This is a genomic window from Pseudidiomarina piscicola (assembly GCF_902806985.1).
GTDB classification, from domain to species: domain Bacteria; phylum Pseudomonadota; class Gammaproteobacteria; order Enterobacterales; family Alteromonadaceae; genus Pseudidiomarina; species Pseudidiomarina piscicola.
In genome coordinates, this window is sequence record NZ_CADCXY010000007.1 from 1 (window position 1) to 96,907 (window position 96,907).

The window sequence follows — 96,907 nt, forward strand, 5'->3', positions numbered from 1 at the left end:
CTTCGTTATACGAAAGAATACTCGCATCCGTAGATGCTTTCTCTGCCTGAATCCGGTAAGTGCCCACACAGTTTGCTTGGCTTGGTATATTGTTAAAGAGCATTCGCTTCTCTTGAAGCGGGAAGCGTATTCTACGCTATCCGGTGCCAGCGTCAAGATCCTTTTCGATCTTTTTTTTGCAAGCGCATCGCGCTGCTGGCTACTGTCGCTGCGGCCTAAGCCTCGGTGACAACGGCGGCGAATTATAAGGATCATGGCCGCCGGTGCAAGATCTTTTTACGAAAAAAGTTCTGACTGCTTAGTTTTTAAACGCTCTTGCTCGAATCATCGTCAGAACGTTTGTTTTCTGTACTCGTTTCTGGCTTTTTAAGCTCTTCGTCGGCTTCACAATCATCGTCGTCGCCAACCACGTGTTTTAGTTTCAACTGTTTCACTGAGCGAATCGTGGTGATAGGTCCAGAAAGTGCATAAAGAAAGAAAATACTAAACAACACCAGTGAAGGCTCAGTTGCTACCACTACAAAAGCGAGTACCACGGCCAAAATCACCACGAACGGTACGCGACCACGCCAATCGACATCTTTAAACGAGTGATAGCGAAAGTTACTTACCATCAATAGACCGGCACAAATGGTGATCACCGCTGCAAGATAGCTTATCGAGTTTGGATCGATCTCGTATTTACTGCCGACCCAAACTAGGCCTGCAACAATTGCAGCTGCACTTGGAATCGCTAAGCCTTGGAAGAAACGAGAATCGCTGGAACCTAGGTTGGTATTGAAACGTGCTAACCGCAACGCACCACCTGCGACAAAGATAAAGGCTGCTAACCAACCAAACTTGCCGAGCTCTGATAAGCCCCAGTTATACATCACCAATGCCGGCGCCATACCAAAGGACACGATGTCAGCCATGCTGTCATACTCAGCGCCAAAGTCGCTTTGCGTATTTGTCATTCTTGCGACGCGGCCATCGAGCCCATCAAAAACCATCGCAATAAAAATGGCGACCGCTGCCGACTCAAACTGATTGTTCATGGATGCCACGATGGCAAAGAACCCCGAAAACAAGCCTGCTGTCGTCAAAAGATTTGGCAACAAAAAGACTCCGCGATTCTTGGTCGGTGAATTGTTTGGCATAGGATTATCCTAGTTACTAGTATCGTATGCTGTGCAGGATAGCACAGCATACGAGTTCCAATAAATAGCGAACGACTATTGCGCGATGGTCAGCTCTTGATTTTGATAATCAACTTTTATCAACTGTCCCGGTATCAATTCACCCGCCAACAGTTGTTGCGCCAACGGATTTTCAAGCTCTTGCTGAATCGCACGCTTGAGTGGACGAGCCCCGAACACTGGGTCAAACCCAGCCGCCGCAAGATGATCTAAAGCAGCATCACTGAGCTCAATCGAATAGTCACGCTCAGCTAAGCGTTGATAAAGCCGTTGCAACTGAATTTCGGCAATTGCGCGAATCTCAGTTTTCGCCAATGGATGAAAGACCACGGTTTCGTCGACTCGGTTTAAGAACTCAGGACGAAAATGATGCTGTAGTATGTCCATAACGCCCGCTTTCATTTCGTCGTAGCTCTGTTCATGCGCTTTTTCTTGAATAATATCGGAGCCGAGGTTCGAGGTCATAATAATCACCGTATTACGAAAATCGACCGTACGCCCCTGACCATCTGTTAACCGACCATCATCAAGCACCTGCAAAAGAATGTTAAATACGTCTGGGTGTGCTTTCTCTACCTCATCTAGTAACACCACAGAATAAGGTCGACGGCGCACAGCTTCAGTTAAGTAACCACCTTCTTCATAGCCTACGTAGCCAGGAGGGGCGCCGACCAAACGGGCAACCGAGTGTTTTTCCATAAACTCAGACATATCAATACGAACCATGGCATCGTCGGTATCAAACAAGAAACTAGCCAACGATTTACATAGCTCGGTTTTACCTACTCCCGTTGGGCCTAAGAACAAGAACGAGCCGATGGGCCGTTGCGGATCTGCAAGACCTGCGCGCGAACGACGTATCGCATTAGCTACCGATGTTACGGCCTCATTTTGTCCCACCACACGTTGATGCAACTGAGATTCCATCTTCAACAATTTATCACGCTCACCTTCAAGCATTTTACTTACTGGAATGCCGGTCCAGCGCGAAAGAACATCTGCAATTTGCTCGTCCGTGACCTTATTCTTCAATAGTGTCATGGTTTGATCTTCGGCTTCAATTGCGGTTTCCAGTTGCCGCTCAAGCTCCGGAATTTTTCCGTACTGTAATTCGGACATGCGATTTAAATCGCTGGCACGACGCGCAATATCAAGATCTGTCTTGGCCTGCTCCAGTTGCGCTTTAATATTTTGCGCACCTTGTACTGCAGTTTTTTCCGACAGCCAGACTTCTTCTAGCTCAGCATATTTACGTTGCTGATCTTCTAACTCCGACTCAAGGCTCGCCAAGCGCTTTCTACTCGCATCGTCGTCTTCTTTTTGCAGCGCTTTTTGTTCCAGTTGCAGCTGAATGATACGACGTTCAAGTCGATCTAAGTCTTCTGGCTTAGAGTCGATTTGTATACGGATGCTCGATGCCGCTTCATCAATAAGGTCAATGGCTTTATCCGGCAGCTGTCGCTCGGTGATGTAACGATGGGACAGCGACGCAGCTGCCACAATCGCAGGGTCAGTAATCTGTACCGAGTGGTGAACTTCATAGCGCTCTTTCAAACCGCGCAAAATAGCGATGGTGTCTTCAACCGACGGTTCTTCGACCAAAACCTTCTGGAATCGGCGCTCTAGAGCAGCGTCTTTTTCAATGTATTGACGATATTCGTCGAGAGTTGTCGCGCCAACACAGTGTAGCTCGCCACGAGCAAGTGCTGGTTTTAGCATATTGCCTGCATCCATAGCGCCATCGGCTTTACCGGCACCGACCATGGTATGCAACTCATCGATAAAGAGAATAATGCGCCCTTCCTCTTTACTTAGCTCATTGAGCACCGCTTTAAGGCGTTCTTCAAATTCTCCGCGATATTTAGCCCCTGCGAGCAGCGCTCCTAGGTCTAATGACAACACTCGCTTGTGCTTGATGCCTTCAGGCACTTCACCGTTGACGATGCGTAATGCTAGCCCCTCAACGATGGCGGTTTTACCCACCCCGGGTTCACCAATAAGTACCGGGTTATTTTTGGTGCGACGTTGGAGAACTTGAATCGTGCGGCGTATTTCATCATCGCGGCCGATGACTGGGTCGAGTTTTCCCTGCTCTGCTCGCTCCGTAAGGTCTATGGTGTATTTATCCAGTGCTTGGCGCTGATCTTCAGCGTTCTGGTCAGCGACACTCTCGCCACCACGCACTTTCTCAATCGCTTGCTCGACTTTGTCACGAGTTACTTTTAAGCGTTTCAAGATCGCACCCAGCTGACCTTTGTCTTCAGTCGCAGCTAACACAAAAAGCTCGGAAGAAATAAACTGGTCGTTGCGCTTTTGTGCGAACTTATCACACAAGTTGAGTAGCGTACCCGTTGCCGCAGAGGCTTGAACATCACCGCCAGTACCTTCCACTTGGGGCAAGTTATCGATGGCCTGACTTAACTCAGCACGCAACTGCGTGGCATCAACCTGAAGATAGGTCAGCAACGGCCTTAGGGTTCCACCGTCTTGGTTAAGTAGCGCCTGCATCACGTGCAAGGGCTCTATGAATTGATGATCGCGACCTAATGCTAATGATTGCGCATCGGCAATAGCTAATTGAAACTTATTCGTTAATTTGTCAAATCGCATGGCAACTGTACCTCATAAACAACGACTATATCCTGATAGTCTATGTGGGTATTTATTGCGCGATTTCAAGGGGCAGGTAAATTAATTTTTCCAAATTAATGAAGCAAAGCGTCCGCACGTTGGATCTTGACGATAAGAGAAGAAACGCTCGTCACTAAAGGTACAAATGGCACTTTGCGTGACATTTTGTATACCCAGCTTTTGCAGAACTCGCTCGGCCAGTAACGGCAAATCAGCGAGCCACTTACCTTTGATATGGGGCTTAAAACTCTGAGAATCAACCACCCCGAGACCCTCGAAGGCGTGATAAACATCGCCACCGACCTCAAAATGTTTAGGCCCAATCGCAGGGCCAATAAAGGCACGGAATTGGTTCGCCGGCAAGGGCAACTGGGTTAAGGTTTCGGCGACAATGCCTTGGGCAAGACCTCGCCATCCAGCATGAATCGCGGCAACCACGTCGCCACAGTCACTACAAAGTAAAATCGGTAAGCAATCGGCAGTAAGCACCGCACAAACCGTTTGTGGTTGTGCACTCCAAATGGCATCGGCGGGCTCATCAAGTTTGGCCTGCTGCGCCTCAATCACTTTGGTACTGTGATACTGAGCAAGCCATTTCGGTGGCTGTGGCAAGGCTAATTCTTGTGCCAGTTGCGTGCGGTTTGACGCAACTAGAATGGGGTTATCATTCACGTGAGTTGCTAGGTTTCCAGGCTCGCTAACTGTTGTTATTCGAGCCTGGACGCCTTGCGGCAGTTGCCATTTGGGGCACCAGCCATAGTCGACCAAATTAATCTTGCTCGTTCGAATGAGCAGCGCGATCAGCTCGCAATAACGCCACCAATTTAACAAAGTCTTTCGGCGTCGGCGCATCCCAGCTCAGCCATTCATCGGTGAGCGGATGGTGCAGCGAAAGTCGTGCTGCATGAAGCGCTTGGCGACGGAACCCTCGCAAATAATCAAGTAATTCTTGACTGGCGTTCTGCGGCGGACGCGGACGCCCACCGTACGTTAAGTCACCAACTAACGGATGGCGAAGATGCGCCATGTGCACACGGATCTGGTGGGTACGCCCAGTTTCAAGACGAAGCCTTAAATGCGTATGATTACGGAAACGTTCAGCAACGCGATAATGGGTTACGGCAGGTTTGCCCATAGCAACCACCGCCATATGCGTACGCTTGGTTGGATGCCGACCGATGGGTTCATCAATGTGCCCCCCCGCGGTCATAGGCCCATTACAGACGGCCTCATACTCGCGAGTAATTTTTCGCTCTTGCATCGCTGCAACTAGATGGGTTTGTGCTGGGATCGTTTTCGCCACCACCATCAAGCCGGTGGTGTCTTTATCGAGCCGGTGAATAATACCCGCGCGAGGCACCTGGTCGATTGCGGGAAAATGGTGAAGCAATGCATTTAGCAAAGTTCCGTCGGGGGTGCCCGCGCCTGGATGAACCACCAGCCCTGCCGGTTTATTGATGACTAAAATATCATCATCTTCGTAAACAACATCAAGCGGCATTGGCTGTGCTTCGAAGCGTTGCTCCTCGGCGATCTCGGCATTGACCTCGACTTCCATGCCAGTTAAAACTTTCTCGCGCGGCTTATCGACTGAGTTACCGTCAATCGATACATACCCTTCGGTTATCCACGTTTTTAATCTTGATCGTGAATAGTCGGGGAACAACTCAGCGAGAGCTTGGTCCAAGCGTTTGCCATTGCAAGAAGCAGGGACCGTTTCAGTTAATTGAATATGTTCACTCATAAAATAAATAATGGACCTGTGAAAGCAGCTTAGCCTGCGATAGAATGCAAGCAACATCGAAGTGGTTAGTGTACCTGTTTGGGACGCTATGCACCAAAAATTAAATTAACAGAGATTAGAACAGCAACTTATGAAACTGCGTATTAGCCTGCTTTTAGCTTTATCCGTCATGCTCGCAGCATGTTCCAGCTCGCCTGACGATGAAGCCATTGACTCGAAAGTTTTAAACAATGCTGATGCCCTGTATCAGCGTGCTCAAACCAATATTGCTGCGGGTAACTTTAATACTGCACAAGAAATTCTGCAGCAACATGCCACACGCTATCCTTTTGGTCCGTACGCACACCAAGTTCAAATGGACAGAATTTATGTCTATTACAAACTCGGTAACATCGATAAAGCGTTAGCTGAAATCGACCGCTTCTTGCAGTTGAATCCAAATCATCCAAATCTTGATTACGTAATGTATATGCGCGGTTTGGTGAACCATCGTGCCGATGCCAATCTCATTCAAGATTTAGTTGGTATTGACCGTTCTGACCGCGACCCAAGTAAAGCTGAAGAAGCCTTTAACGACTTTGCTCGTTTGCTGCAACAGTTTCCTGAGTCTACCTACGCAGCTGATGCGAAACAGCGAATGATTGCAATCAAGAGTCGCTTAGCAAGCTATGAGCTGGCTGTTGCGCGCTATTACTTGAAACGTGAAGCGTGGTTGGCAGCAGCGAACCGCGGCAAGTACGTGTTGGAAAATTATCCAAATGTTGCAGAAACCGAAGCAGCGCTTGCGATAATGATGCAAGCCTATGGCAAACTTGGTTTAGATGAGTTGCGTAACGATGCGCAAGCGACGTTAAAAGCGAACTTTCCAAACAGCGATTACTTGTAAGACGCTGTTAGCAAGACGCCGTATCAAACGGCGTCTTCGTTTTCTTCCCCAGTACGAATGCGTATCACGCGTTCAATGTTAGTCACAAAGATTTTACCATCGCCGATTTTACCAGTTTGCGCGGTCTCCAAAATCGCATCAAGGCAAGCCTCCACCTGATCGTCGGCAACCACAATTTCCAGCTTAACTTTAGGTAAGAAGTCGACCATATATTCCGCTCCGCGATAGAGCTCGGTATGGCCTTTCTGACGACCAAAGCCTTTCACTTCTGAGACCGTCATACCCGCAATACCAACTTCCGATAACGCTTCTCGTACATCATCGAGCTTAAATGGCTTGATAATTGCTTCAATTTTTTTCATGACTTTCCTCTGCCGTTAATTGGCGCTCTAATTCGTACCGATAATGATTGGTGATCGGATAACGACGGTCTTTTGAAAAGTTCCGCGATGTTATTTTGGGTCCGACCGCTCCTTGGCGACGCTTATATTCATTAATATCAATCAAGCGTACCACACGCAACACATCAGCCCGACTAAAGCCTGCATCAACGATTGCCGTCGGATTCCAGTCTTGCTCAACATATAAATGAATGATTTTGTCTAGGGTGTCGTAGTCTGGCAAACTATCTTGGTCTGTTTGATCAGGCGCCAGCTCCGCCGATGGTGGTCGTTCGATCACTCGCGTCGGTATGACTTCAGTACCAGCCGTTGCATTCATATGCCGCGCCAGCGCAAATACCATTGTTTTTGGCACGTCTTTTATGGGTGCAAAGCCACCACACATATCGCCATAAAGAGTACAGTAACCTACCGCGAGTTCGCTCTTATTACCGGTGGTAAGAACTAATGATCCCGTTTTATTGGAAAGTGCCATCAGCAGCACGCCGCGACTGCGTGCTTGTAAGTTTTCTTCGGTAACATCGCGGGAATGCCCATCTAGCTGAGGCGCTAGCTGTTGCATGAAACTTTCATAAATAGGTTCAATAGCGATGACATCATACTTTACGCCAAGTACCTTGGCCTGCTGTTCAGCATCGTCGAGGCTCATTTTTGAGGTGTAGCGAAACGGCATCATTACTGCATGAATTTTGTCAGCGCCTAAAGCTTCAGCAGCCAAAGCAATCGTGAGCCCTGAATCAATACCGCCTGAAAGCCCCAAGGTAACGCCTTTAAAGCCATTTTTACGCACGTAATCGCGAATCGATAAAACCAGCGCTTGTCGCACTTCTTCGAGGCGTTGGAATTCGTATGCATCACTTTGGCGTGGCGCGCTTAACTTTTTATCCGCGGTGATTCCGCTGGCAGAGATCTGCACCTTCTCACAGCAGGGTTGGCAATGAGGAAATTCAGCAACCAATTCACCTGTACTATCCATCACCAACGAGTGGCCATCAAATACCAGTTCGTCTTGGCCACCGCAGTTATTCACATACACAATTGGGCAACCGCTTTCGTGTACCCGCTGTTGTAATACGTGCAGCCGCTGTTGATGTTTATCCACTTCAAACGGCGAAGCGTTGATTGCAATGACCCAGTCTACATCGAGCTGCACTGTGCGCTGCAGCGGTTCAGGGTGCCAGAGGTCTTCACATATCAATAAGCCAATTTGGTGCCCTTGCCAACTAAAAACGCAGGGCTCGTGGCCAGGAATGAAATAGCGCTGTTCGTCAAACACGCCGTACTGAGGTAACCGCTGTTTATGATAGCGCGCTAAGCAGGTGCCACGGTGCAGTACCGAAACACTATTAAATAACTCGTTGCCCACACGCTGTGGGTGCCCAACCACCGCTACTTGCTTCTCTGCCGCATCCGCAATTTGTTGTAGCGCATGCCCGACTTGTTCATCGAAGTCAGCACGAAATAACAGGTCTTCCGGCGGGTAACCGGTAATCGCCAATTCTGGAAAGACAACAATATCTGCATCGCTTTGTTGTGCTAGGCAATCAACAATCGTAGCTGTGTTACTGCGTATCGCTCCAACAGTGAAATCTAATTGAGCAATGGCCACCGAGATCGGTTTCATAGGGCGTCTGTACCTCTGCGCTTTACTGAGCTGCGCATAATATAGCAGCCGCTAGCCCTGAGCAAATTAAGAGCTTAAATCGTACCTAAAATAAATTGGCTGTTGCCACTGTTTAACACGACATCGCCAGCTTCGGTTTCAATGGCTATCTGCTCCACCCATTGGTAGTAAACATTGCGGTGTACTTTGGCACGTAGGCCCTGCTCTAGCTGAACGTAAGGCACGCCATCATTTATTACTAACGGATAGTCATTCGACAGTGGGTATTGATTACCGATATTCGTCGTTACTTGAATCACCGCAGGTTCAACCGTTGTCACCGCCGCCCACTCGGTAATTATAAAAGGCGCATCGGCAACTGATATTTTGACCTTTTCGGCCGGCGTCACTAAAAAGTAATCGTCGTTTTCGACAACCAATACGGAAGAAAAGAGTTTAACCAACTGCTTACGCTTGATGCGCGAATTCTGATAAAACCACTCACCATTGGCATCGATATGAATTGGAATCTCGCCGCAATAGGGAGGGTTCCATTGATCGGTGGGAGCATGGTTGCGCAGTTCTAACGACTTTAGAAGCTGCTGTAATTGCATATCAACTCACTAAACGTTTCTGTCTTAATAAATACCAAAGCGTTGCTTCGGTCCGATTCGATACTTTTATTGCTTTAAAGATAGCAGATAAATGAACTCGGATCGTCCCTTCAGTGATACCTAAGATAGTCGCAATTTCTTTATTCGACAGACCTTGTGCGAGCAGTTGCATTATTTCAAGTTGGCGGGGGGAGAGAAAGCTTTCGGCTTGAGTGTTATGAGGTAGTTCATTCATTTTTGATTCGTCAGGCAAATACCGATCGTTTTCAAGTAATGCGCGTATTGCCATTTTAGCGTCTTCGGCACTGGCGTTTTTCGGTAAGTAGCTGCGAATACCAGATGCAAGTGCTTGGCGAATTTCAGACATTGGCCTCGACCAACAATAAAGAACAATATGTGCGATGGGTGCGTACTTCTTAATTATTGCGAGGGATGGTCGAATTTCTGCGTCTGGCAAGTCCATATCAATAAAAATTAAATTATACTGATCGCTATGTTTCAGATAATCAATTGCCAGCTCAAAGGTTGCAGCCTCGAAGATCGAAACGTCAGTGGTATAACTCGTGCATAGGTGAATGAGCCCCGCGCGAGTGAAAAACTGTGAGTCTATAATAAGGATCTTCATAGCAGCCCTGAGATTAGATCAGTTTCCAACGATTATACTTTCACTACGACAATTGGTTAGGTAGTGTACACACTTGATAAATTCATTAAAGCAAAACTGTTACCTAATTGTAAGTATTATTTCATTAAATATAAACGTTACGTATAGCGTAGCTCAAAAAGTAGAGAGAGCCTCATGCGACTTGTTTCTTCATTGTTACCTTTAGTTTTACTCGTGATTTCGTTTGCTAGCAATGCGCAAACCGTTCTTTACCATAATTTTAGCGGCTATACCCTTACCGGAGAGCCAGGCGAGGAAGCGCTCTTCAAACAGTTTGACGCGATGCTGATTCGTGACGGAAAGGTCGCCGCTGTGGGCAGCCTTGAGACTTTAACGACACAGCTAAACCAAGTCCCCGACCGCAAAATAGATCTAAAAGGCAAAACAGTTTTGCCTGGCATCATAGATGCGCACGGCCACATGCTTGGTTTAGGTGAGAATTTAATGCAAGTCGATTTGCGTACCGCCAGCAGCGAGCAAGATGCCGTCGCACGGGTTGCCGAATTTGCCGCTGAGCATACCGAGCAATGGGTAATTGGTCGCGGTTGGAATCAAGAAAACTGGACCAGCCGTGATTTCCCGTCAGCGCAAAGCCTCGACGAATTTATGGTTGAGCGCCCGGTGTGGCTAACCCGTGTCGACGGTCATGCCGGTTGGGCTAACAGCAAGGCCCTAGAGCTTGCCGGTATCACAGCAGAAACCGTTAGCCCGGAAGGGGGCGAAATTATTCGCGATAGCAGCGGTCAACCGACGGGCGTACTGGTCGATAACGCCATGGCGTTGGTTGAAAGTCAGCTACCGAAGAAAACCGCTGAATACTATCGCAAAGCGCTAACCGCAGCGTTTGACCATCTGGTTTCTGAAGGCATTACTGGCGTACACGATGCAGGTATTAGTGCGACCAACCTCGAGGTTTATCAACAGCTCTCTGCTGAAGGTAAAATGCCTGTGCGGGTTTACGCGATGCTAAGTGCCTCAGAGCCAAAGTTACCTGAACTCTTAGCCGCAGGCCCTATTACGACCGCCGACGATAGCCTCACCGTTCGCAGTGTAAAAATTTATACCGATGGCGCCCTTGGTAGCCGCGGTGCAGCCCTGCTTGAACCCTATAGCGATGCCGCCAACACCCGTGGCTTGCTGGTGACTCAGCCTGATGCAATTGAGGACTTGTTCAATCTGGTGATTCCTTACGGTTTCCAAATCAACATCCATGCCATCGGTGATCGTGCAAATCGTATCGCCTTGAATACATTCGCTGAAGCGTTTGGCACCATTGGTGGACGTAACCTGCGCCACCGCATCGAACACTCTCAAGTTGTTCACCCGAATGATATTCCGCGTTTTAAAGAGCTAGATATCATTGCCTCAATGCAACCAACCCATGCCACTTCAGACAAAAACATGGCTGAAGATCGTCTCGGCAAAGAACGTATGGCCGGCGCCTATGCATGGCAAACTTTCCTCGAGCAAGGCACCATTGTGGCTGCAGGTTCCGACTTCCCCGTTGAGCTTTCAAACCCATTTTTCGGTGTTCACGCAGCTGTGACCCGCCAAGATAGAGCTAATAACCCGCAGGGCGGTTGGTATGCGCATGAGGCCATGACGTTAAAACAAGCATTGCGCGCCTTTACCTTAGATGCTGCCTATGCAGCAGGTCAGGAGCGCGAGTTAGGCAGCTTAGAACCTGGCAAATGGGCCGATTTTATTGTGCTAGATCAAGACCCCTACAAGGTGTCTAACGCTAAACTATGGCAAGCAAATGTACTGGCGACCTACGTTGCCGGTGAAGCCGTATATACTCAGGAGTAGCCATGAAGTTGCAGGATGAACGTCGGGACTATGAGCGCGCGCAACTGCGCCGCTCAACCTTAAAGTCGGACCCTTTTGAACAGTTTGCCAGTTGGTTAAGTGCCGCCAAAGAAGCCGCGGTATTATCAGACTCTACCGCCTTTACGCTGGCAACCGTAGGGCCTTCAGGTCGCCCTCATCAACGCATTGTGTTACTAAAAGATATTGATTCCACAGGCTTTATCTTTTACACCAATTACGACAGCCAAAAGGGCCAAGATATCAGCGCCAATCAACAAGCGTCGATGCACTTTGCCTGGTTGCCGTTAGAACAGCAGATCCGTATTGAAGGGGTGGTGGAAAAAGTAGACCAAGCGACCAGTGAAGCCTACTTTCATAGCCGTCCAAAAAGTAGCCAGTTAGGGGCTTTAGCTTCACAGCAAAGTGCAACCATTGAATCACGTGGTGAACTTGAAGAAGTCTATCATGAGCTCACTGACCGTTATGCCGATCAAGTCGTGCCAATGCCGGAAAATTGGGGTGGTTATCGCGTTAAGCCGGACTACTTTGAATTTTGGCAGGGCGGAAAATTCCGCCTGCACGATCGGTTCTGTTACCGCCAAAGCCAAACCAACGACTGGCTCATAGAGCGCCTGCAACCCTAGGGCAAAGGTTCATCACAAAATTCAGCGCACCACTCAAGCTGGCGCCACGTGGCTGCGCTGTATTCGATTCCTGTTTGCAGTTGCTGCCGACGTTTACTAAGCGCACCTTCACCGGGTAAGCGTATGGGCTGCGCCGGAGTAATGGGGGTCGCCTGACGCACAGCTGCCACCAATTGTTGCGCCTGGCGTTCAAACGCACCTTCTGCCATCAAGGCGCTGGGATCGACCACCTGTAACCACACCGTATTAGCATCACCATCAGCTGCCTGAGCGTCAGCACGGCCATAGTCGCTCAATGCCAAAGTCCAAAATTCGCTGAACAAATTCAAACCGGTGCCTTTGTAACCTAACGCCTCGCCACCTAAACTGGCCAAAACACTGGCTGGTTCAGCGACAAAAGTGTTTGGGTCACAACTGTAATCACCCTCAGCGGTGATCAAAGCCGGGTACGGAAGTTGTTTTCCTTCAGCAATGGCAGTGCGTACCTTGCCCGCAGCCGTCATCGATAGACTCATATCAAGCAATACTGGGTCTGAGGTTGTTGGCACGCCTATCGCGAAAGGATTGGGCGAAAAGCTTGCCGATTTTGCGCCAAAGGGAGCAACAACTTGTTGTGCGGGCGTGCTGCACATCATCTGAATCAACATACCGGCTGCGGTTGCTTGCTCTAAATACACCGCAAGCGCGGCGACATGCTGGGTACGACGCACAATCACGGTACCCGTACCATAATCCCGTGCCATGGCAATGGCCTTTTCAATAGCTTGGGGAAGTACATATAGACCCGATAGCAAGTCAGCATCCCATAACGCAATGGCCGCACGTTCTTGTGCCACACGCGGTTGACCGCTGGCCTTGGTCGCGCCCTTGGCGAGTGCTTGCAAGTTATAACGCAAGCGCAACAGGCCGTGCGTGCGGAAGCCCATTAAATCACCTGCGACAAGATGCTTCGCCATGGCTTGTGCGACACCACATGTCGCGCCTTGACTCTCTAAACAGCGTGTCGCCCAGTCTGTAAGCGCTTCTGCTGAACGTTTTTTTTCGTGACTCATAGGCCCCTTCGCTTGTTATTCGGCTGTAGTTCGATAAGCTTACCAAATACTTAATATGAGGCAATACAGAGGAGTAAGCCGCACGTGTCGGTCAGCAAAAAAATACAACGGATTGCAGTTCTCACCAGTGGCGGTGACGCACCAGGAATGAATGCCGCGTTGCGCGCGGTGGTGCTTGCGGCGGATCATTACAATATCGAAGTTATCGCGTTTCGGCACGGTTACCAAGGGTTACTTGATAATGAACATGTCGTGTTAGAGCCCAAAGACGTTCTGCACGTTTTGCAGTATTCCGGTACCATCATCAAAAGTGCTCGGTGCAAGCTGTTTAAAGAAGACGCCGCGGCCATTACCGCAGCGCAGAACCTTGACGCCTTGAGCATCGATGCGCTCATCGTTATTGGCGGCGATGGCTCATTACGCGGGGCCGACCACCTTGCCAATCACTGGAGTGGTCAGGTCATTGGTATGCCAGGCACTATCGACAACGATTTATATGGTACAGATACCACCATCGGCTACGCCACAGCCGTGAATATCGCCATGGATGCCTTGGATAAAATTCGTGACACCGCAGACGCCATGGACCGAGTGTTCATTGTTGAAGTTATGGGCCGCTACGCCGGCTTTATTGGCTTACGCAGCGCTATGGCAGCAGGTGCCGAGCGAATGATTTTACCGGAGTTGCAAAAAGACAAACCACTTACCGTTAGCGCCTTGGTTAAGCACATTCATCGAGTAAAAGAGATCCGCGGTGAAGGTAGCTACGTGATGGTGCTAAGTGAGCATCAATGGCCGGGCGGAGCCGTCGCCCTCGCCGAACAGCTTGATGCCGAATACGACTTGCCTTGCCGTCCGTGTCTGCTTGGCCACATTCAACGTGGCGGACCTCCCGCTCCAGCCGACCGTATACTTGCCTCAGAACTTGGCGTTCATGCCGTTGAGCTAATCTTACGCGGGGCTCATCGAGTGATGGCCGGCATGCGCGCGAATCAGTGTGTCGAAGTACCACTGAACGAGTCATGGGAAAAGAAAAACCCACTGACCGAAAACCTGCTACGGATTCAGCACGAAATATTTAATCCAGTGAAGAAAAAGCAACGTAATAAGAGCGAGTAAAAATGTAGCTTTTAGGGGCTTTTACGCAGATAATACGCCCCTTTCTTTTCTACCCGTTCTGCGCTGGTGCAACGACGGAGGAGTTTGACCTTGACCCCACAATCAACTGCTGCGGTAACGACCGTAACTATTGACACCTCGACGCCCGTACGCGAATTTTTCGGTGCTCACGTCGATGGTCAGATTCATCGCCAAGCAACCCATATTTTAGGCTTTGGTTTTGATGGTACCGCCTGCTTCCGCAAAGGCACTCGCAATGGTCCTGACGGGCTACGCGCCGTGTCAGAAGACATCGAATCGTATTCACCCTACCTAGATGCGGATTTGTTTGATCATCGCTTTTATGACCTAGGCAATCTATCTCTAGGCAAAAGCGACGACATTGAAGCGCAATGGCACTATGCGACCGACCAGTTTGAAGCGTTGTTTGGTCCATTAGACCTTGCCGAACAAGGTATTCGCGTATTAACCCTAGGGGGTGAGCACTCGATATCTTATGCGCCGATCCGAAAATACCTGGCCCAGTACCCAGATCTGGCTCTATTGCACCTTGATGCGCATGCCGACTTACGTGATGGCTTTCTCGGTTACCACTATTCTCATGCTTCCATTATTCGTCGCTCACTCGACCATTTTGGTCCTGATCATCAGTTGATCCAGTACGGTATTCGTTCAGGCACGCGTGAAGAATACCAATACATGAAAGAGCACAAAACCGTACGTACCTCACGGCAAGACTTTCTAGCAAGTGTCGCGGCCTTACCCGACGACCGGCCGATCTACTTAACCTTAGATCTCGATTATTTTGACCCGTCGTTCTTGCCAGGCACCGGCACCCCCGAACCAGGTGGGGAAGACTTTCATTCCTACGTCAGCTTGATCAAGATACTTCGACAAAAGAACTTGGTCGGTGCCGATGTTGTTGAGCTGTCTCCGGAAATCGATCCGACCGGCAACTCAGATGTCTTTGCAGCAAAAATCGTGCGCGAACTATTGATCATTCTAAACGAAAAAGGAGCTCGCTAATGGCCGATGGCAACTGGAGCATTGAAGACGCTGAAGAGCTTTATGGCGTCCGGCGCTGGGGAGCGGGCTACTTTTCAATTGGGGAAAGCGGCAATATTCGAATTGCGCCAAACCACCGACTTCCCGATGTCACCATCGATATGAAAGACGTCTTGGATGAGATCCGGGCTGAAGGTATTCAACTGCCAGCCGTGATCCGCTTCCACGATATTCTTCGCTCGCAGGTTGAAATACTTAACGAAACCTTTGCTAAAACCATTGCCGATGCCAATTACAACGGCTGCTATAGCGGTGTGTTTCCGATCAAAGTAAACCAAATGCGCGAAGTCGTCGAAGAGATTATCGACGCAGGTGAACCCTATAATTACGGCCTCGAAGCAGGCTCTAAGCCAGAATTGATGGCGGTTCTTGCCTACAACGAAAACCCTGATGCACTTACCGTATTAAATGGTTACAAAGACGAAGACTATTTGACCCTTGCCCTACTTGGCCGCCAGTTACGTCGCAAAATGCTGATCGTCATTGAAAAGTACAGCGAACTAGAAATGCTGATACCGCTGGCCAAGAAACTCGGTGTGCAGCCTTTAATTGGCCTGCGCAGCAAAATGATGGTGCGTAGCGCTGGCAAGTGGGCCGGTTCAAGTGGCGATCGCGCCAAGTTTGGTCTCAGCATCACTGAAATTCTGAATATTATCGAACTGCTGAAAAAAGAAGACATGCTCGAGTGCGCTAAGTTGCTGCATTTCCATATCGGTAGCCAAATGTCAGATATCCGCAAAGTGAAAGAAGCGGTTTCTGAAGGCGCACGGCTGTATGCCAAGCTCATTAAAGAAGGCGTGCCCCTTGAATACTTGGACATTGGCGGCGGCCTTGGCATTGACTACGACGGCACTAGCTCGACCACTGACTCGTCACGTAACTATTCCACCGAGGAATACGTTGCCGATGTGGTTTACGGCGTTAAACAGATTTGTGATTTAGAAGACGTGCCCCACCCTAACTTGGTCAGTGAGAGTGGCCGCGCCATTACTGCACACCATAGTTGTGTGGTGACCAACATCGTTGGCGAAATAAAAAATACCGGTGCACAATTTGATGTGAGTGTGAGTGAAGGTGAGCATATTCTTGTTAGCAACATGCGTGAATTGGTCAACAGCCCAAACATGCACCCGCAAGAACGCTATAACGACGCCGCCTCGTACAAGCAAAGTGCGTACGAAGCGTTTAAGCTTGGTATCTTGTCTCTTAACGAGATGGCTAAGCTCGACACTATGTACTGGCGCATTTTAACTGAGATCCATGGCTCACTTGATCGCGACACCTTCGTATTCCAAGAGCTTGAAGAACTTGAAGATATGCTGGCAAGTCAGTACTTGTGTAATTTTTCTATCTTTCAGTCAGCAGCAGATACATGGGCCATTGGCCAGGTGTTACCCATAGTTCCGGTGAGTCGCCTGAACGAAAAGCCGGAAGTGCGTTGTTCCATCGTCGATATTACCTGCGACAGCGACGGCAAGCTGTCAAAATATATCGAGGGTACCGAGATCAGCGATAACATACCCATGCATAATCTGCGCAAGGGTGAAGACTACTTTGTCGGTATGTTCCTCACAGGCGCGTACCAAGACGTTATGGGTGATATGCACAACCTTTTCGGTCGTCTAACCGAAGTGCACATTTATTGCCACGACGACGAGCCGGGCGACTTTTACATTGAAGAAGTGGTACCAGGAACAGCCGCAGAGAAAGTGCTTGAAACCATGCAATACAATACCGACTTCATGGCGAAAACCGTCAAGAAGAGTATTGACCGCGAGGTGAGAAAAGGCCATATTGCACCTCGTGAAGGGGTTCGCTGGACTGACTACTATGAGAAATGTCTAGCAGGTAGCACCTACCTTAAGACCTAAATTTAACCAAACTGCGTATTTACTGAGCAAACGGTCGAAAAACCCGAAAAAGCGGTTGACTCTGAAGCCAAAAACTCGTTTAATACGCCCCGTTGCCCGGATAGCTCAGTCGGTAGAGCAGAGGATTGAAAATCCTCGTGTCGGTGGTTCGATTCCGCCTCCGGGCACCACTATTTTAAAGGCCTCGCTGGCAACAGCGGGGCTTTTTACTTTCCGCCTTTGTACCAGATTTGTACCAATTGTACCGCCGACGTTGTTTGCCACACGTTTCAGCTGCCCTTTCGCCAAGTGTGCATAGCGCAACACCATCTCAAAAGATGCCCAACCGCCAAGCTCCTGCAATTCTTGTAAGCTTGTACCGTTTTGCACATGCCAGCTTGCCCATGTATGGCGTAAATCGTGCCAACGAAAATTTTCAATACCCGCTCGTTTCAGTGCTGCATGCCATGCTTTGGTAGAGGTACGTTCAACTGGCTTGCCCTGATAGACAAAACAGTAGTCGTTATCCTCGCCCTGCACTTCATGCAAGACTGCCAGCGCATCGTTATTCAGTGGAACATTGATCGCCCGACCTGATTTCGACTCATCGGGATGGATCCATGCGTAACCGCGTTCTAAGTCGACCTGATCCCAACGCAGGTAACTGACATTGGATTGCCGTAAACCTGTCGCCAGTGAAAAGATCGCCATTAACTGCAAATGGCGCGGTAATTCACTTAATAATCGCTGTGCTTCGTCGGGTCGTAACCAACGTATTCGCTTTCTTGGCTCCTTATAGAGCTTGATAGCGGGAATATGGTCGATCCATTCCCATTCGTCGCGTGCTGCCCGTAAAATCGCTCTAATCAATGCTAGGTAACGATTTGCGGTACTGGTTGACGCAATTTCTAAGCGTTTATGCTTAATTGCATCGACTACATCACGATTGACTTCATCAAGGTACAAAGCGCCGAGATAGTTATCGAGCCAACGGAGCTTGCCTAAGTCTTTCTTTGCATCGGCTTTGCTGGCTCGTTCTTGTAACCAGCGCACAACAGCTTCTTTCCATGTGCGACGTGGTTTTTCTCCCAGTTTATACACCCGCCAAGCTTCGCTCTTTAGGTGGTCTTCATACTCTTGTGCCCGCTTCTTTTCTTCGGTGCCAGTAGAGCGCGATACTCTCTCTCCGTTTGGTGCCGTGAAGCGAGTCCACCAGAGGTTCCCACGTTTGTACAATGCCATGATGATTCCTCCTCATCACAACCTTGTTGCGGCGTGTTCACACCAAAAGAATATAAAGCATCCAGGTATTCCACAAGGTCTTTTTCGAGGAACACCCAACGCTTGCCAGGCTTTGCCGCTTTGATACGTCGACTGCGTGCCAATTCGCCCAAGTGGGATTCTGAAATACACAGGTATTTCGCTGCTTGGTGAAGGTCGAAAGTTTTCATGCCTCATTCCTCCGACTCCAGCAGAGTTCCAAGTTTGACGAACTTCACTTGTTTTTCTGCGACCTTTTTCTCGACGTAAGCATCGAATGAAATGTGTTTGTTCTCTGCCGATTTGAAGTAACTTCTGGCGTGTTCAAGATAAACGGCAAGTGCTTCTGCCATTGACTCGATTTCGTACTTAACCATGAAGCTTGTTAAATAGCCTGTGGTTCCGACAAAGATGGATTCATCGCTCGGTATACACTCAAAGTCCAGACGGTGAATATTTTCCACAGGGTGCGGAGTAAACTTTGCCTTTGAGAGTGTTCGCCATTCAGCAGCGAGCGGCCAACGTGAGCGATTACTATCGCTTGGATTAATGTCACAAAGCGACAACCATTGCGTGGTGTAGTAGCGCCACAATGAGTTAAATAGCTCGATGATAAAGTCGGGATCGATCGACTGACAGGTTTTCAACGCTTCGCGGCGTAACTGGAATTCAAGCCGCCAGACAGAGCTTTCACCATCCCAGCCGTTTTGCTGCCACAGCTCTTTGAAGAAGACTTTCTCTGATTTTTCGATCTCTTTGGTTTTGTTATATAAGCGCGCAGAGACCTCGCCAGATTGACCGAAGACATTTCCCAACAGCTGTTCCGATTCTAGATAAAACGAGCGGCGATTCGAGCGACACCGCCAGCGTTTAGCATCGATGGCCTGCCAGTCAATCGTACTGGTAAAATCAACGCATAAATCAATCCGACTTATAGAGCCATTATCCGCGTCCGCTAATAACGAATCAGCTACCTCTCTGGCGGCCTGAAGTGACGACTCATAGCCACAACATGAAAGTAGTTCACTTGATATCTCCACATACAGCGGAGGAACCTTACCTGCATTTTCTCCTGCAACACGGAGACGAAAGTGAGCGTTTGATACGACAAAAGAATGCATGCCCTGACCTTTGGCGTTAACCTTAAAAGGTATGTTAGCGAGGCGCAGCGCGGCAACTGCCTTTCCGCTGCGCCGCCCGCCTTTAGCTATTTCTTTCTTTTCTTGGAGCTGGCTTAGGAGCCCTGAACGCACTTCGCCGCGAAACGACAAATAAAGGCTGTCGATTCCAGATCGGATAATTCGGGTTTGGTGGTATTTTGGGGGTGCTGTGTTACAAAGTGGCGCACCCTGCTCGTCGGCTAGATTGGCATTGACACCGAAATCAGTTTCCTTCTTTGAAGCAAACAGATTATCGCCGTCTGTGTTTTTTTGGACTTGCTCATTTTTTGACATTGTTGAAACCTCAGATTGTGAATGAGGTTTCTTACTTTATGCATCTAAACAGGAATGTTTAGGACGTCGACTACGCATTTGATGTCCTTGCATCTTTTGACCGTCTGTACAGGTGCTTTTGCATGGCGGCACCTATATCTTTACCTTCAGTTATCAATTTCAGCAATTGGTTCATTTCATACACTGACTCAACAGTTACTGTACCGTCGATATCTTCGAGCGCGGCAATCATAAATCGATAATCATCTAACCCAACAGTCCGACTTCCGATCGGATATTTCCCAACGATTGCTTTGGATAGCTTTCCGAGCTTTACGGTATTACGTTCAGAGGTCCAACGTGAGATATATTCCGCAATTTCCGCGTTAGTAATAACCGATGGGTCAATTGAAACTGCCTCAAAAATAATTTCTTCGTACCTTTCAACTCGTGTACGAACCTGTTCAACCATGTCACAAATAGTTCGATTTCGATGCGCTAGAGCTTTAACATTAAAATGCAACGCCATGATGAAACTAGTGAGTGTTTTCCGTGCTTCATCTGTACCCATTTGACTCTCTAACGCGTCAGTCGAGAGCTCGAAATCTTTCATCTGATCAAGAAATGACTCTTTTATATTCAATGGCTCGGAGTGCTTAGCAGCCTTCTCAAGAACTGTATCTATACCAGCCACTGCCGCAAACAATGCTAGGAATTCAATGAAGGAAAGTGAATACAGATCTGACCACTTAGTAACGTATTTTTGAAGCTTTTCTTTCGCTTTTGGATCATTAGCCAGCGATTCGTAAAATTCACGTTCCCCCTCCTTTGAAGATTTCCGTAGCTTATGAACTCCCTTTAATATTTTTTCTTTTTTTGATGTCAAAGTCACATCATCCCTATTTGGTCAGTAAAACAATCTTTTACCAGATGAGTTCGCCTACTACCTAGGATCTCATCACTATACCGCTCTTATTCACACCATTTCGGCCAACGATTGTAGCCAATTTTTGGATTATTAGATTTATGCTTACGAATCATTTCTACCTCTTTCTGAGCCAACTCTGCCTCTGAACAATTTAGAGACTCCCAAAGTATCTGTTTCCTAACAGTATAATCTCGCTTGACTGCTTCAGAGAGGTTTTCAAAATCGCGATTTACCACCGCAATATCTGGACTACCAAAATATCGGTAACTTCCGACGCTATCTTTACCGATGTATATTTTCCCTGTTGGATAAGTCACCATATATACCTGCTTCACTTTCTGACTCCTCGCCGATCCATATATCTTTTCCTCGAACTCGCGCTTGATCGTTAAGTGATAAGAGCTATCATACAAATATGTAACATAAAAGAGAGTTTTTGAACATCTAGCTTTAACCTGATTTTACTTCTCTTTTCTCCAGCGCTAATCCAACTGCGCATTTGATTCGATAGAGGGATGTCGTATGATGAACATAGAAATTTTAAAAGAGTTAATTCAACATGAAAATGAAGTTCTCGAGAGCTACATTAAGGAGTCTGTGTACCATCGAGAAAGTGTATATGGAGTGATAAAAAAGCTAATCGATGAGGGTGGGCAAACCAACAAATTGGTCGGTAAGCAGGTGAAAATTCTAGAACAATGTATTCAACCCGTTTTCAATCATCCGTGCCCTGGACTTTCATTTATGGAGTTCGGCTGTTATGGCGATAACATAGTGGAGCCTTTTGATATTCTACATCCGCATGAGAGCGGAGATTATTTATGTAATGATTGCCAGCACGTTTATAACGAATATGAGCAAAGGTGAGCGCCCTAAACCCATAGTTCGAATAGAGCCTAGGTCAACTAGTGACGATTACTAAGTAGTAATAACTAAAAATACACAGCTTTAATTTGATGCAACATTTAAATTCTAAACGTGGCAGTGTGAAGCCATGAATAAGGCTTACCGCCTTCGCAGTTAATATTATAGTGGGAATATGGTAAGAACTGGCGTGATTCGGCTCTCCTGAGTACATTGCTCATATGCTTGCCTGATTCCTAGCATTATCGAAACCGGAGTAGTATCACTAGCTCTATTTTGTACTATGCGGTCACGGCAGTTTTTATCTAAGCCACTAGACTCAACGCAAAACGCATCAATCTGGTGGACTGAATGATTAACTAAATCTTTATTAATCGCAAAGACAGCTAATTCAACTTTGTTCTGCGATAGCTTGACCAAATGTTCTTTGCATTGGTTTGAGCCCTGTGGATAGAGCCGTGCGGGAAACCCTTGAAGCATAGACTGCAAGTCACTGTTTATCTCTATACTCAACGCACGCCCCCACTTGTCAAATGCTCTAAATTCGATACGTTGGTGAGGTTGTGCGTGGTTTTCCGGCTCTGGGTTTAACTGGGCAAGTACCGTGTAGATTAGGACGCCACCAACCAAAACTACTATAATTTTAAACAAACCACCCCCCCTAAATAATGCATTAGATATAAGTGTCTCCAATTTTAAGCAGCAGTTTGGACTTCCCAGACTTTGCTAGACACTTTTAACAGTTACAATGTAACTCAAACTAGAGGTGTTTATGAGCAAAGGCAAACGGTATACCGAAGAATTTAAAATTGAAGCCGTCAAGCAGGTCACTGAGCGCGGCCATTCTGTTTATGATGTCGCTGATCGTCTGGGCATTTCCGTCAAATCACTTTACGACTGGCGTGCTAAATACGGTCAGGACAATAAAGCCAATAAATCCTCCGATGAACAACTGCGCATAGCAAAGCTTGAAGCTGAGATAAAACGCGTTAAGGAGGAACGGGATATATTAAAAAAGGCCGCAAAGTACTTTGCAGGCGAGTCCGAGTAAAGTACGCCTTTATCCGTGATCATCAAAATCAGTTCTCTGTTTCGGCCATGTGCCGGGTGTTGAAACTGAACCGCAGTGGCTTCTATGCCTGGTTGAAGAAACCTTTGAGCGACCGCGCCATAGAAGACGCACGGCTTTTAAAACGCATTAAAGCGTTCTTCATTGCCAGTGGCGGCACTTACGGCAGCCCCTGGATCCACAAAGACTTACGTGAAGCCGGTGAAAAATGCAGTGTTCATCGTGTTGCTAAGATCATGCGCCTCAATAAGCTCAGAGCTCAAATCGGTTATAAACGTCGGCATATAAAAGGCGGTAAGCCTGGCCGGGTGGCAGACAATGTCTTAGAGCGGCAGTTTAACCCAAAAGCGCCGAATACTTCGTGGGTAAGCGACATTACCTACGTGCGCACCTATGAAGGTTTCCTTTACGTGGCAACGGTTATCGACTTGTTCTCCAGGCGCGTTGTCGGCTGGTCAATGGACAAAAATATGGATAAACACCTGGTTATCAGAGCACTGCTCATGGCGGTTTATCAGCGACGTCCAAAAGAGAAGGTGTTGGTGCATAGCGATCAGGGCAGCCAGTACGGCAGCTCTGATTACCTGGCGTTCATGAAAGAGCACAACCTAATACCGTCGATGAGCCGACGTGGGAACTGCCACGACAACGCTGTTGCTGAAAGCTTCTTTGCCACGTTTAAAAAGCGGGTTATTCGAAAGAAAATATACCCAAACCGAAATGAGGCGAAGACTGAGATATTTAATTTTATCGAGATGTTTTACAATCCGAAAAAGCGTCATTCTCATACAGGCGGCGTATCGCCTGCTAACTTTGAAAAGGCGTACTTTGAGAATTTACAGACTGTCTAGTGAAAGCTGGGAAGTCCAGTTATTCGTAGAACTAATGAGTCACTTTCGGTTATTGCTTTGTTTAAGAAACATTACAAACTAAATTGCTTCTTACTTAATATCGTCCTTGTCTACTTTTAGCACCGCTTGATATGTATCATTCAAGTACGTGCGAAGGCCACTCAATATTTTTCCACTCCAGCCGTCGGAAGTTACATCACCACTAAAACCGATATCTTTTGAGCCCTCGACAAGAACCCTAACTTGGGTATCTTTGCCATTTAGAGACCTAAAATAGACCCCAGCTAAGACATTCCAATCATGTGCTGTCATTCCGTGTTCACCAATGACCACGCCCTTAATCTTATCTACCTTCCGCAATGAAAAACCTGCATTTCCCAAGCCAACCTTAGCGGCCTCATACACTTGTTCCGGACTGTAACCGTAGAAGGTTTCCGCATGCTGGTACTCAGACCAACCGGTTTTCCCCTCCACCGCATCAAAATCGACTTCGGAAGCATCTGTTGGCATCATACCTATCGTCGCACAGCCGTTTAACATAACGAGGCTGATTACTAGCAATAGTGTTTTCATAAAATATCCTTGTAAAACCACTTCAATTTAGAAACGTTTACACCTAGACAACAAAAACACAAAATAACAGATGTACCAAATTTGTACCAGTTCAGATGGAAATGTACCAATTTGACCGTAAATATGAGAAGAACGAAACGCCGCAACTGGTTGTTTTTATTAACTATTGGTGATTACCAACTAATGTCATAACTAATTGAAAATCCTCGTGTCGGTGGTTCGATTCCGCCTCTGGGCACCACCATCCCTTCCAATGCCGTCCATACTTGTACTTTAAGCTTTAATTAATCAAGTACTTGGACGGGGTTGGAGTCTTTTTTAGTCTTTTCTGGTTCAGTAACATCCACACTTTTTAGTACACTGTTTAGTAACACAGAATAAAATGTACTAAAGGCGTGTTACTAAAATGCCCCGTAACACTAAACCATTGAGCGCTCGAGAAGTTAGCGAGGCTAAGCCCAAAGACAAAGAATACAACCTTTCTGATGGTCAAGGACTGCACCTAAGAGTCAAACCATCGGGCAAGAGGGTTTGGATCTTCAATTATTTCGAGCCCTTCACCAAACGCCGCAGAAATTTAACCCTTGGCACCTTCCCCGATTTGTCTTTAGCGTTAGCACGTGAAAAGCGCCAGCAAAATCGGGAGCTACTCGCTCAGGATATTGATCCCATATCTCATCGTGACGAACAGTTTGAAACGAAACGAGCTGCTGCCAATAATACATTCAAAGCAGGGAGGGTATAAAGGGGGAAATCGCCCGTTTTTAGTGGGTTTTCTTGTTCCCATTATTGCATTTTGAGAACTTAGTAGTAATCAAAACAGAAATCTCATTGAAAATATGGTGTTACTTCAGGGGAAAGGTCACAAGCTTTGATTGAGAACGGCTTTTAATTAATGTACAGTAGTGACGTCTTTTTAAAACGTAGGTAATGATGCTTAGACTGGGATTTTTATTACTGGTGCTTGCTGCCGTTCTGACTCAAATCAGTCAGTCGGTTGCTGACGTGCATCAATCTCACCAGTCATCTTCTGAGCAACACCTCAATTTTGAGCATGACGAATCGCACATCGATAAGCGAAACCTCCCTAAAAGTGGCGAAATCAGCTTTGACTGCCATCATTGCTGTCACTGCCATGGTTCATTTCATTTATATGCCATGAAGGCTGAAAAAACTCTCGCTTTACCACGAATGGGCACAATACGTCCTGGGTATACTGAGTTTTACACTAACCCTCTATCATCGCCGCTGTTCCGGCCTCCTATCTCCTCATAACTGCCTAATAAGCTGCTTTAGCAGCGCAAGAAAATCATTATTTTACGCAGTAATATGACTGAGGAGTCTATCTATGGGTCCGTTTTCGACACATAGCAAACGCTTGTTTATTGCCGTTAGTCTGGCAATAAGTTCAAGCTACGCCAATGCACAACAGTTGCCCGATCAATGGCAAAAAACTGTGCAGCAACACCCCAGTGTTGAAGCCGCTCAACAGCAGGCTGAAGCGCTGATCCAACAGGGCAAACAATTAAATCAACCTTTGTACAACCCTAGCTTATCGTCACGCTTAGAGCGCGAGGGTGACATCAATAATTACACTGTTGGCCTAAGCCAAACGCTGGACTGGAGCACTCGCAATGAAGCAAGAGCCAGTCAGAGTGACGCCATGACGGCTATGGCAGTGAGTATTTATCGCCAGTCGGCGACATCGCATGCTAAAACTTTGTTGAATGCCTATGTGCAATGGCTGGATGCAAAACAGCGTTACGCACTGGCCGAGCAACAAGAGAAAATCGTTAAACAGGCGATAAGCCTGGTTGCCGAACGACGTAAAGCCGGTGACTTAGGTGCCGTCGACGAACAACTGACGGTACTCGCACTAAGTCGGCAACTGCAACAAACGGCAGCTGCTTATCAACAACTGCAATCCGCTGAAGCAGAGTTAAACGCTCTGCTAACAACGTCTGATGTCGGTCAACTCTCCATTAATGAGGAGCTATTTAACGTTGAACCTGCGTTAACGACTCGTTGGCAACAACATCCAGCGTTAAAAGCCGCTTACCTGCAATGGCAATTAAAGCGCGCCGATGTCGACTGGAAACGCTCGTTAACCACCGCCAACCCAACCATAGGCGTCGAAGCGGGCGAGAGCGATAACGAAACAGTAGTTGGCTTATCATTCAGCATTCCACTACAGATTCGCAATAACTACAGCGATGCGGTACGCGCAGCCAATAGCGAAGCTGTTGCTGAAGAAAAACGTTTGATTGCACTAAGGCAACAATGGCAAGCAGCACTGAAATCATCTCTTAACAATTATCGTTTTGTGAAAAAACAGTGGCAAAGCTGGCAAAAAGACTTTCAATCTCGGCAGGATGAGTCGATGCAGGTGATTGAACAGTCCTGGCTCGCCGGTGACCTATCCACCACAGACTACCTCACCGCTATGCAACAGCAGCTCGATAGCCAATTTGCAGGGATAGCGCTGCAAACACAATATCGGTTGGCCGCCATTGAATGGTTGTACCGTTCGGGCGAACTCAGTAAAGCACTGACGTTATCGCCGTTAAGCCAGCCAACAAACGCAGAGATTGGAGAGTAAACGATGTCAGTAAAACCTTTATACGCAGCAATAGCACTTGCGCTTAGCTTTTCGGTTATGGCGCAGGATGAACACGGACACGACGAAAAAGAAGATACCCACAAGGAAGAAGGCAAACACGAGCAAGGTGAACATAAGGAAAGCCCAGGCGTGGAGCTATCCAGCAAGCAGCTGTCTATGGCAGATATCACCACGCGAACCTTGCAAACTCAAGTTATTGAATATCCGGTTTATGCCCCGGGCGAGGTGGTTGCTAACGACTTTAATAGCTATATCGTGAGTCCGCGCATCGATTCGACCGTTCTCAAACGTTTTGTCAGTATTGGCGACCACGTCGAAAAAGGTGAACCACTAGCCACCCTCTTCAGCGCCACCATGGCGGAGGCGCAAAGTCAGTATTTGGTCACACTTAACGAATGGCAACGCGTGCAGTCACTCGGTGAGTCAACGGTTGGTGAAAAACGCTTTGTTGAAGCGAAAAACGCCTTTACCTCAGCGCAAGCGCAACTCAAAGCATTTGGTATGTCAGCCAGTGATATTAAGCGTTTAAGTAAAGCTGACTACCCTATCGGCGAATACCAACTGACCTCAGAAATTGGCGGGATTGTGGTTAGCGATAACTTCAAGCAAGGCCAGCAAGTTAATGCCGGAAATCACTTGGTTGAAGTGCTGCAAGAAGAAACCTTGTGGGTTAATGCTCGTCTACCAGGCTCAGCTGACCTTAATGTGCAGTTTGGTGATCCTGTTACAGTGAGTGTCGACAATCAGCGCTTTGCGGCAAAAGTCATTCAGGAAGGCCACACAATAGACCATAAAACCCGCACCCGAACGGTACGACTTGCGGTAAATAACGAAAAGGACCAATTACACCCTGGTTTATTTGCGGATGTTTATTTCTCAGTCAAGTCGGATGGACCGGTGCTTGCAGTTAAGGACTCAGCCTTAATGCGGGCATCTGATGGTGACTGGCAGATATTCATTGAGCACGAACCCGGAAAGTTTGAACCGAAGAAAGTCGAATTGGTTGATGAAAAAGGTCCGTGGAAAGTCATTCGAGGCGTTAAGGAAGGCACAGAGTACGTCGATAACGGCGCGTTTTTCGTTCGCTCACAAATCGCTAAAGGCGGTTTTGACCCACATAACCACTAACAGGAGGTTGTATGTTTCAGCGCATTATTCAGTTTGCTGTCGCCAATCGCCTGTTATTGGTATTGGCTTTATTCAGCATCAGCATTGCGTCATTTTTTATTATTCCCAAACTTAATCTGGATGCCTTCCCCGATGTTACCAACGTTCAGGTAACGGTAAATACGGAAGCACCCGGATTAGCAGCGACCGAAGTCGAGCAGCTTATTACCTATCCGATAGAGTCGGTGATGTATGCCCTGCCCGACGTCAAAGAAGTTCGGTCAATCTCAAAAACAGGTTTATCGGGCATTACCGTGGTATTTGACGAGAGTGTCGATATCTACTTTGCCCGGCAACTGGTATTCGAGCGGCTGCAAGCGGCAAAGGAGTTGATTCCAGAGGGAGTCGGCACGCCCGAAATGGGCCCTAACTCTTCCGGTCTCGGCCAGGTTTATCAGTATCTGCTACTTGCCGAGCCGGGCTCTGGTGTCAGTAGCATGGAGCTACGCAGTCTTAACGACTATGTGGTTAAACTGCTACTGATGCCCGTTGAGGGAATTACCGAAGTCTTGTCCTTTGGCGGTGAAGTTAAGCAATATCAGGTTAACCTCAATCCCGCCAAGCTGCTGTCTTACGACCTTACCCAGCAAGACGTCATGGGCGCGGTCAACAAGAATAACGGTAACGTTGGTGGTTGGTATATGCCCCGCGGTCAGGAGCAGTTGGTTATTCGCGGCACCGGCTGGCTGGAAAGCGGTAAAAAAGGTCTACAGCAGATACAACAAATACCGCTCAAAACCGTTGACGGCGTTTCCGTAACACTGGGCCAGGTTGCCGACGTCGAAATCGGCAGTTAAATTCGCCAGGGAGCGGTCTCAATGTCGCGTAAAGTCGACGGCGAGGTCAACCAGCTGGGCGAAGTGGTGTCGGGTATTGTGCTCAAACGCATGGGCTCGAATACCAAAGCCACCATCGACGGTATTAAAAAGCGCATTCCGCTTATTCAGCAAGCATTACCCGAGGGTGTCACCTTTGAGCCGTATTATGATCAGGCCGATTTAATACAAAAAGCCGTATCTACGGTCGCGTATTCACTGCTCATTGCCTTTGTCTTTATTATCGCAGTATTAGCACTGTTTTTGCTCAACATACGCGCTACTTTTTTAGTGTTACTGTCCATTCCCGTTTCTATCGCCATTGCCCTGATGGTAATGTCCGCGATGGGCATGTCAGCTAACCTGATGTCGCTGGGCGGGATTGCTGTTGCCATTGGTATGCTGGTCGACGGCTCCGTGGTGATGGTTGAAAACATCTTTAAGCACTTAAGTCGTCCGGATAGTGAACACCAAGACGACGCCGAGCAACGCACAGAGCACCGCGACCCAGATCCTCAGGCAGCCAAACTCGATAGCCATGGTATCAAGCTGCGAGTTAAGGAAGCGGCGAACGAAGTGGCACGACCGGTATTCTTTGCCGCCATGATTATCTTGGTGGTCTTTATGCCACTGTTTAGTTTTCAGGGTGTTGAAGCTAAATTATTTGAGCCCATGGCTATCAGTATTATGTTGGCCATTATCTCCGCGGTTTTTGTGGCCATCATGGTTGTACCGGCATTAGCCAGTTACTTTTTCAGTCGGGGTATTAAGCCTCGTGAAAATAAACTGCTTAAACCACTAGATAATGGTTATAAAAGACTATTATCGGTGGCGTTACGCAGTAAAAAGGCTGTTATTACCCTGGCCGGTGTGCTGTTTGTCGGCGCTTTGGTGTTAGTGCCTCGTCTCGGCACAGAATTTGCGCCCGAATTGGAAGAAGGCACGATTAATATTCGCGTGACATTAGCCCCCTCCTCTAACCTTGAAACGGCCTTAGAGGTGGCTCCGAAGCTTGAAAAAATCCTGATGTCGTTCCCGGAAACCACCTACGCACTCAGCCGCATTGGACGAGCTGAAGTGGGCGGTGATCCAGAGCCTATCAGCAACATCGAGATATATGTGGGCCTTAAGCCGCAATCCGAATGGACAACGGCATCCGATCGCTACGCCTTACAAGAAAAAATGGAGGCAAAACTAGATGCTCACCCAGGCTTGTTGTTTAATTTTTCACAACCTATTGCAACACGGGTTGATGAACTGCTCTCAGGTGTAAAATCGCAGCTAGCCATCAAACTATTTGGACCCGAGCTTGACGTGTTGGCCCGTAAAGGCCAGGAAATAGAAGGTGCCGTCAAGCAAGTTGACGGGGCGGTTGCTGTAGCGATGGAGCAAATAAAAGGTGAAGCACAACTCGTGGTTTCGCCGAAACGCCAGCAACTCTCACGCTACGGCTTAAATGTCACCGATGTACTGAGCGTTGTCGACAATGGCTTGGGTGGCGCTTCGGCAGGCCAGATCATTCGCGGTAATGAGCGCTATGATATTTACGTGCGGCTGGCCAAGCAATTCCGCGATACGCCGGAGTCTATTCGTTCGTTACGCCTGTTAACTCCCTCAGGGGCCTGGGTAACCTTAGGCGAAGTCGCCCACGTCGCAATTGAATCAGGACCACCGCAAATCCGTCGTGATGACGTACAGCGTCGCGTTGTGATTCAATCGAACGTTCAGGGTCGTGACATGGGTAGCGTGGTTGCCGATATTAGGAAGGCGATTGACGAGAAGGTGGATTTACCAACCGGTTACTCAGTCGACATTGGTGGCCAGTTCGAAAGTCAACAACGAGCACAGGAGCGCTTGTCCATTGTCGTTCCCATATCGCTGGCACTCATCGCCCTGCTGCTTTATTTTGCTTTCGGCACCATGGGTCAAGCCATGTTGATTTTGGTGAATGTACCATTGGCAGTCATCGGCGGTATTGTGGCACTCTATGTGTCAGGACAGTACTTATCGGTGCCCAGCGCCGTGGGTTTCATCACACTGTTTGGTGTGGCGGTACTAAACGGTGTGGTTCTGGTCGAGAGTATTAACCAGAGAATAACCGATGGGCATGCGGTTAATGATGCCGTGTTTGATGGCGCGTGGTCGCGACTACGCCCGGTATTAATGACAGCAATAACCTCAGCGTTAGGACTCATTCCCATGCTGTTTGCAACCGGTGCAGGGGCTGAAATTCAACGCCCACTGGCTACCGTCATTGTTGGTGGTTTGGTATCAGCTACTCTGCTGACATTGGTTATCTTACCCGTGCTCTATCCTTGGTTTTCGAAACAAAAAATTAAGGATCTGAGCCGTTAGGGTTCAATAGCATTTAAGGGGGCGGTTATTGTCGCCCCCTTTTATTAAAAGAGGAACGTATTATGGGACATCACCATAACCATGATCACTCAAAGGACATGCCGTCCAACCGATTAGGTTGGGCATTCCTGCTTAACTTTGTTTTTACCATTATTGAGTTCATTGGTGGTTTTCTTACCAACAGTACCGCCATTTTAGCTGATGCCGTTCATGATCTTGGCGATAGCCTGTCGTTAGGTCTCGCGTGGATACTAAATAAACTTGGCAAAAAACAGGCTAACCAACACTTTACCTACGGTTATAAAAGACTGAATCTTGCCGGTGCATTTATTAATGCCGTTGTGTTAATCGCAGGCTCTGCCTGGGTACTTGTGGAAGCAATTCCCAGACTCTGGAACCCTCAGATGCCCGTCGCTGATGGCATGATTGCTTTAGCCGTCGTTGGCATTACAGTTAATGGATTTGCTGCTTACAAATTGTCAGAGGGCAAAACGTTAAACGAACGCGTTATTAACTGGCACTTGCTGGAGGATGTTCTCGGCTGGGTCGCTGTACTTATCGTTGGTATTGTTTTGCTGTTTGTGGATTGGCCAATTCTCGATCCGCTACTGTCGATTGGTTTTACTCTATTTATTTTAGTGAATGTGCTGCGCAACCTGTGGGCAACGCTGAAACTCTTCATACAAGCAACTCCGGACAAAGAAACCTACAGACAAGTCGCTGACACTTTGCTGGAGCTACCTCATGTTGCTGACCTACACCATCTGCATTTTTGGTCACTAGATGGCGAGGAGCATGTATTAACCGTTCATTTGGTGTTATCTAAAAACCTTGATATCGAGGCCCGTAGCGATTTAAAACAGCGCATCGATGACGTCCTTGCGCCCTATGCTTTAAGCCATACAACGGTAGAACTAGAAGATCCTGATGAAGCCTGTAGGGACAACTGATAATGAGTGCATTATTTTTAATGAAAACATTGGGCTTATTTATTGCCACCGCAATTGCTGAAATTGTCGGATGCTATTTACCCTACCTATGGCTCAAAGAGGGCCATTCGGTTTGGTTGCTCATTCCGGCGGCAGTGAGCTTAGCCTTATTTGCTTACTTGTTAACACTTCATCCGGCGGAAAGCGGGCGGGTCTACGCAGCTTATGGTGGTATTTACGTGTTAACTGCCATAGTCTGGCTGCGAATTGTCGATAAATCGCCACTATCCAATTTCGACCTGATTGGCACGGCGTTTGTGCTAACCGGTATGGGGATTCTTGTGTATGGCTGGCGTTAGCTATAAAGCAATTCAGTTAAAGAACTCCGCTCAAAAGTTTTACTACACAGACTAACGCACCTTATGTTTGTCCGTGGTAGCGTCCTCAACCCCGTCATTAAGCGAGGCCATCAGTGGACAATAGACATCTCCGTGTCCGGCGCTGCATTTTTGCACCAGCTCATTCAACGCTCGTTCAATTTGCTGTAAGTGCGATATCTTTCGACGAACACTGGTGAGCTTTTGCTCCCCAAGCTCCCGTGCCTCATCGCAATGAGCGCCATCTTGCAGAGTTAATAGCTCACCAATTTCATCCAGACTAAATCCAAGCCATTGAGACGCGCGAATAAAATGAAGCCGAGCAAGCGCTTGTTCGTCGTAATGTCGGATCCCCCCATACGGCTTTTCCGGCTCGCTCATTAGCCCTCGGCGCTGATAATAGCGCACCGTTTCCACGCCCACGCCGGCTGTTTTGGCCAGCGTGCCAATTGTCATTACGTTGCGTTTTTTTAACATAGCTATTGCTTCCGTAGTGAGGTACGGGTTTAAGATTAACACATTAAAGCAAAATGCCCGAAGGAGTTACTCTTATGTCAAATTCAAAATCTGGTCGGGGCTCTCTTCTCGCGGGAGGGATCGCAGCGACTCTGGCATCTGCGTGTTGTCTGGGTCCCCTCATATTACTTGCACTCGGTGTATCCGGGGCCTGGATTGGGAGCCTCACAGCACTTGAGCCTTATCGACCCATTTTTATTACCATTGCATTGATTGCCATATTCTTTGCCTGGCGTCGAATATACCGGCGTGCTGATGACTGCAACCCTGATAACACCTGCGCAACGCCAAATGCTCGTAAGAGCTACAAAGTGATGTTTTGGCTCGTTGCGGTGCTTACTTTAACAGCATTGGCTTACCCCTATGTTGTTCCTTTGTTTTACTAGGAGGCAATACACGATGAAAAAAACAATGATAACAACCATTTTATTTTTACTGTTTAGCATGCCCGCATTGGCGGTTGAGAAAACGGTTACGCTATCAGTACCCGGTATGACATGCGTCACCTGCCCAATTACTGTCAAAGCTGCACTTGGCCAAGTTGCAGGTGTGAGCGCCGTCGATGTCCGTTTTGAAGAGCGGGATGCAACCGTGACATTCGACGACGAAAAAACGTCAGTTAAGCAGCTCACTGAAGCAACGACAAATGCAGGATACCCATCAACACTGAAAGCAACGGCACCAAAAAATCAGTCATGAAACATCACAATGCCTTATAGCTGCTGTAAAACTGAAAGACCAAGGAGTAACCGTTATGAGTAATAACAATTTACACATTGCTGTCATTGGTAGCGGCGGCAGTGCGATGGCTGCGGCACTCAAAGCGACCGAGGGAGGTGCCCGAGTGACGCTCATTGAGAGAGGTACTATTGGCGGAACTTGTGTCAATATTGGCTGTGTCCCGTCTAAAATCATGATCCGAGCGGCTCATATCGCCCAACTGCGGCGAGAAAGCCCTTTTGATAAAGGCTTAAGTACCCATACTCTTAAGGTAAATCGATCAGCTCTCCTCGAGCAACAACAGGCTCGGGTAGAAGAACTCCGTGAATCCAAATACCAGAGTATTCTTAGAGAGAATTCCGCCATTACCGTTATTAACGGCGAAGCCCGCTTTATAAACGATGAAACTCTTTCCGTATCACTTTGCGATGGCGGTGAGCAAACGGTTCACTTTGACCGTGCTTTTATCGGCACCGGGGCCCGACCCGCACAACCACCCATCCCCGGCTTAGCTGAAACCCCTTACCTTACTTCGACAAGCGCATTAGGGCTAAGTAACATTCCTAAGCGCCTCGCTATTATTGGAGCCTCGGTTGTTGCTCTTGAATTAGCACAGGCCTTCGCGCGTCTCGGTAGTGAAGTTACTGTTTTGGCTCGCAGTCGGGTGTTATCCCAAGACGAGCCTGCCATTGGTGAGGCAATAGCCACTGTTTTTTATCACGAAGGCATCAATGTGCTTGAGCATACAGAAGCCAGCGAAGTGCGTTACGACGGACAACACTTCATTCTCAAAACCAATGCCGGAACATTAAAAGCAGAACAACTGCTCGTGGCCACAGGCCGCACGCCCAATACGGAAAACCTCGATTTAGAAACCATCGCCGTACAAACCGAGCGCGGTGCCATAACGATTAACGATCGCATGCAAACCTCTAACTCAAGAGTATATGCGGCAGGCGACTGTACGAATCAGCCGAAGTTTGTCTATGTCGCCGCCGCAGGCGGCAGCCGAGCCGCTATTAACATGACGGGCGGTGATGCGCATCTTGATCTCAGTGCCATGCCCGAGGTTATCTTTACTGATCCACAAGTCGCCACGGTGGGTTTATCAGAAGCTGATGCTAAAACTGGTGGTTACGTCACCGAAAGCCGCACGTTGGGCCTTGAAAATGTCCCACGGGCATTGGTTAACTTCGATACCCAAGGGTTTATAAAAATTGTCGCAGAAAGTGGCAGCGGCCGGCTGCTCGGTGTTCAAGTCGTCGCAGGAGAAGCTGGTGAGTTGATTCAAGCTGCTGTAATGGCGATAAGAGCAGGAATGACAGTCAATGAGTTGGCTGATGAGCTCTTCCCATACCTTACGATGGTAGAAGGCTTAAAATTATGCGCTCAAACGTTTACTAAAGATGTTAGCCAATTATCTTGCTGCGCTGGGTGAGATAACCTAGCTTAACTTCACTGGACAGTTACCAATATTTCGGGTTTAGCTGCTGGTTGGTGATAGGTTGGACTTCCCAGACTTTGCTAGACACTTTTAACAGTTACAATGTAACTCAAACTAGAGGTGTTTATGAGCAAAGGCAAACGGTATACCGAAGAATTTAAAATTGAAGCCGTCAAGCAGGTCACTGAGCGCGGCCATTCTGTTTATGATGTCGCTGATCGTCTGGGCATTTCCGTCAAATCACTTTACGACTGGCGTGCTAAATACGGTCAGGACAATAAAGCCAATAAATCCTCCGATGAACAACTGCGCATAGCAAAGCTTGAAGCTGAGATAAAACGCGTTAAGGAGGAACGGGATATATTAAAAAAGGCCGCAAAGTACTTTGCAGGCGAGTCCGAGTAAAGTACGCCTTTATCCGTGATCATCAAAATCAGTTCTCTGTTTCGGCCATGTGCCGGGTGTTGAAACTGAACCGCAGTGGCTTCTATGCCTGGTTGAAGAAACCTTTGAGCGACCGCGCCATAGAAGACGCACGGCTTTTAAAACGCATTAAAGCGTTCTTCATTGCCAGTGGCGGCACTTACGGCAGCCCCTGGATCCACAAAGACTTACGTGAAGCCGGTGAAAAATGCAGTGTTCATCGTGTTGCTAAGATCATGCGCCTCAATAAGCTCAGAGCTCAAATCGGTTATAAACGTCGGCATATAAAAGGCGGTAAGCCTGGCCGGGTGGCAGACAATGTCTTAGAGCGGCAGTTTAACCCAAAAGCGCCGAATACTTCGTGGGTAAGCGACATTACCTACGTGCGCACCTATGAAGGTTTCCTTTACGTGGCAACGGTTATCGACTTGTTCTCCAGGCGCGTTGTCGGCTGGTCAATGGACAAAAATATGGATAAACACCTGGTTATCAGAGCACTGCTCATGGCGGTTTATCAGCGACGTCCAAAAGAGAAGGTGTTGGTGCATAGCGATCAGGGCAGCCAGTACGGCAGCTCTGATTACCTGGCGTTCATGAAAGAGCACAACCTAATACCGTCGATGAGCCGACGTGGGAACTGCCACGACAACGCTGTTGCTGAAAGCTTCTTTGCCACGTTTAAAAAGCGGGTTATTCGAAAGAAAATATACCCAAACCGAAATGAGGCGAAGACTGAGATATTTAATTTTATCGAGATGTTTTACAATCCGAAAAAGCGTCATTCTCATACAGGCGGCGTATCGCCTGCTAACTTTGAAAAGGCGTACTTTGAGAATTTACAGACTGTCTAGTGAAAGCTGGGAAGTCCAGGTTAAGCTAGTTCAGGAGTGATAATAGTTGTTATAAGCACTTTTTTTTCATTCATATTAGCTCTTATTTGTCTCACTTATTTGACAATAAGTTTTCCTAGATACCTTTGCATCTGACAATGAAAATCGTATTCTCCGGTCTTTAATACTGGCAATTCGATCAACTTTAACTTATTGGTCGGTAAAGTATCGCTGATCCCCAGATCAGGAATAAGCAAAGTTTCAGAGCAACAGATTTAAAGGCTTCCAGTTTGACAACAATCTCATTTAGCCGTTTTCATTTGTTTATTATATAACGTTACAATTAGCCAGCCAGTAATCATAGCTCCCAAGGACCACCCGAATAATCCCGTAACAAATCCACTAAAACTCAAATGCCACTCGAAACCAGAGAGTTTTCCGTGAACCATGCCTTCTGTTAAAGCCATCATGCTAGAGGGCATAATAAGCACTAGCAAGCTACAAACTCCCCATAAAACTGCGAAAGCACCGCCAGCTGCTAAGCCAAATTTCTTTGCATTAAGTTTCATAACTTCCTCCTTAAAAATACCGTTGTAAATTAGATATATTGAAAAAGTACCGCTACTTGCACACTGCAAGTAGCGGCATTTCCAACGGAGAGCTTAATCTCTACTACATTTCCTTTTTTTCTTCACTCTGATGTTCCATCATCTGCTCCATCATCATTTGCATCATATCCATTCTATGCTCCATCATTTTCATTTTATTCATCATATTCTCTTTGCCCATTTGCTCTGCTTTGTCTCCCTTTTTATGTTCTCCTTTGTTCATGCCTTTATCCATCCCATGGTTCATCATTTGCATTCCCTTCTGCATTGACTTCATGTGTTCTTCCATTAGTTTTTTACGTTTCTTGGGATCGGATTCGCTTTTTATTTTTTCCATAGCTTCGCGCATTTCTTGCATGTGCTCATTCATTGATGTCATTTTTTCATGATGCATCATTCCACTCATTGAACCTGTTTTATCATCACCATGTTTATGCTGTGCATCAGCAAAGACAGGAGAGGCCATTAAAGCTGTGATAGTTAAAGCTGAAAGTACTTTTTTCATTTTATTACCCTCTTGACTATGACCAAATTGTATTGGTCTCATTAATTTTACTTTGTTTCACTATCGTTAAATCTTGGAGCCCACGCTGACGTAGACCTCATATAACGGCGATATTTATTGCCGAATCCTTCAATGCCTTCGATGAAATTGAATTTCATCGAATCTAACGGGAAACTTTTAAAGCTCATATTGTGACCTGGACGTTTTAAGCCATTTAACCGACAACTAGCTTTCCCCGATACATTTGCATCTGGCAATGAAAGTCGTACTCTCCGGGTTCCAGCGCTGGTATTTGAATTTGCTTTAATTTGTTAGAAGGCAACGTTTCACTTATTTCTAGCTTGGGAATGAGCAAAGTTTCAGAGCAAGGAGATTGATCCTTTCGCAGAAATTTAAGCTCAACAGGCTTGCCTTCTCGCACCTTTATACGCGAAGGTGAGTAGGTACCGTTTTCTACAGTAATTACAATCTCACCTTCTTCCGCCTGTTTCTCAGCAGGTTCATAAAGCCAAAACCACCAGACAATCAGTGCAATTAATGTTAAGCCAGCGATATTAATAAATAACATTTTTACTCTCCTGAAAGAGCTCTAATTAAAAGAGGAATCAGTGACTCTTCGCTTTGAAAAAGCGCAACCGATTAGCGTTACTCACTACCGTGAGTGACGAAAAAGCCATGGCTGCACCGGCAATGACAGGGCTTAATAGAATGCCGAGAAACGGGTACAGTACACCTGCGGCAAAAGGTATACCTGCCACGTTGTAAATAAAAGCACCGAATAGATTCTGCTTGATATTGCGCAGAGTAGCCTTACTTACAGCTACTGCATCAGCTAGACCATGTAACGACCCCCGCATCAAAGTAATGTCAGCACTTTCAATGGCTACATCCGTGCCCGTACCGATGGCGAAGCCCACGTTGGCAATAGCCAGTGCTGGCGCATCATTAATACCATCTCCCGTCATGCCAACGATTTCGCCTTCCATCTGCAGCTCCTGAACCTTTTTTGATTTTTCTTCCGGCAGAACTTCAGCGAAAAATTCTTTAATTCCTACTTTTTCAGCAACTGCTTCTGCTGTCGCGCGATTATCACCAGTAAGCATCACTACTCGCACACCGTTATCTTGCAAACGTTTAATGGCGGCTACGGAGTCGTCTTTTATCGGGTCGGCAACTGCAATAATTGCAGCTAACTCATTATCAACGGCAAAGTACATAGGCGTCTTAGCTTCAGCAGCTAAGCCTTGGGCTTTTTCAACAAAGTTACCGAGCTCAACTTGACGTTCACGCAACAGCTTTTCATTACCGAAAAGGAGGGACTTCCCGTCAACTTCTGCCTCCACGCCATGACCAGCGATGGCGTTGAAGTTCGAGACCTTACTTGTCTTAATCCCTCTTTCCCTGGCTGACTCAACTATCGCCTGTGCTAGCGGATGTTCAGAGCCAGACTCAAGTGTCGCTGCAAGTTGCAGTACGGTTTGCTCATCGTACTCACTCGCTACTAATACGTCGGTGACTTTAGGAGAACCAAGTGTAATGGTGCCCGTTTTATCCAGGATCATAGCCGATACTTTCGACGCTGTTTGCAATGCTTCGCCATTGCGAATCAGCACACCTGCCTCTGCGGCTTTTCCTACACCCACCATTACCGACATAGGCGTCGCCAGGCCTAATGCGCAAGGGCAAGCAATAATCAAGACAGTGGTCGCTGATACCACAGCAAAGGCCAGTGCCGGCTCAGGCCCAAAGTTAAGCCAAGCTAGAGCACTGATAACAGCGATAATCATAACGACTGGCACAAAGTAAGCAGAAATAACATCGGCAAGACGACCGATTGGGGGCTTAGAGTTTTGCGCCCGTTTCACCATGTTAATAATTTGAGCAAGTGCTGTATCTTTTCCGACTCTTGTCGCTTGAAACAAAAAGGAACCACTTTTATTTATCGTGCCCGCCACAACGTCATCACCAACTGATTTTTCCACGGGCATGGGTTCACCCGTTAGCATAGATTCATCAACGGTGGTACTTCCCTCTATAACTTTTCCATCAACAGGGATTTTTTCTCCGGGACGAACACGTACTACGTCCTCCTCGAGTACGTCTTCGATGGCGATATCCAATTGTTTATCGTCACGAATCACCCTAGCTGTTTTGGCCTGCAAACCAATGAGACGCTTTATGGCTTCGGACGTGCGCCCACGAGCTTTCAGTTCAAGTGCCAACCCCAGATTGATCAAACCGATAATCATCGCAGTCGCTTCAAAGTAAACGTGACGCGCCATTTCCGGAACCAGGTGTGGAACGATTACAACCACCATAGAATACAACCAGGCTGTACCAGTACCAAGCGCGATCAGCGTATCCATATTAGCGGAATGATTTTTCAGGGATTGCCAGGCACCAACAAAGAAGTGTTTGCCAGAGAAATAAAGTACACCTAACGTTAGAATACCTACGACTAACCATGTCACACGTTCTGAGGTAGTGGTAACCGTCATTTCACCAACAAAAAGGCTATAAATCATTAGGGGTACACCTAACGACAGCGCGACGGTCATCTCACGCATCAGTCGCTTATAGTAAGCCCAGTCGGCTTGCTCTTTTTCTGCCAACGCATCATCGCCACTTTGGGAAGTGGCTACTTTAGCGCTATACCCCGCCTTCTCTACCGCTTTCACTAAAGCGCTCGGACTTGCTGTTCCTGTCACACTGACTGTTCGCTGCGCAAAGTTCATCTCTGCATTTTCCACACCGGATACAGACTTTAGTGCACTCTCGATTTTGCCAACACAACTCGCGCAACCGGCTCCCTCGATAATGAGTTCCTCAATGGAACTACTACTAACGTCCTCAGTTTTCACACCCATACAAGTGCTCCTTATTTATGGAAAATTAACCAAATCAGGGCTCTTTCCCACAAAGTACCAACGATAAAATTTTCACTAACTACATATCCGAAAATCGGTTCGCAGTTTGCACCATTCGTTTAATTTCATTTTCTTCAACGTTTTTTACTGTTTCTAACAGCTCTTTTGCGCTGTCTATATCAACACGGGAATATAGGTGTTCATACAACTCAATGACTTGCTCATGATGGTTTACAATGTTCTCCATAATGTGATCAGTATCTAACTCTTTAAAAGGCGAATCACAGTGTCCATGCTCAACGATGGGATGTTTCCCAATATAGTCATAACACCAAGTGTCTAATGCATTTCGGTTTGCTGTACTCAAAAAACCTTCGACCATTCGCTCTAAGCTAGCCTCATGACCCGACACGTAGCTTAGAATCATCCGAGCTCGTTCATCTTGGTTTTGTTTAGAGCAGTGAGTCACACACTCCTTCAGGTTTTTGTGGAAATCAACGGTCCAACTCAGTACATCTTTGATTGTTTCTATTTGCATTTTTTACTCCTTACCTATAATTAATTGTTACTTTCGTTTGCTTTTGGTACGTGGCGGGCTTCTGTGGCAACTCCACGGTGTATGCTCTGCATTATCTTTAATATTTTGATCAATAAATTTGTAGTATTCCTCTTTCAAGTGAGTCCACCAGCCACTATTTATTTCAACACCAAATATTCCGAGCTTTTCCTCTATCATAGTCAGATCGACTTTAGAGGCATCATAAGCGACCGATAACAAGTTCTGGTCAGAGTCGTAGGCAACGCTATCAAGACCAACCAAGCGATCGATTTCGTTAATCGCTTCGCGAACTTTTTTCACACTCTCAGTGTTTAGCTTTAACGTGCGATTGACTAAGTTAATTTCCCGCACTCCGGCTCTATGATCGTTAGTTGACATCAGTACTGTCCTATTTATTAAAACTACCAATATGCTTCAGTCGACGTTGCCGCGATATTAACGTTGTAACGAGAGTTCTTTATCAGTCGCTGCTCGTTTGTCGTGAACCCAAAGCAATTCATCTATTGGCGAGATACAGACTAAGCCCTCGTTAGATACCCCGGTATGGGCCGCTTCAACTACCAAAAACGCAACGTCACGCGCGTCATCACTGTTCACATAAACTTCGAGCTGTACGTGCTCAACTAAGTGATCATCGTTATAACTATCGAAGTAATAGCCTCGACCTCGAACAGGAAACAATGTAAAGCCGCTAACGCCACACCCAACCAGAGTCTCCTCCACTGCGTCTTGCCGAAGTTGATCAAAAATAGCGGTGATTTTAGATAGGTTCATATATTCTCCTACAAGCCTTAAGTCACTTAACTTAAGAGCTCTATCTAGCATGATTAAATTTCGAAAAAAGTTTTAATTGAAATTCAGCAGGAGCTATTTCGGAGGATAAAAAATATCAAAAGACATTTGCTTAACATTCCCTTCATATGAAAGAGGATGCTGCAAGTAACCAATTGACTTTATTGGTAAATTGAACGGAATTAATACTAAAGGTGAGCTTGCAGAGTTGCACTCCGCATCCATTAAACATGTATCAGCAGAGTCAGTTAAACAATAACAGCACGTTTTACTGGCAGGTTGTTCGTCGTCATCACAATGAATGTTGCTTTTTCTCTCGTTTGCAACATCTGCCTGATTAACGTTGATTACGTGCTCTGCGCTGGAGGCAGTATTATGGACAGGAGCAGCTGGGAAGGATAGTTGAATCACTATTCCTAGCATAAGCACAACTAAAAATTTTGTTTGAGCCATATGTGTGTCCCCAATCCCGAATTTTAACCTAGCATACTTGTTAGCGCACATCATTGATCAAGATCAATGATGTGCGTCTCTTAACTAAAATAATTCGTCTTATACACGCTTAACCTTTTGCCCACGCCACAAGTAGTAAACAGCAGGTAATACGAGCAAGGTTAAGATAACAGCGCTGATCATTCCTCCAACCATTGGCGCCGCTATTCTACTAACCACCTCAGCCCCAGTCCCTGTACTAAACATTATAGGCAATAAACCAGCAATTGTAGAAACGGCCGTCATCATGACGGGGCGAACACGAAGTCCAGCCCCTTCCATTACGGCAAGAGAGAGACCGTCTTTCGTTAATGCTTTACCATGCTCTAACTGACTTTTTTCATATTCATTATAGGACTGGTTTAAGTAAGTCAGCATTAGTATTCCTATTTCTACAGTGACACCGGCTAGAGCTATAAAACCAACCGCTACAGCAACTGAGAAATTATAATCTAAAAGATACATTAGCCAGATTGACCCCACCAACGCGAGAGGCAAAGTTCCCAATATAATGGCTATTTCTGTAGCGTTTCGAAAATTCATATATAAAAGAACGATAATAATCGCGAGCGTTAACGGAATCACGTAAGTCAGTTTTTCCTTTGCCCTTTCCATATATTCGTACTGCCCGGACCAGGTAACTGAATACCCTGCTGGCAACTCGAGTTCTTCTTCCACAACTTTCATTGCCTTATCAACATAAGTTCCTACATCAACCCCTTCAATATCAACAAACGTCCAACCATTGAGTCTTGCGTTCTCACTTTTAATTGCCGGCGGTCCGAGTTCAACGTAGACATCAGCCACATCCGCCAAACTAATACGCTGCCCGTCTGGCGTAACTAAAGGTAGCGTCTTTAACTCTTCCGGTGAATCACGGTAATCTTGGGGGTAGCGCAAGTTTATCGGGTAACGTTCAAGCCCTTCAATGGTCTCTGAAACGTTCATTCCCCCAATAGCCGTGGCAACTACTTGTTGAATATCTTCAATGTTCAAACCATAACGTGCAGCCTGCTCTCTTTTTATGTCAACTTTGACATAACGTCCACCTGCCACTCGCTCTGAATAAACAGAAGCCGTACCATCGACATCATCAAGTATTGCTTCAAGCTGCTGGCCGATCGCCTGAATTTCATTAAGATCAGCTCCGGCAACTTTTATACCTACCGGCGTTTTGATACCTGTCGATAGCATATCAATGCGAGTTTTAATGGGGTAAACCCACGCATTTGTCAGCCCCGGAAACTTTACAAGCGCATCGAGTTCTATTTTCAACTTCTCAGTGGTCATACCGTCACGCCACTGATCTTTCGGTTTCAGTTGAATAAAAGTTTCAATCATCGTTAGGGGGGCCGGATCAGTGGCGGTATCAGCTCGGCCAATTTTGCCAAAAACCGTCTTTACTTCCGGTACCGTCTTTATGAGTTTATCTGTTTGCTGCAAAAGCTCTCTTGCTTTCCCAATAGATAATCCAGGATAAGTCGTCGGCATATACATCAAATCGCCCTCATCCAGATCTGGAATAAACTCACTACCAATTTTGTCAATCGGCCAGACACCAACAGCCAGGATAACAAGAGCTCCCACAACTGCTGTCTTTGGGTATTTCAAAATGCCTTTTAAAAGCGGTTTATACCCGGCGATCAATAACCGGTTAAGCGGGTTTTTCCCCTCAGGTGTTACCTTTCCTCTGATAAAATACCCCATCAACACAGGGATAACGGTAACCGCTAAGGCTGCACTAGCTGCCATTGCGTAAGTTTTCGTGAAAGCAAGCGGAGAAAACATTCGCCCTTCCTGGGCTTCTAAGGTAAACACCGGCATAAAGCTGACGGTAATAATGAGTAAGCTAAAGAAAAGAGCGGGACCTACCTCTGAAGCAGAAGCGGTAACCACCCGCCAGCGGTTCTCTGCGGTCAGTGGCGTTTTTTCCATATGCTTATGCATATTTTCAATCATGACGATGGCACCATCGAGCATAGCGCCAATAGCAATTGCGATCCCCCCAAGTGACATAATATTCGCGTTAATTCCTTGCCAATACATAACAATAAACGCGGTTAAAATACCCAGAGGCAAGCTGATAACGGCAACTAGCGAGGAGCGGACATGGAAGAGAAATATCACACAGATAAACGCGACAATAGCGAGCTCTTCTATTAAACTTTTTTTCAAGCAGAAGACGGCATCCGAGATAAGCCCTGAGCGATCATAGACAGTGACAATCTCAACGCCATCGGGTAACCCTGCTTTTAATTCCTCTAATTTTTGTTTTACACCATCAATCGTTTTTTGTGCATTTTCTCCGAAGCGCATTACAACAATTCCGCCCACGGCTTCCCCCTCACCATTGAGCTCGGCTATACCGCGCCTCATTTGTGGCCCCACACCCACATCTGCAACATCTTTAAGCAATAAAGGCGTGCCATTAGCATCAACGCCTAGTGGGATATTTTCTAAGTCGGAGACACCTTCAATATAGCCGGAGGCCCGAACCATATACTCAGCCTCAGCCATTTCAACCACTGAAGCCCCCACCTCCTGATTACCTCTCTGGATAGCGTTTTGTATGTGAGCCAAAGGAATATCGAATGCGCGAAGCTTCTCCGGGTCAACTTTTACCTGGTACTGCTTTACCATACCGCCCAGCGCGGCAACTTCAGAGACACCTTCAACAGTCTGCAGTTCATACTTTAAAAACCAGTCTTGCATACTGCGTAATTCACTCAAGTTGTGGTTACCCGTGCGGTCGACCAAGGCATACAAATAAACCCAACCAACTCCTGTAGCATCAGGACCTAATTGTGGCCTTGCATTAGCAGGCAGTGTGGGAGCAACCTGAGATAAATATTCAAGTACTCGCGAACGTGCCCAGTAAGCATCTGTGTCTTCGTCAAAAATGACATAAACATAGGAATCTCCGAAAAACGAATACCCACGAACCGTTTTAGCTCCAGGAACTGATAACATAGACGTTGTTAATGGATAGGTAACTTGGTCTTCTACTACTTGTGGGGCCTGACCTGGATAACTGGTTTTAATAATCACCTGAACATCAGACAGGTCCGGCAATGCATCTACTGGTGTATTCTTGACGGCAAAGGCACCAACGCCCACAAGGATTAATGTCGCTAGAAGAACAAAAAATCGGTTGCTAACTGACCATCGAATGACTGACTTAATCATGGTTATGCTCCTGCTCTGTCACTTGTTCTTGCTCAGGAATATGAATCGATGTGAGCTGGTAACGTTGCTTACCTACTTGTGAAATTTCCGCATGTAAGGACAAACCGGCGCTGAGCTTTGAGAGTTCAACATCATCAGCGACATCGAAGTCCATCGTCATTGCAGGCCAGTCCCACTCAGGAATCTCACCGTGATTCAGCGTAACCATCGAATGTTGAGGCATAACACTTTTAACTGTTGCTTCGACCCAGACAGCTTCGACTGATACAGCTTCATTTAACATAGTGTCGTGGCTCTCGCTATCAGTGTTAGAGTCGTGGTTCATACGTTTAAAGTCGGAAGACTTACTGGACTCAGAGTCAATTAAGAACTGAGCCGATGTAACAATTTCATCACCTGCCATAAGACCCGATAAAATCTCAACTCGCGAGCTACCTAACCGCCCAACGTCAACATTAACTGATTTAAATTTCCCGTCGCCCAGTGCTAAGACAACTCGGTTCGAATCACCCATTCGAATAAGCGCTTCTTTGGGGATGACTAAGTTTTCGTCGCCTACACCAGCATTAATATTAAGATTCGCAAACATACCCGGCCTCAAAAAAGCGTCGGGGTTATTGAAGTGAATTCGAATTTTTCCCGTCCGGGTTTTAGAGTTAAGTGACGGATAGACGTAATCAACCTTTCCTTCCCAGTCTTTACCCGGAGCATACTCAAGATCCATTTGAACTTTATTACCTACCTCAACCTGGTTCAGTTGCCGCTCAAAGACTTCTGCAATAACCCATATTTTATCCAGTTGGGCAATCGTCATTAAGTTCATACTCGGCTTTACAAACGCACCTTCACGCACAGTCAGTTTATCCAATACCCCGGACTGCTTTGCTTTTACCGTAATTGTTTTCTGAATTTTATGAGTCTCTTTTAACTTCTTAATCTCAGGTTCAGAGACTTGCAGAGCTCTTAGGCGTTCTTCAGCAGCATCTAGTAGAACCTGATTACCTCTTTGCGAGGCCAATACAAGCTCTTCTTGCGCATTAACCATTTCAGGAGAGTAAATACTGTATAAAGGCTCGCCGGCTTTAACTGAGTTACCAACCGCTTTTACAAAAAGCTTTTCAATCCAGCCTTCAACACGGGGACTTACTGTCAGCACTCGGTTCTCATCAAACTGAACATAGCCAACTGTTTCGATATCCAGGTTGAGTCTCGAGGACGTGACGGTTGCAGTTGTAACCCCAAGGTTGTTAATAACATCGGGATCAATTCTCACAGTACCGGGTGAACTTTCTCCCCCATCATCGCCATAGAAAGGAATAAGGTCCATCCCCATTGGAGACTTTCCTGGCTTGTCTCTCCGATAATTTGGATCCATCGGAGCCACCCAATATAACGGCTCTTTTTTGGCATTATCCGATGAAGCATCGGAGCCCGCAGTTGACTGCATTAAGTAGCCAATAGCACCAGCGCCAACCGCAAACCCTACAGCTAAACTTATAAGAGATTTAGTGACTGTTTTCATTTTAAACTCCTGAGAATAATAAGTAGTTTGCTTCGGCAATCAGCTTTTGGCGGTTGATGGCGATCGCTAATGCATCAATTTTTGCGTTGACTTCAGCAATCTGTGAACGCACCGCCTCTGCAAAGTCGCCATCATCATTGTTGTAGGCTGTCAATGCAGCTTCAGACTGGGCGGACATTTGTGGAAGTAGCTCTTCACGATAAAGAGCAGCGCGTTCATTCAAACGATTCAGTTGTACAAAGGTACTGCGTAAACTGGCTATTAACTGTCTGGCAATCAGCAGTTTTTCAGTTCTTTTTGCTTCAGTTTTATACTTTGCCGAACGCACCTGTTCATCCTGCTTGTTATCAGTAAACAGTGGTATATCGAACGTAACTCCGGCTGAAAACAAGTCGGCACGGTCAGTACCGCTTGGAGCATCGTTTCTATGACCATATTTAAGGTTGGTTGACCATTGTGGTTTATAACCTTGTTGAGCAAGCTCTATAGAAGTTTCCGACGCCGAAATGTCTTGATCGATAGCTTGCAAAACTGGGTGCCCTTTTATTAATTCGTACAAGGCTTGTTTAGGCATTGTTGAAGGCGAACTCAATGCTTCCTGTAGCGTAAGGTTAGGAACGTCATCTGGTAACTTTGATTTCGCTATAGCACCTATCCACTCCGACAGTTTGCTTTGAAATCGCTCCTCTTTCTGTCTTAATGAAGTCAATCGGTCATCCAGTCGTGTGAGCTCAAGCTGGGCCCTAATAACATCCTGCTGCCGTGCTTTTCCTTCAGTACTGGTATAACTTGCCTTGGCCGTCGACACTAACTGTTCAAAAAGCGCTCTATCGGATTCAATCAAACGGATACTTTGCTGAAAGAAAAAAACGTCTAACCACAACTTCGTTACCGTTGTTTTGACCTTAGCAATACGATCAGCCCTCAAAAGCGGTTGTTTTTGGGCCAATTGATTTTTTTGCTTACGAGACAACGATAGCGTGTCTCCTCTAGGAAAAGTTTGTGAAACACCTACGATCAATTGGGTCATTCCTTCCTGTCGTGAACTAAAACTGTCAACAGGGAAACTGGCTGCCGTGAGCGATATTTTAGGGTCAGGCAAACTGGAAGAGGCTATAGCTTCACTCGCGAATGCCTCTTGAGTTTGCTTACTTGCTGTTAGCCAGGGGTCTTCTTGTACAGCGATACTCACTGCATCTTGCAAATTCAAAAGCGGCTCTTGCGCATTAGCAAAATTTGGCACCACTACAGTCAGAACGCTTAAATAAGCCATTTCTCTTAAAAGTTTCATATTGTTACTCTCAAAAACTGTAAATTTTTAAATTAAACACAGACCAGGCTATGAGTTAGAGCGTAACTAGGGTTACTAGCGAAATCATAACTACAAAGACCGAGCCAAAGCTTAAAGCTGTGTTTTTACCTGGAAGATAGGCGCACCAGGTCGAGAAATTTAGTATTTTTTAAGAGTAGATTGGGGGCCGAAATAGCGAGAGAGAGTGCTTTTCTTTAATATTCGTATCTAAGAATGAGGAAGCGTTAAAAAGCAGCTTATCAATAGGCGGGACGGCGGATTGCTCAGAGTAAACGACAGTAATTGACGGACTGTAACAATGTCGCATCATTGAATCAGAGCAACAGTTATCGGTAAGAGAGTGTGACACTTCGCAAGCTGCAAGATCGCAAACCTGCTCAGTAGAATCGTGCATACATGCCTTTTCCGTACTGGTAGTTTGTGAAAATGACATTGTTGTTACCGCTAATAGCAGTAGGGCAATGATTAAACGATACATGCGAAGCTTTATTGCAAAAACATGTTAAAATAATATCTCTTTGTCTGATAAAGATCAACCGATTAAAAGAAGTAGCCATAACTAGGTAATGAATCTAAGTGATAATACATGACGTCTCCCCCAAAAATAGGACCATGACATCGATGAGATTTCCATTAAAATGACAGGCCCCCATTATTAGAACCACTCGAAGAATGAATTGAGCTGTTCAATTTTCAATGGATGCCACGAACTGCAAGGGTGGCAGGTTATTTAAAGCCCGATGAGGTCGACCCTTGTTATAGTCATCCCGCCAAGCTTCGATTTTTAATTTAGCATCGGTTAGCGATTCGAACCAGTGACAGTTAAGGCACTCATCCCGAAAACTGCCGTTTAGTGACTCGATCTAGGCATTATCTGTTGGCTTACCAGGACGCGAGAACGCTAGCGTTACCTTGTTGGTATAAGCCCAAAGGTCAGTCATTTGTCCTGCAAATTCGCTGCCATTATCGCAATGAATACGGTTTGGTGCGCCTCGTTCTCGACAAAGTCGCGTCAATGTTGCAACCACATTCTCTGAGCGTAATTGAACGCCGATATCGGCTGCCAAACACTCTCGCGTATAGGTGTCGACAACTGTCAGAATACGAAACTTGTTCCCGGTAGAGAGCTGGTCGGCAACAAAGTCCATCGCCCATGCCTCATTCGGTCGTGTACTTGGTACATAGTCGCGTTTTCGATGTGCGCCACTGACGTTGCGCCGCGGCCGTTTGGGGCGTAACTGAAGTCCTTCTAGACAATACAGGCGATGAACGCGTTTCTTATTCACGTGAATACCTTCGCGTTTTAACATCACATGAATACGCTTGTAACCGTATCGCACGCGGGCTCTAGCTATCGCCACGATCTTCTGGCGGAGCGCCTCCTGAGGCTCCGAGCGAGGCTTATAACGGCAAGCCGTGCGACTTAGTCCTGTTAACGCACATGCTCTTCGCTCACTGATGCGGTAGAGGCTGATTAAGTGGCGCACCGCCTTACGACGCTGCGGTACGCTTACCACTTTCGGGTATTGAGATCTTGCAACATGACTTTATCAAGGGTTAGATCCGCAACAATCCGTTTGAGCTTCTCATTCTCTTCTCGTAGCTGCTTGAGTTCTCGAACTTGATCAGATTCAAGCCCAGCGTATTTCTTTTTCCAAGCATAGAAAGTGCCCTCGGCAATCCCCATTTTCCGAGCGATCTCGGCGATGGATAAGCCAGCTTCGTGCTGTTTTATAGCGGAAACGATCTGCTCGACTGAAAAACGTTTTGATTTCATGACGTGGCCCTCGTAAGGTCTTTATCATGCCCAAATTCATCGTCCTTGTGGATCTTTTTCTTGGGGGACCGTCACTAGAAAAGCAATAAAAAAAGTTGTCCACTTTTTTTAAAATAAAAATAATTTTTCATTTTTAATGAATTTTTACCCTCTTCTGATTATTGATGCTTTTAATCTTTTGCCGACTATAATGCGTACATGAATACATAACTTTTACGTAAGGAACTTGGCTATGAGTCAGTCAACTCAAAAAGCTACGCTTTACAGAATGTCAACGCCTGATCACCAGTGCCCTTTTGGGCTAAAAACCCGGCACTTACTTAAAGCCAATGGCTTCGAAGTAGACGACAATCTGTTAGAGAGTCGTCAAAAAACCGACAAATTCAAGGAAAAGCACGACGTCGATACCACTCCACAAGTGTTTATTGGTGATAAACGTATCGGTGGGTACGAGGAGGTTCGAGCCTTTCTTGGAAAGCCTCTTCCTGACCCTGACGCAACCAGTTACCGGCCCGTTATTGCATTATTTATTATGACGGCACTCCTCTCTGTAGCCACGTCGTGGTTGTCTTTTGGTCGCGTATTTACCGTACAAACCATCGAGTGGTTCATCAGTTTCTCTATGGTGGTTCTGGCCTTGCTCAAACTCCAGGACGTAGAGAAATTCTCTACCATGTTTCTCAATTACGATCTTCTCGCCAAAAAATGGGTGCCTTATGGCCGTATTTACCCCTACGCCGAAGGCTTGGCGGGTCTGTTAATGGCTGCGGAATTTGCTCACGTCATTTCCATCCCTATCGCGTTATTCATCGGCATCGTAGGCTCTATATCGGTGTTTAAAGCCGTTTATGTCGACAAACGCGAGCTAAAATGTGCCTGTGTCGGTGGCTCCAGTAATGTGCCGTTAGGCTTCATTTCGCTCACTGAAAACCTCATGATGGTCGCTATGGCTGTCTGGATGTTTTTTAGAATGAACTAGAAAAAGAGCGCTATGCGCTCTTTTTCTTAACGCTTTTTACGTAAAAACAAAATCTCACCAGCGGCAATCAATGCCATACCGATAAGAGACGCCCAAATCACCAGCGGATCGCTCGTCCATTTCACCCATATAAAAGCGACTAAAACGATGACGTCTAGCGTGATTGCGCTGACAAGTATGTAAATATTGGCATTCACCTTTTGCCTTAGATGCCGTAATACGCCCCAGTGGATCGCAATGTCCATCACGATATAAAAAATAGCGCCCAGTGACGCAATTCGACTCAAATCGAAGAATGCCGCTAAGATCATAGCCATAACAATGGTGTAAACCAGCGTATGCTTCTGAATGGAACCTGGCATGCCAAAATGACTGTGTGGAACAAGCTTCATATTGGTCAACATGGCTAACATTCTTGAAACGGCAAACGCGCTGGCAATCACTCCTGATACCGTTGCTACAATTGCAAAAGCGACCGTCACCCATAGTCCGGTCTCGCCATAGACGGGTCTGGCTGCTTCAGCAAGCGCGTAGTCTTTCGCTTTCACAATCTCATCTATGGACAGGCTCGAGCCAACCGCCAGAGTGACCAGAACGTATATTAACGCGCAGATAATCAGCGAAATAATAATGGCACGCCCGACATTTCTCTTAGGCTCAACAATTTCACCGCCACTATTGGTTATTGTTGTAAACCCTTTGTACGCAAGTATGCTTAAAGCAATCCCCGCTAAAATACCGCCACCCGTAGCTTCTTCTGGAATAGCCGATATCGATTCAAACTGAATGCCTGAGGCCCACAAACCACCAGCAGCTAAAATGACCAACCCTAAAGTCTTAACAAAGGCCATAAAAAACGAGAACGTTTGAATAAACTGATTACTCAAAATATTGATAAAAAATGCGAAGAGCAGCAACCCAACCGCCAACAACGGAATAAGCCACTGCGCTTCAAAAGAAATTAACTGGCTTGTATAGGACGCAAATGTGCGAGCGACTAGACTTTCATTAATGACCATAGAAAAGTACATCAAGAGTGCGAATATCGCCGTCACACTTCCTTTTCCATAAGCTTTACTGAGGAACATCGCAATACCGCCCGCTGACGGATAGGCTTTCGCCAACTTAACGTAAGAGTAAGCGCTAAAGCCGGCAATGATACCGCCGCACACAAACGCCAGGACAAACCACTCTCTTGCCAGCTGAGCAACTTGTCCGGTCAGTGCAAAAATACCAGCGCCAATCATCACACCAGTCCCCAGCGACACCGCCCCCCAAAGACTCAGGCTGCTTTTCTGATAATCCTGATGTCCGTGTTCATGATCGTGTTCTGCCATAATCAGCTCCTGTGATTGAACTCAGTTGGACCAATGGATCCGGATAATTTTCCAGCCAGACTCAGTCGTATTTGATACGGTTACGGTTTCATTCATCGTTAAATCAACCTCACGCCCGTTATACTCCCCGGAAACGCTATACCGAGAAGTGATCACAGCAAGGCCATCGGCTTCTTGTACTGTCCTTTCAAGCAACTGTGAAGGAACCGCCTGGCTAAACTTAATATCTGACTTAAGGTGATGAGCACTGTACTCGGCCAAGGATCGTTCAACACCACCACCTTCAAAGATAAACACATCATTGGAAAGCACATCTTTAACGACTTCCGTGTCACCTTCAGTTAAAGCAGTTCGAAATGCATCAAGCACAGCGGTCGGCTCAGATAGTTTTTCGGCGCTACTAGGCGCTGAAATAAAAAGCACCGAAACCATAAAAACACTCATGAATAATTTCATTCTTATTATTCCTTACATTAACTAGGGGAAAACGCGCTGCTTAGCGCAGAGGCCAGGGTAAAAATAGTGACAGCCAATACCATTTCCGCCGTTATGGAGTTTTTGAGTCGCTTGGCGGCCGCGTTATCATTTAATTGCGGTACGAACTTTAATTTATGCAATGCGGCAACAAGGAGAATCAGCGCCACAAACACAAGTTTCGCTAGTAGTACCGTGTCATACGACGTAAGCGGCAGCTCTGGCATCCATCGCCCTGTTGCACTACGATACATAACCAAGCCCGCAATAAGGAGTATTGGAACCGCTGCAGACATATGCACACCAAAACGCTCCATAATGGCTTTCGCTTTAGCAAGCGGTACCGACGTTGCCAGCTTTCGCAATGAGTTAAGACTGCCGAACCAAACCCAAGCGACTAACAAGTGTGTTAAAAGCGCTAGCTTTCCCCACCAGACGGCGTCACTGCCGTGACCAATACTAAAAAAGCTCCATCCCATGAGTCCAATGGCGACAACATATAGCACCCACTTTATACGTTTTAGCTTAACAACGGAGTAAACAATCCAAGCAATAGCAACCGCTATCTGAAGTTGCATGAACAACCCAACAGGGCCGGTCCATATAAACTGCATGTAGGTCGTGTCAATCATGCCGGCAAAGCCTTCAGCAGCAAAACTACCGACTTTCAGAAAAAAATACAGAAGGCTTGCCAGTAATAGAAGCAACGCAACAAGGCTATTCTTTCGTTCAGACTGCTTTTTTAAACCGGACAAATAAACGATATAAGGCGAGGCGGTCATCACCGCGTTAAGCCAGAATATAAAGGCCAACGTTAAAACGCTGGCCACACTCCAAAGGGTCATCATTTCACCTCAAAGCTAAAATCACCCGATATTTTATGACTGTCCCCACCCATTGCCGTCCAATAAACCGTATAACCACCTGACGCCAAATTGTTTTTAACAGCAATTTCGTACGCTGCTTTGGGAGTCATGCTCATCGAAAAGTCCAGCGGATGCATTTTACCGTCATCTGAGTGCAGCATAATTTTAGCCAGACGAACATCACCGGAAAAATTCATCGTAATTTCCGTTGGTGACTCGGACAAAGTCGCACCGTCCTCCGGGCTACTGGATGTTAGGCCGACGTGAGCGCTGGCCCATGCACTAAAAAATAACGTGGTACCGAAGGCTAACTTAAGTATGTTTTTCATGTTGTTTCCTCTTTGTTTATTATCAATTAAAACCAAACTCTGGCCCCAAGGACCACGCCTGTTTCTGTGGTGTCCTCACCCATTCGTTTCATTTCATCTGCCGTGTTGCCTAACGCGCCGTTCCAATAAACACCAATGTAGGGTGCAAACTCACGACTGATTTCGTGACGATAACGCAACCCCACACGCAAGTTGCTCAAGCCACTTTGCCGTTCATATTTGTCTGAATCTGTTAGGTTAGCTGTTAACTCAATACGAGGCTGCAAGTACGATGTTTGCGTTAACTGCCACTCATATTCAGTTTCGCTGACAAACTGGACATCACCTTCTTCGTTCACCATCAACGAGTTGTCCATTTCAAACCAATACGGAGCCAGCCCCATGAAGCTAACAACGGCATAATTTTCCATAGAGGCATCGGACGATAAGGAGCCTCGCGTACCAACACCGGCCTGAAACGACCAAAACGGAGACATCAGGTAGCCGTATAACAACTCAGCACTTTCCAAGTCAGTGGGCTCTCCGTCATCTTGAACGTTTTCACCTTCACTTTTGAAGACAACCCGGTGATAATCGCCGCCATACCAAGCCATCATGTCCCAGACAGCAAGGCTCTCCTCCTCATTGGTTCGCGTTAACTCCAACCGATCGAACAGCACTTGCCCGGTGTAATATTCTTTGACGGGCTCGGGCCAGTCCTCTTCCGCATGTCCCGCAACAGCGAATCCTGGCAGCAGCGCCGCACTCATTAATAATGATTTACCGTACATAATCGTCCTCCTTATGCGACATTGACCACACGGAACATACCCGCTTTCATGTGATACAACAGATGACAGTGGAAGGCCCAGCTCCCCGGCGCGTCCGCCGTTATTAATAACGACACCTTTTCACTGGGTTTGAGGCTAATCGTGTGCTTACGAGGACGGGGGTACTGTCCGTTTTCAAGTTCCATCCACATACCGTGTAAGTGTATGGGGTGATCCATCATCGTATCGTTTACCATCACCAACCTCAGTCGTTCTCCATGATGAAACTGAACTGGGCCATCCACCTCGGTAAACTTCTTCCCGTCGAAAGACCACATGTAACGCTCCATATTACCCGTTAAGTGCAGCTCTATCTGTCGCTCAGGCTCTCGCGTATCCGGCCATTCATGCGCGCCGATCAAGTCGGTATACACCAACACTTTATGATCAACGTCTTCCAATCCAATCCCGGGTTCATGCAAACGGCTTATCGGATTAGTAGCAATCATAGCCGCCCCGGCGCCATGTCCGGATTCACGGTGTTTGATTTTAATGTTTTCGACCGGGAGCTCTTTTTTGTGTGTCATTTTATGCGTCATATGGCTGTTATTGCCGCCCATATGCTTCATATTCATGCTATTGCCTTTCATATCACCAGACATTGCCATCGCTCCCATGCCCATAGCGGCCATGCCTCGCTCAGGAGCTTGCCGTAGTTCAGGCACTTCAGCCTCAAGACCAAGTTCTGGCGTTAATGTTCCTCTGACATAACCACTTCGATCAAAGCTCTCAGCATAAATAGTGTAAGGCTTGTTTTGCTTAGGCTGGACAATTACATCGTAGGTTTCCGCCACACCAATGCGGAACTCGTCAACTGGCACTGGCTTCACAGGCTGCCCGTCAGCGGCCACAACCGTCATCTCCAATCCAGGGATTCTCACGTCGAAGAAACTCATTGCCGAACCGTTAATGATACGAAGGCGTACTTTTTCACCAGGCTTAAACAATGCTGACCAGTTCATTGCTGAATCGCGACCATTCATCAGGTAGGTATAAGTACTGCCCGTCACATCCGCAATATCACGGGGGCTCATTCGCATTTGCCCCCACATTTCTCGTTGCTTCCAGGTTTTCTCTAACCCTTGCTGTCGCACGTCCTCGAAGGTCTCAAATATCGTACGTTTTTGATAGTTATAGTACCCCTCCGCAACTTTCAAGTTACGAAACACGGTATCCGGATCTTCGAATGTCCAGTCGCTGAGAATAATGGTATGTTCTCGATCAGCACCAATGTCTCCGTCTTTGGGTTCAATCACTAACGGCCCCAGGTGTCCCAGTTGCTCCTGCAAACCGGAATGGCTGTGATACCAATAAGTTCCGTTTTGCTCGACATCGTAGCGGTACTTGAACGTTCGTCCTGGCTTTATCCCTTCGAAAGATACGCCTGGCACACCATCCATGTTCTCGGGCAATATAATTCCGTGCCAGTGAATTGATGTGTCTTCCGACAACCGGTTAGTCACGTTTAACTTTGCTCGCTGCCCTTCTTTTAAACGAATCAAAGGGCCCGGCATTTGGCCATTGATGGTTATTGGTGTTCCTACTTTATTTCCCACGAGCAGTGGGGACTTTGCAATGGTGAGATCAATCTCATCGTTTGTCAGGATCTGATCTTTAAAACTGCGTCCCTGAGGAGCAGCCCAAGTTGGGGCTACTTTGGCGATTGCTAAAGCAGACGCCACAGTGAATGCAGATTTAATAAACTTTCGACGCCCTTTGTTAAACTCATTGCTCATTATGACGCTCCTCTTTTGAGGTTAAATTTTGATGACGTTGAATGTCCTTTTCCCTATCAGACGGTTCATCAGTGATCGATGATTTAAACCCTTTTATCGCACTACCAAGATCGGATCCCAGGGTTCGTAGCTTTTTGCTACCAAAAAGAAGAATGACAATAACCAGTAAAACTCCTAACTGAACCATACTCATGCCGCCAAATCCCATAGCTAAAGCCCTCCATTTGAGAGTGCTTGCTGCTGCTCTAAACTTGCTATCTGCTGATAAGGTGTAATTGAACCGTCCTTTTTGATTTCATAGACCGTATACGGTTGAAACCGAGTACCCATTTCCATACCAACAGACCCTACCGGCATGCCAGGAACAGTTAATCCAATGCCATTTTCTGACTTTTTCCCAGCTAAATAATGAGAAACCAATGTAGGAGGAACGTGCCCCTCAAAGACATAGCCATTACTAGAAATAGCGGTATGACAGGATTGGACCTCGGCACTAATACCGGAGTCACGTTTTCGTTGGGTCAGGTTGTTCGGATGTTGTACGGACACACTAAAGCTATCGGGTAAAGCTTGTAACCACTTTTCACAGCAACCGCAGTTGGGATCTTTTAGAACGGTTAGTTGCTGCTCTTCTACATCGGTTGCAGATACAGACACGGAAAACAGCATCGCCAAAACAGCGATATTGCGTTTGATAGACATAATTATTCACCGACAAATAAGTTTTAAAGGAACACGCCGAGCGTGTGCTAAATTTTTAGTAACTTATTAAGTGATAATTATTGGGGGGCGGAATAAATTAGGCGCGTGTTTAGCACGAATAGAGGTGTCAACGGGTGCGTCGACTTTAGTAGAGAAGTTAACTGCAGCAGCATTAACCGAGGGAGACTGTCCGACAAACAAAACTGAGCCACCGGAGCAATGTCGAATGGTCGTGTCAGCACAGCACGAGTTGTGCTTTTGCTCTTCATGCTCACAATCGCTTGCGTCTGCTTCCTGCATCATGCTGTGCTGCATCTGCCCGTCATCATGGCAAGCGTGAGCGTCTGCCGTTTGCGAAAACGACATCGACACTAATATCACTGCCATTACTAACAGAATTCGAATCTGCACGAGCACCCTGCTTTTTTGCAATTTAATAAATTTCAGTTTAACGTCATTTAAACGCATGTCAAATAAGGAGCAGATAATGATGAATCACGAAATGTTCGCAGGTATGGGGTTCCTATGGATGCTGATCGTGGGGGCTATTTTCATTGTTCCTACCTGGCGTATCTGCCAACGAGTTGGCTACCCTGGTCCATTGGGTTTATTAATCGTCGTCCCTTTTGCAAACATAGTGCTTCTGTATTTTATTGCTTTTGGACCTTGGAAAAATGTTGATAAATAGCTAATTCACTTTAACCAAAGCAACAAGTATAGCTTTTCATCTCTGATCAGAAGCACGAATTTATGGGTATACGGATTTAATGGTTGATGGGGCACCTTCACCCCATCAATCTGATACCACCCTCAGATGGTTGATAGATCGACTCCGTAGTTGAGTTCCTCTGCGAAGTCCGGCAGTCCGTAACCGATGGTTTTCTTGTAGAAAGGAGAGACCTTCGCAGTCGGTGCCTTCTTCTTGTGCTTCGTGGTGTAGAGCATTCGTGCCCGCATCACCTCGAAGGAGTAACCGCGCCCTTCACGGTTCTTGTCCTTGGCCAGTCGGTTGATGGACTCCGTGTAAGCGTTGGTGACGGGCATGTCCGTCTCGAAGTAGGTCATGGTCTCTTCGCGCCAGTTTCCCACTGCCCTGACCAGATCGCTCCAGACTTCCTTTTGGCCCTTCGGGATGGTGGCTATCCACTCGTCCAGGGCGGCTTCTGCCTGGAGCCGTGTGGTGGCGTCCCAGATGCCGTAGAAGCGCTCCTTGTGCTCGTAGGCGGCCAGCAGTTGCGGGAACGCGCCTGTCCAGGTCTCCATGATGAGGCGCTCCCGGTCTGAGACTTCGTGAGCGCGTTTCAGCAGGATTTTCCGGTCTCCCTTGAGAGTCCGGCTCTGGGACGGTTTCAGCTCCTTTCTGAGGCCCTTGCGCACTCTCTCTAGGGCATCGTTGGCCATGCGCACCACATGGAACTTATCGACCACGATACGGGCCTGGGGCAGCACAGCCTTGACCGCTGCCCGGTAGGGGTTCCACATGTCCATGCTGACGATCTCGACCTTCTGCCGGTCTTTCAGCTTCATCAGGTAGTTGGTCACCACGTCCTGGCGGCGGGTGGCCAGCAGGTCGAGCAGGGTTCGCTCCTCAATGTTGGTCAGAATGCAGCGGTAGCGCTTGTTCAGGTATAGCTCGTCAATGCCCAGGATGCGGGGCGTCTCGAAGCGGTGCCAGCGCCCCAGGAACTCGGCGCGGGCGTTGAAGATGTCGCGCACCGTCTTCTCGTCCAGGCCGGTCTGTGCCGCCACAAAGGTGTAGGGGTGGTTGAAGGATTCCTTCTCCACGTACTCATGCAGCCGCAGTGTCATACGGAATCCGTCCACCATCTCCGGTAGCTGGGGCCTGAATGTTGTCTTGCAGGCCCGGCAGGTGTATCGGCGGCGGACCACCCAGAGAGTGACCCGCTTGCCGTGGATGGGCAGATCACGATAGGGAACGTCACGCTTGCCGAACCGTACGAACTCACCCTGCACGCCGCATTCCTCGCAGGCGATGGGATCGGGCACGTCCACCTGGAAGTGCATTTCGTCGTCGGTTGATTTGCAGCCCAGTACTTGGTATTGCGGCAGGTGAAGGATGTTGTCGGGAAGTTCGGTCATGGTGTTGTATAGGCGTAGGTGTCAGTCAGATCCATCCGGCTCGGCATTGGTGTTTGCTTTTTTACCCAACAAGCTGCTGGAAACGAAAAGTAAGGCACCGAGGACAATTGCAATATCAGCCAGGTTGAAGGCCGGCCAATGCCAGTCTCGCCAATAGAAATCAAAGGAATCCACAACATAGCCGCGAAAGACCCGGTCAATCAGGTTGCCCATGGCGCCACCGAGGATAAGACTGTAAGCGATGGCTTCTCCTTTATGACGATTTTCAAGGATCAGCTTGATCAAAAAAATCGAGACCACTACCGCGATTCCGATAAAAAAGTAGCGCTGCCAGCCTCCACCATTCGCAAAAAGACTGAATGCGGCACCGGTGTTCCATAGGTGCACCCAGTTAAAGAACGGGGTCACCGAAACATACTCGCCATAGGCCATTGATTGCTGCACCAGCCACTTTACAGCCTGATCAGACGCTGCCAGCAGGCCCGATATGGACAATAGGGCATACGGCGAGAGCTTTTTGCCAATAATGAGCATTATTTAACCCTTCAACGCCAAAATGCGTCTGGCACCGTTAAGTACAATGCCCCCCGCGATGGTGCCGATAATCAGATCCGGATAATTGGAACCGGTCCACGCGACCAGGGCGCCGGCGGTGATGACCCCCAGGTTGATCACCACGTCGTTGGCCGAGAATATCCAGCTTGCCTTCATGTGCGCCCCGCCTTCCCGATGTTTGGATATGAGCAGCAGACAACTGGTATTGGCAATCAATGCGACGAATGCGATAGCCATCATCACCAGCGATTCAGGCTCACTACCGAATACAAAGCGTCTCACCACCTCTACGAGCACGCCCACAGCCAAGATCAGTTGCAGTACACCAGCAAGATGCGCGGCACGTACCTGCATTTTCACGCTATGCCCAACCGCATAAAGGGCAAGCCCGTACACCGCCGCATCGGCAAAATTGTCCAGGGATTCTCCAATCAGGCCGGTGGACTGGGCGATCAGACCGGCAGTCATTTCCACCACGAACAGAAGTGCATTGATGCCGAGCAACCAGCGCAGGGTCCCGGATTCTTGCTTAGCAGAAGCTGCCGAAAACTCGGCGGCCTTGATGGTCTCCGGATTTGCAGCGACGGTTTCCTGAAGCGAGGCGCCTAGCCCCAAGGTCTTCAGTTTCGAGGTGACGGGCTCGACCTCGCCGTCATGCACGACCTTCAGCCGGCGGTTCGACAAGTCGAAGGACAGCGCCCGAATCTCCTCAAAGCCGTTCAGGGCTAGGCGAATCATTCGTTCTTCTGATGGACAGTCCATCTTCGGCACGGCATAAACACTGACCCATCTCCCTGGCGCCTCGGAGGAGGCCTGTATATCGGTATCCGCTGCGGACGTTGCATCACCGCCACAGGCGCCACCACAGGATTTGCTCATGATACGACTCCACTTGAACAATGTTGTGGTACCATTTTAAACTATAAAGCTACTATAAGGTCAATAGAGTAAAGAATCCGTTGGGGAGGAGGCTGATGCGCATTGGTCAGTTGGCGCAGTTGGTAGGGGTCGAAACACAGACGATCCGCTTCTATGAACAGCAGGGCTTGTTGCCGCCGCCTGATCGGCAGGACAACGGTTACCGTGTCTATACCGAGAAGCATGGTGAGGGGCTGGCCTTCATCCGTCGCTGCAGAATCCTGGGCCTGTCACTGGCTGAGATTCACGAACTACAGAGCTATCAGGACGACCCTCATCAGCCTTGTACCGCCGTCAACGCCTTGCTCGATGATCACATCTCTCATGTGCGGTCGCAGATAACCGCTCTGCAAGCGCTTGAGAAACAACTCGTTTCACTGAGAGCGAGTTGCAACGATGACCGGGAAGTTGAGGCGTGTGGGGTTCTTGCTGGAATTAGCGAAGGAAACATGCACCAGCAGTAGGTGAAGCATCAACCAGATAATCCGATGAGATGCCGGTCTGTCTCACTCTCATGCAAAGGTAAGATCAACCATTTAATCCGCTTACCCGAATTTATTTGCCACTACACGTTCACAAGTTGCAGACCACTATAGCTATGTTCAACGTGTTAAGCGAGTATTGGGCATAGCCAAAAAGTTAAAAGATTCATTTGTGAAAAAGCTTTCAATCAAAAAACTAAAGCTGAAGTTTTAGTAACAAGGTAAGTAACACGCTTGAATCTTAATATTTTTTATCCACTATAAAACAATAAGTTATTAGATCTTATCGATTCCGCCTCCGGCACCACTATTCTAAAACCCTCGCAAAAAATTGCGGGGCTTTTTACTTTCCGCGTTTGTACCAGATTTGTACCAATTGCACCGCCGGTAATCCCCAAAAACCGAAGCCGTTTCCTATGCACTCCCACCACCGTAAGCAGCACCGTCCAAACCGTCGGCTTCATGCCGAACGGCTGTCAACTACGGCAAAGCTTCGCAAATACTCCTAATTTGGACTAAACCAGTGACGTGTTCGGTTAGCGAACCAGACTAAAGAAAGCATTACTGGAACCTCAACCAATACACCAACAACCGTTGCCAATGCGGCGCCGGACTGCAAACCAAATAATGAAATGGCCACCGCTACGGCCAACTCAAAAAAGTTGGATGTTCCAATTAAACAGGCTGGTGCTGCAATGCGGTGGGGCAGTTTAATCAGCAGCGCAATAATAAAAGTGATAGCAAAAATACCATAGGTTTGGATCAGCAGCGGGGTTGCTATCATGGCGATGTCTAGTGGGCGGGTTAGCAACACCTCGGCCTGAAAGCCAAATAGCAACACGACGGTAAGTAATAAGCCGACAATGGACCAGGGTTTCATTCGTGCATCAAAGTTTTGCAGTACGGAATCGACATTGTGCTGCTGCGATGACGCTTTGCTCTTTAGCCGCTGGCGGGTTAACAAGCCGGCAAGAAGTGGCGCGACGACGTATAAGCCAACGCTAAGCAGTAGCGTTTGCCACGGCACTATAATGTCGGTGATACCTAAAAGCAGCGCCGCTATTGGTGCGAAGGCAAAAATCATAATCACGTCGTTAACTGAAACCTGCACCAGGGTATAGCTAGCATCCCCTTTAGTTAGCTGGCTCCAGATAAACACCATCGCGGTACAAGGCGCAACACCCAGTAGAATAACGCCTGCTAAATACTCGTTGGCTGTTTCGGGCTGAATGAAGTCGGCAAATACACCTTTGAAAAACAGCCAGCCAACCAACGCCATCGTGAATGGTTTGACGAGCCAGTTAATAACTACGGTAAGAATAAGCCCTTTAGGCTCTTTCGCGATTTGCGTAATAGATTCAAAGTTAACCTGTACCATGACCGGATATATCATCAGCCAGATCAACAGGGCAATAATTAGGTTCACTTGCGCAAATTCAATACCCGATAACACTTCGAAAAGTGACGGGAATAAGTTACCCAAGAGGGTACCGGCAACAATCGCCAGCGCCACCCAAACCGATAAAAGCCGTTCAAATACACCCATTGTCGATATCCTTGACCTGTTGAGGAGTTCATGCAGCGACAAAGCTGCCAACATGTTACATGTTAACTTGCCTCATTATCTTACTGTCTTTAGTCAAGAAAACGAACTGAATCCAAAACAACGACACGCTCTATAGTGCGAACGCATGGCAGACGCACCACGAGGAGCTCAGGTAGTAATAGAGCCCGTTGCTAGCGCGAAGACTCAAGCGTCTTTAAGTTGCTGCTTAGCGGCAAGAATGTCATCAAGCTGTGTGTCTTCCGGGCCCGGCATATTTTCTTCAGTGGCAACCAATAACTCTTCAGCGTCGTATTCCCACTGTTCAAGAACTTTTAATTTTTGCTCGTCGCTAAGGCGACTGTCTTTTAGAAGGTCCGTAGGTTTGTCATAAACGGCAGCAGGATCTTGCAAAATGGCTTCAATGTTCATAACGCCTCCTCAATCTACTGGAGCGTAATACGCCAGTTGATAAATTCGTTTCGTTACCTTTAAGCCTAGTAAAGTTGTCACAAAATGCCACCGCTTCAGCCTTGGCTTGCTGCTCGAGCGAATGATGAAATAGCGAGACCGGCTTTACCGATCTCGCTTGGTAATATTAGTTAGCGCTGGTTGCTGCGTAACTTAGATCTTCATGTAGGGCATACAAATAGGTCCACCACTCACCAATAGACTTTCTGAAGTCTTGCTGCAGCGCGCTTGATTTCTCTTTACCTACCGCGGCCTCTAAGCGCTGCCAGACACCAGGGTCGTCGGCATCAAGCGCTTTAGGGTCAGTAAAGTATTCAACCACGAAGTAATCAGCTTGTCCGCGTCCGCCCATCGTATAGTACCAGGCGGCTCCCGGTCCTCCATCGTCTTTGAGTCCCTCTTCGATGGCCGCAACGGTCGACTCGAAGAGCTCATAGTTGTTTACTTTAAAGTTGTAAACGGCAACAAAATTACCACCTGTGGTCTCAATGCTGCTCCAATCAGGCAGATAACTGGCCATGTTGTGATAGGTCGAGTCGATATGCGGAACCACTTTATCTCTAACCACGCCTCGGCAGCCTTCACCTACCGAGTCATCGGCGAAAAAGCCTTGCCAGTTCTTATAGGTGCTGGTCACCACAAATACATTCCCTGGGCCTTGCACACGATTCCATAGCCACCACGGCTCTTTGCCGCCTGCTTCTTGATAGCAGTCTCTAACTGCCTTTACACCATCCATAAAGGCTTGGGTATGACCTAGTTTCACCGACAGCTCAGAAATAGACAGGTAAAAACTTTCGTCTTCATGGTCATCTGCGTGGGCTTGAAAATTTGAAAGTAGTAGTAAACTTAACGTCAAACTTAAGAGTAAAAGAAATTTTTGCATGATTTTTCTCCGAAAATCATTGGTTAGATCTTCCATTCCGTACCGCGAAGGCTTCTTGCCTTGCGGGCTGACTATAGTCCAAAATTAGCCTAGGAAAAGGGATCTATTGCAACAAACAGGTTGACATTGGTTGGTTTTGTAATCAGTTGTTAAGCAGATTTAGCGAGCTATTGTTGCTATGAATGTTGGTATTCTGTGGTAATCTCAAACTAAGCTTTCAATGAAACGGGTGTCGATGTGCCAACGAGCAGCGTAAATCATCAACTGACGAATGTATCTTGGGGTCTAGGATTTGGTGCCTTAGCAGCGTTAACTAATTATTTTTTAGCCGTTGAGGTTTATGGCTCGGTTACCATTCTATTGGGCCAGCTGTTTGTGTTTTTAGCGCTTTTTAGTCGTGGCCTTTCTGCCGCATTGGTTGCAGCGGTGATGTCGGCTGCGGCGGTCTATCTTTATACTCAGAACTTGTTTTTCTTTGTTACCCTTATTGCGGAAGTTGTCACGGTTTACGCTTTGTTTCAGCGCCGAATGCCTATTCTATTGGCCGACCTTCTTTATTGGTTAGCACTCGGCATTCCCGCAACCTATCTCTACTTACCGACGATTACCGATCTTCCTAATGATTTCTTGTTACTTATTTTAGCGAAGTTAGTATTCAACGGTTTACTTTACACCGCCTTGGCTATTTTAGTTTTTCAGCTGGTTCCACGTAGTTGGCGTGTTGTACCAATGCAGTCAGTTTCTGATTCACTTACCGGCCGGATCTTCTACCTTAGCTTTTTATCGATTATTGTCGCTTCACTATCGGTTTCGTTTCTGTATACCACACGCTCTGCGCGTCAGGTTGAAGCGCAAATAGTTTCAGATCTTAGTTCGAAAGCAAACAGCCTACGCGAAGTAACCGACGACTTCCTAAACGATTATGTGGTCGCTGTTCGTAATCTTCGCGATAATCTGCAGGCGGTGGCCAGTTACGACGAACAAGTTGAAATAATGGATAGAACTCAGCATAACTATCCCAGTTTTGTTTCAATGCTTCGCGCTAATGCCGAAGGCAAAATTTTACATGGCGCACCAAACCATACGATGAGCGAGCTATTGAAGCAGAATACGACGGTTCCTGATATCGACGACCGTGACTATTTTCAACAGCCTAAAGAAACCCAGCAAGGCTTTGTTTCCAGTGCGTTTCGAGGGCGCGGTTTCGGCACCCAGCCGATTATCGCCATTAGCCAGCCCTTGCTAACCGAAAACGGTTTCCAAGGCATTGTCGAAGGCTCACTCGATTTACCTGAGCTCACTCGGTTAGTTCGAAAAACAGATATTGACCCACAGTTTCAAGCTGTCGTTGTGACCGACGACCAAGACCAGATTATATTTTCTTCGGAAAAATTTTCGCTGGTATCACTGGCTAATTTTACACCGCGCAACGTGATCAACTTATATAGCCAAGAGCTCCCCCTCACTCGCATCGACAACGAAGACTTACTTTATACTCAACGAATAAATAGCTATGGCTGGAACATCTATGTGTTCTCAACGCCGAGCAGGCTTACCGATTTATTTAGCTACAACTTGATCATCTTGGTGATCTTTTTGGCTATTATCACAACCTTGTTGGCCTTGGTCACCCGGCGTTTTGCGCTTGAAATAACCCATCCGTTGGATAGCCTTGCGGAACAACTAAAGCAAGACACCAATGCCGATTTGAGCTTTGATAAATCAGAAATGAGCCGCGAAGTAAGAACCATAGCTGACAGTTTAGTGGCGGCGCGCAAGCTCATGGTTAGCTTCAACCGACAACTACAAAATCAGGTGGCGGAAAAGACTTCCGATCTCGAGCATCTTAATAGCAAGCTCGAAAAGCTTGCTCATGAAGATGGCCTAACTGAGCTATTGAACCGCCGCACCTTTGACGATCTCGCTGAGCAGCGCTACCACGAGGCAATGGCAACCCGTCAACCGGTGGCGTTAATACTGATGGACATCGATCACTTTAAACGAATCAACGATACCATGGGGCACCCTGTCGGTGATGAATGTATTCGCAGTGTAGGTTGGCTTCTCAAAGAGTATTTTGAACGCCAAGGTTGCTTAGTGGGGCGCTATGGTGGTGAAGAGTTCGCTGTCTTTATGAGTGATAGTCGTGATCTATTGAAGCTGGCAGAGCAGTTTCAAAACGCCCTTGCGACACAATGTCAGGCCAATGGCGAAACTATCCCATTGAGTATGAGTATGGGCATTGTTGAAGTGCGCCAGAACTTCTCCGGTGGCAGTTTCCGCCGTTTGGTTGCGCAGGCTGATAAATTACTGTATCAAAGTAAAGATTCTGGGCGTAACCGCATTTCTATCGAGACTTTGTAAGGTTTTTCTATTATGCATCCTAAACGTATCGTCATTACCGGCGGCGCTAGCGGCCTCGGCTTCGCATTGGCACAACTTGCAGCGAAAGCGGGTTGGCGAGTTTGTATTGTCGATCGTGACGAAGAGCGCGGCGAAGCGGTGATCGGTAGTTTGCAGCGCTTACAGCCTGATAGCTTCTTTATGCCTTGTGATGTTACGCGTATCAGCGACTTAGAGCGGGTTGCACAAACCCTCACTGATCGTTGGCAAGGTATCGATGTGGTGGTGAATAACGCCGGTGTTGCGCAAGTAGGTAAAATTACCGAAACCAGCATCAGTGACTGGCAGTGGATTATTGATATTAACTTATTAGGCGTGGTGCGTGGCTGTAAAGCCTTTATCCCCTTATTGCAGAAAGAAGGTGGCGGCCACCTTATCAATGTCGCGTCTATGGCCGGTCTATTAGACGTGCCAAATATGAGCGCGTACAACGCAACTAAATCGGCCGTCGTTAGTTTGTCGGAAACCTTGGAAAATGAACTCGCGCCCGACAATATTCATGTTGCCGCAGTTTGCCCCTCGTTCTTCAAAACCAATTTAGGTAAAGGTATGCGTTCTAATATCGAGGGCATGGAAGCTAAGCTCGATAAGCTAATGGCCTCAAGCAAACTGAATGCGAATGACATCGCCAAAACGATTATGCGAACCATCGAGCGGAAACAAAGCTATACATTACCTCACCGTCAGGGCCGCGTAGCATGGTATTTGAAGCGTTTTCTACCGCGCAGCTGGTACCGCAGAGTGCTTCATAAAGCGACTAAATAAACTTATAGTTCAATTATTTACCCCTTAACTCGGACTACCCTGTCCGAGGTACTTCTTTATTCCCAGAGCAAATTCATGCTCAGCCGCAGTCGTACGCGATAAATGTGGTAGTATGCGCGCGCAATCACCCCAAGAACCTTTGTGTGCAAGGAAATCGACACATGTACAAGCACCTCCTTATTGCTCTCGCGCTACTTTTTGTAAGTCCAGCGGCCTTTGCTGCATCAGGCCCATTAGATTTAACCTACTCGACCGTCGGGCTCATCGCTCTGGTGATATTTACCGCAGCTTATTTGCTGGTGATGGGCGAAGAACGACTGCATATGCGAAAGTCGAAGCCCGTACTTGTTGCGGCGGGTTTAATTTGGATGATGATCGGCTGGGTTTACATCGACCAGGGCTTTCCAGGAGCGGCCGAAGAAGCATTTCGCCATAATCTACTCGAGTTTGCCGAGCTCATGCTGTTCTTGTTAGTGGCGATGACCTACATTAACGCCCTCGAAGAGCGACGTCTGTTTGATGCGCTGCGCTCTTGGATGGTGAAAAAAGGTTTTACCTACCGACAGTTGTTCTGGCTTTCCGGGTTCTTGGCGTTCTTTATTTCACCCATCGCCGACAACCTGACTACCGCACTTCTCATGTGTGCAGTGGTAATGAAGGTAGCCGATGGCGATAAAAAGTTTATCGGTATGTCGTGTGTCAGTATTGTGGTGGCAGCCAACGCTGGTGGCGCTTTCAGTCCCTTTGGCGATATCACCACATTGATGGTTTGGCAGGCTGGAATTGTCGAGTTCCATGAGTTTTTCGTGCTGTTTATACCTTCGGTTCTTAACTACCTTGTGCCGGCTCTAATCATGAACTTCTTTATCGAAAATAAGAAGCCAGACGCCATGTACGAAGAAGTGGAACTTAAGCGAGGCGCGCTGCGTATCACGACGCTGTTTCTGCTCACCATTGCGACAGCGGTGTCGTGTCACATGTTCCTGCACTTGCCACCCGTACTTGGCATGATGATGGGTTTGGGTTACCTCCAGTTCTTTGGTTACTTCTTACGTATGACACTGCCCGGCTCTTTAGCGCGCAAGCGTTCTATGGCCGAGCGCGCCGGCGACATGGAGCGTCTCAAAAGGTTAGGTGGTGTGGTACCGTTTGACGTATTTAGCCGGGTACAACGGGCCGAGTGGGACACGTTATTGTTCTTCTATGGCATCGTTATGTGTGTCGGCGGCCTAGGCTTCCTTGGCTACCTTCACCTACTTTCAGACACTCTTTACAACCAGTGGTCACCAACACTTGCGAACGTTGCCTTAGGTGTCATGTCTGCGGTAATTGATAACATTCCGGTAATGTTCGCGGTATTGTCGATGTCGCCTGATATGTCCCATGGTCAATGGCTACTGATAACCTTAACCGCGGGTACCGGTGGTAGTTTACTCTCGATTGGTTCTGCAGCTGGTGTTGCACTGATGGGGCAAGCGCGCGGCTATTATACCTTTGCCAGCCACTTAAAATGGGCGCCAGCGATAGCTCTAGGCTTTATCGCCAGCGTTTTTGCACACTTATGGTTGAATGAGCACCTGTTTACCATCTTTAATTAAGGGTTCTCAGCGGTGTCCGCCACCAGTTGGCGGAACCACCGGTGTCCTGCGTCATGTTGTAATAATGGACTCCAGATCATTGCAAGATCGAGATTCGGAATTGCAAAGGGCGGTTTGCGCATCGTCAATTCTTCATCGTCTTGATAGAGCTCTGCTGCCCTTGTCGGCAAGGTGGCAATAAGACCTTGCCGCGCCAGGTGCATCGCCACATGATAATTGCGGGTAAAAACACGAATATCGCGCTTGTGACCGAGCTCAACTAAGGCTTCGTCGACCCAACCTAATTTTTGCGCGTCATGAGGGTCCATACCTACGCCTACGCCAAAACCGGTTTTACTTACCCACACGTGTTCCGCTTTGAGGTAATTCTCAAGAGTGTAGTTATCGAGTAGTGAGTGGTCGTGACGCATCAGGCACGAGAAGTCATCTTCCCAAAGGGCTTTTTGATGGAACGATTGCGGCAGCTTTTCGAATCGATTAATCGCAATATCAACCTTACCGTTCTCAACATCATGAAAACTAATATCACTTGGTGTCATGATATCTAAGGTCACTAAGGGAGCTTGAGCTTTGAGGCTACTTAACAGCTTAGGCATTAAAGTCGATGCGGCATAGTCCGACGCCATAATACGAAAAACCCGATCGGTGCTGGCTGGCTCAAAGTCGCGGGCAGGCTGCACCATTTCTTCCACTGAGTACAGTATCTGACGCACCGGTTCTTGCATGCGCTGGGCCGTGTCGGTGGGGATCATTCCTTCGCTAGTACGCACCAAGATTGGGTCGTTGAGTAGGCTGCGAAGTCGCTTCAGGCCATTACTCATTGCTGGTTGGGTAATGTTCAGTTGCGCCGCAGCTTTGGTCACATTTCGCTCGCGTAAGAGTACGTCAAGATAGACCAACAGATTCAAATCGATATCTTTTATATTATTCATAAAAAAAATAAATCCCGCTATACGAATATAGCGGGATTATAACGAGCTTGGCGCAAAGATACAGCCGTCACTTTTAAAAAGCGCCGACTATCTCCTCTTTACTCCCAAAAGAATGGCGCTCGTGGCTTCGCTTCAGGTACCAACTGGTTCATGTTGGTCGCATCATACAAGCGGCCATTGACCATCGTATGGGTCACCCTATCCGTCACGCGAATGTCAGCCAGCGGGTCACCGTCAATCACGATAACGTCAGCAAGCTTCCCTTCTTCAAGTGAACCGATGAGGTGGTCCATGCCAAACTCCATCGCTGGGTTAATGGTCGATGTCGCCAATGCTTCAAGAGGTGTCATACCACCTTGCGCCATCATCCAGATCTCCCAGTGTTGCGCCAACCCTTCACGCTGCCCGTGCGCGCCGGCAACCACTTTAACCCCAGCATCGGTTAAACGCTTCGCAACTTCTGCGTTGTTCACATGGTTATAGTGGTTATCAGGTGCAATTTCACGACGCACCGACTTGCCAACTAAGTTGTCTTGCGGCACAAAGGTGGACAGTTTTGGATGCTTCCATACTTCGGTTTTTGCATACCAGTAGTTTTCACCCCAGATGCCACCGTAAGCCACACCTAACGTAGGCGTGTAGTAAACATCTGTTTGTTGCCAAAATTGTTCAATGTCATCGTAAATTTCAGCGACCGGAATCGAGTGCTCAATGGTTGTGTGGCCATCTGCCACCATCGATAAGTTATGCTGCAATAATGAGCCACCTTCAGGCACCACCATCATTTCCAGCTCACGACCGGCTTGAATGACCTGCTGTCGTTGGTTCCGACGCGGTTGGTTATAGCTTTTCACCGAGAACGCGCCAACTTTTTTCAATCGCTCTAGATGAAACTTCGCATCTTCCAAACTATCGATATGCGAGGTATAACCGGGGCCATTGGCACCATACAAAATAGTACCTGTTGAGAAGGTGCGTGGTGCTGCAATCAGACCCGCTTTTTGCATTTCACTCGCGGTGAAAATTTCACTGGTATCGTTGGATGGATCGTGAATCGAAGTAACCCCGAACGCAAGGTTCGCGTACGACTGCCAGTTTTGCTCAGGAATAATTTCATATTCGCCTTGGCCGCCGTGGGCATGGCCGTCAAACAATCCAGGCATCACTGTTTTACCGGTGGTATCGACCACAAAGGCATCGCTTGGAACCGCGACATCTGCTGCTGCGCCTACCGCAATAATTTTATTGCCGCGCACCACAACTGCACCGTTTTCGATAACCTTATCGCCGTCCATCGTGATCACTTGACCACCCACAAAGGCGACGGTCTCATCATGAATGGCGCTATCAGCATCAAAACTAATGTCGGTGCCACTACTCACTTGCTCAAAGCTATCACCTTCATTATCGATGCTAAATAAACCAGCCACCGACGCGTGATACAACTCTGGGCCTAGCGACCAGTAGAGGCTGTTGCCGTCGGCGGTCCATGAGATATTCTCACCTGCACGAACCGACAGTTGCTCAACTGGGAACTGTTTGTCGTTCGGGCCAATGTTAATGGCTGAGCCGCGTTCAACTAATGGCGTTACAAACACTTTAAAGCGTTCGGCGAAAGCCAAGTGCTCGCCGTCAGGCGATACGCGGTATTCGGTCGCATGCTCTGAGGTATAAAGGGTACGCTGCTCTTTGGTCGCAATATCGATGGAACGCAGTTGCTGAGAGCCCGCCGACGCCATGACATACACTCGGTCATTACGCGCGCCAAACTGAGGTTGATAGCCACTTTCGCTAATCAAACGTGGTTCGGCATCTTGGTTTAGTGGTAAGTGGTAGATACCTGCGTTTAAGCCGTACGTATCTGGCGTTAAATAGCCACCACGTACCTTACGGTAAACGACAGCATTTCCGTCGGGGCTAAACACTGGTTCGATAAATTTGCCCTTGCCCGTTGGCAGAACGCGCTCTTTACCACTGGCCAAATCGCGGACAATCAACTGCCCTTGCGCTTGGTCGTCCCAGCTTACGTAAACTAGCTTTTCACCATCGCGAGAATAACTGGGGTACAGTTCCCAAGCACCTTCACGATCTGTTAGGCGCTCTGGCTCGCCGTTTGGCAAGGTACGTGAATACAAGTGACCTAACGCATCGTAAATCACCTGTTGGCCATTTGGCGCTACCTGCACGTTACGCAGCATCTTCACTTTAAACTGCTCTTCACCTAGGCTTTGTTCAAAATGCAGCGCTGTCTGTACTTTTTTGGTGGTCTCGACACTAAATGGAATGACTCGAGCTTGGCGTGTTTCCACATCAAGCTTCATAATTTTACCATCGGCCCAAAACACCATTGATTTGCTATCGGCAGTCCAGTCCATGGTTGGGTACACACCGTGTATCGCCCAGGTTTCCTGCATGTCACGATCTAGCTGCGAATAAAGTCGTTTTTCTTCGCCACTTTCAAGATCATACAAATAAAGCACACTGCTGAAACCTTCACGCTTGATATAGGCCAAGTGCTTGCCATCAGGTGATGGTGTGGGACGAATCGCACCACCCGCACCACCTAACAATACATCGATATCACCGGTTTCACGGTCGAAACGCTTGATGGTGTAGATGCCTTCAAGTGAGTCTTTGCTGTAATGGAAAGTTTTACCCGGCGTATCATCTTGTGAAAAATAGATGTAACGACCATCGGGCGAAAACGCCGGCTCGCCAAGATCTTTCTGATCATTGGGTCGCTCGGTTAATTGCACACCGCTGCCACCATTCACATGGTACATCCACACTTCACCAGCACCGAGAGAGCGACGCGCTGTGTAATGTTTACGGGCCACAAGGAACTGACCATCAGGGCTCCAAGCTGGGCTATTCAATAAGCGGAAGGTTTCGTCGGTCACGGCACGTGCGTTCTCACCGTCAGCGTCCATTACCCAAATGTTATCGCCACCGCCTTGGTCCGAGGTAAATGCAATGTAGTTACCGTCTGGTGAAAACACCGGTTGCATTTGCCAAGCAATACCACCGGCAATGAGCTCTGCGTCTCCGCCTGAGGCTGGCATACGATAGATGTCGCCAAGCAAGTCGAAAACAATCCACTTACCATCAGGGCTTAGGTCAACGTTCATCCAAGTGCCTTCGTTAACCTTAATTTGAATATCTTTGAAGTCGCCTTGTGGAGCTTGTACGTCCCATGCCTCTTGCGCGATGGCGTGGGTAGGTACCGCTAAAGCGACGCCGACCGCAAGGGCCAGCGTAGTTAATTTTTTCATCATTAAACCTTTCGTCGTTTGTCGTTGCTCGTGTTATTCGTATTTCGCGGCTTCGCCTTGCGCTGGCACTGTCGCGTTAATAAATTCACGTACATCACTATTGGCAGACTTAAGGTCTTCTGCGCGCAGGTACATCATGTGTCCACTGCGGTAGCCTTTAAAGTCGATGCGGTCTTGCATCTTGCCACTTGGGTCAAGGTGCCAAGCGGTGTACTTCGCATCAAAGTAATTGGTGGCACCGTCATAGTAACCAGATTGAACCAACACGTTTAAGTACGGGTTTTGTGCCATAGCTTGACGTAAGTTCTCGCCCGTATTGTTGTTTGTACGATCCCACGGATGAACCGGCCCGAACATGTTGTACTTCACGTCGGTTTTATAATTCAGTTCTTCACGTAGGTAGTAGTTAATCGCTGGCGTAAACGAGTGTAGCCACGAAGTTAGTTCTGCATTGTAGTCTGGGCTATCACCGACATTATCGCGGTCGATGCCTAAGTAGCGTGAATCGAGGCGCCCCACGGTTTGCTCACGATCGCGCAGCAACTCTTTCCAGAAGAAACGTGGACTAATATCGAGGTTGGCGCGCAGCACTGTTTGCTGCGACAGCCCCGAGAAGCGGGCTACTTGCTCAGCAATTTGCGCGCGTTCGTCACTTGGCAGCATGGCACCTTTGGCAAGTGCGGGCAGATAAGTATTTAAGGTATAAGCTTCAACTTCGCTTAAAACGTCAAGCAAGTCTTTGCTTTGCAGTTCTTCACCTAACGCATCATGGTACCAAGCAGTGGCGGCAAAGTATGGCAAGCGGTTCGCGGCTGAAACTGGGCCTTGACGGTCGATACCGATATCCGTTGGGGAAACCAAGATCACGCCGTTTAAGTACATCCACTGACGATTTTGTAATTCCAGCGCTAAACCAGAGACACGCGTGGTACCGTAGCTTTCACCAATCAGGTACTTCGGTGAGCGCCAGCGCTCATGACGCGTGACAAAAGTATTGACCCAATCTGCTAGGTATTTGACATCAGCGTTGACACCAAAAAACATTTTTTGCTGCTGTTCACGCGATGGCATTTCACCTTCAGCATTTGGCAACACACGCGAATAGCCCGTGTTTACTGGGTTAACAAACACAATATCAGCAACGTCCAACACTGAATGTGGGTTATCTTTCACGCCATAAGGCATGATTGGAAAGCCTTCATCGTCGACCCGTAATGATTTAGGGCCAGTATAGGCAATGTGCATCCACACCGATGCAGAGCCTGGGCCGCCATTAAACGAAATCAATAAAGGACGCTCTTCTCTGTTTTTTACATCTTGGCGTTCATAGTAGGTAAAAAACAACGCCGCGGTCGCCTCACCGCTATCATTAAACACCGGTTGCGTGCCGGTCGTTGCCGTATATTCAAAGCGATCGCCATTAATAGATGCGCGGTGCTTAGTAACCACCACATCATCGGCTGCAATTTTTGCCACTGGAGCATTCTGCTCGTCAGCGAAGCTTAATGGGCTCAGCAATAGCGCTGCGGTAACACAGCTGGCACTGAGAGCTTTCGAGATAACATTCATTTGCATCAACCTCGTTGTTTTTAGAGTCTTTCCATTTAAGGGGATGTAAGCGCAAAGCTCAAGCTCTGTGAGGTCAATGCCCTGTATTTGCAGATGACTAACCTAGGCCTATAAAAACAGCAACCAGTAAAGGTAGAGCAAGGTGAAGCTACACAAGTAAAGAAGCCCAAGGCCAGCCCACAAATGCAGACCCGTCGCCAACTTCTGCTCGCGCACTAAGGTGTAGTTGAGCCAGGCGAAAAAAGGCGTGGTAAGAAATGCTAGGGTCATGGCAAAGCTTAGCATTGGCCCTAATGCACTTTGAAAGTAAAGAATCACTAACATACCGGCCACAGCTTGGCCAATCACCCAGCCACTTAGCGGGTACTGGCGTTTCGTTAAGGTGTGGAAACTCTCCGCCAGCGTTCGTGCATAGCCATCAAGCACAGCCAATGTGGTGCCAAACATACATAACACGGCAATAGCACCGACTAAGTACCCTGCCCATTCGCCGATGGTTGCGCGGTACATAGCAACAAATTGATCGGCGAACTTCATCCCGGCCATTTCAATAGGCTGCGGCGAGCCATACTGCACCAATGCACCAAGAGCCAGAAATAACAGGGCTAGTATGACGGTCGTCCAATAGCCCAAATTGAAATCAAAAATTCCATCGCGCAGCGTCACTTGCGTCAGTTTCTGTTTACTTCGCAGCCACAGGGAATTAATCACAGACAATTCGATAGGTACGGGCATCCAGCCCATCATCGCCACCAGAAAAGCCAAAGCCGACAGTCGCCACGGTGATGGCGCAACAAAATCAGCCGGTGGCGGCGTATAGTTTTGCCACGCGACAATAACAGCGATCACGGTCGCCATCGACAAGCTCACCATGATCCACTTCGAAATGCGATCTAAGGTTCGATACTGGCCGGCGAGCAACACCAGTAAGCAAATCAAAAGAACAAGCCAACAAAGCAGGGTAAGGCTCAACTTGGGTAGGAAAATCTGCAACAAGCTGGCCGTAAGTAGCAACACCCCGGCCGTATTCACCACCGCCGCGATCAAGTTGAGCAGTGTGAATGCCCCTAAATAGAGCTTATGTTTGCGATAGTAACCACTCACTAAGCTTTCGTTATGGGTTAACGTATAGGTCACCCCAAAACGAAAAAACGGATACTTCAAAATATTGACGAAGGCAACCAAACCTAGCAACTGCCAGCCGAACAATGCCCCGGCTTGCGTCGCAGCAACTAAGTGCGACGCACCGACCGCTGCCGCGGCCAGAATAATTCCCGGACCTAAGGTAGTTAATCGTGTAGCCATTGCTGCTCAAATTCCGCCGCTGACAGCGGTCGTGCAAAATAATAGCCTTGCCCTTGCTGGCAGCCTAAGTCTTTTAAAAGCTTAGCCTGTTCTGCGGTTTCAATACCTTCGGCAATAGTACTCAAGTTTAGTGTTCTGGCCATGGCGATAATGGTTGCGACTAGGTTCTTGCTTTGTTCATCAAGCGTCATCGCTTGTACAAATGACATATCAATTTTTAAAATATCGACATTAAACTGCTGTAAATAGGCAAGCGATGAATACCCCGTACCGAAGTCATCGATCGCCAATTGGAATCCATAGTTACGTAGTCGCTCAGTGACCGCCAGCGCTTGTTGCGGGTCTAACATCAAGTCGCTTTCGGTAATTTCGAAAGTGATGGCTTGCGCTGGTAGGTGCTCACTAATTTTCACAAACTCATCCACCACCTCTAGCGAGGCAAATTGTTGGGCGCCAATATTCACCGACACAACGGGAACGAATGCATAACGCTCACGCCATTTTCTTATCAAGGCGCAGGTTTTCTCTAGTACTTGATAGCCCAACTCTGTTAGCACGCCTTGCTTGGTGGCAATGGCAATAAACACGTCGGGAGGTACCGAGCCAAGCTCTTCGTCAAACCAACGACACAACACTTCGGCGCCGACACAGTTGCCGGTTTGCAAGTCAATTTGTGGTTGCAAGTGAACGGTAAGTTCCTGGTTAGCAAGGGCAACCCGGAAGCGTTCGGAAAGTTTACTTTCATCCCTTACTTTTTGCGCTAGCTGATCATCGTAAATACAGTATCGCAGGCCATTTTGTTTAGCTTCGTATAGGGCAATACTTGCTTGTTGAAGTAATTCGGCAGCCGAGTCGGCACTCGTTGAGTAGGCACCAGCCACGCGAAATTGCAGCTGTAAATGATGTTCGCCAACACTTACCGGCTCGGCAAATAGTTCACTGATAGCGTCAGCGGCTTTTAGAAATCTCGTTACGGTATCTTCCGTTGCCCCTGAGCCAGCACTCACAATAACAAACTCATCGCCGGTTAGACGGGCTAAATAGGCCTGTTCGTGTTGCTCATTCGCGGCTCTTTTCAACTGGTGGGTAACAAAACGCAACAACCTATCGCCCACGTGCAAACCAAAGCGCTGATTGATACTGCGGAACCGGTTTAGGTCGATCAGTAATAACAGGCAAGGTGTTAAGTCACCGGTTACAAGTTTTTGTTGATACCGGCATTGCAGCTCATTTAGCAAGGCAGCCCTGTTGGGTAACCCGGTGAGCTCGTCAGTATAGGCAATTTCCGCCATCAGTTCTTGCTGCAAGTAGTGTTCGGTAACGTCTAAAACAAAGCCTTCAAAGTGGGTGATAACGCCAGCAGCGTTCTGTATGCCTTTACCTTGTTCCCAGACCCAACGTGTTTCCCCATCGGCGCGCTCAATGCGATAATTCAAGCTGTAGTCGCTGTCTGAGTGCGTCGCGCCCGTCACCTCACGATCGATACCCATGCGGTCTTCGGGATGAATCAAATCTTGGTACGCAATTGTTGTGTTGTTTTCTAATTGCTGCGGCGTGTAGCCTGTTAACTCCCGCGCCCCACGACTGACGATCTCCATCGTCCAGGCCGCATCGTTTTTACAACGATAAGCCATGCCAGGAAGGCTATTCATCAATGTTCGTAGGCGTCGTTTACTTTCTTTTAGATGGTTAGTAATACGTATTTGTGTCAGCTCGGCAGCAGCCTGTGCTGCTGCAACTTGCAACATTTCAAGCTCAGCGGCGCCATACTCAGTAGCGTCGTTGTTCAGTACTGCTAAAATTCCTAACTTCTGCCCGTCAACCGACATCATCGGCACGCCAACATAGCTTTCAGCTCCAAGCTTTTGCAACATTTCGTCATGCGGAAACAGTTGGCATACACCTCGATTGTAGACACAGGAGTCGAGCTCTAAAATGGTTTCACAGGGCGATCCTGAGAGGTCATAGCTGAGGGTGGGCTGTAACGAACCAGACGAATAAAAAGCGAGGGCTTTAGCGCGTGATGGGTCAGACTCAAACACCTCGGAGATCATCACATGGTCGGCCACCAGCAACTCACTGACAATTTTAGTCAGATTCTCAATAAACTTGAGCTCACTATGCTCACGCAAGTTTTGCGCCAGTAAGTGGAATGCTTTATTGATGTCCAGCCGATGAATGGTGTTCTCTCCGTCAACCTATTCTTCTGTTTTATCTCATATTCTGAGTTAATAGCATAGCGTTGTTGGCGAAAAAATATAAAAAAAGGAGCGTCGATACGCTCCTTTTGATTCGTCCTTAGGTTTCAATTCTCACCTAACGATAGCTATCCACTGCTGGGCAGCTACACATCAAGTTGCGATCGCCGTAGACGTCATCGATACGGTTCACCGTCGGCCAGAATTTATTCGCAGCAACGGCTGGAACTGGATATACCGCGGTGACGCGATCGTATGGGCGGTTCCAATCGTTGTCGGTGATATCCGCTAACGTATGTGGCGCATGATGTAACGGGTTGTTGTCCTGTGGCCACTCGCCCTGCTCTACTTTGCGGGCTTCTTCACGGATACAAATCATGGCTTCAATAAAGCGATCGAGTTCATATTTTGACTCTGACTCGGTCGGTTCTACCATCAAGGTACCAGCCACTGGGAAACTCATTGTCGGTGAATGGAAGCCGTAATCTTGTAGACGTTTGGCAATATCCATTTCGGTGACATCACAGCTTTCTTTCAGTTCGCGTAAATCGATGATGCACTCGTGGGCAACACGGTCGTTACGGCCTTTATAAAGGATCGGATAATGACCGCTCAAATGCTTGGCAATGTAGTTTGCATTAAGAATCGCGACTTCTGTTGCTTCACGTAAGCCGCGTGAGCCCATCATAACAATGTACATCCACGAAATAGGCAAGATGCTCGCACTACCAAACGGAGCTGCTGAAACCGCGCCGTTGTCTAGGTTGGTTCCGTGAATCGGCACCACTGTGTGGTTTGGCAGGAATGGCGCTAAGTGTTTCTTCACACCAATAGGACCCATACCAGGACCACCGCCACCATGTGGAATGCAGAAGGTTTTATGCAGGTTCAAGTGCGATACGTCAGCGCCAATATAGCCCGGCGACGTTACGCCAACCTGTGCGTTCATGTTGGCGCCATCAAGGTACACCTGGCCACCGTGCTCGTGCACTACTTCACAAATAGTGCGAATACCTTCCTCATAGACACCATGAGTAGATGGGTAGGTAACCATAATGCACGACAAATGATCGCCCGCTTCTGCGGCTTTCGCTTTAAGGTCGTCTAGGTCAACGTTACCGTTTTTGTCGCATTCAACAACCACGACTTTCATGCCCATCATTTGGGCAGACGCAGGGTTGGTGCCGTGCGCAGAGCTTGGGATGAGACAAATGTTACGGTGTGATTCCTTGCGACTTGCGTGATATTTATGAATTGCAAGCAAACCAGCGTACTCACCTTGAGCGCCTGAGTTTGGTTGCATCGACATCACGTCATAACCGGTGATATCCACCAGCCAGGTCGAAAGGGTTTGTAGTAGCTCGTAGTAACCTGACGCTTGATCTTCCGGGCAGAATGGGTGTAGTTGACCGAATTCAGGCCAAGTAACCGGAATCATTTCTGCCGTTGCATTCAGCTTCATGGTGCAAGATCCTAACGAGATCATGCTGTGGTTCAGGCTTAAGTCTTTTGTCTCGAGCTTCTTAATATAACGCAGCATTTCGGTTTCAGAATGGTGCGTATTGAAAACTTCGTGCGTTAAAATTTCACTTTCGCGACGTAAGTCAGCAGGAATAGATTGCGCTTCGTCGGCGCTTGCTCGTGCATCAAGGGTCGCGATATCAAGACCGTGCTCATCACCTAGCAAAGCGGTAAATAACGTTTCTACGTCTTGCTGGGTCTTCGCTTCATCAAAGCTCACGCCAAATTGGTTATTGCCATCAACGCGCAAGTTAAAGCCATGCTCGACGGCACGCGCAATAATTGATTGCTCGTTACCTTCCAGTTTAAAGGTTAAGGTATCGAACCATTGTGAGTTCACCACTTCAACACCTTTGTCTTGTAGACCCAAGGCAACAATGTTGGTTAAGCGATGAATACGCTCCGCGATGGTTCGTAAACCTTGTGGCCCATGGTAAACGGCGTAGAAAGAGGCCATGTTGGCCAGCAGCACCTGCGCCGTACAAATATTCGAGTTAGCTTTTTCGCGGCGAATGTGTTGCTCGCGAGTTTGCATGGCCATACGCAAGGCTAAGTTGCCGCGGCTGTCTTTTGACACACCGATAATACGGCCAGGTAGTGAGCGCTTGAATTTGTCACGGGTGGCAAAGAAGGCTGCGTGTGGGCCACCATAGCCCATAGGCACACCAAAGCGTTGGGCTGAACCAAACACCATGTCGGCACCCATTTCACCTGGTGATTTCAACATAACCAAGCTCATAATATCAGCAGCGACAGCAACAATACCTTTGTTTGCTTTAATGTCTGCGATTAATTGCTCAATGTTGTGCAATTGACCCAAACGATCAGGGTACTGCAATAACGCGCCAAACACGTCGTGCTCGGTTGCTTCGCGCGCTGGTGCCACAATCACTTCAAAGCCAAACATTTCGGCACGCGTTTTCACCACGTCGATGGTTTGTGGGTAAACATTGTCGGCAACAAAAAAGCTGTTTGACTTGTTTTTGCTCACGCGTTTTGCCATTGCCATTGCTTCGGCGGCGGCTGTGGCTTCGTCAAGTAACGATGCACTCGCAAGTTCCAGACCGGTAAGGTCCATGGTCATTTGTTGGAAGTTCAAGATGGCTTCCAAACGACCTTGCGCGATTTCCGGCTGGTAAGGCGTATACGCGGTGTACCAACCTGGATTTTCTAGGACATTTCGTAAAATGACATTCGGCACTAAAGTGTCGTAATAACCCATGCCGATGTAAGACGTTAAAACTTTATTTTTACTGGCAATGGTTTTTAGTTTCGCTAGCGCTTCACGTTCAGAAAGAGGTTCACCCACTTGTAAGAACGGCTCACGCAAAATGGCGCTGGGTACCGTATCCTTGGTAAGTGCTTCCAGTGAAGCAGCGCCCAACTCGGCCAACATTTCAGCTTGCTGCGCGTCGCTTGGTCCAATGTGGCGACCAATAAATTCACCATGATTTTCTAACTGCTTTAGCGTTGCTTTGGTCATTTACTTCTTGTCCCTTTATTCGGGTGGTTAAGGGGATTAGGAACACAAAACCCCGGTAACTTGAACCGGGGTTTGTGCATTCCATTGCCTAATTAGTCTTCGTCGATAACTGCTTGATAACCTTCTGCATCAAGCAAGCTTTCGAGTTCGCTTGGGTCTTCAGCTTTAATTTTGAATAACCAGCCATCACCGAAAGCGTCGCTGTTAACGGTTTCTGGCGAATCTTCTAACTCTTCGTTGATGGCAGTGATTTCACCAGCAATAGGCGCATAAATGTCTGATGCTGCTTTAACTGATTCTGCAACTGCTACATCGTCGCCTGCGGCCACTACATCGCCAACCTCTGGTAACTCAACAAACACCATATCGCCTAATAGGCCTTGTGCGTGTTCACTGATACCTACTGTATAGATACCGTCACCGTCATTACGGACCCATTCGTGAGTCGATGCGTACTTTAATTCTTTTGGGATTGAGCTCATGTTGTGATCCTCAGGTTAGTTGCTCTAATTAACGTGTTAACTCGTGTATTAAACAAGGCTTTTGCCGTTGCGGACAAAGCTTGGTTTGACCACGCTAACTGTAACGAATTTTTTGCGCATTTCCACTTCTGCAGTTTCACCTACAGTTGCAGGAACGCGTGCCATGGCGATTGAAAAGCCAAGTGTTGGTGAAAACGTGCCTGAGGTAATCATACCCTCACCGCCATCAACCACGACTTTCTGGCCGTGACGTAAAACGCCTTTATCGCGCATAACGAGGCCAACGATTTTGTTATGGCCTTCAGCTTTTTGTTTTTCTAATGCATTGCGGCCGATAAAGTTACGTTCGCTTGGTTCAAAGGCAACGCTCCAGCCCATATTCGACTCGAGTGGCGTTACTTCTTCGTCCATGTCTTGTCCGTATAGATTCATGCCTGCCTCTAAGCGAAGCGTATCACGAGCACCAAGACCACAGGGTTGCACACCGACGTTTAACAATTGGTCCCAGAACTTGCTGGCTGCTTCACCAGGCATCACAATTTCGTATCCGGCTTCACCGGTGTAACCTGTTGTTGCAATAAACAACTCGCCGACCTGCGCCGACATGAAGGGCTTCATACCATCAATGGCAGCAAAAGCTTCTTCACCGAGCACTAATTTTATTTTCTCTGCGGCTTTCGGGCCTTGTAAGGCCACCATGGCAAACTCAGGACGTTCGTTAATAGTCACATCAAACTGACTCGCGTTCTTTTCGATCCAACCTAAGTCGCGTTCACGCGTCGCAGAGTTCACCACTAAACGGTACGACTCGTCTGAGAAGTAGTACACGATCAAATCGTCGATAACACCGCCATTTTCGTTTAGCATGCTGGTGTACTGCGCTTTGCCTGGCACGGTAACTTTAGCAATGTCGTTCGCTAATAAGTAACGTAAAAATGATTTCGCATCAGCGCCTGAAACGTCAACAATGGTCATGTGCGAGACATCAAATACGCCTGAATCTTGACGTACGGCGTTATGCTCTTCAATTTGCGAGCCATAATTCAACGGCAAGTCCCAGCCGTGAAAATCCACTAGCTTGGCACCAGCGGCGACGTGTGCGTCATATAAAGGAGTACGATTTGCCATGACTTTGTGGTCCTGTTGTTTTGCAAAAGAGTGGCGCAATTATAAGACTCCTGAGCGCTGGCAACAAATAAATATTCCTTATGCTATTATAAGATTTTTAAATAAAGATATATTTCATATTTTAATTATAAATAAATTAGGTGTTTTCGATGCGTCAATTGCCGTTAGATAGCTTACGTGCCCTGATAAGTGTCTACGAGTTACAGAGCTTTACGGCTGCCGGACAGCAGTTGGGTCGCTCGCAGCCGGCGATTAGTTTGCAACTACAGCGCTTGGAAGAAATGCTTGGTGTGCGGCTTTACGCCCGCACTGGTGGGCGTATACAACTCACGCCAGCGGGTGGTGAGTTACTTGATGCTGCGCGCGCCATGCTTAGCATTAATGATCAAATTATTGCGCGACTTACCGAGCCCGAACTAAGTGGTAGAGTACGTCTGGGTATCACCAGTGAGTTCGCCAGTAAGCTGTTGCCACAAGTTCTTGGCCAGTTTGCGCAAAGCTACCCCAATGTCGCTCTTGAAGTGACATCAGCCTTAAGCAAACAACTGATAGGTAAGGCCGATGAATTTGACGTGATCATTGCACTGACCGAGCAGGGCGGCAAAGATTCAGCCCAGCTGGTGAACCCTATGCAGTGGCTCGAGCTGCGACAAGAGCCTCTGGTCTGGGTCGGTAATCAAGAGAGTCAGCTACTGCCCTCGCCTTTACCTCTGGTGCTCGCCCCTGATGGCTGCATCTATCGAAGGCGTGCCTTACGCGCTTTGCAGCAACTAGGGTTAGCCTCACGCATCACCTATACCAATACCGATTTCAGTGGTTTAACCGCTGCTATCCAAAGTGGCCTTGGTATTACCGTACTTGCACAGAGCACTGTGCCTGATCATTTAGAGCGAATTCAGCGCATGGGCGATGGGGTGGTGTTACCTGATTTAGGTGAGGTTGGGGTGATGCTGTCGACGCGAGCCGCTGAAAATTCAGCAGCTCAGCAACTTGGACAGTTTATCCTAGAGCGGATTTAATCAACGCCCGCTTAATCGGGGTAAAACCGTTGGCAAAACTCAGCCCTAACCCGCGGGTCAGTTTCAATAATGGTGAGGCACTACCAAAGCCGCGTTTAAAACCTTCCATAGCCGCGATCATTTGGCTCGCAGCGACTTTACGTTGGCGCTCCCACGCTCGTAAATCAGCATGTTCAAAGCTCGACTCGGTAACGGCCAGCAACGCAACCACATCACCAAACCCTAAATTCGCGCCCTGCCCCGCTAGTGGATGGATACTGTGTGCTGCATCGCCAATGAGCAGCATACGTTGCTGAACCCAGCGCTGGGCATATTGCATTCGTAACGGAAAGTAAGCCCGCGTTGACGCCAATTGCAGTTGCCCCAGGCACTGATCGCTAACCGCCTGCAGCTGCTTAATAAAATCAGCATCGGTTGCATTTTGCAGTTGCTTCGCAGCCTCGTTATCGGCGGACCAAACCAAAGAAACCAAATGCGGATCAGCTAACGGCAACCAGGCCACGGGTCCGGTCGGTAAAAATACCTGGCGCGCACAGCCACCATGGGGTTCACTGCACTGAATAACAGCTACACAGCCCTGTTGCTGGTAATCCCAAAAGGTCAGCGGTAAGCCCTCGGCGTGGCGCAACGGCGAGCGCACGCCATCGGCAGCAATTAAGTAATCACCCTGAATTCGGGTGGTATCGGTCTCAACCCATACGGTGTCGTGCTCGACTGCATGGCGTTGTACTGCTGTTTCTGCAAAAAGTGTGACACCTGCCGCCGCCGCAGCCTGCCATAAGTGAGTTTCGATCACCCGATTCTCAACAATCGCACCCAAATCAGCTTGATTCACCTCTTGCGCAGTAAAGTGAACTCGGCCAAAACTGTCGTGATCCCACACTTCCATCGCGCTGTACGGGCCCACGCGAGCTGGGGGAATCGTTGACCATACCCCAAGCTCATGTAGCAACTGTCGACTGTGATGTGCAATCGCGCTAACTCGCAGCTCGGTGGTTTCTGTATAGCTAGGCGCAGCACCGCGCTCCAGTAAGGTCACACGATGCCCCTGTTGCCGCAGCCCCAGCGCCGTTGCTAGACCTATCATGCCTGCGCCTACCACAATAAAATGCTGCGCCATCACTGTTCTCCTTTGGCTTTTGCCAGTTGGCTCAAGCCCATGGTTTGCCGCGCGAACTGATGCCTTAAAGGAGGAGTCAGGTCCAAACCAAGCAACGCTAGATTACGAACTTTCGTGAGCGGCCAATAATGATTCGAAAAGCCGCGTACTAAACCATCCGTCAGGCCAATGATCTTTTGATAATCCGCTCTTCGATGCTGCCAATAGTCCGCTAACGTGGTATACGCACCTGGATCTTTAGCCTGTGCCAGTTCATCGCTTAACGCAATCGCATCTCGAACACCAAGGTTGAAACCTTGTCCGGCAATTGGGTGAAGAGTATGAGACGCGTTGCCGACAATGACGGTTCGGTGGCCGATGCTACGCTCGGCGAGTTGCAATTGTAACGGGAATTGCAAACGCTCACCGGCCGCAACAAAGCGCCCGGCGCGATAACCAAACACCTGTTGCACCGCCTGCAGGAACTCAGCTTCAGGCAAGGCCATGGTCGCCGCCGCTTGAGCTTCGTTAACCGACCACACCAGCGAGGCCTGAGCGTTTGGCAAGGGTAGCAATGCCACCGGACCAGTGTCGGTAAAACGTTCATAAGCCCAGCCATTTAACGGCTCTGACAGCTGTAAATTGGTAATGATACCAACTTGCTGGTAATCGGTAACTTGCATGTCGATACCAAGGGCATTCCGTACGAACGAGCGTTGCCCATCGGCACCGATTAATAACTGGCATTGCAGCTCAGTCGCTGGCGTTGAACTTTCATTTGCACGGCTCAGTTGCACCGTGGTGTAGTCACGAGCATGGCTTATTTCGGTCACGCGAGTGCCTGCGCGCCACTCCACGTTTGGTAAATCGATTAAATGTCGGTACAACTGCTGATTTAAAAGCTGTGCCGGCACCACATAACCCAATGCAGCCACACCTTCATCAGCCGCATGTAAGCGGGTCGCTCCGAGGTACCCTCGGTCACTTACGTGTATATGTTTGATCGCTTCGCTACTGTCTGCCAAACCCGACCAAAGACCTTGGTCTTGTAGCAAGTTAACGGTTGCCGCAGCAAGTGCTATGGTGCGTTTGTCGGGTACGGGGCCATCCGCATTAGGCTCAACAATGGTAATGCTAAGGTCGGGTCGCCGACGCGCCAGTAACAGGGCTGTTAGCGATCCTACGAGCCCGCCTCCGGCGATTACAATCGAGGTCAGTTTGCTTGCATCCATGCTTCAATCTCGGCAATGGTTTTGGGAACACCTGCGGTCATGTTTTCATGACCCGACTCGGTAATAATTACATCGTCTTCAATACGTATGCCAAGGCCCCGCCACTTTGGCTCAATATCCGTCGCGTCGGCCGGAATATAAACCCCTGGCTCGACCGTGATCACCATTCCCGGCTCGAATAACGTCCGCTTTTCACCTTGTTGGTATTCGCCAACGTCATGCACGTCGAGCCCAAGCCAGTGGCCTAAGCCATGAATAAAGAAACGTCGGTGACTGGCCTGGTCAATGTGCGCCTGCACATCGCCTTGCAAAATACCTAACGCCACCAAGCCCTTGGTAATTTCTACCGCAGCAGCTTCATGGGCATTGAGTAAATGACTTCCCGGCTTTACCGTCGCTAAAGCAGCTTCTTGGGCTTTTAATACAACCTCATAAAGTTGTCGTTGCGGTTCACTAAAGCAGCCGTTCACTGGAAAGGTACGGGTAATATCTGCGGCGTAACCTTGATACTCAGCGCCAGCATCAATTAATAACAAATCACCAGCGGCCAGCTCTGATTGGTTTTCCGTATAGTGCAAAATACAGGCATTTTCACCACTACCACAAATTGTACCATACGCCGGAGCGGCCGCCCCTTGCATCGCAAACTCATGGTGCAGTTCAGCCGCCACTTGATATTCATAGCGACCAGGAGCGGCAAAGCGCATTGCGCGTTTATGAGCGGCAACAGAAATCTTTGCTGCTTTGCGCATAAGGTCAAGTTCGGCTGAAGACTTGACTAAACGCCACTGATGCATCCAGGGAGCTAAGTCGAGGTAGGCTTGCGGGGCCTTTTGCCCCTTTTTCTTACTTTGCCTAAGTTCAGCAGCAAGCTCTTGTACGTGCGCCAGCCACTCGTCATGGCTATGATCCAGCATGACCGTATGCACTCCATCGAGAAGCGGCAACAGGTGGTCGTCTAATTCATCGATGGAATGTGCAACATCCACCCCAAGCTGAGCCACAGCGCGCGCGGTTCCCATGCGTCGGCCATGCCACACCTCGGCATGAGGGTCCGACGCTTGGCAGTATAGCTGTACGGGCATTGCACTGTTTGGTGCCAGTACCAGCACGGCATCTGGCTCATTGAAGCCGGTCAGGTAAAAAAAATCACTGTTTTGGCGAAATGGAAACTCAGTATCGCGACTACGCGTTAGCATTTGCGCACTTGGAATGATCGCTATGGTATCATTCGTTGCGGCCGCCAAACGTTTGAGTAAACGTTCACGACGTTGTTTGAATTCAGATATTGGCAGCATTGCAGTCACTATTAATGAAGTGTTTTGTTGGTCTTACAGCCACTCGTGCTATTTTGCCCTAACTCATTGAAACAAAGCATGGCTGAAATACGTAGGTATTCCATGATTTCAAAGTAGGCACGTTCAGCTTCTTCATCGTCATCTACGGCGATGTCGAGTTTTGCGATCTCTACCATGTCGTCAATCGCTTCACGTAAATCGCCAGACAAACCAGCTAAGTTCGTTTGATTGACACCGAAACCAACGAGAAACGACTGAACCCATGCAGTGAGTGCTTGTAACCGTTCATGTAAGGGTGCATGGTCACTTGGTAACAATAATTGAAAGCCAAGCTCTGGATCTTTTAAGCTCGCTGCAAGTTCTTCAGCCATCAGTCGCACCCGCTCACGTACGGCAGGTGCAAACGACTGTCCCTCATTAATTAAGTCGCTGAGTAACAGCAGCCAGTCATCACCTTCTACGCTTGCGCCACCTGCAACCATGCCAGCGAGTAGACCATGAATTTCAGCCGCACTTGAGAGTAGTTCATGATGCTCAAAGAACTCACTAAGGCGGTCGTAGGTTTGCGAGCTAGTCTCGCTTTCTAAAGGTTGATCAGAAGTTGAATCAGTCATGCAGGTCAATCTCTTGCTTTGCGATATCTCGCATCCTACCACTGCGTAACGTTTCAGGCTAGCTGACAAAGCCCCTCAAGGCATGGCATAATGCACGCAAATGCACTATCAACCAGCAAGGAACCTTGGTCATGAGTCAGCGCACCATGGACATCAATTTGATGGAACGTCACTACAAAGTGAATTGTCCAGCAGGGCAAGAGGTTGCCTTGCAGCAAGCTGCAGACAAGTTGAACCATAAGCTAGCGCATATAAAAAATGCGACGCGTTTAAGCCATCCAGAGCAGATAGCGGTCATGGCTGCATTAAATTTATGCCACGAAAGTGCACAACTTGAACTCGCGCAAAAGCAGCGCATCCAAGAACTGGAAGAAAAAATAAAACTCTTACAAGAAACCCTAGAGCAAGTAACTGCCGAGCAGCGCCCAGGGCGTAAGTAAGATTACAAGTTAAGATCGCCTGGGATGTACGCCAGCACGCTAATGTCCCTGAGCCGATGTCATCAGTAAAGGGGCTCACTGACCGGCTATTGTGCAAGCTCGACATGTATCGAGAAGCCTACGGTCGCGAATTTGCGCCCCGCCTTGAACCAGTGGGTTCAAGGGCCAAAGCACGCAGCGGCATTCCGGGTGATCACCCCCCTTACGAGGGGTGAAAGTAGATAACGAAAGTTACTCGTCTTTCGCCTTTTCAACAATTTTACGTACGTCTGCTAAAAGCTCTTGGGCATCGTACACAATACCGTCTTTAATGGTATAGCGGACTCCCTCGGTACGCATCGGTTGGTTATTCTCATCTAGCTTAAAATGCCCGGTTCCGTAGAGCACTTTAAAGTTCGCTAATGGATTCTCGGCGACCACCACTAAGTCGGCTTTCTTACCTGGTACCACACTGCCAATTTCATGCTCTAAGCCGAGTGCTTCAGCGCCATTAAGGGTCGCTGCCTGCACCACCTCTAGAGCGTTAAAGCCAGCTTCACGCAGAAGCTCAAACTCGCGCACCAAGCCAAAACCGTAAATTTTGTAAATATAGCCCGCGTCTGAACCTGTGGTAATACGACCGCCATGGTTTTTAAAGTCATTTAAAAAGGCCATCCACTTTTGATAATTCTTCCGCCATGCAATCTCTTCGTCCGTGGTCCAGTCAAACCAATACGACCCGTGGGCATAGCGGCTGGGTTCAAAGAAGTCCCATAACTGCGGCAAGGTATAATCATCGTGCCATATTGCCTGACGCTCACGCATCAGATCGCGACTAGCTTCATAAATAGTGAGCGTCGGATTAATAGTGAAGTCCAACTCAATCAGTTCATCACGTACCGAATTCCATTTATCAGAGCCCGCTGCCGCCGCTTGCTGCCATAAACGCCCAGCCTCTTTAAAGCGATCTTGCTCGTTATTGTAGTTATAATCCGCTGGGTAATCTTGAATCACTTGTTCGGTAAATAACGCTTCTGGTAAGCCATACCAGTGTTCCATGCTATCCAGCCCCATACGTGCCGAATCAACGACATCCGTACGTACCACATTCAGCTGAGCATGATGCATCATCGTACCTAAGCCTTGCTTATCGGCCTCATCTAAAGCGGCCGCAATAATTTCAGGCCGCGCACCGAAAAATTTAATGCCCTTGGCGCCGTTTTCTTTGGTCGCGCGCACCCAATCTCGTGCTTGCTCTGCGGTGAATATAGGCTCTTCACTGTTCATTCCAAAGCCGAGATAAGGAATAATCCGCGGTGAAACAATGGTGTTCTCTGCGGCTTGCTGCTCGTGCCATTTGGTCCACTCTAAACCGTTAAAGCTGCCAGGCTCACGCACTGTTGTAATACCATGGGCAAGCCATAATTTAAGTACATACTCGGCGGGAATACCTTCTGCTGAACCACCGATATGGCCATGCATATCAACAAAGCCCGGCAGCACATAATGACCCGTTAGATCCATTTCTTTATCGCCTTCGCGCAGCTCAGGCCGGCGGTTAGGCAGAACAGGTACGCCAGGATTCCCCACACTGACAACGTCGGTAATGCGATCGTTTTCAATCACGATGTCCACCGGGCCCTGAGTCGGAGCTCCCTCGCCATTGATAAGGTTCACCCCGCGTAAAATAAGTCGATCATAAGGGCCTTCGCCCTGGTCACCGCGGGCAGGCGCCTTTGGTGGCGCTGCAAAAACCTGTGTGCTTAACACGATGCTAAGCATTGCCATAGTCAGTAGCTGTTTAATCATGATATAAAACGCCTCAACGATTCAAAGTTTTGCCAGAATAGCAGCGACATGGACCGACAGCAATTACGAAAACACCTGCTTAAGCAGCGCCAAGCTCTAACTTCACAGCAACGTAACCACGGCGCTGCACAGGTGCTTGCGCATTTAAGTCAACTACCGGAACTGCAGCGCCCTCGTCGCTTAGCCAGTTATCACAGTGTTCGAGCTGAGCTACCTACGGCAGCCATTAACACCTCGTTGCAACAGCAGGGGCATCAACTAGCGTTGCCCGTATTGCACCCTGTGAATACCAATCATCTGTTGTTCTTACATGTTCACGCGGGTACATGTTGGCAAAATAATAGCTATGGCATTCCCGAGCCACGTCTTGCCTGCACCGATATTGTCCCCTTAGCGGAGCTCACTCTTCTGCTGGTTCCGCTGGTAGGTTTTGACAACAACGGCAACCGCATGGGCATGGGGGGTGGTTTTTATGATCGAACCCTCGCGGCTTGGCATGCGGGGCAGCTTCCACACCTACACCCTATTGGTCTAGCATTCGACTGCCAACACGTCGAGCGCCTGCCAAACGAAGCATGGGATGTCCCCCTTCCGCGTGTGATCACCCCCGCGAAAATATGGGATTTCCGCAGCTAAAACTGTATACTCAAAAGCCATAGCCCACTCATTCAGGAAGCAGGCATGGCGTCCGCACAAGAACAACTCAAACAACAGGCTGCACAAGCCGCTTATGCGCATGTAAAAGAGCATTTCAAAGCCGGCTCGGTGATCGGCGTTGGCACTGGGTCAACGGTCAATTATTTCATCGATGCACTCGCAGAAATGAAACACGATATCGACGCTGCAGTATCAAGCTCAGACGCGTCTACCAAGCGCTTGCAGTCGCATGGCATTCGCGTGGTGGACCTCAATAGTGTCGCAGATGTGCCTATTTATGTGGATGGCGCCGATGAGATAGATGAGCACCTACGCATGGTAAAGGGCGGCGGCGGTGCGCTCACGCGCGAGAAAATAATTGCAGCAGTGGCACAGCAATTTGTCTGTATTGTCGATACCTCCAAACAGGTGGGTCGTCTAGGCCGCTTCCCTATTCCGGTAGAGGTCATTCCTATGGCTCGTTCCTATGTGGGCCGCGAAATTGTAAAGATCGGTGGTGACCCCGTTTGGCGTGAGGGCACTGTCACCGATAACGGGAATTGGATCCTCGACATACATAACCTAGATATACTCGACCCAGTGCAGCTTGAGCAGCAACTCAATAACATTGTCGGTGTGGTTAGCAACGGTTTGTTTGCCCATCGCGGCGCAGATCTCGCGCTTGTCGCAAGTTCCTCCGGTATCGAGACAGTGAAATAACCGCATGAGCCAAGTATCGTTAGCCAAAGACCGTATTAAATTTTTATTGCTAGAAGGCGTGCACGAGAGTGCCGTAGAAATTCTCAAACAGCGCGGCTACCACTCCATCGAGTACATTACGACTGCACTTGATGAAGCCGAATTGTGTGACAAAGTTCGTGATGCTCACTTTATTGGTATCCGTTCGCGCACCCAGCTGACCGAAAAAGTATTTGCCGCTGCCGAAAAACTAATTGGGGTTGGCTGTTTTTGTATCGGCACCAATCAAGTTGATTTAGTAGCTGCGCGTAACCACGGCGTCGTGGTCTTCAATGCACCTTTTTCAAATACCCGCAGTGTCGCCGAATTGGTACTTGCGGAGATCATCATGTTGCTACGCCGCATACCTGAAAAAAATGCCGCTGCGCACCGAGGCGAGTGGTATAAGACTGCCACCGGTAGCTTTGAAGCCCGTGGCAAAGTGCTTGGTATTGTTGGCTACGGCCATATCGGTAGCCAGTTAAGTATTTTGGCAGAGCAGTTAGGCATGCAGGTGCGTTTTTACGATGTTGAAAGCAAACTGCCGCTTGGTAACGCGAGTTCGGTCGCTTCACTTGATGCCCTATTGCAGCAATCTGACGTGGTCACCCTGCATGTGCCAGAAACGGCTCAGACTCAATGGATGATTGATGCGCCGCAACTGACGAAAATGAAGCCTGGTGCGTTGCTCGTTAATGCCTCGCGCGGCACCGTTGTCGTTATCGATGCCCTTGCCGAAGCGCTACGTAGTGGTCATTTGGCGGGTGCTGCTATTGATGTATTCCCGGTTGAGCCGAGCAGTAATAAGGAGGTTTTTGAGTCACCACTACGCGAACTCGATAACTGTATACTCACGCCGCATGTCGGCGGCTCCACCCAGGAAGCGCAAGAAAATATCGGTGTCGAAGTGGCTGGCAAGCTCGCACATTATTCAGACAATGGCTCGACGTTATCGGCAGTTAACTTTCCTGAGGTGTCCTTACCGACGCATCACGGTGCGCGGCGCTTACTGCACATTCATCAGAATCGCCCCGGTATGCTGACCCGTATTAACCAGTTATTAGCGGAGCAAAACATCAACGTATCGGGGCAGTACCTGCAAACCGATGCCGATGTTGGCTATGTGGTCATTGACATCGACACGCCAGCTGATAGCGATATCGCCGACACCTTACTTGATGCTATGCGGGCCATTGAGGGCACCATCCGCGCACGGGTGCTTTACTGAAATCGCTGTTAGCTTGTGTAGTTCTGAGCGTTGGCCGCATCCGGTGCAAAGCTGTAATCTGACGCTGTCGCAACTGACCCTCCACTTCGGAGGCCGACGGGATGATCACATCGACCTATGAAAACTTGCCTGACACAGAATATTGAACATCCTCACACAGAATATTGAACACCCTTCTCTAAATTTACAAAGTTACGGGAGCTCGAAATATCGTCTGTATCTTTTAATTTTACACAGCTTTTCATTGCAAAACTCTAGCGTTATATTGTCAAAAAAATATATTGAGTTGACAAAGAACTTCCATTTCCTGGCATTCTCCAAAGATCGATATTCTAAGTCATTTAAACTTACTTCAATTTCCTGAGGGGGTGCATCTTTCTGTGTGTATATCTCTATTTTTACCGGGATGTTTAATTTTTCTATACCTACAGACTTGAAGGCGCTAGGCAATCTTTTAAATACTTCATTTTGAGACATACCAATACTTAATTCATAAGCGCTTCCTTGTTCAATCGTGGAGTTTATACTGCTAACATATAGAAACGCAATTCCCGTAATAATTAGTACAAATAAAAGCATACCTACCATTTTAAGAACCCCATTTACAAATTTAAATATCATATTTAAATCCTCAACAACTAGCTTTCTTTATCCTAGTTCCAGTACAAGTAACCTTATTTTTGAAGGTAACTCTATTGGTAACTTTGCTTCCCGGCTGGGGTATGCCGTTATTCACAAAAGGCGCTCCACCATCTGCGTTTTGAGCAACAGCACCCGCCCCTGTATTACTATTAGCCCCTCCCTGCCATTCCGGTATGTAGTTATACTCATTATCTTCAACTAGAGAAGTTGCCAGATATTCAACTGACGAATCTGAAGCATTGATTTGCCTATAACTTGCTCCTGTTTCGGCGTCACTCAAAGAAAACCAATGATTTTTGTCCGCCTCCTGGACTTCCCCGTATACTCTTCCCATATTTCCAGACTCGTTCTTACCAAATGAGATAACCGTAGCATTTTTATCACCCGGATATTCTGCGTAGATCACTATAAAGTTGTGATTTGGCCAAAATCCACCCGGGTGAGATTCCACTGCTTGTTGCTTACTTAATGGTCTACTTACGAGAAACGATTTTTCACCGCTAGGATCAATCATATTAACCGGATCATTCCTAACATAAGCATACCAGTTCATGCCATCTTTGTAGCCGATGGGGTCGGTTTGCATAAACCGGCCTAGCCGCGGGTGGTAAACCCGTGCTTTGTAGTAGTACAGCTCGGTGCCCGGAATGAGGATTTGTCCGGTAAAACGAAAGCGTGCGTCACTGCTGTTCTTCGGATTGCCGTAGGCATCGTACTGATGTGCTTGCAACAGGCCGCCATTAGCGGTCATCTCGGCGATGATGCTGCCGCGCTCATCCGCCAGCAGATAACGGCGGGCATTTACCCCAGCACCTTCGTAACGAATGACCGGGTCATCGTTGCCAAGGCCATGAATAAAGCGGCGCAACAGCGTACCGTTGCTGTGATACTCCGCCACCAGCTCGTCGCCATCGTACAAATAATCGATGCTTTCGCCGTTGTGTACCGTACGCGTTAAGCGACCGGTAGCATCGTAGCTAAAGGCGACCGAATCGTCAGGGCCGTTCGCTGTAACCAGGCGATTGTGGGCATCGTAAACATAACTCCACCCGTCAAAGCCAGTAAGGTTGCCCGCACTGGTGTAACTCGCGTACTCCGGCGCACCATCTACAGTGACTTGCGTATACTGATTAAGGTTATTCACGCTGTAAAACTCAGTGCTAAGCGTCGGCACCTGAATTTGATAATCTGCGTTACTGACCGTTTTGCTCTGCAACTGACTGGCCGGATTATAGCTGTAACTGCTGTCGTAAAAACCTCTGGTTCAACACCATGCTGACACACAGGGATAGCATGCCCTCAACGCCGCGTAATTCGCCATTTAAGGTGAGTTCGCCATAGAACTCACGAGACACCACTGCGCTTTCGCTCAACTGACTGTCGGCCGCGAGAATCCCAATAGCTATGGCTAAGTCGTAGCGTGCGCCATGTTTAGGTAAGTCCGCCGGTGCCAGGTTAACGGTAATTTTGCTACCTCGGGGAAAGGTAAACTCACTCGCCTGAATAGCCGAGTGTACGCGGTCTCGCGCTTCGCGAACACCGGCTTGCCGCATGCCGACCACCGTAAAGACGGGCAGCCCTGACGCCAGACACACCTCCACCGTCACCAGCGGTGCTTCCATGCCATACAATGCCCGGGTAAACACCCGTGCCAAACTGATCGAGCCCATCGTCACTCCTTTGACTTTCAGCCACAAACGCATTTTGTCCAATCAGTATAACGACCACCAGTGAATGATGCGCCGCCGCAACAACGGATTTTTCCTTACGACATCGCCGTCCTTTTTTGCGAGCGTCACGCAGAATTAAGACCAGCGAAGTGATGAACCGTAAACGGAAGTTAAGCATCAGCATGATCCGACGACTGCACACAAAATTCAATATCCCCGCTGAGAGATTATTTAAAGAGAGGTGTTTTCCAAGCTTTCACTTGCTCAACATAGAGCCCTTTAGCGCGACAGAACTCGCTCAATTCAGCTTCACTCATGGAGCCGGTTTCTAGGAAAATCAGGCCTTACCATTTAGAATCTACTCTACATGAACTGACATTATTTCAAATTCAAACTTGTTGTCTTGCTCATATACTCTCACTGACAGAACTAAATCACTTCCTCCCTCTTGAACCGTGTACAGGTCAACGAGAATATCCCAATATCCTCTCATCCATTGGCATACAGATGTATTCCAAGCTTGATCCGGAAGGCTTGCAAGTTTACATCCATAATCCTCTATATTTTCTTGAATTCGAGTAGCGTCTGACAAACTTATCGGCTTAATACTAGAGTTTGTATTCGTCAATGAATAATCATTAGATTTAATTGCTTCAACAATTAGCCATAATGCGCTTCTCCAAATAGTTGGGATAGGCTGTTGGTTCACTTCATCTTTACTGACAGGTGCATTTAGCGTCATTATTTATCCTTAGAATGAAGATCTTTGTGGCACTCAGTGCAAACTTCCGCGTGATTCTCTGGAATAGTTTGACCGCCATCAGCATGGCGATCAATATGATGCCCTGCCGAGTTTGACGAGTCTATATCAGTATCACAGCCATTTGCGCATTTTCCTCCCTGTTGATCGCGTTTTGCTTCACGTTCGTCTGGTGAGAAAAAGCGCTTTGGATCTCTTTGATCCTTAGGTACTGATCCAGCCCCTCGGGGTGGCTTGGGGAGTGCTCCCTGTTCTGGACCGCTGCTCCAGGGCTCTGGCACGTCAGAGTCATTAAGATCACTATTTGTAGCAGGTGTCGGAGTTGGAGCTATAACACCGTTATCACTCAGAAATCTCTTAAAATCTCGATACCCTCGTTTAGCCGACCACCAAGGGTTCTTAAGGAGTCGAAATAGTGGACGTCTAAAACTTCCGCTCGGGTCCGTCGCATTCAGCGGGTCATTGCCCACATAAGCATACCAATTCATGCCATCTTTGTAGCCGATGGGGTCGGTTTGCATAAACCGGCCTAGCCGCGGATGGTAAACCCGTGCTTTGTAATAGTACAGCTCGGTGCCCGGAATGAGGATTTGTCCCGTGAAACGAAAGCGTGCATCGCTGCTGTTCTTCGGATTGCCATAGGCATCGTACTGATGCGCTTGCAACAGGCCGCCATTGGCGGTCATCTCGGCGATGATGCTGCCGCGCTCATCCGCCAGCAGATAACGGCGGGCATTCACCCCAGAGCCTTCGTAACGAATGACCGGGTCATCGTTGCCAAGGCCATGAATAAAGCGCCGCAACAGCGTACCGTTGCTGTGATACTCAGCCACCAACTCATCGGCG

At 47.9% G+C, this 96,907-nt stretch carries 89 protein-coding genes, 1 tRNA gene, 1 other RNA gene and 3 pseudogenes; 31 read left to right on the plus strand and 63 right to left on the minus strand.

The window, feature by feature from the left end:
• Positions 1-305: 305 nt before the first annotated feature.
• The 4 genes from pssA to rluD form a co-directional block, all read right to left on the minus strand.
• Positions 306-1,139 (minus strand): CDP-diacylglycerol--serine O-phosphatidyltransferase, encoded by an 834-nt coding sequence (gene pssA, locus PSI9734_RS10770; protein WP_173921158.1) that lies wholly within the window; start codon positions 1,137-1,139, stop codon positions 306-308.
• Between the two features lie 75 nt (positions 1,140-1,214).
• Positions 1,215-3,788, minus strand: a complete 2,574-nt coding sequence (gene clpB, locus PSI9734_RS10775) for an ATP-dependent chaperone ClpB (RefSeq protein ID WP_173921159.1) — start codon at positions 3,786-3,788, stop codon at positions 1,215-1,217.
• A gap of 81 nt (positions 3,789-3,869) precedes the next feature.
• The gene (gene pgeF / locus PSI9734_RS10780) at positions 3,870-4,661 is read right to left on the minus strand and encodes a peptidoglycan editing factor PgeF (RefSeq protein ID WP_173921160.1); all 792 of its coding nucleotides are present in this window, start codon (positions 4,659-4,661) and stop codon (positions 3,870-3,872) included.
• Positions 4,579-5,553, minus strand: a complete 975-nt coding sequence (gene rluD, locus PSI9734_RS10785) for a 23S rRNA pseudouridine(1911/1915/1917) synthase RluD (protein WP_173921161.1) — start codon at positions 5,551-5,553, stop codon at positions 4,579-4,581. The genes pgeF and rluD overlap by 83 nt, the downstream gene beginning before the upstream one ends.
• Positions 5,554-5,683: 130 nt before the next feature.
• Between rluD and PSI9734_RS10790 the strand changes: the two genes are divergently transcribed.
• The gene (locus tag PSI9734_RS10790) at positions 5,684-6,439 is read left to right on the plus strand and encodes an outer membrane protein assembly factor BamD (protein WP_173921162.1); all 756 of its coding nucleotides are present in this window, start codon (positions 5,684-5,686) and stop codon (positions 6,437-6,439) included.
• 23 nt (positions 6,440-6,462) lie between these two features.
• On the opposite strand, the gene glnB is transcribed toward PSI9734_RS10790, so the two are convergent.
• From glnB to PSI9734_RS10810, 4 genes are all read right to left on the minus strand, one after another.
• Positions 6,463-6,801: a nitrogen regulatory protein P-II gene (gene glnB, locus PSI9734_RS10795; RefSeq protein ID WP_173921163.1), complete on the minus strand. Its 339-nt coding sequence runs from the start codon at positions 6,799-6,801 to the stop codon at positions 6,463-6,465.
• The gene (locus PSI9734_RS10800; protein WP_173921164.1) at positions 6,788-8,464 is read right to left on the minus strand and encodes an NAD+ synthase; all 1,677 of its coding nucleotides are present in this window, start codon (positions 8,462-8,464) and stop codon (positions 6,788-6,790) included. The genes glnB and PSI9734_RS10800 overlap by 14 nt, the downstream gene beginning before the upstream one ends.
• A 74-nt stretch (positions 8,465-8,538) precedes the next feature.
• Positions 8,539-9,057: a DUF1285 domain-containing protein gene (locus tag PSI9734_RS10805; RefSeq protein ID WP_173921165.1), complete on the minus strand. Its 519-nt coding sequence runs from the start codon at positions 9,055-9,057 to the stop codon at positions 8,539-8,541.
• Position 9,058: 1 nt separating this feature from the next.
• Positions 9,059-9,682 carry a response regulator transcription factor gene (locus PSI9734_RS10810; protein ID WP_173921166.1) on the minus strand — a complete coding sequence of 208 codons (624 nt, stop codon included), beginning with the start codon at positions 9,680-9,682 and terminating at the stop codon, positions 9,059-9,061.
• A 174-nt stretch (positions 9,683-9,856) separates the two neighbouring features.
• On the opposite strand from PSI9734_RS10810, the gene PSI9734_RS10815 reads away from it, so the two are divergent.
• Positions 9,857-11,530, plus strand: coding sequence for an amidohydrolase (locus tag PSI9734_RS10815; protein ID WP_173921167.1), 1,674 nt, complete (start codon positions 9,857-9,859; stop codon positions 11,528-11,530).
• Between the two features lie 2 nt (positions 11,531-11,532).
• Complete coding sequence (pdxH, locus tag PSI9734_RS10820) at positions 11,533-12,174, plus strand: pyridoxamine 5'-phosphate oxidase (protein ID WP_173921168.1); 642 nt, start codon at positions 11,533-11,535, stop codon at positions 12,172-12,174.
• Here the strand turns inward: pdxH and PSI9734_RS10825 are convergent.
• A complete protein-coding gene (locus tag PSI9734_RS10825) occupies positions 12,171-13,226 on the minus strand; it encodes an Ldh family oxidoreductase (RefSeq protein WP_173921169.1) in 1,056 nt (351 codons plus the stop codon). The genes pdxH and PSI9734_RS10825 overlap by 4 nt on opposite strands.
• A gap of 84 nt (positions 13,227-13,310) precedes the next feature.
• Here PSI9734_RS10825 and PSI9734_RS10830 point away from each other — a divergent pair, with 84 nt between their 5' ends.
• From PSI9734_RS10830 to PSI9734_RS10845, 4 genes are all read left to right on the plus strand, one after another.
• On the plus strand, positions 13,311-14,345 hold the full coding sequence (locus tag PSI9734_RS10830) for an ATP-dependent 6-phosphofructokinase (protein ID WP_173921170.1): 1,035 nt from the start codon (positions 13,311-13,313) through the stop codon (positions 14,343-14,345).
• Positions 14,346-14,435: 90 nt separating this feature from the next.
• Positions 14,436-15,371 (plus strand): agmatinase, encoded by a 936-nt coding sequence (gene speB / locus PSI9734_RS10835; protein WP_173921171.1) that lies wholly within the window; start codon positions 14,436-14,438, stop codon positions 15,369-15,371.
• Positions 15,371-17,281, plus strand: a complete 1,911-nt coding sequence (gene speA, locus PSI9734_RS10840; protein ID WP_173921172.1) for a biosynthetic arginine decarboxylase — start codon at positions 15,371-15,373, stop codon at positions 17,279-17,281. The genes speB and speA overlap by 1 nt, the downstream gene beginning before the upstream one ends.
• A gap of 94 nt (positions 17,282-17,375) precedes the next feature.
• Positions 17,376-17,451 (plus strand) — tRNA-Phe (locus PSI9734_RS10845).
• Positions 17,452-17,572: 121 nt separating this feature from the next.
• Here the strand turns inward: PSI9734_RS10845 and PSI9734_RS12155 are convergent.
• From PSI9734_RS12155 to PSI9734_RS10865, 5 genes and pseudogenes are all read right to left on the minus strand, one after another.
• Positions 17,573-18,361: pseudogene (locus PSI9734_RS12155) on the minus strand (tyrosine-type recombinase/integrase); the annotation flags it as partial.
• 17 nt (positions 18,362-18,378) lie between these two features.
• Positions 18,379-18,711 (minus strand): helix-turn-helix domain-containing protein, encoded by a 333-nt coding sequence (locus PSI9734_RS12055; protein ID WP_246194924.1) that lies wholly within the window; start codon positions 18,709-18,711, stop codon positions 18,379-18,381.
• A gap of 3 nt (positions 18,712-18,714) precedes the next feature.
• Positions 18,715-19,974 carry a hypothetical protein gene (locus tag PSI9734_RS10855; protein ID WP_173921173.1) on the minus strand — a complete coding sequence of 420 codons (1,260 nt, stop codon included), beginning with the start codon at positions 19,972-19,974 and terminating at the stop codon, positions 18,715-18,717.
• A 70-nt stretch (positions 19,975-20,044) separates the two neighbouring features.
• A complete protein-coding gene (locus tag PSI9734_RS10860; RefSeq protein WP_173921174.1) occupies positions 20,045-20,839 on the minus strand; it encodes a hypothetical protein in 795 nt (264 codons plus the stop codon).
• Between the two features lie 86 nt (positions 20,840-20,925).
• Positions 20,926-21,216, minus strand: a complete 291-nt coding sequence (locus tag PSI9734_RS10865) for a GIY-YIG nuclease family protein (protein ID WP_173921175.1) — start codon at positions 21,214-21,216, stop codon at positions 20,926-20,928.
• 187 nt (positions 21,217-21,403) lie between these two features.
• Between PSI9734_RS10865 and PSI9734_RS10870 the strand changes: the two genes are divergently transcribed.
• A complete protein-coding gene (locus PSI9734_RS10870) occupies positions 21,404-21,748 on the plus strand; it encodes a hypothetical protein (RefSeq protein ID WP_173921176.1) in 345 nt (114 codons plus the stop codon).
• A gap of 159 nt (positions 21,749-21,907) precedes the next feature.
• Here the strand turns inward: PSI9734_RS10870 and PSI9734_RS10875 are convergent, their stop codons facing one another.
• The gene (locus PSI9734_RS10875; protein WP_173921177.1) at positions 21,908-22,396 is read right to left on the minus strand and encodes a hypothetical protein; all 489 of its coding nucleotides are present in this window, start codon (positions 22,394-22,396) and stop codon (positions 21,908-21,910) included.
• Between the two features lie 121 nt (positions 22,397-22,517).
• Between PSI9734_RS10875 and PSI9734_RS10880 the strand changes: the two genes are divergently transcribed.
• Positions 22,518-23,665 (plus strand): IS3 family transposase gene (locus PSI9734_RS10880; RefSeq protein WP_173921178.1). Its coding sequence is split into 2 segments (ribosomal slippage): positions 22,518-22,755 and positions 22,755-23,665, totalling 1,149 coding nucleotides; the frame shifts between segments, so codons are not numbered across the junction.
• Between the two features lie 90 nt (positions 23,666-23,755).
• Here PSI9734_RS10880 and PSI9734_RS10885 read toward each other — a convergent pair.
• Positions 23,756-24,238 (minus strand): hypothetical protein, encoded by a 483-nt coding sequence (locus tag PSI9734_RS10885; RefSeq protein ID WP_173921179.1) that lies wholly within the window; start codon positions 24,236-24,238, stop codon positions 23,756-23,758.
• 406 nt (positions 24,239-24,644) lie between these two features.
• Here PSI9734_RS10885 and PSI9734_RS10890 point away from each other — a divergent pair, with 406 nt between their 5' ends.
• From PSI9734_RS10890 to PSI9734_RS10915, 6 genes and pseudogenes are all read left to right on the plus strand, one after another.
• Positions 24,645-24,983: an integrase arm-type DNA-binding domain-containing protein gene (locus tag PSI9734_RS10890; RefSeq protein WP_173921180.1), complete on the plus strand. Its 339-nt coding sequence runs from the start codon at positions 24,645-24,647 to the stop codon at positions 24,981-24,983.
• A gap of 603 nt (positions 24,984-25,586) precedes the next feature.
• Positions 25,587-26,837: a TolC family protein gene (locus PSI9734_RS10895; protein WP_173921181.1), complete on the plus strand. Its 1,251-nt coding sequence runs from the start codon at positions 25,587-25,589 to the stop codon at positions 26,835-26,837.
• 3 nt (positions 26,838-26,840) lie between these two features.
• Positions 26,841-27,986 carry an efflux RND transporter periplasmic adaptor subunit gene (locus PSI9734_RS10900; RefSeq protein ID WP_173921182.1) on the plus strand — a complete coding sequence of 382 codons (1,146 nt, stop codon included), beginning with the start codon at positions 26,841-26,843 and terminating at the stop codon, positions 27,984-27,986.
• Between the two features lie 11 nt (positions 27,987-27,997).
• Positions 27,998-31,195: pseudogene (locus tag PSI9734_RS10905) on the plus strand (efflux RND transporter permease subunit).
• 62 nt (positions 31,196-31,257) lie between these two features.
• The gene (locus PSI9734_RS10910) at positions 31,258-32,145 is read left to right on the plus strand and encodes a cation diffusion facilitator family transporter (RefSeq protein ID WP_011234878.1); all 888 of its coding nucleotides are present in this window, start codon (positions 31,258-31,260) and stop codon (positions 32,143-32,145) included.
• A gap of 2 nt (positions 32,146-32,147) precedes the next feature.
• Positions 32,148-32,483, plus strand: a complete 336-nt coding sequence (locus tag PSI9734_RS10915; RefSeq protein ID WP_011234879.1) for a YnfA family protein — start codon at positions 32,148-32,150, stop codon at positions 32,481-32,483.
• Between the two features lie 51 nt (positions 32,484-32,534).
• Here PSI9734_RS10915 and merR read toward each other — a convergent pair whose 3' ends face one another.
• Positions 32,535-32,978, minus strand: a complete 444-nt coding sequence (gene merR / locus PSI9734_RS10920; protein WP_011234880.1) for a mercury resistance transcriptional regulator MerR — start codon at positions 32,976-32,978, stop codon at positions 32,535-32,537.
• Between the two features lie 74 nt (positions 32,979-33,052).
• On the opposite strand from merR, the gene merT reads away from it, so the two are divergent.
• The 4 genes from merT to PSI9734_RS10940 all read left to right on the plus strand — a co-directional run bounded on the left by merT (position 33,053) and on the right by PSI9734_RS10940 (position 36,455).
• Positions 33,053-33,403, plus strand: coding sequence for a mercuric ion transporter MerT (merT, locus tag PSI9734_RS10925; protein ID WP_011234881.1), 351 nt, complete (start codon positions 33,053-33,055; stop codon positions 33,401-33,403).
• A 13-nt stretch (positions 33,404-33,416) separates the two neighbouring features.
• Entirely contained in the window at positions 33,417-33,716 is a 300-nt protein-coding gene (merP, locus tag PSI9734_RS10930; protein WP_034818174.1) for a mercury resistance system periplasmic binding protein MerP, read from the plus strand.
• Between the two features lie 55 nt (positions 33,717-33,771).
• Positions 33,772-35,175 carry a mercury(II) reductase gene (gene merA, locus PSI9734_RS10935; protein ID WP_034818177.1) on the plus strand — a complete coding sequence of 468 codons (1,404 nt, stop codon included), beginning with the start codon at positions 33,772-33,774 and terminating at the stop codon, positions 35,173-35,175.
• A 132-nt stretch (positions 35,176-35,307) separates the two neighbouring features.
• A protein-coding gene (locus tag PSI9734_RS10940; RefSeq protein WP_173921178.1) for an IS3 family transposase occupies positions 35,308-36,455 on the plus strand; the annotation gives its coding sequence in 2 pieces (ribosomal slippage) (positions 35,308-35,545 and positions 35,545-36,455; 1,149 coding nt in all).
• Positions 36,456-36,550: 95 nt separating this feature from the next.
• Here the strand turns inward: PSI9734_RS10940 and PSI9734_RS12110 are convergent.
• The 13 genes and pseudogenes from PSI9734_RS12110 to PSI9734_RS11005 form a co-directional block, all read right to left on the minus strand.
• Positions 36,551-36,691, minus strand: coding sequence for a cupredoxin domain-containing protein (locus PSI9734_RS12110; protein ID WP_153849795.1), 141 nt, complete (start codon positions 36,689-36,691; stop codon positions 36,551-36,553).
• A 45-nt stretch (positions 36,692-36,736) separates the two neighbouring features.
• A complete protein-coding gene (locus PSI9734_RS10950; RefSeq protein ID WP_034818180.1) occupies positions 36,737-37,003 on the minus strand; it encodes a DUF5676 family membrane protein in 267 nt (88 codons plus the stop codon).
• Positions 37,004-37,106: 103 nt separating this feature from the next.
• Positions 37,107-37,547: an EMC3/TMCO1 family protein gene (locus PSI9734_RS10955; RefSeq protein WP_034818226.1), complete on the minus strand. Its 441-nt coding sequence runs from the start codon at positions 37,545-37,547 to the stop codon at positions 37,107-37,109.
• Between the two features lie 214 nt (positions 37,548-37,761).
• A complete protein-coding gene (locus tag PSI9734_RS10960) occupies positions 37,762-38,115 on the minus strand; it encodes a cupredoxin domain-containing protein (protein ID WP_105307083.1) in 354 nt (117 codons plus the stop codon).
• A 37-nt stretch (positions 38,116-38,152) separates the two neighbouring features.
• Positions 38,153-40,414, minus strand: coding sequence for a heavy metal translocating P-type ATPase (locus PSI9734_RS10965; protein WP_173921183.1), 2,262 nt, complete (start codon positions 40,412-40,414; stop codon positions 38,153-38,155).
• A 79-nt stretch (positions 40,415-40,493) separates the two neighbouring features.
• Positions 40,494-40,952 carry an ATPase gene (locus PSI9734_RS10970; protein WP_173921184.1) on the minus strand — a complete coding sequence of 153 codons (459 nt, stop codon included), beginning with the start codon at positions 40,950-40,952 and terminating at the stop codon, positions 40,494-40,496.
• A 27-nt stretch (positions 40,953-40,979) separates the two neighbouring features.
• A complete protein-coding gene (locus tag PSI9734_RS10975) occupies positions 40,980-41,351 on the minus strand; it encodes a hypothetical protein (RefSeq protein WP_034818188.1) in 372 nt (123 codons plus the stop codon).
• Between the two features lie 57 nt (positions 41,352-41,408).
• Positions 41,409-41,747 carry a P-II family nitrogen regulator gene (locus tag PSI9734_RS10980; protein ID WP_034818190.1) on the minus strand — a complete coding sequence of 113 codons (339 nt, stop codon included), beginning with the start codon at positions 41,745-41,747 and terminating at the stop codon, positions 41,409-41,411.
• Positions 41,748-41,840: 93 nt separating this feature from the next.
• Positions 41,841-42,218, minus strand: a complete 378-nt coding sequence (locus tag PSI9734_RS10985; RefSeq protein ID WP_129496592.1) for a hypothetical protein — start codon at positions 42,216-42,218, stop codon at positions 41,841-41,843.
• A 99-nt stretch (positions 42,219-42,317) separates the two neighbouring features.
• Positions 42,318-45,443 carry an efflux RND transporter permease subunit gene (locus tag PSI9734_RS10990; protein ID WP_173921185.1) on the minus strand — a complete coding sequence of 1,042 codons (3,126 nt, stop codon included), beginning with the start codon at positions 45,441-45,443 and terminating at the stop codon, positions 42,318-42,320.
• Positions 45,436-46,965, minus strand: a complete 1,530-nt coding sequence (locus PSI9734_RS10995; protein WP_173921186.1) for an efflux RND transporter periplasmic adaptor subunit — start codon at positions 46,963-46,965, stop codon at positions 45,436-45,438. The genes PSI9734_RS10990 and PSI9734_RS10995 overlap by 8 nt, the downstream gene beginning before the upstream one ends.
• 1 nt (position 46,966) lies before the next feature.
• The gene (locus PSI9734_RS11000) at positions 46,967-48,256 is read right to left on the minus strand and encodes a TolC family protein (protein WP_246194926.1); all 1,290 of its coding nucleotides are present in this window, start codon (positions 48,254-48,256) and stop codon (positions 46,967-46,969) included.
• A 707-nt stretch (positions 48,257-48,963) separates the two neighbouring features.
• Positions 48,964-50,054 (minus strand): annotated as a pseudogene (locus PSI9734_RS11005) (IS3 family transposase).
• Positions 50,055-50,286: 232 nt separating this feature from the next.
• Here PSI9734_RS11005 and PSI9734_RS11010 point away from each other — a divergent pair.
• Positions 50,287-51,033 (plus strand): MauE/DoxX family redox-associated membrane protein, encoded by a 747-nt coding sequence (locus PSI9734_RS11010; RefSeq protein WP_173921187.1) that lies wholly within the window; start codon positions 50,287-50,289, stop codon positions 51,031-51,033.
• Between the two features lie 26 nt (positions 51,034-51,059).
• Here the strand turns inward: PSI9734_RS11010 and PSI9734_RS11015 are convergent, their stop codons facing one another.
• The 9 genes from PSI9734_RS11015 to PSI9734_RS11055 form a co-directional block, all read right to left on the minus strand.
• Entirely contained in the window at positions 51,060-52,370 is a 1,311-nt protein-coding gene (locus tag PSI9734_RS11015) for an APC family permease (protein WP_173921188.1), read from the minus strand.
• Positions 52,371-52,391: 21 nt separating this feature from the next.
• Complete coding sequence (locus tag PSI9734_RS11020; RefSeq protein ID WP_173921189.1) at positions 52,392-52,826, minus strand: YybH family protein; 435 nt, start codon at positions 52,824-52,826, stop codon at positions 52,392-52,394.
• Between the two features lie 17 nt (positions 52,827-52,843).
• The gene (locus tag PSI9734_RS11025; RefSeq protein WP_246194929.1) at positions 52,844-53,692 is read right to left on the minus strand and encodes a copper resistance D family protein; all 849 of its coding nucleotides are present in this window, start codon (positions 53,690-53,692) and stop codon (positions 52,844-52,846) included.
• Complete coding sequence (locus PSI9734_RS11030) at positions 53,689-54,039, minus strand: copper resistance CopC family protein (protein ID WP_011234483.1); 351 nt, start codon at positions 54,037-54,039, stop codon at positions 53,689-53,691. The genes PSI9734_RS11025 and PSI9734_RS11030 overlap by 4 nt, the downstream gene beginning before the upstream one ends.
• 26 nt (positions 54,040-54,065) lie before the next feature.
• Positions 54,066-54,809: a copper resistance protein B gene (locus tag PSI9734_RS11035; protein WP_173921190.1), complete on the minus strand. Its 744-nt coding sequence runs from the start codon at positions 54,807-54,809 to the stop codon at positions 54,066-54,068.
• A gap of 11 nt (positions 54,810-54,820) precedes the next feature.
• Complete coding sequence (locus tag PSI9734_RS11040; RefSeq protein WP_006956251.1) at positions 54,821-56,584, minus strand: copper resistance system multicopper oxidase; 1,764 nt, start codon at positions 56,582-56,584, stop codon at positions 54,821-54,823.
• A complete protein-coding gene (gene tatA / locus PSI9734_RS11045) occupies positions 56,574-56,792 on the minus strand; it encodes a twin-arginine translocase TatA/TatE family subunit (protein WP_006956252.1) in 219 nt (72 codons plus the stop codon). The genes PSI9734_RS11040 and tatA overlap by 11 nt, the downstream gene beginning before the upstream one ends.
• Positions 56,793-56,794: 2 nt before the next feature.
• Complete coding sequence (locus PSI9734_RS11050; RefSeq protein ID WP_006956253.1) at positions 56,795-57,286, minus strand: DUF411 domain-containing protein; 492 nt, start codon at positions 57,284-57,286, stop codon at positions 56,795-56,797.
• A 66-nt stretch (positions 57,287-57,352) separates the two neighbouring features.
• Positions 57,353-57,697: a hypothetical protein gene (locus PSI9734_RS11055; RefSeq protein ID WP_173921191.1), complete on the minus strand. Its 345-nt coding sequence runs from the start codon at positions 57,695-57,697 to the stop codon at positions 57,353-57,355.
• Positions 57,698-57,773: 76 nt separating this feature from the next.
• Between PSI9734_RS11055 and PSI9734_RS11060 the strand changes: the two genes are divergently transcribed.
• Complete coding sequence (locus PSI9734_RS11060) at positions 57,774-57,974, plus strand: hypothetical protein (RefSeq protein WP_173921192.1); 201 nt, start codon at positions 57,774-57,776, stop codon at positions 57,972-57,974.
• Between the two features lie 122 nt (positions 57,975-58,096).
• Here PSI9734_RS11060 and PSI9734_RS11065 read toward each other — a convergent pair whose 3' ends face one another.
• From PSI9734_RS11065 to PSI9734_RS11075, 3 genes are read right to left on the minus strand one after another with little or no spacing between them, the layout of a single operon-like run.
• Positions 58,097-59,386, minus strand: coding sequence for an ISL3-like element ISPpu12 family transposase (locus PSI9734_RS11065; protein ID WP_004574636.1), 1,290 nt, complete (start codon positions 59,384-59,386; stop codon positions 58,097-58,099).
• 21 nt (positions 59,387-59,407) lie between these two features.
• Positions 59,408-59,920 carry a signal peptidase II gene (gene lspA / locus PSI9734_RS11070; RefSeq protein ID WP_004863699.1) on the minus strand — a complete coding sequence of 171 codons (513 nt, stop codon included), beginning with the start codon at positions 59,918-59,920 and terminating at the stop codon, positions 59,408-59,410.
• Positions 59,921-59,923: 3 nt separating this feature from the next.
• Positions 59,924-60,820, minus strand: coding sequence for a cation efflux transmembrane domain-containing protein (locus PSI9734_RS11075; RefSeq protein WP_004574643.1), 897 nt, complete (start codon positions 60,818-60,820; stop codon positions 59,924-59,926).
• 95 nt (positions 60,821-60,915) lie between these two features.
• Between PSI9734_RS11075 and cadR the strand changes: the two genes are divergently transcribed.
• Positions 60,916-61,323 (plus strand): Cd(II)/Pb(II)-responsive transcriptional regulator, encoded by a 408-nt coding sequence (gene cadR / locus PSI9734_RS11080; RefSeq protein ID WP_004364961.1) that lies wholly within the window; start codon positions 60,916-60,918, stop codon positions 61,321-61,323.
• Between the two features lie 523 nt (positions 61,324-61,846).
• Here cadR and arsB read toward each other — a convergent pair.
• The 3 genes from arsB to PSI9734_RS11095 all read right to left on the minus strand — a co-directional run bounded on the left by arsB (position 61,847) and on the right by PSI9734_RS11095 (position 64,241).
• Positions 61,847-62,887, minus strand: coding sequence for an ACR3 family arsenite efflux transporter (arsB, locus tag PSI9734_RS11085; RefSeq protein ID WP_173921193.1), 1,041 nt, complete (start codon positions 62,885-62,887; stop codon positions 61,847-61,849).
• Positions 62,888-63,091: 204 nt separating this feature from the next.
• Positions 63,092-63,316, minus strand: coding sequence for a hypothetical protein (locus PSI9734_RS11090; RefSeq protein ID WP_173921194.1), 225 nt, complete (start codon positions 63,314-63,316; stop codon positions 63,092-63,094).
• 166 nt (positions 63,317-63,482) lie between these two features.
• On the minus strand, positions 63,483-64,241 hold the full coding sequence (locus PSI9734_RS11095; RefSeq protein WP_173921195.1) for a hypothetical protein: 759 nt from the start codon (positions 64,239-64,241) through the stop codon (positions 63,483-63,485).
• 237 nt (positions 64,242-64,478) lie between these two features.
• Here PSI9734_RS11095 and PSI9734_RS11100 point away from each other — a divergent pair, with 237 nt between their 5' ends.
• From PSI9734_RS11100 to nhaD, 3 genes are all read left to right on the plus strand, one after another.
• Positions 64,479-66,605: a sensor domain-containing diguanylate cyclase gene (locus PSI9734_RS11100; protein WP_173921196.1), complete on the plus strand. Its 2,127-nt coding sequence runs from the start codon at positions 64,479-64,481 to the stop codon at positions 66,603-66,605.
• Between the two features lie 12 nt (positions 66,606-66,617).
• Positions 66,618-67,409 carry an SDR family oxidoreductase gene (locus PSI9734_RS11105; protein ID WP_173921197.1) on the plus strand — a complete coding sequence of 264 codons (792 nt, stop codon included), beginning with the start codon at positions 66,618-66,620 and terminating at the stop codon, positions 67,407-67,409.
• 161 nt (positions 67,410-67,570) lie between these two features.
• Positions 67,571-69,007, plus strand: a complete 1,437-nt coding sequence (nhaD, locus tag PSI9734_RS11110) for a sodium:proton antiporter NhaD (protein ID WP_173921198.1) — start codon at positions 67,571-67,573, stop codon at positions 69,005-69,007.
• On the opposite strand, the gene PSI9734_RS11115 is transcribed toward nhaD, so the two are convergent.
• From PSI9734_RS11115 to gcvT, 8 genes are all read right to left on the minus strand, one after another.
• Positions 69,004-69,939: a LysR family transcriptional regulator gene (locus tag PSI9734_RS11115; RefSeq protein ID WP_173921199.1), complete on the minus strand. Its 936-nt coding sequence runs from the start codon at positions 69,937-69,939 to the stop codon at positions 69,004-69,006. The genes nhaD and PSI9734_RS11115 overlap by 4 nt on opposite strands.
• Before the next feature lie 98 nt (positions 69,940-70,037).
• Positions 70,038-73,211: an amidohydrolase family protein gene (locus PSI9734_RS11120; protein ID WP_173921220.1), complete on the minus strand. Its 3,174-nt coding sequence runs from the start codon at positions 73,209-73,211 to the stop codon at positions 70,038-70,040.
• A 33-nt stretch (positions 73,212-73,244) separates the two neighbouring features.
• A complete protein-coding gene (locus PSI9734_RS11125; RefSeq protein ID WP_173921200.1) occupies positions 73,245-74,780 on the minus strand; it encodes a S10 family peptidase in 1,536 nt (511 codons plus the stop codon).
• A 108-nt stretch (positions 74,781-74,888) separates the two neighbouring features.
• Positions 74,889-76,085, minus strand: coding sequence for an NRAMP family divalent metal transporter (locus PSI9734_RS11130; RefSeq protein ID WP_173921201.1), 1,197 nt, complete (start codon positions 76,083-76,085; stop codon positions 74,889-74,891).
• On the minus strand, positions 76,070-78,217 hold the full coding sequence (locus tag PSI9734_RS11135) for a putative bifunctional diguanylate cyclase/phosphodiesterase (protein WP_173921202.1): 2,148 nt from the start codon (positions 78,215-78,217) through the stop codon (positions 76,070-76,072). The genes PSI9734_RS11130 and PSI9734_RS11135 overlap by 16 nt, the downstream gene beginning before the upstream one ends.
• 184 nt (positions 78,218-78,401) lie before the next feature.
• A complete protein-coding gene (gene gcvP / locus PSI9734_RS11140; protein WP_173921203.1) occupies positions 78,402-81,287 on the minus strand; it encodes an aminomethyl-transferring glycine dehydrogenase in 2,886 nt (961 codons plus the stop codon).
• A gap of 92 nt (positions 81,288-81,379) precedes the next feature.
• Positions 81,380-81,769: a glycine cleavage system protein GcvH gene (gene gcvH / locus PSI9734_RS11145; protein ID WP_173921204.1), complete on the minus strand. Its 390-nt coding sequence runs from the start codon at positions 81,767-81,769 to the stop codon at positions 81,380-81,382.
• 48 nt (positions 81,770-81,817) lie between these two features.
• Positions 81,818-82,897, minus strand: a complete 1,080-nt coding sequence (gcvT, locus tag PSI9734_RS11150; protein ID WP_173921205.1) for a glycine cleavage system aminomethyltransferase GcvT — start codon at positions 82,895-82,897, stop codon at positions 81,818-81,820.
• Positions 82,898-83,046: 149 nt separating this feature from the next.
• Between gcvT and PSI9734_RS11155 the strand changes: the two genes are divergently transcribed.
• On the plus strand, positions 83,047-83,916 hold the full coding sequence (locus PSI9734_RS11155) for a LysR family transcriptional regulator (protein WP_173921206.1): 870 nt from the start codon (positions 83,047-83,049) through the stop codon (positions 83,914-83,916).
• Here PSI9734_RS11155 and PSI9734_RS11160 read toward each other — a convergent pair.
• From PSI9734_RS11160 to PSI9734_RS11175, 4 genes are read right to left on the minus strand one after another with little or no spacing between them, the layout of a single operon-like run.
• Complete coding sequence (locus PSI9734_RS11160; RefSeq protein ID WP_173921207.1) at positions 83,897-85,036, minus strand: FAD-dependent oxidoreductase; 1,140 nt, start codon at positions 85,034-85,036, stop codon at positions 83,897-83,899. The genes PSI9734_RS11155 and PSI9734_RS11160 overlap by 20 nt on opposite strands.
• Positions 85,036-86,247 (minus strand): 2-octaprenyl-6-methoxyphenyl hydroxylase, encoded by a 1,212-nt coding sequence (gene ubiH / locus PSI9734_RS11165; protein WP_173921208.1) that lies wholly within the window; start codon positions 86,245-86,247, stop codon positions 85,036-85,038. The genes PSI9734_RS11160 and ubiH overlap by 1 nt, the downstream gene beginning before the upstream one ends.
• Positions 86,229-87,545 carry a Xaa-Pro aminopeptidase gene (pepP, locus tag PSI9734_RS11170; protein WP_173921209.1) on the minus strand — a complete coding sequence of 439 codons (1,317 nt, stop codon included), beginning with the start codon at positions 87,543-87,545 and terminating at the stop codon, positions 86,229-86,231. The genes ubiH and pepP overlap by 19 nt, the downstream gene beginning before the upstream one ends.
• An 11-nt stretch (positions 87,546-87,556) precedes the next feature.
• Positions 87,557-88,159, minus strand: a complete 603-nt coding sequence (locus PSI9734_RS11175; protein ID WP_173921210.1) for a UPF0149 family protein — start codon at positions 88,157-88,159, stop codon at positions 87,557-87,559.
• A gap of 131 nt (positions 88,160-88,290) precedes the next feature.
• Here PSI9734_RS11175 and PSI9734_RS11180 point away from each other — a divergent pair, with 131 nt between their 5' ends.
• Both PSI9734_RS11180 and ssrS read left to right on the plus strand, forming a co-directional pair.
• Positions 88,291-88,599: a cell division protein ZapA gene (locus PSI9734_RS11180; protein ID WP_173921211.1), complete on the plus strand. Its 309-nt coding sequence runs from the start codon at positions 88,291-88,293 to the stop codon at positions 88,597-88,599.
• A gap of 13 nt (positions 88,600-88,612) precedes the next feature.
• Positions 88,613-88,795, plus strand: a non-coding RNA gene (gene ssrS, locus PSI9734_RS11185) — 6S RNA.
• A gap of 35 nt (positions 88,796-88,830) precedes the next feature.
• Here ssrS and PSI9734_RS11190 read toward each other — a convergent pair.
• Complete coding sequence (locus tag PSI9734_RS11190) at positions 88,831-90,387, minus strand: amidohydrolase family protein (RefSeq protein WP_173921212.1); 1,557 nt, start codon at positions 90,385-90,387, stop codon at positions 88,831-88,833.
• A 48-nt stretch (positions 90,388-90,435) separates the two neighbouring features.
• Here PSI9734_RS11190 and PSI9734_RS11195 point away from each other — a divergent pair, with 48 nt between their 5' ends.
• Genes PSI9734_RS11195 through serA form a run of 3 tightly spaced genes read left to right on the plus strand, consistent with a single transcriptional unit; the run spans position 90,436 to position 92,989 of the window.
• Positions 90,436-91,023: a 5-formyltetrahydrofolate cyclo-ligase gene (locus tag PSI9734_RS11195; protein WP_173921213.1), complete on the plus strand. Its 588-nt coding sequence runs from the start codon at positions 90,436-90,438 to the stop codon at positions 91,021-91,023.
• Positions 91,024-91,068: 45 nt separating this feature from the next.
• Complete coding sequence (gene rpiA / locus PSI9734_RS11200) at positions 91,069-91,743, plus strand: ribose-5-phosphate isomerase RpiA (protein ID WP_173921214.1); 675 nt, start codon at positions 91,069-91,071, stop codon at positions 91,741-91,743.
• A 4-nt stretch (positions 91,744-91,747) separates the two neighbouring features.
• Positions 91,748-92,989 (plus strand): phosphoglycerate dehydrogenase, encoded by a 1,242-nt coding sequence (serA, locus tag PSI9734_RS11205; protein ID WP_173921215.1) that lies wholly within the window; start codon positions 91,748-91,750, stop codon positions 92,987-92,989.
• A 192-nt stretch (positions 92,990-93,181) separates the two neighbouring features.
• Here the strand turns inward: serA and PSI9734_RS11210 are convergent, their stop codons facing one another.
• The 5 genes from PSI9734_RS11210 to PSI9734_RS11230 all read right to left on the minus strand — a co-directional run.
• Positions 93,182-93,610: a hypothetical protein gene (locus PSI9734_RS11210; RefSeq protein ID WP_173921216.1), complete on the minus strand. Its 429-nt coding sequence runs from the start codon at positions 93,608-93,610 to the stop codon at positions 93,182-93,184.
• A gap of 10 nt (positions 93,611-93,620) precedes the next feature.
• Positions 93,621-94,847 carry an RHS repeat domain-containing protein gene (locus PSI9734_RS11215; protein WP_173921217.1) on the minus strand — a complete coding sequence of 409 codons (1,227 nt, stop codon included), beginning with the start codon at positions 94,845-94,847 and terminating at the stop codon, positions 93,621-93,623.
• A gap of 13 nt (positions 94,848-94,860) precedes the next feature.
• A complete protein-coding gene (locus tag PSI9734_RS11220; RefSeq protein ID WP_246194930.1) occupies positions 94,861-95,301 on the minus strand; it encodes a magnesium chelatase domain-containing protein in 441 nt (146 codons plus the stop codon).
• A gap of 358 nt (positions 95,302-95,659) precedes the next feature.
• Entirely contained in the window at positions 95,660-96,043 is a 384-nt protein-coding gene (locus tag PSI9734_RS11225; RefSeq protein WP_246194933.1) for a DUF7668 domain-containing protein, read from the minus strand.
• The coding region (locus PSI9734_RS11230; RefSeq protein WP_246194935.1) for an RHS repeat-associated core domain-containing protein at positions 96,043-96,907 on the minus strand (865 nt) is incomplete at its 5' end. The genes PSI9734_RS11230 and PSI9734_RS11225, both read right to left, overlap by 1 nt.

What these genes read in the sequence shown, in the direction of transcription:
- PSI9734_RS10810 (WP_173921166.1), bottom strand. Translation starts at nt 9,682, where the DNA reads ATGAAGATCCTTATTATAGACTCACAGTTTTTCACTCGCGCGGGGCTC.
- PSI9734_RS11065 (WP_004574636.1), bottom strand. Translation starts at nt 59,386, where the DNA reads ATGACCGAACTTCCCGACAACATCCTTCACCTGCCGCAATACCAAGTA.
- PSI9734_RS11020 (WP_173921189.1), bottom strand. Translation starts at nt 52,826, where the DNA reads ATGAAATTATTCATGAGTGTTTTTATGGTTTCGGTGCTTTTTATTTCA.
- PSI9734_RS11180 (WP_173921211.1), top strand. Translation starts at nt 88,291, where the DNA reads ATGAGTCAGCGCACCATGGACATCAATTTGATGGAACGTCACTACAAA.
- PSI9734_RS10805 (WP_173921165.1), bottom strand. Translation starts at nt 9,057, where the DNA reads ATGCAATTACAGCAGCTTCTAAAGTCGTTAGAACTGCGCAACCATGCT.
- gcvP (WP_173921203.1), bottom strand. Translation starts at nt 81,287, where the DNA reads ATGACCAAAGCAACGCTAAAGCAGTTAGAAAATCATGGTGAATTTATT.
- merA (WP_034818177.1), top strand. Translation starts at nt 33,772, where the DNA reads ATGAGTAATAACAATTTACACATTGCTGTCATTGGTAGCGGCGGCAGT.
- rpiA (WP_173921214.1), top strand. Translation starts at nt 91,069, where the DNA reads ATGGCGTCCGCACAAGAACAACTCAAACAACAGGCTGCACAAGCCGCT.
- PSI9734_RS10900 (WP_173921182.1), top strand. Translation starts at nt 26,841, where the DNA reads ATGTCAGTAAAACCTTTATACGCAGCAATAGCACTTGCGCTTAGCTTT.
- PSI9734_RS11040 (WP_006956251.1), bottom strand. Translation starts at nt 56,584, where the DNA reads ATGAGCAATGAGTTTAACAAAGGGCGTCGAAAGTTTATTAAATCTGCA.
- PSI9734_RS10790 (WP_173921162.1), top strand. Translation starts at nt 5,684, where the DNA reads ATGAAACTGCGTATTAGCCTGCTTTTAGCTTTATCCGTCATGCTCGCA.
- PSI9734_RS10965 (WP_173921183.1), bottom strand. Translation starts at nt 40,414, where the DNA reads ATGGGTGTGAAAACTGAGGACGTTAGTAGTAGTTCCATTGAGGAACTC.
- PSI9734_RS10915 (WP_011234879.1), top strand. Translation starts at nt 32,148, where the DNA reads ATGAGTGCATTATTTTTAATGAAAACATTGGGCTTATTTATTGCCACC.
- PSI9734_RS11015 (WP_173921188.1), bottom strand. Translation starts at nt 52,370, where the DNA reads ATGGCAGAACACGATCATGAACACGGACATCAGGATTATCAGAAAAGC.
- PSI9734_RS10885 (WP_173921179.1), bottom strand. Translation starts at nt 24,238, where the DNA reads ATGAAAACACTATTGCTAGTAATCAGCCTCGTTATGTTAAACGGCTGT.
- merR (WP_011234880.1), bottom strand. Translation starts at nt 32,978, where the DNA reads ATGTTAAAAAAACGCAACGTAATGACAATTGGCACGCTGGCCAAAACA.
- PSI9734_RS10955 (WP_034818226.1), bottom strand. Translation starts at nt 37,547, where the DNA reads ATGAAAAAAGTACTTTCAGCTTTAACTATCACAGCTTTAATGGCCTCT.
- PSI9734_RS11160 (WP_173921207.1), bottom strand. Translation starts at nt 85,036, where the DNA reads ATGGCGCAGCATTTTATTGTGGTAGGCGCAGGCATGATAGGTCTAGCA.
- PSI9734_RS11035 (WP_173921190.1), bottom strand. Translation starts at nt 54,809, where the DNA reads ATGTACGGTAAATCATTATTAATGAGTGCGGCGCTGCTGCCAGGATTC.
- PSI9734_RS11190 (WP_173921212.1), bottom strand. Translation starts at nt 90,387, where the DNA reads ATGATTAAACAGCTACTGACTATGGCAATGCTTAGCATCGTGTTAAGC.
- tatA (WP_006956252.1), bottom strand. Translation starts at nt 56,792, where the DNA reads ATGGGATTTGGCGGCATGAGTATGGTTCAGTTAGGAGTTTTACTGGTT.
- PSI9734_RS10950 (WP_034818180.1), bottom strand. Translation starts at nt 37,003, where the DNA reads ATGAAACTTAATGCAAAGAAATTTGGCTTAGCAGCTGGCGGTGCTTTC.
- PSI9734_RS10960 (WP_105307083.1), bottom strand. Translation starts at nt 38,115, where the DNA reads ATGTTATTTATTAATATCGCTGGCTTAACATTAATTGCACTGATTGTC.
- PSI9734_RS10990 (WP_173921185.1), bottom strand. Translation starts at nt 45,443, where the DNA reads ATGATTAAGTCAGTCATTCGATGGTCAGTTAGCAACCGATTTTTTGTT.
- gcvH (WP_173921204.1), bottom strand. Translation starts at nt 81,769, where the DNA reads ATGAGCTCAATCCCAAAAGAATTAAAGTACGCATCGACTCACGAATGG.
- gcvT (WP_173921205.1), bottom strand. Translation starts at nt 82,897, where the DNA reads ATGGCAAATCGTACTCCTTTATATGACGCACACGTCGCCGCTGGTGCC.
- PSI9734_RS10895 (WP_173921181.1), top strand. Translation starts at nt 25,587, where the DNA reads ATGGGTCCGTTTTCGACACATAGCAAACGCTTGTTTATTGCCGTTAGT.
- rluD (WP_173921161.1), bottom strand. Translation starts at nt 5,553, where the DNA reads ATGAGTGAACATATTCAATTAACTGAAACGGTCCCTGCTTCTTGCAAT.
- pgeF (WP_173921160.1), bottom strand. Translation starts at nt 4,661, where the DNA reads ATGCGCCGACGCCGAAAGACTTTGTTAAATTGGTGGCGTTATTGCGAG.
- PSI9734_RS10870 (WP_173921176.1), top strand. Translation starts at nt 21,404, where the DNA reads ATGATGAACATAGAAATTTTAAAAGAGTTAATTCAACATGAAAATGAA.
- PSI9734_RS10970 (WP_173921184.1), bottom strand. Translation starts at nt 40,952, where the DNA reads ATGCAAATAGAAACAATCAAAGATGTACTGAGTTGGACCGTTGATTTC.
- PSI9734_RS10995 (WP_173921186.1), bottom strand. Translation starts at nt 46,965, where the DNA reads ATGAAAACAGTCACTAAATCTCTTATAAGTTTAGCTGTAGGGTTTGCG.
- clpB (WP_173921159.1), bottom strand. Translation starts at nt 3,788, where the DNA reads ATGCGATTTGACAAATTAACGAATAAGTTTCAATTAGCTATTGCCGAT.
- glnB (WP_173921163.1), bottom strand. Translation starts at nt 6,801, where the DNA reads ATGAAAAAAATTGAAGCAATTATCAAGCCATTTAAGCTCGATGATGTA.
- merP (WP_034818174.1), top strand. Translation starts at nt 33,417, where the DNA reads ATGAAAAAAACAATGATAACAACCATTTTATTTTTACTGTTTAGCATG.
- PSI9734_RS11125 (WP_173921200.1), bottom strand. Translation starts at nt 74,780, where the DNA reads ATGAATGTTATCTCGAAAGCTCTCAGTGCCAGCTGTGTTACCGCAGCG.
- pepP (WP_173921209.1), bottom strand. Translation starts at nt 87,545, where the DNA reads ATGCTGCCAATATCTGAATTCAAACAACGTCGTGAACGTTTACTCAAA.
- PSI9734_RS10855 (WP_173921173.1), bottom strand. Translation starts at nt 19,974, where the DNA reads ATGTCAAAAAATGAGCAAGTCCAAAAAAACACAGACGGCGATAATCTG.
- arsB (WP_173921193.1), bottom strand. Translation starts at nt 62,887, where the DNA reads ATGGGTGTATTTGAACGGCTTTTATCGGTTTGGGTGGCGCTGGCGATT.
- lspA (WP_004863699.1), bottom strand. Translation starts at nt 59,920, where the DNA reads ATGCTCATTATTGGCAAAAAGCTCTCGCCGTATGCCCTATTGTCCATA.
- PSI9734_RS11030 (WP_011234483.1), bottom strand. Translation starts at nt 54,039, where the DNA reads ATGAAAAACATACTTAAGTTAGCCTTCGGTACCACGTTATTTTTTAGT.
- PSI9734_RS11195 (WP_173921213.1), top strand. Translation starts at nt 90,436, where the DNA reads ATGGACCGACAGCAATTACGAAAACACCTGCTTAAGCAGCGCCAAGCT.
- PSI9734_RS10815 (WP_173921167.1), top strand. Translation starts at nt 9,857, where the DNA reads ATGCGACTTGTTTCTTCATTGTTACCTTTAGTTTTACTCGTGATTTCG.
- PSI9734_RS11130 (WP_173921201.1), bottom strand. Translation starts at nt 76,085, where the DNA reads ATGGCTACACGATTAACTACCTTAGGTCCGGGAATTATTCTGGCCGCG.
- PSI9734_RS10975 (WP_034818188.1), bottom strand. Translation starts at nt 41,351, where the DNA reads ATGTCAACTAACGATCATAGAGCCGGAGTGCGGGAAATTAACTTAGTC.
- PSI9734_RS12055 (WP_246194924.1), bottom strand. Translation starts at nt 18,711, where the DNA reads ATGAAAACTTTCGACCTTCACCAAGCAGCGAAATACCTGTGTATTTCA.
- nhaD (WP_173921198.1), top strand. Translation starts at nt 67,571, where the DNA reads ATGTACAAGCACCTCCTTATTGCTCTCGCGCTACTTTTTGTAAGTCCA.
- PSI9734_RS11210 (WP_173921216.1), bottom strand. Translation starts at nt 93,610, where the DNA reads ATGATATTTAAATTTGTAAATGGGGTTCTTAAAATGGTAGGTATGCTT.
- PSI9734_RS11010 (WP_173921187.1), top strand. Translation starts at nt 50,287, where the DNA reads ATGAGTCAGTCAACTCAAAAAGCTACGCTTTACAGAATGTCAACGCCT.
- PSI9734_RS11025 (WP_246194929.1), bottom strand. Translation starts at nt 53,692, where the DNA reads ATGATGACCCTTTGGAGTGTGGCCAGCGTTTTAACGTTGGCCTTTATA.
- pssA (WP_173921158.1), bottom strand. Translation starts at nt 1,139, where the DNA reads ATGCCAAACAATTCACCGACCAAGAATCGCGGAGTCTTTTTGTTGCCA.
- PSI9734_RS11225 (WP_246194933.1), bottom strand. Translation starts at nt 96,043, where the DNA reads ATGACGCTAAATGCACCTGTCAGTAAAGATGAAGTGAACCAACAGCCT.
- merT (WP_011234881.1), top strand. Translation starts at nt 33,053, where the DNA reads ATGTCAAATTCAAAATCTGGTCGGGGCTCTCTTCTCGCGGGAGGGATC.
- cadR (WP_004364961.1), top strand. Translation starts at nt 60,916, where the DNA reads ATGCGCATTGGTCAGTTGGCGCAGTTGGTAGGGGTCGAAACACAGACG.
- PSI9734_RS11120 (WP_173921220.1), bottom strand. Translation starts at nt 73,211, where the DNA reads ATGAAAAAATTAACTACGCTGGCCCTTGCGGTCGGCGTCGCTTTAGCG.
- PSI9734_RS11220 (WP_246194930.1), bottom strand. Translation starts at nt 95,301, where the DNA reads ATGGGCTCGATCAGTTTGGCACGGGTGTTTACCCGGGCATTGTATGGC.
- ubiH (WP_173921208.1), bottom strand. Translation starts at nt 86,247, where the DNA reads ATGGATGCAAGCAAACTGACCTCGATTGTAATCGCCGGAGGCGGGCTC.
- PSI9734_RS11115 (WP_173921199.1), bottom strand. Translation starts at nt 69,939, where the DNA reads ATGAATAATATAAAAGATATCGATTTGAATCTGTTGGTCTATCTTGAC.
- PSI9734_RS10910 (WP_011234878.1), top strand. Translation starts at nt 31,258, where the DNA reads ATGGGACATCACCATAACCATGATCACTCAAAGGACATGCCGTCCAAC.
- PSI9734_RS11090 (WP_173921194.1), bottom strand. Translation starts at nt 63,316, where the DNA reads ATGAACATTGAAGCCATTTTGCAAGATCCTGCTGCCGTTTATGACAAA.
- PSI9734_RS11155 (WP_173921206.1), top strand. Translation starts at nt 83,047, where the DNA reads ATGCGTCAATTGCCGTTAGATAGCTTACGTGCCCTGATAAGTGTCTAC.
- PSI9734_RS10890 (WP_173921180.1), top strand. Translation starts at nt 24,645, where the DNA reads ATGCCCCGTAACACTAAACCATTGAGCGCTCGAGAAGTTAGCGAGGCT.
- PSI9734_RS11050 (WP_006956253.1), bottom strand. Translation starts at nt 57,286, where the DNA reads ATGTCTATCAAACGCAATATCGCTGTTTTGGCGATGCTGTTTTCCGTG.
- PSI9734_RS11060 (WP_173921192.1), top strand. Translation starts at nt 57,774, where the DNA reads ATGATGAATCACGAAATGTTCGCAGGTATGGGGTTCCTATGGATGCTG.
- PSI9734_RS11000 (WP_246194926.1), bottom strand. Translation starts at nt 48,256, where the DNA reads ATGAAACTTTTAAGAGAAATGGCTTATTTAAGCGTTCTGACTGTAGTG.
- PSI9734_RS11075 (WP_004574643.1), bottom strand. Translation starts at nt 60,820, where the DNA reads ATGAGCAAATCCTGTGGTGGCGCCTGTGGCGGTGATGCAACGTCCGCA.
- PSI9734_RS11095 (WP_173921195.1), bottom strand. Translation starts at nt 64,241, where the DNA reads ATGCAAAAATTTCTTTTACTCTTAAGTTTGACGTTAAGTTTACTACTA.
- PSI9734_RS10985 (WP_129496592.1), bottom strand. Translation starts at nt 42,218, where the DNA reads ATGGCTCAAACAAAATTTTTAGTTGTGCTTATGCTAGGAATAGTGATT.
- PSI9734_RS11105 (WP_173921197.1), top strand. Translation starts at nt 66,618, where the DNA reads ATGCATCCTAAACGTATCGTCATTACCGGCGGCGCTAGCGGCCTCGGC.
- PSI9734_RS10825 (WP_173921169.1), bottom strand. Translation starts at nt 13,226, where the DNA reads ATGAGTCACGAAAAAAAACGTTCAGCAGAAGCGCTTACAGACTGGGCG.
- serA (WP_173921215.1), top strand. Translation starts at nt 91,748, where the DNA reads ATGAGCCAAGTATCGTTAGCCAAAGACCGTATTAAATTTTTATTGCTA.
- PSI9734_RS10980 (WP_034818190.1), bottom strand. Translation starts at nt 41,747, where the DNA reads ATGAACCTATCTAAAATCACCGCTATTTTTGATCAACTTCGGCAAGAC.
- speA (WP_173921172.1), top strand. Translation starts at nt 15,371, where the DNA reads ATGGCCGATGGCAACTGGAGCATTGAAGACGCTGAAGAGCTTTATGGC.
- PSI9734_RS10800 (WP_173921164.1), bottom strand. Translation starts at nt 8,464, where the DNA reads ATGAAACCGATCTCGGTGGCCATTGCTCAATTAGATTTCACTGTTGGA.
- pdxH (WP_173921168.1), top strand. Translation starts at nt 11,533, where the DNA reads ATGAAGTTGCAGGATGAACGTCGGGACTATGAGCGCGCGCAACTGCGC.
- PSI9734_RS11175 (WP_173921210.1), bottom strand. Translation starts at nt 88,159, where the DNA reads ATGACTGATTCAACTTCTGATCAACCTTTAGAAAGCGAGACTAGCTCG.